Source organism: Methylorubrum salsuginis (assembly GCF_900114375.1).
Classification (GTDB): domain Bacteria; phylum Pseudomonadota; class Alphaproteobacteria; order Rhizobiales; family Beijerinckiaceae; genus Methylobacterium; species Methylobacterium salsuginis.
The window spans coordinates 54,466-145,164 of record NZ_FOSV01000003.1 but is presented as its reverse complement, the minus strand read 5'-3'; the positions used below and the strand labels follow the sequence as shown (position 1 = coordinate 145,164).

General features: G+C 70.1%; 82 protein-coding genes and 1 pseudogene (1 of these 83 only partly in view). 43 read left to right on the top strand and 40 right to left on the bottom strand.

Going from position 1 to position 90,699, the window contains the following annotated elements; all coding sequences use genetic code 11:
• From BM140_RS05835 to BM140_RS26550, 4 genes are all read right to left on the bottom strand, one after another.
• Positions 1 to 1,340, bottom strand: a 1,340-nt coding sequence (locus BM140_RS05835; RefSeq protein ID WP_114435980.1) for an MCP four helix bundle domain-containing protein, incomplete at its 3' end; no start/stop codon positions are given.
• A gap of 19 nt (positions 1,341 to 1,359) precedes the next feature.
• Positions 1,360 to 1,821: a chemotaxis protein CheW gene (locus BM140_RS05830; protein ID WP_091942974.1), complete on the bottom strand. Its 462-nt coding sequence runs from the start codon at positions 1,819 to 1,821 to the stop codon at positions 1,360 to 1,362.
• Positions 1,821 to 3,926, bottom strand: a complete 2,106-nt coding sequence (locus BM140_RS05825) for a chemotaxis protein CheA (RefSeq protein ID WP_091942972.1) — start codon at positions 3,924 to 3,926, stop codon at positions 1,821 to 1,823. The genes BM140_RS05830 and BM140_RS05825 overlap by 1 nt, the downstream gene beginning before the upstream one ends.
• Positions 3,927 to 4,651: 725 nt before the next feature.
• Positions 4,652 to 5,836 (bottom strand): methyl-accepting chemotaxis protein, encoded by a 1,185-nt coding sequence (locus tag BM140_RS26550; protein WP_091942970.1) that lies wholly within the window; start codon positions 5,834 to 5,836, stop codon positions 4,652 to 4,654.
• A 208-nt stretch (positions 5,837 to 6,044) separates the two neighbouring features.
• Between BM140_RS26550 and BM140_RS05815 the strand changes: the two genes are divergently transcribed.
• The 3 genes from BM140_RS05815 (at position 6,045) to BM140_RS05805 (ending at position 8,168) form a co-directional block, all read left to right on the top strand.
• The gene (locus tag BM140_RS05815) at positions 6,045 to 6,332 is read left to right on the top strand and encodes an STAS domain-containing protein (RefSeq protein WP_165616402.1); all 288 of its coding nucleotides are present in this window, start codon (positions 6,045 to 6,047) and stop codon (positions 6,330 to 6,332) included.
• Positions 6,333 to 6,372: 40 nt separating this feature from the next.
• Positions 6,373 to 6,738 (top strand): response regulator, encoded by a 366-nt coding sequence (locus BM140_RS05810; protein WP_091942966.1) that lies wholly within the window; start codon positions 6,373 to 6,375, stop codon positions 6,736 to 6,738.
• Between the two features lie 356 nt (positions 6,739 to 7,094).
• Positions 7,095 to 8,168: an HD domain-containing phosphohydrolase gene (locus tag BM140_RS05805; protein ID WP_091943318.1), complete on the top strand. Its 1,074-nt coding sequence runs from the start codon at positions 7,095 to 7,097 to the stop codon at positions 8,166 to 8,168.
• On the opposite strand, the gene BM140_RS05800 is transcribed toward BM140_RS05805, so the two are convergent.
• Entirely contained in the window at positions 8,158 to 8,487 is a 330-nt protein-coding gene (locus BM140_RS05800) for a hypothetical protein (RefSeq protein ID WP_091942964.1), read from the bottom strand. The genes BM140_RS05805 and BM140_RS05800 overlap by 11 nt on opposite strands.
• A gap of 236 nt (positions 8,488 to 8,723) precedes the next feature.
• Between BM140_RS05800 and fabD the strand changes: the two genes are divergently transcribed.
• The 5 genes from fabD to mltG all read left to right on the top strand — a co-directional run bounded on the left by fabD (position 8,724) and on the right by mltG (position 13,825).
• On the top strand, positions 8,724 to 9,656 hold the full coding sequence (fabD, locus tag BM140_RS05795; RefSeq protein WP_091942962.1) for an ACP S-malonyltransferase: 933 nt from the start codon (positions 8,724 to 8,726) through the stop codon (positions 9,654 to 9,656).
• Between the two features lie 21 nt (positions 9,657 to 9,677).
• The gene (gene fabG, locus BM140_RS05790; RefSeq protein WP_091942959.1) at positions 9,678 to 10,418 is read left to right on the top strand and encodes a 3-oxoacyl-[acyl-carrier-protein] reductase; all 741 of its coding nucleotides are present in this window, start codon (positions 9,678 to 9,680) and stop codon (positions 10,416 to 10,418) included.
• 259 nt (positions 10,419 to 10,677) lie between these two features.
• Entirely contained in the window at positions 10,678 to 10,914 is a 237-nt protein-coding gene (locus BM140_RS05785) for an acyl carrier protein (RefSeq protein ID WP_056249561.1), read from the top strand.
• Between the two features lie 109 nt (positions 10,915 to 11,023).
• Positions 11,024 to 12,286: a beta-ketoacyl-ACP synthase II gene (fabF, locus tag BM140_RS05780; RefSeq protein WP_091942957.1), complete on the top strand. Its 1,263-nt coding sequence runs from the start codon at positions 11,024 to 11,026 to the stop codon at positions 12,284 to 12,286.
• Positions 12,287 to 12,430: 144 nt separating this feature from the next.
• On the top strand, positions 12,431 to 13,825 hold the full coding sequence (mltG, locus tag BM140_RS05775) for an endolytic transglycosylase MltG (protein ID WP_091942955.1): 1,395 nt from the start codon (positions 12,431 to 12,433) through the stop codon (positions 13,823 to 13,825).
• Between the two features lie 19 nt (positions 13,826 to 13,844).
• On the opposite strand, the gene BM140_RS05770 is transcribed toward mltG, so the two are convergent.
• The gene (locus tag BM140_RS05770) at positions 13,845 to 14,615 is read right to left on the bottom strand and encodes an NAD kinase (protein WP_091942954.1); all 771 of its coding nucleotides are present in this window, start codon (positions 14,613 to 14,615) and stop codon (positions 13,845 to 13,847) included.
• Positions 14,616 to 14,711: 96 nt separating this feature from the next.
• Between BM140_RS05770 and cutA the strand changes: the two are divergent.
• Positions 14,712 to 15,055: pseudogene (cutA, locus tag BM140_RS05765) on the top strand (divalent-cation tolerance protein CutA).
• A gap of 59 nt (positions 15,056 to 15,114) precedes the next feature.
• Here the strand turns inward: cutA and BM140_RS25745 are convergent.
• Positions 15,115 to 15,276: a hypothetical protein gene (locus tag BM140_RS25745; protein ID WP_165616401.1), complete on the bottom strand. Its 162-nt coding sequence runs from the start codon at positions 15,274 to 15,276 to the stop codon at positions 15,115 to 15,117.
• Between the two features lie 257 nt (positions 15,277 to 15,533).
• Between BM140_RS25745 and BM140_RS05760 the strand changes: the two genes are divergently transcribed.
• The 4 genes from BM140_RS05760 (at position 15,534) to BM140_RS05745 (ending at position 22,718) form a co-directional block, all read left to right on the top strand.
• Positions 15,534 to 15,956 carry a PilZ domain-containing protein gene (locus tag BM140_RS05760; protein WP_091942953.1) on the top strand — a complete coding sequence of 141 codons (423 nt, stop codon included), beginning with the start codon at positions 15,534 to 15,536 and terminating at the stop codon, positions 15,954 to 15,956.
• A 346-nt stretch (positions 15,957 to 16,302) separates the two neighbouring features.
• Complete coding sequence (locus BM140_RS05755) at positions 16,303 to 20,772, top strand: glycosyltransferase (protein WP_091942951.1); 4,470 nt, start codon at positions 16,303 to 16,305, stop codon at positions 20,770 to 20,772.
• Positions 20,773 to 20,920: 148 nt separating this feature from the next.
• Positions 20,921 to 22,399, top strand: a complete 1,479-nt coding sequence (gene zwf / locus BM140_RS05750; protein ID WP_091942949.1) for a glucose-6-phosphate dehydrogenase — start codon at positions 20,921 to 20,923, stop codon at positions 22,397 to 22,399.
• A gap of 73 nt (positions 22,400 to 22,472) precedes the next feature.
• A complete protein-coding gene (locus tag BM140_RS05745; protein ID WP_091942947.1) occupies positions 22,473 to 22,718 on the top strand; it encodes a DUF6894 family protein in 246 nt (81 codons plus the stop codon).
• Positions 22,719 to 22,853: 135 nt separating this feature from the next.
• Here BM140_RS05745 and BM140_RS05740 read toward each other — a convergent pair whose 3' ends face one another.
• The 3 genes from BM140_RS05740 to BM140_RS05730 form a co-directional block, all read right to left on the bottom strand.
• Positions 22,854 to 25,283, bottom strand: a complete 2,430-nt coding sequence (locus BM140_RS05740) for a PAS domain-containing sensor histidine kinase (RefSeq protein ID WP_091942945.1) — start codon at positions 25,281 to 25,283, stop codon at positions 22,854 to 22,856.
• A gap of 184 nt (positions 25,284 to 25,467) precedes the next feature.
• Positions 25,468 to 28,125, bottom strand: coding sequence for an aminopeptidase N (gene pepN, locus BM140_RS05735; protein ID WP_091942943.1), 2,658 nt, complete (start codon positions 28,123 to 28,125; stop codon positions 25,468 to 25,470).
• Positions 28,126 to 28,200: 75 nt separating this feature from the next.
• Complete coding sequence (locus BM140_RS05730) at positions 28,201 to 29,145, bottom strand: hypothetical protein (RefSeq protein ID WP_244535313.1); 945 nt, start codon at positions 29,143 to 29,145, stop codon at positions 28,201 to 28,203.
• Positions 29,146 to 30,022: 877 nt separating this feature from the next.
• Between BM140_RS05730 and BM140_RS05725 the strand changes: the two genes are divergently transcribed.
• Positions 30,023 to 30,463: a VOC family protein gene (locus BM140_RS05725; RefSeq protein WP_091942941.1), complete on the top strand. Its 441-nt coding sequence runs from the start codon at positions 30,023 to 30,025 to the stop codon at positions 30,461 to 30,463.
• Positions 30,464 to 30,639: 176 nt separating this feature from the next.
• Here BM140_RS05725 and BM140_RS25740 read toward each other — a convergent pair whose 3' ends face one another.
• Positions 30,640 to 30,804 (bottom strand): hypothetical protein, encoded by a 165-nt coding sequence (locus BM140_RS25740; RefSeq protein WP_165616400.1) that lies wholly within the window; start codon positions 30,802 to 30,804, stop codon positions 30,640 to 30,642.
• A gap of 114 nt (positions 30,805 to 30,918) precedes the next feature.
• Complete coding sequence (locus BM140_RS05720) at positions 30,919 to 31,434, bottom strand: hypothetical protein (protein WP_244535312.1); 516 nt, start codon at positions 31,432 to 31,434, stop codon at positions 30,919 to 30,921.
• Positions 31,435 to 32,107: 673 nt separating this feature from the next.
• On the opposite strand from BM140_RS05720, the gene BM140_RS05715 reads away from it, so the two are divergent.
• The 3 genes from BM140_RS05715 to BM140_RS05705 all read left to right on the top strand — a co-directional run bounded on the left by BM140_RS05715 (position 32,108) and on the right by BM140_RS05705 (position 37,588).
• Entirely contained in the window at positions 32,108 to 35,764 is a 3,657-nt protein-coding gene (locus BM140_RS05715; protein ID WP_091942939.1) for a PAS domain S-box protein, read from the top strand.
• Positions 35,765 to 35,940: 176 nt separating this feature from the next.
• The gene (locus BM140_RS05710) at positions 35,941 to 36,996 is read left to right on the top strand and encodes a sensor histidine kinase (protein ID WP_091942936.1); all 1,056 of its coding nucleotides are present in this window, start codon (positions 35,941 to 35,943) and stop codon (positions 36,994 to 36,996) included.
• 166 nt (positions 36,997 to 37,162) lie between these two features.
• Positions 37,163 to 37,588 (top strand): SufE family protein, encoded by a 426-nt coding sequence (locus BM140_RS05705; protein WP_091942934.1) that lies wholly within the window; start codon positions 37,163 to 37,165, stop codon positions 37,586 to 37,588.
• A gap of 163 nt (positions 37,589 to 37,751) precedes the next feature.
• Here the strand turns inward: BM140_RS05705 and BM140_RS05700 are convergent, their stop codons facing one another.
• Positions 37,752 to 38,606, bottom strand: a complete 855-nt coding sequence (locus BM140_RS05700) for a DUF6456 domain-containing protein (protein ID WP_091943313.1) — start codon at positions 38,604 to 38,606, stop codon at positions 37,752 to 37,754.
• Between the two features lie 478 nt (positions 38,607 to 39,084).
• Complete coding sequence (locus BM140_RS05695; RefSeq protein ID WP_091942932.1) at positions 39,085 to 39,522, bottom strand: Ros/MucR family transcriptional regulator; 438 nt, start codon at positions 39,520 to 39,522, stop codon at positions 39,085 to 39,087.
• Between the two features lie 433 nt (positions 39,523 to 39,955).
• Here BM140_RS05695 and BM140_RS05690 point away from each other — a divergent pair, with 433 nt between their 5' ends.
• A complete protein-coding gene (locus BM140_RS05690) occupies positions 39,956 to 42,109 on the top strand; it encodes a S9 family peptidase (RefSeq protein WP_091942930.1) in 2,154 nt (717 codons plus the stop codon).
• Positions 42,110 to 42,191: 82 nt separating this feature from the next.
• On the opposite strand, the gene BM140_RS05685 is transcribed toward BM140_RS05690, so the two are convergent.
• Both BM140_RS05685 and BM140_RS05680 read right to left on the bottom strand, forming a co-directional pair.
• Positions 42,192 to 42,464, bottom strand: a complete 273-nt coding sequence (locus BM140_RS05685) for a BQ00720 family protein (protein ID WP_091942928.1) — start codon at positions 42,462 to 42,464, stop codon at positions 42,192 to 42,194.
• A 108-nt stretch (positions 42,465 to 42,572) separates the two neighbouring features.
• Positions 42,573 to 43,004, bottom strand: coding sequence for an Hsp20 family protein (locus BM140_RS05680; protein WP_091942926.1), 432 nt, complete (start codon positions 43,002 to 43,004; stop codon positions 42,573 to 42,575).
• Between the two features lie 576 nt (positions 43,005 to 43,580).
• Here BM140_RS05680 and BM140_RS05675 point away from each other — a divergent pair.
• The 7 genes from BM140_RS05675 to BM140_RS25735 all read left to right on the top strand — a co-directional run bounded on the left by BM140_RS05675 (position 43,581) and on the right by BM140_RS25735 (position 47,918).
• Entirely contained in the window at positions 43,581 to 43,991 is a 411-nt protein-coding gene (locus BM140_RS05675; RefSeq protein ID WP_425287043.1) for a Tat pathway signal protein, read from the top strand.
• A 65-nt stretch (positions 43,992 to 44,056) separates the two neighbouring features.
• On the top strand, positions 44,057 to 44,761 hold the full coding sequence (locus BM140_RS05670; RefSeq protein ID WP_091942921.1) for a MotA/TolQ/ExbB proton channel family protein: 705 nt from the start codon (positions 44,057 to 44,059) through the stop codon (positions 44,759 to 44,761).
• A gap of 111 nt (positions 44,762 to 44,872) precedes the next feature.
• Complete coding sequence (tolR, locus tag BM140_RS05665) at positions 44,873 to 45,343, top strand: protein TolR (protein ID WP_091942919.1); 471 nt, start codon at positions 44,873 to 44,875, stop codon at positions 45,341 to 45,343.
• Positions 45,344 to 45,347: 4 nt separating this feature from the next.
• Positions 45,348 to 46,442 (top strand): TonB family protein, encoded by a 1,095-nt coding sequence (locus BM140_RS05660; RefSeq protein ID WP_091942918.1) that lies wholly within the window; start codon positions 45,348 to 45,350, stop codon positions 46,440 to 46,442.
• Positions 46,443 to 46,600: 158 nt separating this feature from the next.
• Complete coding sequence (locus BM140_RS05655; RefSeq protein WP_244535311.1) at positions 46,601 to 47,170, top strand: metallophosphoesterase family protein; 570 nt, start codon at positions 46,601 to 46,603, stop codon at positions 47,168 to 47,170.
• A gap of 115 nt (positions 47,171 to 47,285) precedes the next feature.
• Complete coding sequence (locus tag BM140_RS05650) at positions 47,286 to 47,600, top strand: hypothetical protein (RefSeq protein ID WP_091942916.1); 315 nt, start codon at positions 47,286 to 47,288, stop codon at positions 47,598 to 47,600.
• Between the two features lie 159 nt (positions 47,601 to 47,759).
• The gene (locus BM140_RS25735) at positions 47,760 to 47,918 is read left to right on the top strand and encodes a hypothetical protein (RefSeq protein ID WP_165616394.1); all 159 of its coding nucleotides are present in this window, start codon (positions 47,760 to 47,762) and stop codon (positions 47,916 to 47,918) included.
• 25 nt (positions 47,919 to 47,943) lie between these two features.
• On the opposite strand, the gene BM140_RS05645 is transcribed toward BM140_RS25735, so the two are convergent.
• Positions 47,944 to 48,192: a hypothetical protein gene (locus tag BM140_RS05645; RefSeq protein ID WP_091942914.1), complete on the bottom strand. Its 249-nt coding sequence runs from the start codon at positions 48,190 to 48,192 to the stop codon at positions 47,944 to 47,946.
• A gap of 170 nt (positions 48,193 to 48,362) precedes the next feature.
• On the opposite strand from BM140_RS05645, the gene BM140_RS05640 reads away from it, so the two are divergent.
• Positions 48,363 to 48,737: a flagellar biosynthesis regulator FlaF gene (locus BM140_RS05640; protein ID WP_091942912.1), complete on the top strand. Its 375-nt coding sequence runs from the start codon at positions 48,363 to 48,365 to the stop codon at positions 48,735 to 48,737.
• Positions 48,738 to 48,918: 181 nt separating this feature from the next.
• Here the strand turns inward: BM140_RS05640 and BM140_RS05635 are convergent, their stop codons facing one another.
• Together BM140_RS05635 and BM140_RS05630 are read right to left on the bottom strand one after the other, a co-directional pair.
• Positions 48,919 to 50,739 carry a methylmalonyl-CoA mutase subunit beta gene (locus BM140_RS05635; RefSeq protein ID WP_091942910.1) on the bottom strand — a complete coding sequence of 607 codons (1,821 nt, stop codon included), beginning with the start codon at positions 50,737 to 50,739 and terminating at the stop codon, positions 48,919 to 48,921.
• Positions 50,740 to 50,882: 143 nt separating this feature from the next.
• The gene (locus BM140_RS05630) at positions 50,883 to 51,734 is read right to left on the bottom strand and encodes an undecaprenyl-diphosphate phosphatase (protein WP_091942908.1); all 852 of its coding nucleotides are present in this window, start codon (positions 51,732 to 51,734) and stop codon (positions 50,883 to 50,885) included.
• A gap of 257 nt (positions 51,735 to 51,991) precedes the next feature.
• On the opposite strand from BM140_RS05630, the gene BM140_RS05625 reads away from it, so the two are divergent.
• The 3 genes from BM140_RS05625 to BM140_RS05615 are packed head-to-tail and all read left to right on the top strand — an operon-like array spanning position 51,992 to position 54,740.
• On the top strand, positions 51,992 to 52,684 hold the full coding sequence (locus BM140_RS05625) for a glutathione S-transferase family protein (protein ID WP_091942906.1): 693 nt from the start codon (positions 51,992 to 51,994) through the stop codon (positions 52,682 to 52,684).
• Positions 52,685 to 52,728: 44 nt separating this feature from the next.
• A complete protein-coding gene (gene queG / locus BM140_RS05620; RefSeq protein WP_244535310.1) occupies positions 52,729 to 53,868 on the top strand; it encodes a tRNA epoxyqueuosine(34) reductase QueG in 1,140 nt (379 codons plus the stop codon).
• The gene (locus BM140_RS05615) at positions 53,865 to 54,740 is read left to right on the top strand and encodes an SDR family oxidoreductase (protein ID WP_091942904.1); all 876 of its coding nucleotides are present in this window, start codon (positions 53,865 to 53,867) and stop codon (positions 54,738 to 54,740) included. Before queG ends, BM140_RS05615 begins: the two co-directional genes overlap by 4 nt.
• Before the next feature lie 6 nt (positions 54,741 to 54,746).
• On the opposite strand, the gene BM140_RS05610 is transcribed toward BM140_RS05615, so the two are convergent.
• The 5 genes from BM140_RS05610 to ppk2 form a co-directional block, all read right to left on the bottom strand.
• On the bottom strand, positions 54,747 to 56,477 hold the full coding sequence (locus tag BM140_RS05610) for a methyl-accepting chemotaxis protein (protein ID WP_091942902.1): 1,731 nt from the start codon (positions 56,475 to 56,477) through the stop codon (positions 54,747 to 54,749).
• 132 nt (positions 56,478 to 56,609) lie between these two features.
• Positions 56,610 to 57,374, bottom strand: a complete 765-nt coding sequence (locus BM140_RS05605) for an NUDIX hydrolase (RefSeq protein WP_091942900.1) — start codon at positions 57,372 to 57,374, stop codon at positions 56,610 to 56,612.
• Positions 57,325 to 57,819 carry a DUF983 domain-containing protein gene (locus BM140_RS05600; protein WP_244535309.1) on the bottom strand — a complete coding sequence of 165 codons (495 nt, stop codon included), beginning with the start codon at positions 57,817 to 57,819 and terminating at the stop codon, positions 57,325 to 57,327. Before BM140_RS05600 ends, BM140_RS05605 begins: the two co-directional genes overlap by 50 nt.
• A 23-nt stretch (positions 57,820 to 57,842) precedes the next feature.
• Positions 57,843 to 60,206, bottom strand: coding sequence for a ribonuclease R (gene rnr, locus BM140_RS05595; RefSeq protein WP_091943307.1), 2,364 nt, complete (start codon positions 60,204 to 60,206; stop codon positions 57,843 to 57,845).
• A 262-nt stretch (positions 60,207 to 60,468) separates the two neighbouring features.
• Positions 60,469 to 61,380: a polyphosphate kinase 2 gene (gene ppk2, locus BM140_RS05590; RefSeq protein ID WP_091942898.1), complete on the bottom strand. Its 912-nt coding sequence runs from the start codon at positions 61,378 to 61,380 to the stop codon at positions 60,469 to 60,471.
• Positions 61,381 to 61,557: 177 nt separating this feature from the next.
• Here ppk2 and BM140_RS05585 point away from each other — a divergent pair, with 177 nt between their 5' ends.
• Positions 61,558 to 63,027, top strand: a complete 1,470-nt coding sequence (locus BM140_RS05585; protein WP_091943305.1) for a cobyric acid synthase — start codon at positions 61,558 to 61,560, stop codon at positions 63,025 to 63,027.
• Here the strand turns inward: BM140_RS05585 and BM140_RS05580 are convergent.
• Both BM140_RS05580 and cbiB read right to left on the bottom strand, forming a co-directional pair.
• Positions 63,000 to 64,091 (bottom strand): DUF3616 domain-containing protein, encoded by a 1,092-nt coding sequence (locus BM140_RS05580; protein WP_091942896.1) that lies wholly within the window; start codon positions 64,089 to 64,091, stop codon positions 63,000 to 63,002. The two genes, BM140_RS05585 and BM140_RS05580, sit on opposite strands and share 28 nt — an antisense overlap.
• 67 nt (positions 64,092 to 64,158) lie before the next feature.
• The gene (cbiB, locus tag BM140_RS05575) at positions 64,159 to 65,154 is read right to left on the bottom strand and encodes an adenosylcobinamide-phosphate synthase CbiB (protein ID WP_091942894.1); all 996 of its coding nucleotides are present in this window, start codon (positions 65,152 to 65,154) and stop codon (positions 64,159 to 64,161) included.
• Positions 65,155 to 65,158: 4 nt separating this feature from the next.
• On the opposite strand from cbiB, the gene cobD reads away from it, so the two are divergent.
• On the top strand, positions 65,159 to 66,151 hold the full coding sequence (cobD, locus tag BM140_RS05570; protein ID WP_091942892.1) for a threonine-phosphate decarboxylase CobD: 993 nt from the start codon (positions 65,159 to 65,161) through the stop codon (positions 66,149 to 66,151).
• Here the strand turns inward: cobD and BM140_RS05565 are convergent.
• A complete protein-coding gene (locus BM140_RS05565; RefSeq protein ID WP_091942890.1) occupies positions 66,144 to 67,319 on the bottom strand; it encodes an MFS transporter in 1,176 nt (391 codons plus the stop codon). The genes cobD and BM140_RS05565 overlap by 8 nt on opposite strands.
• Before the next feature lie 239 nt (positions 67,320 to 67,558).
• Here BM140_RS05565 and BM140_RS05560 point away from each other — a divergent pair, with 239 nt between their 5' ends.
• Positions 67,559 to 67,759 carry a hypothetical protein gene (locus BM140_RS05560; RefSeq protein WP_091942888.1) on the top strand — a complete coding sequence of 67 codons (201 nt, stop codon included), beginning with the start codon at positions 67,559 to 67,561 and terminating at the stop codon, positions 67,757 to 67,759.
• A 4-nt stretch (positions 67,760 to 67,763) separates the two neighbouring features.
• Here BM140_RS05560 and BM140_RS05555 read toward each other — a convergent pair whose 3' ends face one another.
• Genes BM140_RS05555 through BM140_RS05545 form a run of 3 tightly spaced genes read right to left on the bottom strand, consistent with a single transcriptional unit; the run spans position 67,764 to position 70,362 of the window.
• The gene (locus BM140_RS05555; protein ID WP_091942886.1) at positions 67,764 to 68,456 is read right to left on the bottom strand and encodes a TadE/TadG family type IV pilus assembly protein; all 693 of its coding nucleotides are present in this window, start codon (positions 68,454 to 68,456) and stop codon (positions 67,764 to 67,766) included.
• A complete protein-coding gene (locus BM140_RS05550; protein WP_091942884.1) occupies positions 68,456 to 69,058 on the bottom strand; it encodes a TadE/TadG family type IV pilus assembly protein in 603 nt (200 codons plus the stop codon). Before BM140_RS05550 ends, BM140_RS05555 begins: the two co-directional genes overlap by 1 nt.
• On the bottom strand, positions 69,055 to 70,362 hold the full coding sequence (locus BM140_RS05545) for a pilus assembly protein (RefSeq protein WP_091942882.1): 1,308 nt from the start codon (positions 70,360 to 70,362) through the stop codon (positions 69,055 to 69,057). The genes BM140_RS05550 and BM140_RS05545 overlap by 4 nt, the downstream gene beginning before the upstream one ends.
• A 281-nt stretch (positions 70,363 to 70,643) precedes the next feature.
• Between BM140_RS05545 and BM140_RS05540 the strand changes: the two genes are divergently transcribed.
• The gene (locus tag BM140_RS05540; RefSeq protein WP_091942880.1) at positions 70,644 to 72,053 is read left to right on the top strand and encodes a malonyl-CoA decarboxylase; all 1,410 of its coding nucleotides are present in this window, start codon (positions 70,644 to 70,646) and stop codon (positions 72,051 to 72,053) included.
• Between the two features lie 142 nt (positions 72,054 to 72,195).
• On the opposite strand, the gene BM140_RS05535 is transcribed toward BM140_RS05540, so the two are convergent.
• On the bottom strand, positions 72,196 to 74,157 hold the full coding sequence (locus BM140_RS05535; RefSeq protein WP_244535322.1) for a putative bifunctional diguanylate cyclase/phosphodiesterase: 1,962 nt from the start codon (positions 74,155 to 74,157) through the stop codon (positions 72,196 to 72,198).
• 430 nt (positions 74,158 to 74,587) lie between these two features.
• Positions 74,588 to 75,376, bottom strand: a complete 789-nt coding sequence (locus BM140_RS05530; RefSeq protein WP_091942876.1) for an N-formylglutamate amidohydrolase — start codon at positions 75,374 to 75,376, stop codon at positions 74,588 to 74,590.
• Positions 75,377 to 75,600: 224 nt separating this feature from the next.
• Here BM140_RS05530 and BM140_RS05525 point away from each other — a divergent pair, with 224 nt between their 5' ends.
• The 3 genes from BM140_RS05525 to BM140_RS05515 all read left to right on the top strand — a co-directional run bounded on the left by BM140_RS05525 (position 75,601) and on the right by BM140_RS05515 (position 78,557).
• Positions 75,601 to 76,914: a glycerate kinase type-2 family protein gene (locus BM140_RS05525; RefSeq protein ID WP_091942874.1), complete on the top strand. Its 1,314-nt coding sequence runs from the start codon at positions 75,601 to 75,603 to the stop codon at positions 76,912 to 76,914.
• A gap of 115 nt (positions 76,915 to 77,029) precedes the next feature.
• Complete coding sequence (locus BM140_RS05520) at positions 77,030 to 77,443, top strand: DUF1036 domain-containing protein (RefSeq protein ID WP_091942872.1); 414 nt, start codon at positions 77,030 to 77,032, stop codon at positions 77,441 to 77,443.
• 52 nt (positions 77,444 to 77,495) lie between these two features.
• Positions 77,496 to 78,557: an MBL fold metallo-hydrolase gene (locus BM140_RS05515; protein ID WP_091942870.1), complete on the top strand. Its 1,062-nt coding sequence runs from the start codon at positions 77,496 to 77,498 to the stop codon at positions 78,555 to 78,557.
• Positions 78,558 to 78,643: 86 nt separating this feature from the next.
• On the opposite strand, the gene BM140_RS05510 is transcribed toward BM140_RS05515, so the two are convergent.
• Positions 78,644 to 79,543, bottom strand: a complete 900-nt coding sequence (locus BM140_RS05510; RefSeq protein WP_091942867.1) for a LysR family transcriptional regulator — start codon at positions 79,541 to 79,543, stop codon at positions 78,644 to 78,646.
• Between the two features lie 112 nt (positions 79,544 to 79,655).
• Here BM140_RS05510 and BM140_RS05505 point away from each other — a divergent pair, with 112 nt between their 5' ends.
• The gene (locus tag BM140_RS05505) at positions 79,656 to 80,099 is read left to right on the top strand and encodes a DMT family transporter (RefSeq protein WP_091942865.1); all 444 of its coding nucleotides are present in this window, start codon (positions 79,656 to 79,658) and stop codon (positions 80,097 to 80,099) included.
• Here BM140_RS05505 and BM140_RS05500 read toward each other — a convergent pair.
• From BM140_RS05500 to hslV, 3 genes are all read right to left on the bottom strand, one after another.
• Positions 80,096 to 80,950, bottom strand: a complete 855-nt coding sequence (locus BM140_RS05500; RefSeq protein ID WP_091942863.1) for an EamA family transporter — start codon at positions 80,948 to 80,950, stop codon at positions 80,096 to 80,098. The genes BM140_RS05505 and BM140_RS05500 overlap by 4 nt on opposite strands.
• 123 nt (positions 80,951 to 81,073) lie before the next feature.
• Positions 81,074 to 82,387: an ATP-dependent protease ATPase subunit HslU gene (hslU, locus tag BM140_RS05495; RefSeq protein WP_091942861.1), complete on the bottom strand. Its 1,314-nt coding sequence runs from the start codon at positions 82,385 to 82,387 to the stop codon at positions 81,074 to 81,076.
• A gap of 101 nt (positions 82,388 to 82,488) precedes the next feature.
• Complete coding sequence (hslV, locus tag BM140_RS05490; RefSeq protein WP_091943303.1) at positions 82,489 to 83,019, bottom strand: ATP-dependent protease subunit HslV; 531 nt, start codon at positions 83,017 to 83,019, stop codon at positions 82,489 to 82,491.
• A 183-nt stretch (positions 83,020 to 83,202) separates the two neighbouring features.
• On the opposite strand from hslV, the gene motA reads away from it, so the two are divergent.
• From motA to BM140_RS05470, 4 genes are all read left to right on the top strand, one after another.
• Positions 83,203 to 84,075 carry a flagellar motor stator protein MotA gene (gene motA / locus BM140_RS05485; protein WP_091942860.1) on the top strand — a complete coding sequence of 291 codons (873 nt, stop codon included), beginning with the start codon at positions 83,203 to 83,205 and terminating at the stop codon, positions 84,073 to 84,075.
• A 189-nt stretch (positions 84,076 to 84,264) separates the two neighbouring features.
• A complete protein-coding gene (locus BM140_RS05480) occupies positions 84,265 to 85,281 on the top strand; it encodes a flagellar motor switch protein FliM (protein WP_425287042.1) in 1,017 nt (338 codons plus the stop codon).
• On the top strand, positions 85,265 to 85,564 hold the full coding sequence (locus BM140_RS05475) for a hypothetical protein (RefSeq protein WP_091942858.1): 300 nt from the start codon (positions 85,265 to 85,267) through the stop codon (positions 85,562 to 85,564). Before BM140_RS05480 ends, BM140_RS05475 begins: the two co-directional genes overlap by 17 nt.
• 100 nt (positions 85,565 to 85,664) lie before the next feature.
• Positions 85,665 to 86,531 carry a formate/nitrite transporter family protein gene (locus BM140_RS05470; RefSeq protein ID WP_091942856.1) on the top strand — a complete coding sequence of 289 codons (867 nt, stop codon included), beginning with the start codon at positions 85,665 to 85,667 and terminating at the stop codon, positions 86,529 to 86,531.
• Positions 86,532 to 86,535: 4 nt separating this feature from the next.
• Here BM140_RS05470 and BM140_RS05465 read toward each other — a convergent pair whose 3' ends face one another.
• The 4 genes from BM140_RS05465 to apaG all read right to left on the bottom strand — a co-directional run bounded on the left by BM140_RS05465 (position 86,536) and on the right by apaG (position 89,736).
• The gene (locus BM140_RS05465) at positions 86,536 to 87,456 is read right to left on the bottom strand and encodes a bestrophin family protein (protein ID WP_091942854.1); all 921 of its coding nucleotides are present in this window, start codon (positions 87,454 to 87,456) and stop codon (positions 86,536 to 86,538) included.
• 84 nt (positions 87,457 to 87,540) lie between these two features.
• A complete protein-coding gene (locus BM140_RS05460) occupies positions 87,541 to 88,017 on the bottom strand; it encodes an SRPBCC family protein (RefSeq protein WP_091942852.1) in 477 nt (158 codons plus the stop codon).
• Between the two features lie 161 nt (positions 88,018 to 88,178).
• Positions 88,179 to 89,342, bottom strand: coding sequence for an acetylornithine deacetylase (argE, locus tag BM140_RS05455; protein ID WP_091942850.1), 1,164 nt, complete (start codon positions 89,340 to 89,342; stop codon positions 88,179 to 88,181).
• A gap of 1 nt (position 89,343) precedes the next feature.
• Complete coding sequence (apaG, locus tag BM140_RS05450; protein WP_091942847.1) at positions 89,344 to 89,736, bottom strand: Co2+/Mg2+ efflux protein ApaG; 393 nt, start codon at positions 89,734 to 89,736, stop codon at positions 89,344 to 89,346.
• A 137-nt stretch (positions 89,737 to 89,873) separates the two neighbouring features.
• On the opposite strand from apaG, the gene BM140_RS05445 reads away from it, so the two are divergent.
• Together BM140_RS05445 and BM140_RS05440 are read left to right on the top strand one after the other, a co-directional pair.
• A complete protein-coding gene (locus tag BM140_RS05445) occupies positions 89,874 to 90,344 on the top strand; it encodes a hypothetical protein (protein WP_091942845.1) in 471 nt (156 codons plus the stop codon).
• Positions 90,341 to 90,699, top strand: partial view of a 2'-deoxycytidine 5'-triphosphate deaminase gene (locus BM140_RS05440; RefSeq protein WP_091942843.1) — the 5' end (the start) only. Its footprint extends 739 nt past the window's final position; only the first 359 of its 1,098 coding nucleotides appear in the window; its start codon is at positions 90,341 to 90,343; its stop codon lies off the right edge, out of view. Before BM140_RS05445 ends, BM140_RS05440 begins: the two co-directional genes overlap by 4 nt.

The following is a 90,699-nucleotide window of genomic DNA, read 5'->3' as shown; positions in this document are numbered from 1 at the left end:
TGCTCGGCCGAGGCCGACAGCTCTTGGCTGCCCGCCGAGACGTTGTTGGCGGCCGCGGACGCGTCCGCCACCACGGCGCGCAGCCGCGCCAGCATGGTCTGGAGGGCGAGGCCCATCCGGTCCTTCTCGGAGAGCGGCTTGGCCTCGACCGTGAGGTCGCCCTCCGCGATCGCGTCGGCGAGCGCCGCGGTCGCGTTCAGGTTGGCCGTCATCCGGTTCATGGCGGTGACGAGGTCGCCGATCTCGTCACGGGAGGTCACCGTGACGGTCTGGCCGAGATCGCCCATCGCCACGGCGTCGGCGAGGGACACCGCGCGGCTCAGGCCCCGGGAGATCGAGACGGCGAGCCAGGTCGCGATGGCGAGGCCGGCCAGGAGCGCGCCCGCCAGCACGACGAGCAGCATCGTCTGCCCCTCGCTCGATTCCGCCTTGGCGCGGGCCACCGCATCGCCCATCCGCTTGTTCTGGAACTCGACGAAGGCATCGAAGGCACGGATCGTGGTCGTGCTCGAGACGGCGTACTCACCCGAGGCGAGGGCGGCGGCCTGGATCGTGCTGCCGGTCTCGACGGTCGCGAGCGCCTTCTGGAACGAGGCGGTCCAGGCGCCGTACTTCTGCCGGAGCGGCTCGAGCGGAAGCCCGCGCGCGGCGCCGACGCGCATCAGCTCCTCCATCGCCCGCGTGATCTCCTCGCGCACCTGCTTGGCGGCGTTCACCCGCTGCTCCAGCGCCGCGACGTTCAGGGCGCCGGTCGCCGACTGCATCTGGCCCCAGGCCCGCTCCAGGCGGATCTGGAAGGCCGCCGTCGCACGCACGAGGTCGTCGTTGCCCGCTTCGCTCGAGCGGCTGCCGGAAAGGGTGTCCAGTTCGGCCCGCAGCGCCGCCGTGGCCGGGCGCCCGGTGGCATCGATCTCAGCCCAGGTCCGGGCATTCGAGTTGAGCCGGGTCAGCTCGATCACCCTGGCGGCGAGGGCGCGCTGCTTCTCGTACTTCTCGGACAGGTCCTCGAAGAGCCGCTTGCCCTCCTCGGTCGCGATATAGGTCTTGGCCTTCGCCAAAGCAGCCAGCGCGTCGGCGCGGTTGTCCGCCGCGCGCTTGCTGAACTCGGCCATCTGCGCGTCGTCGGCGCTGATGACGGCGGCGCGCGTGTTCGAGATGCCGCGGATCGCGTTGGCCTTCGCGTCCAGCACGTGCATCTGGACCTCGGAGCGGCTGACGACGAAATCCATCGACGTGTCGGCGGCCGTCAGCTTCTGGTAGCCGACCGCGCCGGCCGCGCCGGCCAGGATCAGCACGGCCGCGAAACCGCCGGCAAGCTTTGCCTTGATCGTGAAACGCATGGAACTGCTCCGGAATGAACTAGTTCAGGATCCGTTCGACATCCGGCAGGATGACGAACTCGTCTCCGAACTTGACGATCGACTTGATGAATTCGGGTCGCCACGCGGTGCCGACCTTCGGCATCTGCTGGGCGGTGCCGGCCTGGAGTTCGGTCACCTCGAACACCTTGTCGGCCACCAGCGCGACCACGACGGGATCGCCCTCGATTTCGACCTCGATCACCACGAAGCGGGTGTCCTGGGTTGCGGCTTCCGGCCTCATGCCGAAGCGCTCGCGGATGTCGGCCAGCGGCACGACGTTGCCGCGCACGTTCACGATCCGGTTCAGGTGCGTCCGCGCCCCCGCGACGCGCGTCGCCGGGATCGGATCGATGATCTCGCGCACCATCCCGGCATCGAGCGCGAAGGTCTCCGAGCCGATCCGCACCATCACAACCTGGAGACCTGCCACGGGCTCCAGGGCTTCCACCGCGCCGGTCATCACGCCACCTCTTGAAATTCACGCAAGGAATCCGGCCGGTTGCCCGTGACGAGCTGGCCGATATCGATGATGAGGGCGGCGGTGCCGTCGCCGAGGATCGACGCCCCCGAGAAGGTCGCCACGTCCGCGTGGAGCTTGGAGAGCGACTTGATCACCGTCTGGTGGTTGCCGATGATCTGATCGACCACGAGGCCGATCCGGGTCGCGCCGACCGAGACGATGATGACCTTCTGATGCGGGTCGGGCTCGCCCTCCGCCTCGAACAGGGTCCGCAGCCGCAGGAACGGCACCAGCGCGCCGCGGATGTTCAGGAAGTCGCGGCCCCGTCCCGCCCGGTCGCCCTCGGGCAGCTCGACGCATTCCTCCACCGCCGAGAGCGGCACCACGTAGCGCCCCTCGCCGACGCGGATCAGCAGACCTTCGATGATGGCCAGCGTCAGCGGCAGCCGCAGAGCCACCGTCGTGCCCGCGCCCGGTACGGTCGAGATGTCGATCGTGCCCCGCAGACCCTCGATGGTCTTCTTGACCACGTCCATGCCGACGCCGCGGCCCGACAGCGCCGAGATCGTCGCGGCGGTGGAGAAGCCCGGCGCGAACAGGAACTGGTAGATCTGCTGATCGCTCAGAACCGTACCGGGGGCGACCAATCCCTTCTCCTCGGCCTTGGCGCGGATGCGGGCGGCGTCCAGCCCGGCGCCGTCGTCGCGCACGCTCACCATCACCTGCGCGCCGGCATGCTCGGCGGTGAGCGTGATGCGGCCGGTGGCGCCCTTGGCGGCGTCCGCGCGCCGGGCCGGATCCTCGATGCCGTGGTCGATGGCGTTGCGGATCAGGTGGACCAGCGGATCGGCCAGCCGCTCGATCATGGTCTTGTCGAGTTCGGTGTCCTCACCCTCGGTGACGAACTCGACCGGCTTGCCGAGATCGCGCGACAGGTCGTGGACGAGGCGGCGGAAGCGGCCGAACAGGGTGCCGATCGGCACCATGCGGATGCTCATCGTGGTGTCGCGCAGACGGGCCGAGAGCCGCTCGATCTCCTCCGAGATCGTCTTGATCCCGCCATCGGCGTGCAGCCCGGCGAGCTGGCTCAGCCGCGCCTGGGCGATGACCAGTTCGCCGACCCGGTCCATCAGCTCGTCGAGGCGCTCGGCCTCGACCCGCACCGTACTCGTCGGGCGCTCCTCGCTCCGACGCGCAGGGAGGCGCGCCTCGGCGGCGGGCGGCTTCGCCGGGATCTGCGTCGGCGCCGTGGCCGCGGCGGCAGGGGCCGCGGCGGCAGGAGCCGCGACGGGCATCGGGGCGGGGACCTGCACCGGCCGTTCGGCCGGGGGCGCGGGCGGCGCCTCGGCCGCGAGGCCGAGCGGCGCGAGGGTCAGGCTCACCTCGTCCTGGGTGAACAGGAACACGTCCTCGATCGCCTCGCGGCTCACCGCGGCCCGCAGGGTGACGTCCCAGCCCATCGCCAGGGCCTCGGGATCGAGGGCGTCGAGTTCGGGCAGCGCGTCGAGGCGGGGCACGACGGTGCAGGGGCCGAGATCGCGCAGATCGTCGAGGAGGGCGAGGGGGTTGGTGCCGTTGCGCAGGACATCGGCCGCGAAGGCGATCCCGATCCGCCACCCCTCCTCGACGGGGCGGGGAGCGGGGCCGGAGGCAGGCGGTGCCGCTGCGGCGGGGCTCGGCGCGGCGGCGACCCCGGACGTCTCCTCCCCGCCGCCCTTCCCGCCGCCCTTGGCGTTCCCGACGAGGGCCCCGAGTTCGCCGAGGATCGCGTCGCCGAAGACCGGCTCGGTGCCGTCCGGGTCCTCGATCAGCAGGCGGATGTAATCCTTGGCCGAGAGGGCGACGTTCACGAGATCGAGGCTGGCGGGCACCTTCCCCTGGCGCACGAGGTCGAAGGCGGTCTCGAAATCGTGGGTGAAGGCGGCCACGCGCTCGAAGCCGAACATGGCGCCCGAGCCCTTGATGGTGTGGAGCGCGCGGAAGGCCGTGTCGATCAGAGCCCGGTCCTGCGGCTTCTCGCCGAGGTCGAGCAAGGTCGTCTCCAGGCATTCCAGAAGCTCGTCCGCTTCCGTGCGGAATACAGCGACGGGGTCTAGGGTCGTCATGTCGGCACCGGCTCTCGAAGCGTCCGCGATGGTCCGTAGGACGGAGGCGCAGCGCCGCTGCCGGCCCGGTCCCCGATCACGCACTCTGCTACCGGCCGTGTCGGAACAAGGCGGAAGGACTGGTGTTGATGGGGTGTGGGCGGAAAAAGTGCTGACTTCCTCAGTGGTATTCAGCAAAGACGTAAAGGATGAATTTTACGTGAAGCAAATCGTTCGATAAAACCAAGTATAAAAGTAGAGTTTGATGCCGTGCTCCGAAGATCCCGGTATCACAGGATCATAGGATTTTCGGCCCGGAGATCGACCGCGTGGGCGCTCGGTCATGTCTCGATCAAGGGGCAGGGGCGGGGCGGCAAGGCGCGCGGTAGGACTCGGGGCGCGGTAGAACTCGGGGGGCGTCCCGGTCGGATTCGCGGGGGGCGCTGTTGGCGGCGGAGGTCCGCCCGACCGGGACGAACCGCCGGTCATGGTTCCGGCAACTCGGTATCGGACGAGGATGGCCGAACATGCGCCGCACGCGCCGCGGCGGGAGGCGGCCGGCTTCATCGATCTCAGGCAGACCGGCCGAGCCGCGTCGAGCGCGCCCTCCCAAGGCCGCGTCCTGCACAGGGGAGAGGAAGGGGGCCCATCCGGGACGCGCACCGAGCGGTGACGACCGGGGGAACCGATCAGGTTCGGCCTCGCCCCGTCCCCTCGGGCCGTGCTGGGGGCGCGTCGCGAAACACTCAGAACAGATCGATGCCCTCGAACGGATCGTCCGAGGCCTTCGCGGCCGCGGCCGGGGCGGGCGCGCCGGCCAGGATCCGAGTGCGGAGGCGGTCGCGGACCTCGCCGAGGGTGCAGGATCGGATCATCGCCTCGGCCCAATCCTGTTCCGGCGCCGCGCCGACGGCTTCGGGCGTCTCGATCGCCGTGCGTTCGGACATCCGCCCGTGTTCGGTGGCCAGCGCCCGCAGCACCGTGCCGGCATTCTCGAGGCGCTGCTTCGTCAGATCCTGGAACTGCATGGCGACGATGGCGCCCGATACGTCGGCGGTGATCGACTGGGTCGTCTCGGCGGTCTGCTGAAGGACGCCGGCGAAGCGCGAATTCTGATCGACGAGCGACTGCATCACGCTGCGGACGCGTGCCTCGGCGCTGCGGCTCTCGTCGGAGACGTCGACCGTGGCGATGTCCCGCAACAGGCCGTGGCTGCCGCGCAGACCCGCGGCGATGGAGCCGATCTGCTCCTTGATGGTGGCCGAAAGCGTGTTGATCGTTTGCGCCAGCAGGCGGACTTCGTCGGCCACCACCGCGAAGGCCCGGCCCGCCTCGCCGGCGCGGGCCGCCTCGATCTTGGCGTTGAGCGCCAGCAGGTTGGTCTGACGGTTGATCGCCTCGATCCGCGCCACGCTGCCCTCGACCGAGCCGATCTCGGACAGCACCGCGTCGAGGGAATGGGCCGTCGCGCCGCCCTGCTGCGAGAGCTGGGCGACCTTGTCCATCAGCGCGCCGAGGGTGTCGCCGAGCCCGGCGGCGACGTCGGACAGCAGCATCGAGCGCCCGTCCACCTCGACGGCCTGGATCGAGGAGACGAGGCCCTGCACGATGTCCGCTTGGTCGCGGGTCGTCGTGGCGATGCGCTCGAAGCGGCCCGTCAGCCCCTGGACGCTCTCCTCCATGTGACCGGAGGCGAGGCCGACCTCGTCGACGAGCGCTTCGAGCGCCCGCCGCTGCAGGGTGGACAGGCCGAGCCAGGATTGCAGCAGGTCGATGGCCGCGGACGGGGCCGGAGCGGAAGCGGGTTCCTCGGCGGGCAGCGGAGCGGGCAAGTCCGGAACGGCGACCGGGGCCGATCGCTCCGCCCGGCGCGACGGCAGCCACGTGACGCCGGTGCGCTCCTGCGCCAGCTTCGCGACTTCGGAAATCATCGTCCGCGCTCCATGGGACCGTACATGCCGCTCGCGCCCAAGGTCGACGGGCTCCGCGAAGCGACGAGGCTACGGCGTCATGCTTGCCGAAGCGTTAGCGCGGTGCGGTTGAACCGGTCGCGGGATTCAACAAAACTTTACGAGATACAGGTCTAAGTCTCACGGACGAGGCCCGGATCGCATGCCTCATCAGGATGTCGTCCGCGCCATGTCAGACCAACTCTCCGTCCGATTGTCCGGCGACTGCACGGTGCGTTCGATCCGTACCCTGCATCGCGAGATCGCCGCCGCCCTGGAGACGGGCGCGGAGGTGAACCTCGACTGCTCCCAGGTGGAGCGCGCCGACATCGCGTTCGTGCAGCTGGTGCTGTCGGCCGCCGCCACGGCGGCCCGGCAGGCCAAGCGCATCGACCTGACCGAGGCCTCCGACGTGGTGGCGAGCGCCTTCGTCCGGGCCGGCCTGCAGCCGCGGGCGCCGTTCGCCCCGGCCGCCTGAATCCTCTTCCCCGTAGAACCGAAAGTCCGGAGATCGCCCCATGGCCACCGTTCTCGCCGTCGATGACTCCGCGAGCATCCGGCAGATGATCAAGGTCGTCCTCGGACCGGCCGGTCACACCGTCATCGAGGCCGGGGACGGTGCCGAGGGCATCGCCAAGGCCAAGAACGCCTCGCTCAACCTCGTCATCACCGACCTCAACATGCCGGTGATGAACGGCCTCGACATGATCAAGAACCTGCGCACCCTGCCGGCGCTCACCGGTGTGCCGATCCTGTTCCTCAGCACGGAATCCGACGAGGGCATCAAGCAGCAGGCCAAGGCCGCGGGCGCCACCGGCTGGATCACCAAGCCGTTCAAGCCCGAGCAGCTCCTCGCGGTCGTCTCCAAGCTGACCCGCGACTGACCGGTCGCCTTCGGCCGACGCGGCACGGGCATCGAGCGGCGCCGCCTGGATCCGGGCTGCGCCTCTTGACGGCGCGCAACGCGTATCGCGCCCTGTCTCGCCCGAGGCTCGATCCCTGTCCGATCCGTCGGCGGCTTCGCCCCGTGCCGCGTCGGAAACGGCACGCGGTCCCGGACCGGACGACTTTCGATATCTGGAGCCGCATCCGACCTGAGTGCATCGGGCCCGTGGCTCTCTTTCTCTCTTTGTTCGGCCGTACGTTGCTTTCGACGAAGCGGTATCCGCTGCGTCGAAAGGCACTCTGGGGGGCGGGAAGGACCATGTCGCTCGGGATCGCGTCATCGGACACGCAGCGGATGCGCGCGCTTCTGGTCGATGACAGTGCGGCGAGCCTGAGCAATCTGACCCGCCTCATCGAGGAGGCGAGCGCGCTCACCTGCGTTCCCTTCACCGATCCGTGGCAGGCGCTGGACGCGGCCCGCACCCAGGCCTTCGACCTCGTGCTCGTCGATTACGTCATGCCCGGCCTCGACGGCATCGCCCTGACCCGCCGCCTGCGGGAACTGGCCGGCTACGAGCAGATCCCGATCGTCATGGTGACGTCGAGCCTCGACGAGCGCGTGCGGATCGAGGCGCTGGAGGCGGGGGCGACCGACTTTCTGTCGAAGTCCCCGGATGCTGCCGAGTTGCGGGTCCGCCTGCGCAACATGGTCAATCTGTCGGTCGCGATGCGCAAGCTGAACGATCAGGCGGCCCTGCTGGCCCGAGGGGTGGAGGCGGCGACCCGCCGGCTCCTCGACCGGGAGGAGGAGATCATCTTCCGCCTGTCGCTGGCGGTCGAGTACCGCGACAACGACACCGGCGGCCACACCTACCGCGTCGCCCGCTACAGCACCCTGCTGGCCGAGGAGCTGGGCCTGCCCCCCGCCACCTGCCGCTCGATCTTCCTCGCCGCCCCCCTCCACGATGTCGGCAAGGTCGCGGTGCCGGACGCGATCCTGCTCAAGGCGGGGCGGCTCGATCCGGAGGAATTCGCGGTCATCCGCGAGCACGCGGCCATCGGCGAGCGCATCCTCGGCGGCAGCACCAGCGACCTGATCCGGCTTGCCGCCGAGATCGCGGGCGCCCACCACGAGCGCTGGGACGGCAAGGGCTATCCGCGCGGGCTCGCCGGCCGGCTGATCCCGCTGCCGGCCCGGATCGTCGCGATCGCCGACGTGTTCGACGCGCTCACCTCGGAGCGCCCCTACAAGACGGCCATGACGGCGGACGCGGCGTTCGACTACATCGTCAGCGAGCGCGGCGGGCATTTCGACCCGACCTGCGTCGATGCTTTCCTGGCGGCTCGGGACCGGATCCTGGCGGTGCGTCAGGAGCCGCAGGGAATCGGCGATGCTTCAGGATCATCGCCGATTGGGCTCAGAGCGTGAGGCCGCGGGCCTTGGCTTCGGCCCGCACCGTGTCGAGCAACGCGCGGGAGGCAATCAGCCGGCGGTCCAGCATCGGGTCGGTGAGCCGGTCGATGAAGATCGGCGCCGTCTTGCGCGCCTGCCGCGTCCGCTGCTCCAGGTCGTGGCGAAGCGCCTTGAGGTAGGGAATGCCCATCGGCCCGAGCCGGTCGAGGGTGGGCCGGAGTTCGGCGCAGAACGCATGCGAAAGGTTGGAGAGGCCCATCTGAGCGCTCTCGTAGGCGCCGATCAGGCTGTGCGCCCGCCCGACCGCTTCCTGCGGAAACGAAGTCCTGAACATTATCGAGACTCCCCCGATCTGGACGAGGATCGAGGAGTGAACGCGCCGGATTCCCCGCCGGTTCGAGCGTGACCATCGTGATCGGCCGGGCTCAGCCCAAACTTCTTTGCCAAGCTTCCGTCTTGTGCGTTGCATTGTTGACACCCGCTGTTCGCGGTGCCAGTCCGCCGCACCTTGATTCCGCCGGGGCGCCTGCTTCGGCGGCGTGCACGAAGACGGCGGGGACGACGAGCGGCATGACGCGGGCCTTCATCTTTCCGGGGCAGGGCAGCCAGGCGGTCGGCATGGGCAAGGCGCTCGCCGAATCCTTCCCCGACGCCCGCGCGGTCTTCGCCGAGGTCGACGAGGCCCTCGGCCAGAACCTGTCGAAGCTGATGTTCGAGGGGCCTGCCGACGAGCTGACGCTGACGGCGAACGCCCAGCCGGCGCTGATGGCGGCGAGCCTCGCGGTGCTGCGGACGCTGGAGGCCGAGCGCGGCCTCGATCTCGCCCGCGACGCGGCCTTCGTCGCGGGCCACTCGCTCGGTGAATATTCGGCGCTCGCGGCTGCCGGAACTTTCTCCGTTGCCGACGCGGCCCGCCTGCTGCGCATCCGGGGCCAAGCGATGCAGAAGGCGGTGGCGCCGGGCGTCGGCGCCATGGCGGCCCTGCTCGGGCCCGATCTCGAGACCGCCCGCGCCATCGCCGAAGAGGCCGCCGAGGGCATGGTCTGCGGGGTCGCCAACGACAACGGCGCCGGGCAGGTCGTGCTGTCGGGCCACAAGGAGGCGGTCGAGCGGGCGATGGCGCTGGCGCAGTCTCGAGGCGTGCGCCGCGCGGTGCTGCTGAACGTCTCCGCTCCGTTCCATTGCGCCCTGATGGCGCCCGCCGCCGAGACCATGAAGGCGGCGCTCGCCGAGGTGACGCTGAACCCGCCCGTCGTGCCGGTCTACGCCAACGTCACGGCGGGCCCGCTCACCGATCCGGCGGCGATCCGCGAGGCCTTGGTCGCCCAGGTCACCGGCACCGTGCGCTGGAGCGAGAGCGTCGCCGCCATGGCGGAAGCCGGCGTCGATCGCTTCCATGAACTCGGCGCCGGCAAGGTGCTGACCGGCCTCGTCAAGCGCATCGCATCGGGCGCCACCGCCACCGCCGTCGGCACGCCCGACGACGTCGCCGCCTACGCTTAATCGTTATCCGGGGACAATCCGATGTTCGACCTGACCGGCCGCAAGGCCCTCGTCACCGGCGCGACCGGCGGCCTCGGCGGCGCCATCGCCCGCGCGCTGCACGCGCAAGGCGCCCATGTCGCCCTGTCGGGCACGCGCAAAAGCGTGCTCGACGAACTCGCGGCCGAGCTCGGGGGCGAGCGCGTCGCCGTGGTCGAGGCCAACCTCGCCGACAAGGAAGCGGTCGAGGCGCTGCTGCCGGCGGCCGAATCGGCGCTCGGCGGGCTCGACATCCTCGTCAACAACGCCGGCATCACCCGCGACAACCTTTTCATGCGGATGAAGGACGAGGAGTGGGAGGCGGTCCTCAACGTCAACCTCACCGCCGCCTTCCGGCTGTCGCGGGCCGCACTCAGGGGCATGATGAAGCGCCGCTACGGCCGCATCATCGGCATCGGCTCGGTCGTCGGCACCACCGGCAATCCGGGCCAGGGCAATTACGCCGCGGCGAAAGCCGGGCTCGTGGGCATGACGAAGGCGCTGGCGGCGGAAGTCGCGAGCCGCAACGTCACCGTCAACTGCATCGCGCCGGGCTTCATCGGCTCGGCGATGACGGACGCGCTGAACGAGAAGCAGCGCGAGACGATCCTGACCCGCGTGCCCGCCGGGCGCCTCGGCACGGGGGCGGAGATCGGCGCTGCGGCGGTCTATCTGGCCTCGGAGGAAGCCGCCTACGTCACCGGCCAGACGCTCCACGTCAACGGCGGCATGGCGATGGTCTGAACCCGTCCACAGAGATGGTTTCTGACCGAAAAACCACGCCACTGAACGCTTTCTGAACCGCCTCTCGCCAGCACGGAAACCCTGTGTTAACACCCGGCTCAGCCGTGCAGGGGAGTTGACGGTTCAGCGGGTTGCGGCTTTCCAAACCACGCGCGATCGAACAACGGCCGTCTCGAAGAATCCCCGAAGCGGGAAGGCGGCCACGGCGCTTTCGTCGAAACAACACCACCACGATCGAAGAAGACGAGGACCAAGAACGATGAGCGATATCGCCGAGCGCGTGAAGAAGATCGTCGTCGAGCACCTGGGCGTCGAGCCGGAGAAGGTCACCGAGGCCTCCAACTTCATCGACGATCTCGGCGCCGACAGCCTCGACACCGTCGAGCTGGTGATGGCGTTCGAGGAGGAGTTCAACGTCGAGATCCCGGACGACGCCGCCGAGACCATTCAGACGGTCGGCGACGCGGTCAAGTTCCTGGAAAAGAACTCCGCCTGATCTCAGGCGTCCTCGTGCGGGCGGGGTCGAGAGACCCCGCGCGCCGACAACCTTTGTTCAATGGCGCCCCGGTCGCAGGGCCGGGTCGCGGATCGATCGGGAACGTGCGATGCGTCGGGTGGTGATCACGGGTCTGGGTGCGGTCACGCCGCTGGGAGGCAGCGTCGAGCACACCTGGAGCCGGCTGATCGCCGGCGATAGCGGCGCGTCCCAGGTTACCGCGTTCCAGACCGACGACCTCGCCTGCCGCATCGCCTGCACGCTGCCCTTCGGCGACGGCAGCGACGGCACCTTCAATCCCGATGCGTGGATGGAGGTGAAGGAGCAGCGCAAGGTCGATCCCTTCATCGTCTACGCCATGGCCGCTGCCGGCCAGGCGCTGGACGACGCCGACTGGCACCCGAAATCGGATCGCGACCAGGAGGCCACCGGCGTGCTGATCGGCTCCGGCATCGGCGGCATCGGCACGATCTACGACGCCTCGGTGACCCTCCACGAGAAGGGGCCGCGGCGCATCTCGCCGTTCTTCATTCCCGGCCGCATCATCAACCTCGCCTCCGGGCAGGTCTCGATCCAGCACGGCCTCAAGGGGCCGAACCACGCGGTCGTCACCGCCTGCTCCACCGGCGCGCACGCCATCGGCGACGCCTCGCGGCTGATCGCGCTGGGCGATGCCGACGTGATGGTGGCCGGCGGCACCGAGGCGCCGGTCAACCGGCTCTCGCTCGCCGGGTTCGCCGCCTGCCGCGCGCTGTCCACCGGCTTCAACGACGACCCGACCCGGGCCTCGCGCCCCTACGACCGCGACCGCGACGGCTTCGTCATGGGCGAGGGCGCCGGCATCGTCGTGCTGGAGGAATACGAGCACGCCAAGGCCCGCGGCGCCAAGATCTACGCCGAGGTGATCGGCTACGGCCTGTCGGGCGACGCCTACCACATCACCTCGCCCGCCCCCGACGGCGACGGCGGCTTCCGCTGCATGACGGCCGCGGTGAAGCGCGCCGGCATCGACCCGTCCGAGATCGACTACATCAACGCCCACGGCACCTCGACGCCGCTCGGCGACGAGCTGGAACTCAAGGCGGTCGAGCGGCTGCTCGGCGAGGCGGCGGGCAAGGCCTCGATGTCCTCCACCAAATCCGCCATCGGCCACCTGCTCGGCGCCGCGGGCGCGGTCGAGGCGATCTTCTCCGTGCTGGCGATCCGTGACGGCGTGATGCCGCCGACGCTCAACCTCGACAACCCGTCGGTCGAGACGGCGATCGACCTGATCCCGCACGAGGCCAAGCGCAAGCGCGTCGACACCGTGCTGTCGAACTCGTTCGGCTTCGGCGGCACCAACGCTTCGCTGCTGATGCGCCGGGTCGATTGAGCGGCGGCCGCGCGTTAACGCCATTTCGCCACAAAACCGCATAAGGGTCCTGCTCGACACGCGCAGCCGGCCGTGAGCCTTATGGCTCCGGGAAGCCCGGCGACGATTCGTCGAGAATCGTGCGCGGCTCGCAGCAGGGTTCCGATGTTCCGCAGACGACAAGCGCCGCCCTCGCCGCCGCCGGCCTCCGATGAGCCGTCGCTGCCCAACCGCCTGTCCCCGCGCAGCCCGAGCGAGGCGCTCAAGCCCACCGTCGCCCCGCCCCCGCCCGAGAAGCCGGAGCGCCGTCGCGGCGGCTTGCTCGCCGCCGTCAGCGGCTTCCTGACCCTCGGGGTCATCGCCGCGCTCGGCGCCATGGTTGTGGTCACGCTGTTCAACCGGCAGGCCACCGAGCCGGGGCCGCTGCCCGCCGACAAGGTGGTGGTGATCCCCAACCGCAGCGGCACCTCCGAGATCGCGCAGATTCTTCACCGCGAGGGCGTGATCGACCATCCCAACCTGTTCGAGTTGACCGCCCGCTTCGGCGGCAAGGGCCCGCTCAAGCACGGCGAGTACGTGTTCAAGGCCCATGCCAGCGTCCGCGACGCCATCGACACGCTGGCCAACGGCCGTCAGGTCCAGCACGCCATCACCTTCCCCGAGGGCCTGACCTCGGAGCAGATCGTGACGCGCCTGAACGAGAACGACGTGCTCTCCGGCGAGATCGCCGAGACGCCGCCGGAGGGCTCGCTCCTGCCCGATACCTACAAGTTCGAACGCGGCGCGACGCGCCAGCAGATCGTCAACCTGATGCGGGCGAAGCAGCGCGAGGTGCTGGCGCAGATCTGGCAGCGTCGCAGCCCCGACGTGCCGGTCAAGACGCCCGCCGAGATGGTGACCTTGGCCTCGATCGTCGAGAAGGAGACGGGCCGGGCCGACGAGCGCCCGCGGGTAGCCGGCGTGTTCGTCAACCGCCTGCAGAAGCGGATGAAGCTGCAATCCGACCCGACCATCGTCTACGGCCTCGTCGGCGGGCGCGGCACCCTCGGGCGCGGCATCCTGCGTTCCGAGATCGACCGCCCGACCCCCTACAACACCTACGTGATCGAGGGCCTGCCGCCGGGGCCGATTGCCAATCCGGGCCGTGCGGCGCTGGAGGCCGTGGCGAACCCGTCGCGGACCAAGGATCTCTACTTCGTCGCCGACGGCACCGGCGGCCACGCCTTCGCCGATTCGCTGGAGGGTCACCAGCGCAACGTCACCCGCTGGCGGCAGGTGGAGCGCGCGCGCAAGGAGGCGCCGCAGCCCGATTCCGGCGGCGTCGACAAGGTCGATCCCAACACCGCCGAGCCGAATGCGCCCCAGCCCGCCGGCACGCCGGGCCGCGCCTCAGCCTACGCGCCGGGCTCGAACTCGTCGCTGGCCCTCGACGGCGCGACGGTGGATGGCCAGCGCCCGAAGGCGTTCGATGCCTCCGAGGGCACCCGCCTCGATCCCCTGCGTAACAAGACCTACGACCTCGGCTCGCCCAAGACCGTGCCGGTGCTGCGCAATCCCTGAGCGGGCGGCGTAAGGCCGCTCAGCCGAACTGCTCCCGCAGGATCCGCTCCTCCAGGCTGTGCCCCGGATCGTGCAGCAGGACGAGGCTGGTGGCGTGGTCGAGCCAGGTCTCGACCGTGCAGACCCGGCGGACCTCGGTGTGGTCGGCCACCGCCGCCACCGGGCGGTAGGTGGCGTCGATCACGTCGATGCGGATGCGCCCGTGATTCGGCAGCAGGGCCCCGCGCCAGCGTCGGGGGCGGAAGGCCGAGATCGGGGTCAGCGCCAGGAGTTGGGCGTTCAGCGGTAGGATCGGCCCGCCGACCGAGAGGTTGTAGGCGGTCGAGCCCGCGGGCGTCGCCACGAGGATGCCGTCGGCGATGAGTTCGGGCAGGCGCACGTGATCGTCCACCGAGATCCTGAGCTTGGCGGTCTGGTGGGTCTGGCGCAGCATCGAGACTTCGTTGATCGCCCGCGCCGTGTGGCTGCGCCCCTCGATGTCGGTCGCCACCATGGTCAGCGGGTGGATCGTCGAGCGCTTGGTCGCCTCCAGCCGCTCCAGCAGGGCGTCCTCGCGGAACTCGTTCATCAGGAAGCCGACCGTGCCGCGGTTCATGCCGTAGATCGGCTTCGGCTCGTTCATGAAGCGGTGGAGCACCTGCAGCATCAGGCCGTCGCCGCCGAGCGCCACCACCACGTCGGCCTCTTCCGGCGGGACGTGGTCGTAGCGGCGCATCAGCAGGTCCGCCGCCTCCCGCGCCTCCGGCGTGGGGCTCGCCACGAAGGCGATCCGTGAAAAACGCCGCGGCATCGGTTCTGTCAGCCCCGTTGACGGATGCAGGCCGCACCGGTTCCATGGAGGTCCGGACGGCGCTCGTCGCGCTCGCCTGCCACGGAGAGCCATAGCATGGAGCGCATGCTCCTCGTCTATACGACCTTCCCCGACGCCCCGACGGCGCTCTCCGTGGGCGAGGCGCTGGTGCGGGCGAGGCGCTGGTGCGGGCGCGGCTCGCGGCCTGCGTGAACGTGCTGCCCGACATGCAGTCGGTCTATTCGTGGAAGGGTGCGGTCGAGCGGTCGACCGAGGTCGTCGCCATCCTCAAGAGCCGGGAGGGGCTGGCCGGTGCCCTCGGCGCCGCCCTCAAGGAGCGCCACCCCTACGAGACGCCGATCATCCTTCATCTGCCCGCGGCCGACGCCGATCCGGACACCGCGGCCTGGATACTGGCGGAGACTCGCGCTTCGCCATGAAAAAGGGCGCGGCCCCCGCCGGCGCCGCGCCCTCGACGTTGGTGCGGTGAGGCGGCCGGTCAGCCGGCGACCATCGCCGAGGCGGCGCGCAGCCGCTGGGCGATGCTGGCCTCGTAGCGTTCGGCTTGCAGCCGAGTGAGGCCCGACACGAGGGCGAGCGTGCCACGGTAGACCGTGTAGGTGCCGTCCTGGGTCGGTTTCACGCGAATATGCTCGGACATGGGACCACTCCCTGCCTGGGGCCAATCTTCGAACGCGTCGGAACGGGAGCCACGTTAATCAGTCGTTCACGTCTTGCAAGCGGAGAATCGACCTGTCCGTTGCAGAATTCCATGGTGCGCCGCGAGAAGAGTTGACTATTTGTGCGGTGCGGCGTGCGCTGGGCGGGGATGCAATCTGAGCGTGAGTGGCGGCAGACAACTTTGTGGAAACACATTCTTGTTAAGTCACGTTTGCTGGAGCCACCGCGAACCGCTCGATGCCGGATCATCACAGCCATGATGCCACCCGTTCCCCCGCCGCGGATGCGGGGTTGGACGGCGTGTCCGCCGATGGCCTCGTGCAGCGGCGCGAAGCCCGCATGGCGACGAACTGGATCGCACTGATCCGCCTGTTCGACGGTACCGAGATCCCGTGCAACATCAAGGATATCTCGAAATCCGGGGCCAAGCTCGGCGTGCCGAGTTCCTGGGAGCTGCCGCCCAGTTTCATGCTCAAGGTGGTCGGCCGTGATTTCGTCATGCGGGTGACGCTGGCCTGGCGCCGCGGCAATTACGCGGGCGTGCACATCGACCGGATCGCCAAGCTGCCCCCGCCGGTGGAGCCTGCCGCCCCGGTCGAGGCGCCCAAGGCGAACTACGACTCGATCGGGATGCGCAGTCGCCGGTTTCACGGGGACTGAGGAACCCTTCCGCACCTTCGGGCGCCCCCCGGTGTGCCGCCGACAGGGTTCGGACCGGTCGCGCAGAGATCCCGATCTGGCCTCCTCGAAAGCCGGTCCGGACAGATCTTTTGTGGCGGCAATATTGCGCTGGTATCTTCCGGATTGTGTTAGTCTAATCTATTGGAAAAACAGTCTTTCCCGGAATAGGCCGCTTCCGCGCGCCCTTGCGGCCCGTCGCGTCGCATAGTAGGTGCGGTGCGCAAGAAGGCGCACGCGACACGCGTGCCGTGAATTCCGCGCGAGGCGGCACGGTGCTGCGCCTCGCCTTCATCCAGGTTGTGGCAGGCTCCGGAGAAGAGTGACGATGGTGAACGTCGATCGGCGATCCGGGAGTCAGGACGAATCGACTCCCGCTGCCGAGGCCGTCCCGCCGGAAGGGCTCGCGCCCGCCGCTCCCGAGGCGCCCGCCGCCCCCGATCACGTCGCACCGGCCACCGCGAAGGCGGTGGCGGCCGATGTCGCGGCGGGCAAGCCGCGCGGCGACATCCGCCTGTTCGCCTTTCCCGATTATTCCTCGAACAACCCTTACCAGACCGGCCTCTACAGCGCCGTCCGGAAGGCCGGCGAGCTGTCCTACGGGACGATCGAGGAGGCGCTCGCCGCCCTCTCGACCGAGACGCGGCCCGTGGTGTTCCATCTGCACTGGCCCGAGCCGATCTTCGGCGGCGCCAACGATCTCCACGAGTTCCAGGGGCGGGCCGACGACTTCCTGGCCGCCGTCCGGCTGTTCAGGGCGGGCGGCGGCCTGTTCGTCTGGACCATCCACAACAAGCTCTCGCACGACCGGCGCCTGGGCGATTTCGAGGTCGTCTTCCTCACGGAGCTGTCGGCGCTCGCCGATGTCGTCCACGTGCACAGCGCGGCGGCCATCGAGGCGGTCAACGCCGTCTATCCGGTCGATCCCGCCAAGGTGATCGTCGTCCCCCACGGCAGCTATGTCGGCTACTACCCGCCGGCGCCGCCGAAGGACCGCGCCCGCTGGCTCCTGAGCCTGCCCGAGGACGCGTTCGTCTTCGCCATGGTGGGGCAGTTGCGTCCCTACAAGGGCATCGACCTCCTGCTCGCCGCCTTTGAGGAGGTCTCCGCCCGGCACCCGAACGCCTATCTGGTCATCGCCGGGAAGCCGGTGTCGCCGTTCTCGCCGGGCAGCATCAAGCTGCTCGCCGAGATGAACCCGAAGCTGCGGGTGCTCACTGGCTTCCTGCCGCCGCAGGACCTCGCCCGGATCTGCGCCGCCGCGGATGCGATCGTCCTGCCCTATCGCGAGATCCTGACCTCGGGCTCGGTGCTGCTCGCGGCCACCTACGGCAAGCCCGTGATCGTGCCGAGCACGCCGACCCTCGACTTCGTCGCCGAGGAGGGCATCGGCCTCACCTATGCCGCCGCCACGCCGGGCGGTCTGAGGGACGCGATGCTCAAGGCGCTCGCGGCGCCGGCCGACACGGTCGCGCTCGGCACCCAGGCCCAGGCCTTCGCCGAGCGCAACGCCTGGGGCCGGCATGCCGAGGACTTCCTCGACAGGCTCGAATCCGCGCTGGTCCCGGAGCGCGCCACCCTCAGGATCGATGGGCGCAAGCGTCGGGTCTCGGTCTACCGCCGCACCCCGGCCACGCTGGGCGCGATCGGCGTCGCCGTGGTGAACTATCTCAGCATCGACGACATCGAGGCCCTGATCGCGAAGCTGCCCGAGACGGTGCGCGGACGCGACGTGCGGGTCTACCTCTTCGACAATTCCGCCGGGGCGCGGCCGAACCGCAACCTGATCGCGCGTGCCGACGTCTACGCCCATGACGGCACCAATTCGGGCTATGCCGGCGGCAACAACGCGCTGCTCGAACTGATGCGGCAGGAAGGGTGCGAGTACGGCTTCATCCTCAATCCCGATGTCGCCGTGACGAGCGCGACCTTCGAGACGCTTCTCGACAACGCGCGGCCCGATGCCGTGCTGGCTCCCGCCGTGATCAACGCGGACGGGCATGTCGGCTATGGCGGCGGCGTGGTGTTCGCCAGCGCCGAGGGCGTCGTCGTCAACCAACTGTTCGAGGGGCAGGCCGTCGGCGTGCTGCCCGCGGAGCCCTACGAGGTCGATGTCCTCAACGGCTGCGCCCTGTTCGTGCCGCTCGCCCTGCTGCCGAAGATCGGCCACATCCCCGAAGACTACTTCCTGTATTACGAAGAGACCCACTGGTGTCTCTCGTTCAAGGACAAGGGCGTCACATGCGTGGTCTGCCCGACCGCCCGCGTCGCCCATAACAAGCGCTCGAAGGCCGGTCACTTTCCGGCACTCTATTATACCTACTACCTTCTCAGGAACCGGTTCGTGTTCGCGTCGCGCTGGAACGAGGCGCTCGGCGGCGGCGCCTACGACGCCGACGCGATCGCGGCGGCGATCCGGCGCGACTTCGTGGCGCCCTGGCGCGAGAAGATCGCGCGGCTCAATCCCGGCCTGATGCGGGTGTTCGAGCGCGGCGTCGCCGCCGCAATCGAGGACGGATGCAAGGGCGTGACCGGGCGCATCGACCTGCCGGCCCGCCTCGATCAGGTGGACCTCAAGGACGCCGTCGCCTGCGACGGCCGGATCGAGCGGTTCGGCGGCGGTGCGGCCCGGGGGTGGATCGTCGAGAAGGACCGCGACGGGCGCTGGGTGCCGGGCCAGCTCTGGGTGTTCCGCGACGGCTCGCCGGTGCGCGGCATCGACGTGACGGAAGACCGCGGCGACGTCCAGGGCGCCGGCTTCGTGCGCAGATCCGGCTTCAACGTCGCGGCCTCCTTCGCCGTCGCCGACGGTGAGGTCCACCAATTCGAGTTGCGCAGCCGGGGAGACGGCCGGCGCGTGCCCTTCGTCCGGGGCATCGGCGGAACGCCCGAGGACCGGCCCCGGGCCGAGCAGCGCCCGACCGAGCACAAGGCCGCCTTCGGCGCCATCTTCGGCGGGCGCCTGGAAGGATGGGCCTACGACGCGGCCCATCCTGGCATCGCCACCCTCGTCGACGTCACCATCGATTTCGACCTCGAGTTCGACCCCGAGACCGGCGCCAGCATCGGAACCGGCACGAGCATCACGGTCCGCAACGTCGAGGCGAACCAGTATCGGCCCGACCTCAAGAAGGCCGGGATCGGCGACGGGGCGCACGCGTTCCAGATCGCCCTGCCGAACGAGGCGTTCCGGTACGAGACCATCGAGGCGACGCTGCGCCTCGCCGGCCGCGAGCAGGTGCTCGCCAAACGGCAGATCACCGTCATCAATCCGGACCGCGGCTTCAGGAGCGACTTCACCTTCGAGGAATTCCTGCGCTGGTCCTACGTCGAGGAGCGGATGCCCTTCGGGCAGCTAGAGCGGATTCCGGCCATCCTCGAAGCGATCGACTTCGAGCGCACGCTGCGGGTCTCGCGCGCTAAGGACGTGCCGCAGACCGAACTGGTCACCGTCGTGATGCCGGTGTTCAACCGGGAGAAGATCGTCGGCGAGGCCATCGAGTCGGTGCTGGCCCAGACCTACGGCCATTTCGAGCTGATCGTCGTCGATGACGGCAGCAAGGACGACAGCGTCGCGGTGGTGCGGGCCTTCGACGATCCGCGCATCCGGCTGATCGAACTGGAGCGCAACAGCGGTGTCTCGGCCGCCCGCAACGCGGGCCTGCGCGCGGGCACGGGGCCGTTCGTCGCCTACATCGATTCCGACAACGTCTGGGGGCCGGACTATCTCGCGGTCATGCTGGACGCCTTCCGCCAGCAGCCGGAGGCGACGAGCGCCTATGCCGGCCAGGAAATCTGGGAATATCTGCCGAGCCTCGATCGCGACGAGTTCCGCTCCGTCCGCATGGCCCCGTTCAACCGGGCACGCCTGGAGCGGCGCAACTTCATCGATCTCAACGTCTTCATGCACCGCCGCGAATCGTTCGAGCGGTTCGGCGGCTTCAACGAGAGCATGCGGCGGCTGGTCGATTGGGAGCTGATCCTGCGCTACACCGTCGAGCGCCCGCCGGCCTTCCTGCCGGTGACGCTGGGCCGCTACCGCATCGCTCGGGCCGACAACCAGATCACCGTCGTCGAGGACCACCTCGCCAACCTCGCCCTGCTGCGTCAACCCACGCCGCTGACCGACCTGCGCGCCGTCAAGGGCGCCGCCGCGCCGCCGCTGGCGGTCTTCGTCCATGCGAGCGGGCCGGGGGCGTTCGAGGCCTGGAAGGAGGCCAACCGCGCCCTCGTCGCGGACCGTCGCGTCTTCGCCGCCTGGCCCGCCGGAGGCGGCGCCGAGGGCATCGGGCCGGACGGCGCGGTGAGCGCGTTCGAGAGCGTCCCGGCGGCCCTGGCCGCCTGCTGCGACGTTTTGAGCGAGAACGTTTCGGGCGGGGACGCCCTGCTGCTGATCGGGGCCGACTACGTCCTGTCCGGGCGCTGGGCGGAGGTCTACGCCACCGCCTCGGCGGAAGGGCGCTTCGACGCCCTGACCGGACGTCTCTACAAGGGCCAGCGCCGGCCGGACGGCAACACGATCTTCGAGGATCACATGCCGCTCAAGATCGCGGCTTCGGTGATCGCGTGGCACTTCTCGCCGCGGATGCACGGCGTCGTCGCCGCGCAGCTGACGGCGGATTACATGATCCTCCCGCCCTCCTCGGTGCGCCGCCTTCAGGTCTGCGCCGCGTTGAAGTCCGACCTCGACGAGGCGGTCGCCCGCTTCTTCGGCTACAGCGCGAGCGGGCCGGTGCGCGGCCTCTACGCACCCGACCTCTCCGCCTTCGCGATCGCCGACGTGCCGTTCCGCCTCTGACGGGCCGGACTGGGGTACGGGGTCGGCCGAATGGGCCGGCCCCTTCCGACAGGCCCGTCGGCGGCCGAGCCCTTGCAAGGTCCCGGCCCGGGCCGGTAACCCTCGGGCCAGACGCTGCCCGTCGCGCGCGAACCATGGGAGCCGTTTCGTGGCCACCATCATCCCCGTCTCGTCCTTCGACTACGTTGTGTTCGGCGCCACCGGGGACCTGACCCAGCGCAAGCTCCTGCCCGCCCTCTACCAGCGGTTCCGCGATGCGCAGATCCCGGAAACCAGCCGCATCATCGGGGCGTCCCGCACCGAGATCACCACCGAGGTTTTCCGCGAGCGGGCGCGGGACGCGCTGCTCAGCTTCGTGCCGGCCTCCGACATCGACGAGACCAGGCTCCAGGGATTCCTCGATCACCTGTTCTACGTGACGGTCGATGCGCTGGGCGACGACGGCTGGAGCGACCTCAAGCGGCTGCTCGACGAGCGGCCGGACCGCATCCGCCCGTTCTATCTCGCGACCTCGCCCGATCTCTACGGTGCGATCTGCCGGAACCTCGACCGCTACGGCCTGATCGGCGAGAACACCCGCGTCGTGCTGGAGAAGCCGATCGGCAAGGATCTGAAATCGGCCCGCGCCATCAACGACGCGGTCGGCGCCGTCTTCCCCGAGAGCCAGATCTTCCGGATCGACCATTACCTCGGCAAGGAGACGGTCCAGAACCTGCTGGCCCTGCGCTTCGCCAACACGATCTTCGAGCGGCTGTGGAACGCCGACGTGATCGACCACGTGCAGATCACGGTGGGCGAGACCGTCGGCGTCGAGGGGCGCGCGGGCTATTACGACACGTCGGGCGCGCTGCGGGACATGGTGCAGAACCACATCCTCCAGCTCCTCTGCCTCACCGCGATGGAGAGCCCGATCTCGCTCGACGCCGATTCGGTGCGCGACGAGAAGCTGAAGGTGCTGCGCGCCCTCAAGCCCATCACCGCCGCCGACGTGCAGAGCGTGACCGTGCGCGGCCAGTATGCCGCGGGCGCGGTCGGCGGCCAGCCGGTGGCGGGCTATCAGACCGATCTCGGCGACCATCCTCCGAGCCGCACCGAGACCTTCGTGGCGCTCAAGCTCGAGGTGCAGAGCTGGCGCTGGGCCGGCGTGCCGTTCTACGTGCGCACCGGCAAGCGCCTGCCCAGGAAGCATTCCGAGATCGTGGTGCAGTTCCGCGCCTCGCCGTTCTCGATCTTCCCCTCCGAATCGTTCGGGCGCGAACCGAACCGCCTCGTCATCCGCCTCCAGCCGGAGGAGGGGATGAAGCTCGAGGTGATGACCAAGGATCCGGGCCCCGGCGGCATGCGCCTGCGTCCGACCAACCTCGACATCTCGTTCGAGGAGACGTTCAAGCAGCGCTACCCCGACGCCTACGAGCGGCTGCTGATGGACGTGGTGCGCGGCAACGCCACCCTGTTCATGCGCCGCGACGAGGTCGAGGTCGCCTGGGCCTGGGCCGACACCCTGCTCAAGGCCTGGGCCGACCGCCCTGAGCCGCCGCGCCCCTACGCCGCCGGGAGCTGGGGCCCCACCGCCGCCATCGCCCTGATCGAGCGCGACGGCCGCACCTGGCACGAGGAGTTGCCGTAGGTTCGGCGGCTGCGGAAACCCCGGCGCCGATCCCGGTTAACAGACGACCATGTCGTGTCCGGGGTCCGAGGGAATGTCGCGGTACTACTTCGACGTCGAGAACGGCGGTCTGACGGTCGATGAGGAGGGGACGGAGCTCGATGGGGGCGAGGCCGTCGCCACCTTGGCGCTTCGCACGCTCCTCGACATCGCCCGCTTCGAGGTCGTGGCGCATCACGAACGCCGGATGTCCGTCACCGCGCGCGACGCGGACGGAATGGCCGTCTACCGCAGCGAGTTGACCGTGCGGACGGGCTGGCTCGTGGGGCCGACGGGCTGAAGCCGCATCGGGTTTCGCCCCACGCCGCCGCTGCGATCCGGCCGGATGCGGCTTCAGACATGCGTCACCGAAGGCCCGCTGCGCTGTCGCGTCGGAAGAGCACCCCAGCGGTGAATGCCCCTTTCGGGCAGTCCCTCACATGCGATGCGCCATCTCCAGAGCCGGCCGGCTCGTGCTCGCCACGAGGCCCGGCGGCAGCGAGGCCATGGTCATGCGCAACGGCGCCGTCGTCTCGCGGATCGGCCCCGCCTCGGGATGCGTCGCCCGGCTGCGCTCCAGGCGGATCGGGCCCGGCGCCGCCTCGGCCGTCGCCTCGGCCCTGGGCTGGGGCAGCCGCACCAGCACGATCGTGCCCTGGCCCTCCTCGGAGCGGATGCGCAGGGAGCCGCCGTGCAGCTCGGCGGTGGAGCGGGCGATCGCCAGCCCGAGGCCCGAGCCCTTGTAGCTTCGGGTCATGTTGGTTTCGACCTGCTCGAACGGGCGGCCGAGCTTGGCGATGGCCGATTTCGGGATGCCGATGCCGGTATCGGCGACGAACAGGTGGACGAACCCGCCACAGGCCCGGCCGCGCAGGCCCACCCGTCCGCCCTCCGGCGTGAACTTGACGGCGTTCTGGACAACGTTGAGCAGGATATGCTGCAGGGCGCGCTCGTCGGCGAAGACGCGCAGATGCGCGGGCACGTCGATGCGGATCGTCACGGATTTGCTCGCGGCCTCCTTCGAGACCATCATGACGGCGGCCGAGAGCGCCGCATCCAGGGCGATTTCCCGCCGCACCAGCTTCACCCGCTTCGCCTCGATCCGCGACATGTGCAGGATGTCGTCGATGACCGAGAGCAGGTAGGTGCCGCTCTGCTGGATGTCGCGGCAATAGTCGCCGTAGCGAGGCGAGCCGAGGGTGCCGTAGACCTCGCTCTCCATCAGCTCGGCGAAGCCCATGATGGCGTTGAGCGGCGTGCGCAGCTCGTGGCTCATGTTGGCCAGGAACTCGGACTTCGCCCGGTTGGCGATCTCGGCCTGGGCCTTCTGGTCGAGATGGCGCTCGGCGAGGTCGGCGAGCTGCTGGGTCTGGAGTTCGAGGGTGCGGCGGGACCGCTTGAGATCCTTGACCGTCTCGATCAGCTCGCGCTCCGAGGCGACGAGTTGCTCCTGATGACGCTTGAGGCTGGTGATGTCGGTGCCGACCGAGACGTAGCCGCCGTCCTTGGTGCGCCGCTCGCTGACTTGCAGCCAGCGGCCGTCGGTGAGTTCGAGCTCGAAGGTGCGGGCGGGCCCGCGCTCCGGGCCGGGAATGCCTCGGCGTACCGACGGCAGCCCACCCTGACCCATGATCTCGTCGTAGCGCCGCCCCGGGACCGCATCCTCGTTGGTCAGCGCATGCAGATCGCGGAACTTCGAATTGCACAGGACGAGCCGGTTGCCGGCGTCCCACAGCACGAAGGCTTCCGAGACCGCCTCGACGGCGTCGCGCAGGCGCATGTCGGCGGTGGCGCTGGTCTCGGCCAGCCGCCGTTGCTCGGTCACGTCCATGGCGATGCCGACGAGGTGGCGGCTGCCGTCGATGGCATCCTCGACGATCTCGGCGCGGGTGCGCAGCCAGACCCAGGCCCCCGAGGCGTCGCGGATGCGGAATTCGTGATCGAGGGTGGCGTGGCTCGCCGCGAGCTGGCGGGCCAGCTCGTAGAGATCGCCGTCCTCGTCGTGGAGCAAGGCGTTGACGTCGCCGAACGAGAGAAGATCCTTCTCCGGCGTATAGCCGAGCATGGCGAACATCGAATCCGACCAGAAGATCGTCCCACGGGCGATGTCCCAGTCCCATAGGCCGCAGCGCCCGCGCCCCAGCGCGGTGTCGAGGCGCTGCTTGACGAGTTCGCAGACCTCGTCGGCGCCCCGCGCCCGGCGCGTCTGGATGATGTAGGCGGCGGCGATCCCGCCGGTCATCAGGGTCACGGCGCAGAGGAGGACGGCGTGGCTCCAGAACGCGCGCCACCACGCGGCGTCGATCGGCGCCAGCGGTTGGATCACGGCGACCTGCAGGTCGCCGGCGGGCCGGTGCATCGCCGCGGCGATGGCCTGGCCGCCGCCGTGCAGGCCGATCGTCATGGTGCCGGCGCTGCCGCCGAGGATGGTCAGCGGCTCGCCGTCGGCCAGGATGGCGCCGAGCGTCGTGCTTCCGTTCGGCAGGGCGGGATGGGCGGCGCGGATCGTCCCGGCGGCATCGGTGACGAGCACGCGGCTTCCGGCGGGGAGAAGATGCAGCGGCAGGGCCCGGTCCAGCCGCATGCCGGCCTCGATCGGCGGAAGCAGGGAGGCGGCCAAGCGTGCGAAGGCCTCGACCTCCCGCTGCGCGGCCGCGATCGACGCTTCGTAGGGCCCGCGCAATTGCAGCGCCGACAGGGCGGTGAGGCCGAGCAGGAACACCGCGAGCAGCGCCGGTAGGGCATAGCGCAGCCATGCCTCCGCTTGGGCAAGGCGAGCCTGCGCGGTGCCGGTGGGACGCTGGACCCCGAGAATCGTGTCCGCGCGCGCACGCGCGGACAGGGACGCGGAAACCGCCCCCGGCATATCGGAACCTCGCATTGATGGTGAATCCGACCCGGCCGGTGCCGCACCGGCTGTCTTCGAATCGTATTCACATTGAGCATCGCCGGGGGCGCTTTGTCCACGCCCAATTTGCGGGTGGCCGTTGACCTCAACCGTGATCGGAGTCCCTGCGCCGCGCCTTCCGATTCTCGAAAGGCGAGTCGGATCAGGTGGTTAACGAATCGCCAACAGGATTGCCGAGACTCCGGCCGGCGATGTCGGCGACGTCACGGGAAAGGCCGGGCGTGGCAAGGATGCGACGCAGGGCCGATTCCGCGGCGGCCCGGCGCTGCGGCTCCAGCCGGCGCCACGATCCGAAGGCGGTCATCAGCCGCGCGGCCACCTGCGGATTGGTCCGGTCGAGGGCGAGCACCGTCTCCGTAGCGAGCGCGAAGCCGGCCCCGTCGGCCCGGTTGAACTGAGTCGGGTTGGCCAGCGCGAAGCTGCCGACCAGCGAGCGCACCCGGTTCGGGTTGGTCATGGCGAAGGCCGGATGGGCCTGGAGGCCGCGCACCCGCTCGACCGTGCCGTCCTCCGGGATCATGGCCTGGATCGCGAACCACTTGTCGAGGACGAGGGGCTCGTGAGCGTAGCGCTCCGCGAAGGCCGCGAGGGCCGCCTCGCGGGGTTCGCCCGGCAGCAGCGCGAGGGTGGAGAGGCCCGCGAGCCGGTCCGTCATGTTGGTGGCGGACGCGACCTGCGCCCCCGCGAGCGCGGCGCCCTGGATCGGATCGGCCGCCGCGATCAGGTCGAGGGCGGCGTTGCGCAGGGCCCGCCGCCCGGCGGAGGCGGCGTCGGGCGAGAACGGCGCGCCGGCGGGCTCGGCCAGCGCATCCCGCAGGGCGTGCAGGCGGGCGCTCAGCGCCGTACCCAGACGGGCTCGCAGGGCGCGGCGGGCCGAAAAGATCGCGTCGGGATCGATCTCGGCGCCGATCTCGTCGGCGAGGTCGCTCTCGCTCGGCAGCGCCAGCACCAGGGCGGCGAAGGCCGGGTCGGACAGCGCCCGGTCGTCGAGGAAGGCGCCGAGGGCCGCCGCGAAGGCGTCCGCCCCGGCCTCGGTCGCCTCGCCGCGCAGAGCCCCGGTCATCAGCCGGGCGGCGACGCGCTGGGCGGCCTCCCAGCGGTTGAAGCCGTCGGTGTCGTGCCGCAGCAGGGTGAGCCGGTCGGCATCGTCCATCGCCATGTCGACCCGCACCGGAGCCGAGAACCCGCGAAACAACGAGGGCACCGGCGCTGCAGGGACGTTCTCGAAGGTGAGCGAGGCCTCGGGCGCGTCGAGCACGAACACGCCGTCCTCGAGCTGCGGGCTCGTCGCCCCGTCGAGGGGGCCCTCGGCGCCGATCAGGCCGAGCCGGACCGGAATCACGACGGGCGGCGCGTCGGCCCCGGCGCCGGGCCGGGTCTGGCGGAAGTCGAGCCGGTAGGTTTTTCGGGCCTCGTCGTAATGGCCGGAGACGGCGACCCGCGGCGTGCCGGGGCGCTCGTACCACTCGGCGAAGTCGGACAGGTCGCGGCCGGTCTCCGCTTCGAAAGCCTTCAGGAAGTGCTCGACGGTCGCGGCGGTGCCGTCGTTCTCCGAAAAATAGCGGTCCATGCCGGCGCGGAAGGCGCGCTCGCCGATCAGCGTGCGCAGCATCCGGACGATCTCGGCGCCCTTCTCGTAGACGGTGGCCGTGTAGAAGTTGTTGATCTCGGCATAAAGCTTCGGCCGCACCGGATGGGCCAGCGGCCCGGCATCCTCCGGGAACTGGCGGGCGCGCAAGGTGCGCACCTCGCCGATACGGTGAACGTCGCGCGAGCGCATGTCGGACGAGAATTCCTGATCGCGGAAGACCGTCAGGCCCTCCTTCAGGCAGAGCTGGAACCAGTCGCGGCAGGTGATACGGTTGCCCGACCAGTTGTGGAAATATTCGTGCGCGATGATCGCCTCGATCGCCGCGTAATCGGCATCGGTCGCGGTCTCGGGCGAGGCCAGGACGTACTTGTCGTTGAAGATGTTGAGGCCCTTGTTCTCCATCGCGCCCATGTTGAAGTCGGACACGGCGACGACGTTGAACACGTCGAGATCGTAGGCGCGGCCGAACACCTCCTCGTCCCACTTCATCGAGCGCGCCACCGCGTCGAGCGCGTAGGCCGCCCGCTCGGCCTTGCCCGGCTCGACGTAGACGGCGAGTTCGACCGCGCGGCCCTCCATGGTGGTGAACGGCGCCGTCATCCGGTCGAGGCGTCCACCGACGAGGGCGAAGAGATAGGCGGGCTTCGGATGCGGGTCGTGCCAAATCGAGAAGTGACGATCCGTCCCCTCGATCCTACCCGATTCGATGATGTTGCCATTGCCCAGAAGGACGGGCGCCTGCGCCGCCTCGGCCTCGATCCGGGTCGTGTAGACCGACAGCACGTCCGGTCGGTCGAGGAAGTAGGTGATCCGGCGGAAGCCGTCGGCCTCGCACTGGGTGCAGTAGACGCCGTTCGAGCGGTAGAGCCCCATCAGCTTGGTGTTGGCGGTCGGGTCGAGCCGCGTCTCGATCGTCAGCGTGAAGGGGCGCTGCGGCGGCTCCGGCAGGGTCAGCGCCGAGGGGGCGACCCGGAAGGCGGCGGGCGCCAGCGGCTCGCCGTCGAGGGCGAGCGCGACGAGCCGCAGGTCGTCCCCGTCGAGGACGAGGGCCGCGCCCGCGCGCCCTGCCGGGTTCGGGCGGATCGCGAGGCGGGCGGTGACGCGGGTGTCGTGCGGATCGAGACGGACATCGAGCTCGACCCGGTCGATCAGGTGATCGCTCGGGCGGTAATCCTCCAGGCGGACGGTCGGGGGCGTCTCGGTGCGCATGTGTCTTGATCCGGGCTCGCCGATGGCTCTTCCCCGACCTTTAGAGATTTTCGCCCGAGGGGAAACCTCGGGGGCTCAGCTGCGATAGGGCGCGGCGATCCCCATCGCGCGCAGGGCCAGCCTGTACGTGAGGTCGGACTGGACGAGGCTGTCGGCGATGAAGCGGTCGAACGCCGCCGACCAGCGCGGCGTCAGGGTGATGAAGGCGTTGCGGGGCCCCGAGCGGACCACGAAGCCGCGCTCCTGCGCCACGCTCAGGATGTTGCGGATATGGGTGCGCGACACGCCGAAGCGCGGCGCGAGCGGGGCGAGGTCGGCCTCGCGGATGCGCGCCTCGGGATCGGTCGCGCCCATCTCGAACAGCGAGAGCAGGATGATGAGCGCGCTCGTCGCGCTGAGGAAGAACACGATCTCGAGGTTGCTCCACGTCATCGCGATGATGGCGTCGAAGGCCGCAGGCGCGGCGCCCGCATGGGCGGCCTGGAAGGCCGGATCGCGGCGCAGGGGCGGGCCGTAGCCGGGCTCGGGATAGAGCAGGTCGAGGGGCGCGTAATGGGCCGCCATCCAGGCGCGGTCCCAGTCGAGCAGCCGCTCGGTGGGCTTCAGCAGGCGCACCCGGCTGTCCTCGGGCTGGCGCTCCATCTCGACATAGCCGGTCTGGACCAAGCGGGCGACGAAGTCGTCGATCAGCCGGGGGCTGGCGAAGCCGAACCGGGCCACGGTGTCCTTGAGCCGGTTGAGCGTCGGCCAGGTCGCCCGGTCGGCGGGGTCGTGGGCGGCGTAGAGGCAGACGAGGATGGCCAGCGCCGTCACCCGCCCGACATCCGCCCCGAGCTGGGCCGGGAAGGTGCCGGCCTCGTAGACCCTGGCATGCTCCGCGACGAACAGCGCGCGCGCGGCCGGAAAGTCCGGATGGGCCAGGATCTCCTCGACCGAGCGGTGGGCCGGCAGCGCCTCGGGCGGGGTTCCGCCCAGGCGGAGCGAGCCGGCTGCGGCGTGCCGGCCTTCGGAGACGGTCATGATCGGCGGCAGGGCTCATCGAGGACGGGCGAGCGTTTTAGCCCGACAAAGACAGGGCGCAATGCCGTTAGGCCGGCCTCATTCTCAAATCGAGTTGAATGCGAGGGCGGGCCGACCTTGCGAGCGACCCGTCGAGGCGCGGACGTTGCTGGATCAGGCCCGAGAAGCGTTGCCGTTTTCACATTCGGGACCGTCGTGCCGGAGATCGTATCCCGCATCGTAACGTTTCGACCGCGGGCTTCGTCGTTATTTCCTGCGACGACCCGCGTGTTGCTGTCCCGGACCTTTGCAGCCCGTGCCGGACTGCCATGCGCCGTCCGGTGGCGCGCCCCACCGACCCGATCGACGCAGAATTTGTCGAGGTCGGCCGATTGCGATGGGGAAAGGAAAACCGCTAGCGTCGAGATGGTTAATCTTCCGCAAATAGAGAACGACGGATGCGGGCAGCCGCCGGCGCGAGCGGGCGGGGTCTTCGCGCACGCTCGTTCGGTCTTCGCCGACGGAGCGACGCGATCCGATGGATGGTCTCTGCTGTTCCCCTTCCGCCAAGCTCGTTTCGAGCAACTCCAGCGGGAGCAGGCCCGGGGCGGGCGCCCGGCCCATACCCGCGTCCATACCCGCGTCCATCCCCCCATCCGCGGCCGCCTTCCGCCGCCGGGCCGAGCGATGCCTGCGCTTTGCCGATCAGCTCGATCTCAGCGCCGACCCGTCCGTGCCGGCGTTGCGCGATATGGCTCTCGAATACGAGGCGGCGGCCCGCGCCCTCGAGATGCAGCCGCCGCGCCTTGCCGACATCCCCTCGCCGACGGCCCGTTGACGCTCCCGCGCCGCGAGCCAGATACGCGCCCATCCCCGTGACGAGGCGACTGGAACGGCCATGGAATACCTGCACACGATGGTCCGCGTGGCCGATCTCGACCGCGCGCTCGCCTTCTACGTCGATGCCTTCGGCCTTCAGGAGGTGCGGCGCGTCGAGAACGAGAAGGGCCGCTTCACCCTCGTCTTCCTCGCCGCTCCCGGCGATGTCGAGCGCGCGAAAGCCGAAAAGGCGCCGATGGTCGAGCTGACCTACAATTGGGATCCGGAAGAGTATTCCGGCGGCCGCAATTTCGGCCACCTCGCCTACCGGGTCGAGGACATCTACGCGTTCTGCACGAAGCTGAAGGAGGCCGGCATCACCATCAACCGTCCCCCGCGCGACGGCTACATGGCCTTCGTCCGCTCCCCCGACGGCATCTCGATCGAAATCCTGCAGAAGGGGGACGCCAAGCCGCCGCAGGAGCCGTGGGCCTCGATGGAGAATACGGGGACGTGGTAGCGCCGCCGCGCCATCGCACGAGCGAGGGCTGAGCGCCCCCGGAGCCGCCGCTCAGTCTGTGCCCGATCGATCCCGGATCTGCCGGAGATCGGTGCGCCGAGCCCGAAGCCGGGCAGATCCGACTTCGGGGCGGGAGGCGGCGGCCAGCCGTCGAGCGGTCTGCCCGCCGCCCGCGTTCAGGCCTCGACCCTCGGGGTGATTCCGAGTTGCGCGAGCTTGGCGCTTACCGCCTCGACCGGGCGCTTCAGCCTCAGGCTGATGACCGAGACCGGCATGCCCTCGCGGGCCATGCTGCGCAGGTTCTGGACGGCGTCCAGGCTCCAGTTCGTTTCGATCGACATCGGTTTCCTCCTGTCGTTCGGGTCGCTGCGGGTCGGCTTTTTCCCGAAAGCCGGAAACCACCTTTCGGGCCATTGCTCTGTCGACGTGGATCGGTGCGCCGGGCTCGGCAACCGTCACGCCGAACATCCGTGCATGCCCGCGAAACGGGCAGGGCGCGCGGCCGTCACCGGGCGGGCGCCGCCGCTGCGGGCGGCGAGGGTGCGTCGCGCCGTCCGCTCGATCCTGAGCAGGATGTTGGAGCCGCCGATCAGGGCGCCGGTCTCGTCCCGCAACGGGGTCGGGTAGGGCATGAAGGCGGCGCGGCTGCCATCGGGCCGCTCCAGCAGCGCCTGCACGCCGCGCACCGCCGAGCCCTCGCGCAGGGTCACGGCCATGGGGCACAGGTCGTGCGGCAGCGCCGTACCGTCCGTGTTGTAGAGCCGCCAGGCGCCGCACCAGCGCGCCTTGCCGAGCACGGGGCGGAAGCCCCACAACTCGGCCGCCGCGTCGTTATAGTATGTGAGCCACCCCTCCGCGTCGGTGGTGTAGAGCGGCGCGGCGATCTGCCGGAACAGCTCGGCCCGCGACGGCTCGTAATTCCAGTCGGAATCGGGGGCGTCGAAGTCGTAAGCGAAAGCGTCTCTGCTCATCATGCTCCCCACGACGCGGGCTTCGAAATGCCCGCTGCCAGCATCTCGTGCCCCCCTCTGTCATGGGTTCCTGGGGGCTCGCCGACGGCCGAGGCCGGATGCGCGAGCCCTCCGGAGCGGCGCGCGACACGCCACCCTCCAGATCGTCCAACCCCGTGAAATTGTGCCGCGAAGCTTCCGGGGGCGGTCGCTCCGCGACGCCATGACCGGCATAGCGCCGGCCTGGGCTCTTCCGCGAGGTCTGATGCGGACGAAGAGTTACAGAGCATGTCACGCCGCCTCAGGCAAGCGCTTTCGCTGCATCTTTTCGATCTCGCCGAGATGACGCTGCGCGCAGGACTGATCTTTTTGCGATGCAAAACAATTCCAACCTGCCGATGACAGGCCGCAGCATGGTCCGAACAGGGCAATCCGGCATTGCATATGTTGCCAATTGTGCAAGCCGGCGGCGGAAGGGGGGCTCGACGACTTGCGCATCGGGGTGCCGCGCCGGGCGCCGGCCCGGCAGGGATCCGAACGGCCAAGCATTTACCGTGCCGGTGCTCCGGGCGGCCCCGCGCTTACGCCCACGGTTTAACTTCTGTATATCTCCGCCGGTGTCCCCGCTTCCTCCGGTTGCCCCGTCCGTCCCCTGTCCCGGCGCCGCGCGCCGGATCGCCCGGCGGGCCGCGCGGTGAGCGCGCCGCCTCCGGTGCCGGCGTCCCTCGCGTTCCTGGCGCAAGCCGGCGAGACCGGGCGTGAGATCCTGGCGCGCGACTGGTCCGGCCACGCCCTCGGGCCGATCGAGGCTTGGCCGGCGGCCCTGCGCAGCACGCTCGCGACGATGCTGGACTGCCCGGCGGCGATGTTCCTGGCCTGGGGGCCGGACGGCATCGTGTTCTTCAACGACGCCTATCGCCCGATCTTCGGCGAGCGGCTGCCGCGGGCGCTCGGCGCGCGCTTCCGCGAGATCTGGTCGGACATCTGGGACGATATCGGCCCGCTGGTCGAGGCGACGCTCGCCGGACGCAGCTCGTCCCACCGCAACCTGCCGCTGACGATGCATCGCCACGGTGTGCCGGAAGAGACGTGGTGGAGCTTCACCTACTCGCCGGTGCGCGACAACGACGGCGCCATCGCCGGCCTCCTCAACATCACCGCCGAGACCACCGCCGAGGTTCTGGCCGAGCGCGCCCGCCAGCGCAGCGAGGAGCGGCTGGAAATGGCCCTCTCGGCCGGCGGCAGCATCGGCATCTGGGACTGGGAGGTGGCCGCCGACCGCATCACCGCGGACGCGCGCTTCGCCCGGCTCTACGGCGTCGATCCCGCTCTGGCCGAAGCGGGGGCGCCGATCGCCGCCTTCTTCGGTGGCGTCCACGCCGACGACCTGCCCGAATTGCGACGGCGGATCGAGACGGCGGTCCGGAGCGGCGCATCGTTTTCCGCCGAGTACCGGCTGGTCCAGGCCGACGGTTCCGTGCGCTGGGCGGCGGCCGAGGGCCGCTGCCTGCACGATGCCGAGGGGCGCCCGATCCGCTTTCCCGGCGTCAGCTTCGATATCACCGACCGCAAGCGCACCGAGGCCGCGCTGCGCGAGAGCGAGGACCGGTTCCGCGGGATCACCGACACGATCGAGCAGATGATCTGGTCGACGCGTCCCGACGGGTTCCACGACTATTACAATGCCCGCTGGTACGAATATACCGGCATGCCCGACGGCTCGACCGACGGCGAAGCCTGGAACGGGATGTTCCATCCCGAGGATCAGGACCGCGCCTGGGCGGTCTGGCGCCACAGCCTGGAGACTGGCGAGACCTACCGGATCGAGTACCGGCTGCGGCACCGCTCGGGCCAGTACCGGTGGGTGCTCGGGCGGGCCAAGCCCCTGCGCGACGCTGCGGGCCGGATCGTGCGCTGGTTCGGCACCTGCACCGACATCCACGACCGCAAGCTCGCGGAAGAGCGCCAGGCCTTCCTCCTCACCCTCAACGACGCCCTGCGCGAGGCGCCCGACCCGACCGCGGTGACGCTCGCCGCGGCCTCCGCGCTCGGCACCCGGTTGAACGCGGCGCGGGCCGGCTACGGCGAGATCGATGCCTCCGGCGAGGTCGTGCGGGTCGAGCGCGACTGGACCCGCGACGGGACGACGGAGAGCCTCTCGGGCGAATCGCGCATCCTCGACGGGTTCGGGCCGGCCGTGGTGGCGGAACTCCGGGCCGGGCGCACGCTCACGGTGGAGGATTGCTACACCGATCCCCGCGCCGGACGGCGCTACGCCGCGGTCTGGGATTCGATCGGCTGCCGCGCCCTCGTGGTCGTGCCGCTGATCCGCGAAGGGCGGCTGCGCGCCATCGTCTACCTGCACGAGCCCGAGCCGCGGGCCTGGGCGACCGAGGAGGTCGCCCTCGTCGAGGACGTGGCGCAGAGGATCTGGCACGCCGCCGAGCGGGCGCGGGCCGAACTCGCGGCCCGGGCGCAGGCGCGCGAACTGCGCCTCATCGCCGATTCGCTGCCCGTGCTGATCGCCTTCTTCGACGCGGGCGGCCGCTGCCGCTTCGCCAACGCCGCCGGGGCGGACTGGTTCGGCGGCACGGCCCCCGTGGGGCGCCCCCTCGCCGAATTGATCGGCGACGCCTATCCGGCCGACCGCCCCCGCTTCGAGGGCGCGCTCGTCGGCCGCGAGGCGCAGATCGAACGGGCCTGGCCCCACCGCGACGGGCGCCGGCGGGTCGCCGAGATCCGCTACCGGCCCCGCCTGATGCCCGACGGCTCGACCGACGGCGTCTACCTGTTCGCCCTCGACGTGACCGACCGGAAACGGATGGAGGAGGTGCTCGCCCGCGAGGTCGATGCCCGCACCCGCGAGCGCGACCGGCTGTGGCAGACCACCAACGACCTGATGGGCACGGCCGGGCTCGACGGTTATCTGCGCAGCGTCAACCCGGCCTGGACGCGGCTGCTCGGCTGGAGCGAGCCGGAGCTGCGGGCTCGGCCCTTCCTCGACCTGATCGACCCGGAGGATCACACCGAGACCGGCGCGGTCCTGCGCCGGCTCGCCGCGCACGAACCCGTCACCGACTTCGTCGACCGCGTCCTGCGCAAGGACGGGGGGCGGCTCACGGTGATGTGGACGGCGGTGCCCGAGGGCGACCGCTTCCACATCGTCGGCCGCGACATCACCCAGCAGCGGCTCGCCGAGGAGCAGCTGCGGCAGGCGCAGAAGATGGAGGCGGTGGGCCAGCTCACCGGCGGCATCGCCCACGACTTCAACAACCTGCTCACCGGCATCGTCGGCTCGCTCGACCTGATGCGGACCCGCATCGGGCAGGGGCGCACCGAGACGCTGGACCGCTACATCGAGGCGGCGCTCTCCTCCGCCGAGCGGGCGGCGGCGCTGACCCATCGCCTCCTCGCCTTCGCCCGGCGCCAGCCGCTGGAGCAGAAGCCGGTCGATGTCGCCGCGCTGCTCGCCGGCATGGAATCCCTGCTGCGCAGCACGCTCAGCGAGGGGGTGCACCTCGAGATGGTCGCCGGTCCCGAGCTTTGGCCGACCCTGTGCGATTCGCACCAGCTCGAGAACGCGATCCTCAACCTCGCGATCAACGCCCGCGACGCGATGCCCGAGGGCGGAACGCTGCGCATCGAGGCCGGGAACACGACCCTCGCGGGCGCAGACCCGCGGCTCCCGCCGGAGGTCGAGGCGGGGGACTACGTGTCCCTGAGCATCGGCGACACCGGCCTCGGCATGGAGCCGGAGGTGGCGGCCCGCGCCTTCGAGCCGTTCTTCACGACGAAGCCGATGGGGCAGGGCACCGGCCTCGGCCTCTCGATGATCTACGGCTTCGCCCGCCAGTCCGGCGGCCATGTCCGGCTCGAATCCGCCCCCGGCCGGGGCACCACGGTGCGGCTCGTCCTGCCGCGCCATCGCGGCGCGGTGGCGCCCGCATCCGCGCCCGCCGCGAACGAGGCCCCGCCCCTGGGGCGCGGCGAGACCGTGCTCGTGGTCGAGGACGAGACGGTGGTGCGCGACCTCGTGGTCGAGACCCTGCGGGAACTCGGCTATCGGGCGATCGAGGCGCGCGACGGCCCGTCGGGCCTGCGCATCCTGCGCTCGGAGGCCCGGATCGACCTCCTCGTCACCGATGTCGGCCTGCCCGGCCTCGACGGTCGCCAGCTCGCCGAGCAGGCCCGCGCCGGGCGGCCCGACCTGAAGGTGCTGTTCATCACCGGCTATGCCGAGAACGCCCTGTTCGGCGGCGGCGAGCGCGATCCCGGCACGCAGATGATCACCAAGCCGTTTCCGGTGAAGGCGCTCGCCGCCCGCATCCGCGCCATGATCGAGCTATCGTGAAGCTCGGCCGCTCTGCCAAACCGCCCGAGCGGGCTATTCTGGCAAGCGCGCTCGGCCGCGTCGTTTAAGTCGACATGTGGACAAGCCGGAACGGCCCCTTTCCGCGTACGTTGACCGGCGCATCATCCGTGGAAACGGCGCGTTCGAGGCGTCGAGTCAGAGCGAACACACAGCGTATGGCAGCGGAGATTCCAGCGGGGACGGGGGGAGGGACGGGGCCGTTCGATCTCGGCGACGGCTTCCGGCGTTTCGCCGACCACGTGCCGCTGATGATGTGGCGCACGGATCATGCCGGGCAGACCGTCTACCACAACGAATGCTGGCTGCAGTTCACCGGCCGCTCCCTCGACGAGGAGTTGGAGAACGACTGGCGCCGCGGCCTGCATCCGGACGATTTCGAGCGCCATGCCCGCATCGTCGCGGCGGCGTTCGCGGCGCAGGAGCCCTTCACCATCGAGTACCGCCTGCGCCGCCACGACGGCGCCTATCGCTGGCTGCTCGATAGCGGCCGCCCGCTTCAGGAGAACGGGACCTTCCACGGCTATCTCGGCTCGTGCTTCGACATCACCGACCGCAAGAGCGCCGAGGAGGAATCCGCGCGCGCGCTGGTCGAGAAGGAGACGCTGCTCGCCGAGATCTATCACCGGGTGCGCAACAACCTTCAGGTGATGGTGAGCCTGATCGGCCTCTACGGCCGCGCCGCGCCCGAAACCTGCCGCGGCAGCTTCGACGCGCTCGGCCAGCGGGTGCGGGCGATCGCGCTGGTGCAGCAGCACCTGCACGAGGCGCCGCACATCGCCTCGATCGACCTTCAGGACTATCTGCGCCGCCTCGCGTCCGGCCTCGGCAACCTGCGCCGGCCCGGCCGCATCGGCGTCAGCGTCGAGGGCGCCGGCACCAGCCTCGTCGAACCGCGCACCGCCAACGCGCTGGGCATGATCGTGGCCGAGGTCGTCGCCGAATGCCTCGACGCCACCGCCGAGACGGTCAGTTGCGTCATCGCCATCCGGATCGATGCGGCCGCCGGTGCGCCGGTGCGCCTGTCGGTCGTCTCCGGCAGCGGCGAGGCGGCGGCGGCGGGCAAGCCCGGCGTGCCGATGCTCGGCCCCCGGCTGATCGCGGCCTACGCCGCCCAGGCCGAGATCGCGGTCAGCGGCACCGCCACGAGCGCCGATCCGCTGCTGCTCCAGCTTCCCGAGGCCCGGCCCTATGTGCCGCCGGCGGTGCCCTGACGCCGCGAGAGCCTCTGTCCGAAGGGGCTGGGCCGGCTTTCGGTAGAAGCCGATGCGTCACAACAGGTTAGGGCATCGTGCCGAATACGCGATACGGCATGATGCCCTATGCTCCCGCCCCCACTGCCCCTATATCGGGCCCGTCCCTTCGCTGTGTCCGTGAGCCATGCTGCCGAACCTCGACACGATCATCGAGAATTTCGAGATCCTCGACGATCCGATGGACCGCTACGAGTACGTGATCGAACTCGGCAAGACGCTGCCCGCGCTCCCGGCGGAAAGCCATGTCGAGGGCAACCGCGTCCATGGCTGCGAGAGTCAGGTCTGGCTCGACATCGCCCTCGACAAGGGGGCCGAGCCCCCCCGCCTCGCGCTGGCGGGCGACAGCGACAGCCATATCGTCAAGGGCTTCGTCGCCCTGATGGTCGCCCTCTACAGCGGCCGCACGCCCGAAGAGGCCCTGAAGGCCGACGGTTTCGACCTGCTCAAGCGCCTCGATTTCGGCGCCCACATCACGTCGAAGCGCTCTAACGGCGTGCGGTCGATGGTGGAGCGGATCCACCGCGAGGCCGGGCGGCTGGTGGCGGCGTAGACCTTCCTCGCCGAGAAGCGCTGCCGGTCCCGCTCTCCGCCTGACGGGGATGGGGATGCGCCGCGTCCTCCGGTTCGCGCCCCATCCCCTCGAGGCGATGCTATAAGTTTCTGCGCCGCATCATCTTTTTTGAAAGCCGGAAGCCACCTTTCGGCACGATGCTTCAGCGAGCCGCGCCGTCGCCCCCCGCCCGCCACAACCGCGTCCGGCCCCGCTCCGGCCCGCGCGCCTCCGGCTCGATCCCGTAATGCTCGGCCAGCCGCCCCAGGGCGATGCGGGCCACCACCTTGGCCGAGCGGGCCGGCCATTTGCGCTCGGATTCGATCCGTTCCAGACCTTTCAGGAAGCCGCACAGGTCGATCAGCAGGCCCGACAGGTCGAAGCCGACCGCCGCGAGCGCCTGATCGACCCGTTGGCGCGCCGCCACCGTCCGGTCGGTGGCGGCGGACGGATCGCGCGGGCCCCCGCCATCGACGCGCTGGGCCGTCCAGTCGGCGGTGACGCTCGGCAGCATCTGGGCCGCGGCGAGGTCGTGGCGCAGGCGCTCGCCCGCCGCGAAGGCCGCCGCGTCGATCATCGGCTCGCCGTCGCGCCCGCGCCGCCGCGCCATCCAGGCAAGCGGGCTCTCGGAGGCGTCGCGCAGGCGGGCCTCCGCTCCGCTCCCCTCCGGCACCGGATCGAGATGCTGCATCCGGAAGGCTTCGTCCCGCGGCTCCATCGCCCGCCGCAGCCGGGCGCGTCCGGCCGCGCCGATGACGAGGCGGTTGCGGCGCCCGTCGTCCCGGGCCGCGAGATCGGCGGCCACCAGGGCCTCGCCGGCCCGCGCGGGAAAGCGCCCGCCCCCGAGGGAGACCCCGCGTCCGCCGCCGCGGACGATCAGCGTGTCGGGCGCCGACGGGTCCGGGAAGGCATAGGCCCCCTCGGCCGCGAGCGCCGCCAGAAGCCGTTCCGCCTCGCGGCCTAATCCGCCGCCCGCCGCATCACGGCCTCGATTGTTCTTGTTTTGTTCCTTTGACATCATGCCCCCTAAAAGCCGCCGAGGCCCTCAGGCTAAAGGACAATCATCCTAAAACAAGCCTTGACAGTCCGATTGTGCGTCCTGAGGTTGCAGCGTTACGCTGCTAAAATTAACCTCAGGTTGGCACTGACTTTCGGTCGGCTTGGCCACTTTCGGCACGCGAACCGCATCCGTTGGCGCAGGATCGGATCGCGACCACCATCTCTCGTTCCGCCGCGCCTTCTTCGCGACGAACCCGTGCCGACTTCAGCGGACGAGATTCGAACCCACCCAGACGCACGAAAAGGTCGGGACAGCGCCGAGCCGGAATAGGCGATGGGGGTTCGGCGCCGGTGGCGGGGGCTGGGCGCACCGGACTTGCCTGTTGATAACTTGATTCGACGGTCCCCGATCACGAAAAAGCCCGCCGTCCCGGAAAGCGGGACGGCGGGCTTTTCCACAGGCTGCGAAGCTACGGCGGCCGGGGCCGCGAAGCGCCTCAGGCGGCTTCGTCGTAATTGCCCGGACGGGGCTGGCCGAGACCGATCGCCTTGGCGAGGTCGGAGCGGGCCTTGGCGTAGTTCGGGGCGACCATCGGATATTCGGGCGGCAGGCCCCACTTGGCGCGGTACTGCTCGGGCGAGAGGTTGTACTTCGCGCGTAGATGCCGCTTGAGGGACTTGAAGGTGCGCCCGTCCTCCAGACACACGATGTAGTCGGGCTGGATCGACTTCTTGATCGGCACGGCCGGCTGCTGCGGCTCGGTCGGCTCCGCCTTCGGAGCGACGCGGCCGGTGCCGACCTGGAGCAGGGCGCCGTGGACGGCTCCGATCAGGTGGCCGAGTTCGCCCGCCGGCACGGGGTTCTTGGTGACGTAGGCAGCGACGATGTCGGCGGTGAGGACGACGTAGTCGACCGGCGTCTCGGTTTCGTTCATGATTCGATACTGTCCCTTGATGCGGTGCCCCGCACACGGTCCAGCGCTCGGCTCTGCAAGGAGCGACGCGCGGATCGAGCAGGATTGGGCGGCTCAGCGCGCGCGGCCCGCACGTTATCGGTTGAGTGTGACGCCCCCAGCAATCACGCCCTCTACCTAGATCATCCAGATTAGGCCTGCAAGACAGAGCGGGTATGCAGGACGTGTCCTGCCCGTAGTTTCCTCAACACCGTCATGGTGGGGCGAGCGCTGCGGTTCATCGGCATTCACGGCCGCCCGCGCGATTCGGTTTCCTTGTCCGCTTCCTTGCCCGCGCGCCGATCATTACCGATTTGTCCCGTTCGTGCCCCGCGCATGCCCCGCGACCGCTGGCGCCTTGCGGGCGGGCCGCTCACGCGGCACATCCGGCGCAAACGACGCTGGAGCCCCGGCCATGACCTCTGTCCGCCCCCCCGCCTTCACCCTGCCCGCCGCCGCCCCGGCGGCGGACGCGCGTCCCCATGTCTTCACGGTCCACGGCCGGCGGATCGAGGACCCGTTCGCGTGGCTCAAGGCGCCGAACTGGCGCGAGGTGCTGAAGGACCCGGCTGCGCTGCCCGCCGACATCCGCGCCACTCTGGAGGCCGAGAACGCCTATGCGGCGGCGGCTTTGGGGGAGGCGGACGACCTGCGCAGGACGCTGGTGGCGGAGATGCGCGGGCGCATCCGCGAGGATGACGGCTCAGTCCCCGATCCCGACGGACCGTTCGCCTACTACACCCGCCACCGCGAGGGCGGGCAGCACCCGCTGGTCTGCCGCCGTCCGCGCACGGTCCACCGCATCGCCGAAGAGGCGGGCGATGCCGAGACCGGGGAGGAGATCCTGCTCGACGGCGACCGGGAAGGGGAGGGGCTCGCCTTCTTCGAGATCGCGGGCGCGGCCCATTCCGACGATCACCGCCTGCTCGCCTGGGGCGCCGACACCAAGGGTTCGGAACTTCACACCATCCGGGTCCGCGACCTCGACACCGGCACCGACCGCGACGAGCGGATCGAGAACACCGCCGGCGACGTGGTGTGGAACGCTTCCGGCACCGCCTTCTTCTACGTCGCCCTCGACGAGAACCACCGCCCGGCCCGGGTCATGCGCCACCGCCTCGGCACCCCGCAGGCGGAGGATCGTGTGGTCTACGAGGAGGCGGATGCCGGCTTCTTCGTCAATATCGGCCGCACCCAGTCCGGCACCTACCTGACCGTGACGGCGAGCGACCACGAGACCGCGGAAGTCCATCTCCTCGACCGCGCCCAGGACGAGGGCCCGCTCACCGTCGTTTCGCCGCGCGAACCGCGCCTGATCTACTCGGTCGAGCACTGGGGCTCGTATCTCGTCATCCTGACGAACGCCGACGGGGCGGTCGATTTCAAGATCGTCACCTGCCCGCTGGACGCGCCGGCCCGCGCCAACTGGGTCGATGCGGTGCCCTACCGCCCCGGCGTGATGATCCGGCACCTGCACGTGCTCGGGAATCACCTCGTGCGGCTCGAACTGGAGAACGCCCTGCCGCGCATCGTCGTGCGCGACCTGAAGGGCGAGGAGCACACGGTCTCGTTCGCCGAGGAGGCCTATTCCCTCGGTCTCCTGCCGGGCTACGAGTTCGAGACCAACCGCATCCGCTTCGTCTATTCGTCAATGACGACGCCGTCGGAGACCTACGACTACGATTGCGTCACCCGCGCCCGCATCCTGCGCAAGCGCCAGAGCGTGCCGAGCGGCCACGAACCCGCCGACTACGTCACCCGCCGCCTGTTCGCCACGGCCCCCGACGGCGAGACCGTTCCGGTCTCGCTGATCCATCGCCGCGATCTGCCCCTCGACGGCTCGGCGCCGCTGCTGCTCTACGGTTACGGCTCCTACGGCACGCTGATGCCGGCCTCCTTCCGCACCAACCTGTTCAGCTTGGTCGATCGCGGCTTCGTCTACGCCATCGCCCATGTCCGGGGCGGCACCGAGAAGGGCTGGAACTGGTACCTCGACGGCAAGCGCGAGAAGAAGCCCAACACCTTCTCGGACTTCGTCGCCTGCGGGCGGGCGCTCATCGAGGCGGGCTACACCTCGCAAGGGCGCATCGTGGCGCATGGCGGCAGCGCGGGCGGGATGCTGATGGGGGCGGCGGCCAACCTCGCCCCGGAGCTGTTCGCCGGAATCGTCGCCGACGTGCCCTTCGTCGACGTGCTCAACACCATGCTCGACGCCGACCTGCCGCTGACCCCGCCGGAATGGCCCGAATGGGGCAACCCGGCCGAGAGCGAGGCGGCGTTCGAGAAGATCCTGTCCTACTCGCCCTACGACAACGTCGCGGCCAAACGCTATCCGGCGATCCTGGCGCTCGGGGGGCTGACCGACCCGCGCGTCACCTATTGGGAGCCGGCCAAGTGGGTCGCGCGGTTGCGCGCGACGATGACCGGGGGCGGGCCGATCCTCTGCCGCATCAACATGGAAGCCGGCCATGGCGGCGCCGCCGGACGCTTCGACCGGTTGGAAGAGGTGGGGCTGATCTACGCGTTCGCGCTGATGGCCGCGGAGGCGGCCGGGCCGGGGGCTCGATAGGGCGAAGGCGGAGCCGCGCTTTCACCTCTCCCCGCCTGCGGGGAGAGGGGAGGCACGGTCGTCGGTGCGAATTGAGACAGAATCAGTGCAGGCTGACCGGGTAGAGCGAATGCGCCATCGCGTTCGCGACGGCCACTTCCCGCGAATCGGTCAGCATGATCGGCGCGCCCGAGGCCGAGAGCAGGGCGAAGAGATCGAGCCCGGGGCTCATCTCCGGCGCCTGCGGGAACAGCGCGCGCACCTCGTCCGAGCGGATCGGACGGACATAGGCGATATGGCCCTCGCCGAGCGCGGCGAACTCGGCCGGATCGATGGCGGGGGCGGGGGTCGCTTCCGTGATGGTCAGGTCGTTCATGGTTGCCCTCCAAAGGCAGAGCGTGAACCGGATATGGTCCCGAGCATCGGCGGCCACAAACCGGCGGTGGTGAAGAGACGCGCGTCGCGGCTGCGGTCCGTCGCCGCGTCAGTCCTCCCGCGAAGAGATCGCGATCTTGCGCACGACCCGCTCCGGCTCCGGCCGGACGAGGTCGATCGACAGGAGCCCGTTCGACAGGTCGGCGCCGAGCACCTCCATGCCGTCGGCGAGCAGAAAGGCCCGCTGGAACTGACGCGCCGCGATCCCGCGATGCAGGAATTGCCGCGACTTGTCGTCGATCTGCCGGCCGCGCACGACGAGCTGGTTCTCTTCGAGCGAGACATCGAGCTGGTCCTGCGTGAAGCCGGCCACCGCCAGCGTGATCCGCAGGCGCTCGGGCTCGCGCTCGCCGCGGGGCACGCGCTCGATGTTGTAGGGCGGATAGCCGTCGCTCCCGGCCTTCGCGACGCGGTCGAGCGCCTGCTCGATCTCGTCGAAGCCGAGCAGGAACGGGTGCCCGAACGGGGATGGCCGCGTCATCGTCAACTCGAACCTCCGGCGGGGCCCTGGGGATCGCGATCCCGGCGGCACCCCGCGGTCTCGGGCCCGCCCTGCGGCAGCGCCCTTGAGCGTTGATATGGAAAGCGGTTCCGGGTCGATCAAGGGTCGGGCCGAAGCGGGGCCGGGGGCGGTCTCACTGCGTCGATGCGGGAACGAAGCGCAAGAATGGTCAGGATGAAACGGCAATTCCGTGCGGCCAAGCCGGAGCCGATTAACAGTTTGGAATTGCTCTGAAATTCAGTCGTCGCCTTGATCCCGGGCCGGTTTGTCGGATACGCACCCGGCTGAATAGACGCGGTGCCCTGCCTGAGGGCGCCGTGACTGGGCATTGCCGTATCCGGACATCGCAGGACCGCCGCGCGGACCGTCGCCGCGACCGGTCCGCCAGTGGGGCTCCGGGAGACTTCACGCCCGTTCCGGGCACCATCGAGGCCCGCGGCCCGGCATCGCGCCGAACCGCGGCAGGGAGGATCGATCGTCGTGATGCAGGCAGCCGGGGGAATGATGCGCGGATTCGCGGTGGTGGCGGGCATCGTGCTGGCCGGAGCTTGGGCGATGACGGGCGCCGTCGCGCAGGACGGCGCGGCCAGGGAAACCGCCAAGGACAGTGCCAAGGGCGCGCCGCTCAAGATCGAGCTGAACCGGCTCGAGCCCGCGGGCGAGGCCTGCCGCACCTACATGCTGGTCGATAACGGCCACGGGCCGGCGCTGAAGTCCCTCAAGGTCGATCTGTTCGCCTTCGACACCGAGGGCGTCGCGCAGAAGCGCCTCGCCGTCGAACTCGGCCCCGTGCAGGAGAAGAAGACGGTCGTGCGCCTGTTCGACTTCGCCGGCCTGTCCTGCCCCAAGATCGGCCGCATCCTGCTCAACGACGTGCTCGCCTGCGAGGGCGGCGAGGCGAGCCGCGAGACCTGCCTGGAGCGGATCGAGACCGCCACCAAGACGCCGGCGGCCTTCGACCGCTGATCCGAGTCGCCGAGCCGGCCGGCTCGGGCGACGCGCCCTGACACCGAGATTCGAGGAGTTACGAGATGGAACCGACATCCGCGCCCGTGGAAGCCGCCGCCGCTGCCGGTCACGACTTCTCGTTCCTCGGCCTGTTTCTCCAGGCCGATCCGATCGTGAAGGGCGTGATGATCCTTCTCGTGGTCGCCTCGCTGGCCTGCTGGACCGTAGTGTTCGAGAAGGTCGTGCGCCTCGCCGCCGCCAAGCGTCAGGCCAAGGCGTTCGAGGCGATGGTGCGCCAGGAGGGCGCGGTGGACGCCAAGCAGGACGGCATCGCCGGCCGCGTCGTCCATGCCGGGCTCGACGCGTGGCGCGACCAGGACCCGAGCGAGAGCCGGGCGGAGCGCCGCGAGCGCATCGAGCGCGCCATGAAGGGCGCCCTCGGCCTCGAAGTGAAGCGGCTCCAGAGCGGCCTGCCCCTGCTCGCCACCTCCGGCTCCACCGCCCCGTTCATCGGCCTGTTCGGCACGGTGTGGGGCATCATGAACTCGTTCTCCTCGATCGCGAAGAGCCAGGACACCAGTCTCGCCGTGGTGGCGCCTGGCATTGCCGAGGCCTTGTTCGCCACCGCCATCGGGCTCGTCGTCGCGATCCCCGCGGTGATGGCCTACAACAAGCTCTCCGGCGATGTCGCCCGCCTGCAATCCGGCTTCGTCTCCTGCATCGCCGTGCTCGGCAATCGCCTGGCCCGCGACCGCAGCCCGCACGCCCGCGCCGCCGCGGCCGAATAATCGCACCCATCCCGGCGGGCCGCGCCGCGCGCCGCCGATCCCTCTCCACTCGAACTTCGACGCAGGTCCCGCCCGGCCGGGGGACCGCGCACGCCCGGGAGGGCGATACACATGGCCATGGGATCCCTGCGGAGCTCGGGGGGCGGCGACGACGAGGACGGCCTCGACGCCACGCCGATGTCCGACATCAACGTCACCCCGATGGTGGACGTGATGCTGGTGCTGCTCATCATCTTCATGGTGGCGGCCCCCCTGATGACGACCGGCGTGCCGGTGCAACTGCCGAAGACCGCCGCGGCCAAGGTCGCGCAGGCGCAGAAGCCGCTCGAAGTCTCGATCGACAAGGACGGCAACCCCTACATCGCCAAGGACGCGTTCACGCCGGAGACGCTGCTGCCGCGGCTCAAGGAGCTGAAGGCCGAGAATCCGGATCAGGTGGTGCTGGTGCGCGGTGATCGCGATGCGAATTACGGCAAGATTCTCGAGACCATGGGCGTCGTGGCGCAAGCCGGCTTCACCAAGGTCTCGCTGATCGCCCAGTCGCCGGGCGGTGGCGCCGCCGCCGCGGGAGCCGCCAAGTAAGCCGATGACCGCTCACGTTGAACGCGCGCCCGGCGGTCCGGACCGAGGGCAGGGCACGCTCGTCGCCGCCTTCGTCATCGCCCTGCTGCTGCATCTCGCGGCCTTGGCCGGCCTCGCCTTCCTGCGCACGAATCCGCCCGAGGCGGCGGGCGAACAGGAGATCTCCATCGATCTCGCGCCGCAGATGATGGAAGCCGAGACCCAGGCCGTCGCCGAGACGCAGCGCATCGAGGAGGTGCCCGAGGAGGCCAAGCCCGAGGGCGAGCCGGCTGCGGCCGAGCCCGTCGAGACGCCGGACGAGGTGAAGCCTCCGCCGCCGCCGGAAACGGCGGAGGTCGTGCCGGAGGAGGCGAAGCCGCCCGAGCCCACCGAGATGACCCAGGTGATGCCGGAGGAGGTCCAGCCGCCGCCCCCGCCGCCCGAGGCCGTCGCCGAGGTGCCGCTGGAGACGCCCCCGCCGCCGCCCGAGGAGCAGGTCATCACCTCGCAGGCCCAGGAGGCCGAGCCGCTCGCGCCGCCGCCGCCGGTGGTGGCACGGACGCCCGAGCCGAAGAAGGAGCCCGATGAGCAGCGCGAGGCGCGTCGTCAGGCGGCGTTGGAGAAGAAGCGTGAGCTCGAGCGCGAGCGTCGGCGCGAGGAGGTTCTGGAGAAGAAGCGCGAGGCCGAACGCGAGGCGAAGCTCAAGGCGCTTGCCAAGGCAAAGGCCGAGCGCGACGCCGCACGGCGCGCCCAGCAGGCAAAGGAGGGAGCGGCGCGCGACTCCGCCGCCGCCTCGCGGCAGCGATCGACCGGTGCGGCGGCTTCGGGCAGCGACCCCAACGCCATGGCGGCCTGGAAGGGCTCGATCGCCTCGGCGCTCCGCGGTCGCATGAACCGGGAGGCCGCCGCCGGGACCGCCGGCGGTGTCGCGACCGTGCGCTTCACGGTGAGCCGGTCCGGTGCCGTCAGCGGTGCGGCCCTCGTCGGCAGCAGCGGCATCGGCGCCATCGACAGCGCCGCCCTGGCGGCGGCGCGGGGCGGCATGCCGCCCGCTCCGCCCGGCGTGACGCAGCCGAGCCTCTCCGTGACCGTGCCGATGCGCTTCAGCCCCGGCCGTTGAGGGATCGCCCTGGACGTTCGATCCAGGGCGATCCCCCGCCTCTACGCCGCATCGGCTTTTCACAGGCCGGCGGTCGCCGTTCGGACCGGTGCTCGAACGGCCGGTTCCTGCGGGGGAACCGCCGCGCTACACAGCCTCGGGGCGAGAAGGCGCGGCGGATGACCACGTATTTCACCAGCGACACCCATTTCGGCGATCCGCGCATCCTGCGGATCGACCGGCGCCCGTTCCCCGACCTGCCGACCCATGACCAGGCCCTGATCGAGGCCTGGAACGCCGTGGTCGGGCCCGACGACGAGGTCTGGCATCTCGGCGATTTCGCGCTGGGGCCGCCGCCGGAGCGGGTCGCCGAACTGCTGGCCTCGCTCCGGGGCCGCAAGCACCTCATCGTCGGCAACAACGACGGGCCGGCGACGCTCGCCGCGCCCGGCTGGGCCTCGGTGGCGCATTACGCCGAGATCACGGTGGACGAGCGCCGGCTCGTGCTGTGCCATTACGCGTTCCGCACCTGGAACGGCCTCGGGCGCGGCGCCATCAACCTGCACGGCCACTCGCACGGTCGCCTCAAGCCGATCCCGCGGCAATACGATGTCGGCGTCGATGCGCTGGGGGTGCAACCGGTCGCGCTGGAGCGGATTCTGACCTCGCGCCGCCGTGGCGGGGGTGGCGATCCGTCCGGCAAAGGTTCCGTCAATCACGCCGAAGAGAGACCGGAACCATCGGCTTAGCCGCACCGTTCATCAGACCGACAGCGAGGCGATGCACCGCGGCGAAAGCCAACGGCATCGCACCCGCCCCATTCGAAACCTTCACGACCTCGGTCGAAACAGCGTCGGTCTTCCCATGCGTTCAACCGTTCTTGCCGGCTTCACCGCCGTTCTCGTCGGTGCGAGCCTCGCCACCTCCGCCATCGCCGCCCCCGGCTGTCTCGACGGGCGCCGCAAGATGCAGGAGGCCAGTGCGCTGCGCTACCAAGCCAACCAAGAGGCCCGGCTCGGCAACCGCGACCGGGTCTGCGACACCCTCGACGAGGTGGGCGACCGTTTCCACGAAGCGCAGGATGCTTTCGAGGATTGTGGGGCCGACGTGGTGGCGATCGATCTGCGCAGCGAGCTGCGCGACCTGCGGATCGCCAAGAAACTGAACCGCTGCGACTGACGGGCTGCGCCGTCGCGGCGCGCCCCGGACTTCACGAAACCTGAAACGCCGCGGCGAAGACTTCGTCGCGCCCGCCATCGACGTGCGTCCCCGCACTGCCGAGCGTGGCCGTGCGCCGCATGGTCAGTCCATCCAAGCCTTCCGATTCGGGATCGCGCCATGAACACCGCCATCAACGCCGCCATGAACACCATCGACGCCACCGCCGAGGCCGCCACGATCCAGACCGGCCCGTCCTTCGCCGCCGCCCTGTGCGGCTTCCTCGGCTGCACCCTGGCCACCACCATGGTGATGTTCCTCATCGGCACGAGCGTCTGAGGCGGCGTCCGAGGCGGGCCGGGGTTCAGGGCTTGATCGACCAGAGCCGGCTTCGCGAGAACAGCATGTCGGGCCGCCCGACCGTCGTCTCGGCCTGCGCCTCCGGGCAGCGCGGCGGCTCGATGCGGGCGACCGGGGCCGGAGGCGGCGCGGCGGCCTGAGCGACGGGCATCAGCCCAAGCCGCGTCTGGACCGACGGATTGCGCGCCGCCGAGATGGTGACGACGCCGGCGATGATGCAGCCGGCGATGAGGCCGAGGAAGAAATTCGTCATACCTGTCGGGTTCCGGACCCGGGTCGCGGCACGAGTTGTCCACAGCAGACACCTCGCTCCCTTTCGGGGCACCAATACGGCGACCGGTCTTACACACCGCCTTTTAACAAACCGGTGTCACACGGGAGGTGCGGACGGCGTATGCGTCCGGCGCAAGGGAGTTTCGGGCGATGTCGTATGGGGCCAGTGCCTACGCGAAGGTCGCGCGCGTCGCGCTCCCCCCCCGCGAGGCCGAGGCCGCCGTCCTGCTGAAGGCCGCGGGCAAGCTTCAGGCGCTCGGTCCCGAGGTCGGCATCGGCTCCGCCCTCAACGAGGCGCTGGTGTTCAACCAGAAGGTCTGGACGATCCTGGCCTCCGCGGCGACCGACCCGGCCAACCCGCTCCCCGACGACATCCGCATCGGCATCAGCCGTCTCTCGGTCTTCGTGTTCCGCACCATCATCGACGCGATGATCGAGCCGAGCCGCGAGAAGATCGAATCGCTGGTCTCGCTGAACAACCACATCGCCGCCGGCCTGCAGGGCGATCCCGGTGCGGGTGCGTGACGTTCTGAATCCTTGAACCGCGTCGGCTTTTTCTAGAAGCCGGAAACCGCCTTGCGGGACGCATGCTCCAGCCGTTCGAGAAGCGACGGACGGGAACGAGGCCACCGGCTCCGGCTGATCGCTACGGCGCTGACGAGGTCGCCGAAGCCCTCTCCCCGCATGGCGGGGAGAGGGGACGCTCTCAGCCCTTCGCCCGTTCGCCGGCTTCCGTGAGCAGCGCCAGCAGATCGCAGCCCGCGAACAGGAAGCCGTCGATGCCGGCCTCGCGGAAAGCCGCCTCGTCGGCGGGCTTGCCGGCGAGGTAGAGCGTGGTGCAGCCGGCCGCCTTCAGAGCCTTGGCGGCCGGCACGGCCTCCGTCTCGTAGAGCTTGTCCGACGAGCACAGGCAGGCGAGCCGTGCGCCCGACGCCTTGAAGGCCTCGGCCAGGGCGTCCGCATCCGAGAAGCCGTCATTGCCCAGAGCCTCGATGCCCCCCGCCGCGAAGGCGTTGGCCGCGAAGGTCGAGCGGGCGTTGTGGATCGCGACCGCGCCGAGATTGGCCAGGAACACCGCCGGGCGCTTGCCGCTCCCGGCCAGCGCCGCGTCGGAGGCGTCGCGCAGGGCCTCGTAGGGCTCGGCGAGGCGTTGCGAGGGGAGGGCGCCACCCGCCCGCGCCGCCGCCTCGCGGGGTTTCACGTCGAGCACCGTCACCGGCTTCTCGGCGAGGAAAGGGAACTCGCTGGCACCGGTCAACGGCTGCTTGCGGGTCGCGACCGCGCGCTCGCGGGCCTTGCGCACCGTCTCGATCCGGCCGGCGAGCGCGCCGGAGGCGAGGCTCCGAGCGATTCCGCCCTCGCGCTCGATCTCCTGGAAGGCGGCCCAGGCCTTCTCGGTCAGCTCGGCGGTCAGCGCCTCGAAACCGCCCGCGCCGGCCGCCGGGTCGGAGACCTTGGCGAGGTTCGATTCCTCGATCAGCACGATCTGGCTGTTGCGCACCACGCGGCGGGCGAAGGCGTCCGGCAGGCCCAGCGCCAGGGTGTAGGGCAGGGCGGTGACCGAATCGGCACCACCCAGGCCGGCGGAGGCGGACGCCATGGCCGCCCTCAGGATGTTCACGAAGGGGTCGCGGCGGGTCATCATCCGCCACGCGGTCTCGGCGAGCACCCGCAGGGGCTTGGGCTCCAGGCCGCAGGCCTCCTCGATCCGGGCCCAGAGCCGGCGGATCGCCCGGAACTTGGCGATGGTCAGGAACTCGTCGGCATCCGCCACCAGCAGCACCGAGATCCCGTCGCGGGCCCGCTCCAGATCGTGCCCGCCGGCCTCCAGGGCGCGCAAGTAGGCCACTGCCGTGGCGAGCACGACCGCGAGTTCCTGAACCTCGCTGGCGCCGGCCTCGTGATAGGGGCGGGCATCGGCCAGCGCCACCCGGCCGCGATAGGCAGAAAAATCGGTGAGGGCCTGCACGAGTTGGCCCTCCCAACCCTCCTGGGCGGTGCCGGTCGCGGCCTGCGTGCCGAGCGGGTCCAGGCCGAGATCCACGTCGAGTTCGGCCGGATCGTCGCCGCGCCGCTCGACCAGTTGCTTGAGGAGGCCCGCCACCGCGAAGCCGCGGGCGCCGGCATCGAGCCGGAGCGCGATCAGCGGCAGCATCGTGCCCTTGAGCGCCGCATCGAGCCCGTCGACGTCCGAGAGGTCGAGACCGAAGCCACGGGCGGCGGGCGCCCCCGCCTCCACCAGCACCAGCGCGTCGGCGCCGCCTTCGAGGTCGGTCAGCGCCTGCGCGGCGGCCTTCTCGGCCTCCGGATGGTCGATCCGCTGCGCCAGGCGCCACGGGCCCGGGGCCCGCACCGGCTGGGTGGTCGGCTCGGCCGGGGCATAGAGCGGCTCGATGCGCAGGCCGTCCGCGGTCTTCGAGACGAGGCGCTTCTCGAAATCGCCGCCCTTCAGCGCGGCATCGACCGCCTTGCGCCAGCGCTCCTGGGTCGCGGGCTCGAACAACTCGGCAAGCGGACGGTCTTCCATCGTGAACCCTGGCGTGCGGCGATTCCGTGCCGCCTCTGTGGGAGAGCGGCGGCGTGGCCGCAAGCCCTCGCACGGCGCGCGGCGGGACGACAACCGACTTTAGTCCGGGACGACGCCCCCGCCTCGTTCAAAATCCTGAAGGCTCAGCCAAAAATAATCAGTCCCGCGAAGCCGAGCGAGCCGACGATGATGCGCCACCACGCGAACAGCCAGAAGCCGTGGCGCGAGACGTAGTCCAGCACCGTGCGCACCACGATCAGGGCCGAGACGAAGGCGGCGATGAACCCGATGACGATCAACAACGCGTCGTCGGTGGAGAGGTTCTTGTAGTTGTCGAGCAGGTCCTTGGCGAAGGCGCCGGCCATGGTCGGCATGGCGAGGTAGAACGAGAACTCGGTGGCCGAGCGCTTGCTCGCGCCCATCAGCATCGCGCCGACGATGGTGGCGCCGGAGCGCGACACGCCGGGGATCATCGCGAGGCACTGGAAGAAGCCGATCTTGAGCGCCATCGGCAGGCTGAACTCGAACACGTCGGTCTTGCGCGGGTTCTCGACCGTGTCGGTGTGGCTCTCGTCCTTGGGCGTCGCCTTCGGCTCGCCGACCATGTCGTCGATCACGAGCAGCACGAGGCCGCCCGCCACCAGCGTGGCGCAGACGATCCACGGGTTGAACAGGTAGGCCTTGATGTATTTCGAGGCCACGCCGCCGATGATCGCGGCCGGCAGGAAGGCGAGCAGCACGGCGCCCACGAAGCGGCGCGCCCTCGGGTCGTTCGGCAGGCTGGTGGCGATGCCCCACAGCTTGCCGAAATAGGCGTAGAGGATCGCGAGCACGGCGCCCAGCTGGATCAGCACCTCGAAGGTGTTGTTGGGCGAGTGGAAGCCGATGAAGTGGCCGACCAGCAGCTGGTGCCCGGTCGAGGAGACCGGGATGAACTCGGTGGCGCCCTCCACCACGGCGAGCACGAGCGCCTTCGCGATCAGGACGAGATCCATGGGTGTGCTGCTCCTCTGCGCCGGCCGGGCGCAAGATCCGCGCCGTGGAGGCAGGCGCCGGAGCGCGGCAGACGACGGCGGTGCGGCAGCTTTGGGGCGGCAGGGTTGACGGGCGGTTACCGCGATGCGGCGAGCGTGTTAACGGGGACGAAACGAACCGGCCATAATCCTGGCCCGTCGGCCGGACCCTCGCGGGGGCAAGGCGCGTTGCCGAGCCGGCTGTCTGTCCAAACGTCACGCTTCAAACCACGGCCTTCATGGCGACCCTCCACCACGCACCGTTCTGCCCGAACTCCCGCTTCATCCGCCTCGCCCTGACCGAGATGGGCATGGAGCCGGTGCTCGTGGAAGAACGCACCTGGGAGCGTCGCCGGGATTTTCTGGTCGTCAATCCCGCCGGCACCACGCCGGTCCTGGTGGAGCAGACCGGGCTCGCCGTGCCCGGCGCGGGCGTGATCGCGGAATATCTCGACGAGACACGCGGCCTCGGGCTCAACGGGCGGCGCTTGCTGCCCGACACCACCACCGCCCGGGTCGAGGTGCGCCGCCTCCTCGACTGGTTCCTCGTCAAGTTCAACGGCGAGGTGACCGAGTATCTCGTCACCGAAAAGATCGACAAGCGCTTCATGCCGAGTTCGGAGGGCGGCGGCCCGCCGGACATGAACGCCATCCGCGCCGCGCGCACCAATGTGCGCTATCATCTGAAGTATATCGGCTACCTCATCGGCCATCGCCGGTGGCTGGCCGGCGACCACCTGACCTATGCGGATCTCGCGGCGGCGGCCCATCTCTCCTGCGTGGATTATCTCGGCGACGTGCCATGGGACGAGGACGAGATGGCGAAGGACTGGTACGCGCGGGTGAAATCCCGCCCGTCCTTCCGTCCGCTCCTGGCCGACCGCGCCCCCGGCATGCCGCCTGCGGCCCACTACGCGGACCTGGATTTCTGAAGCCCGACAAGACGTATCTCGAAGGTGCCGCGCTCCGCGATGTCGTGGAGGCGCGGGCGAGAAAGCTCGGCTTCGATGCGCTGCGTGTCACCCGGCCCGACGCCGTGCCGCTCACGCGCGAGCGCCTGCCGGCCTGGCTCGCCGAGGGCCACCACGCCAGCATGGACTGGATGGAGGAGCGCGCCGACCAGCGCGCCGACCCGAGCGCGCTCTGGCCGGAGGCCCGCAGCGTGATCGTGCTCGGCATGAATGCCGGGCCCGAGGCCGACCCGCTCGCGCTCCTGGCGCAGAAGGAGCGCGGCACCATCGCGACCTACGCGCAACGGCGCGACTATCACGAGGTGATCAAGGGCAAGCTGAAGGAACTCGGCGGCTTCCTCTCGGCCCGCTCAGGGAAGCCGGTGAAGGTTTTCTGCGACACCGCCCCGGTGATGGAGAAGCCGCTGGCCCAGGCCGCCGGCCTCGGCTGGCAGGGCAAGCACACGGTGCTGCTCTCGCGCGAGCACGGCAATTGGCTCATGCTCGGCGCGATTTTTTGCGTGGCCGAACTGCCGGTCGATCCGCCCGAGACCGACCATTGCGGCTCCTGCCGCCGCTGCCTCGACGCCTGCCCGACCGAGGCCTTCCCGGCGCCGTTCCGGTTGGATGCCCGGCGCTGCATCGCCTATCTGACGATCGAACATGCGGGGCCGATCCCGACGGAATTCCGCGAGAAGATCGGCAACCGCATCTTCGGATGCGACGACTGCCTCGCGGTCTGCCCCTGGAACAAGTTCGCGCGAGCCGCGCGGGAGACCCGCATGGCCGCGCGCGCCGACCTCGCCGCGCCGCCGCTCGCCGATCTGGTCCGGCTCGACGAGGCGGGGTTTCGCAGCTTCTTCGCCGGCACGCCGATCAAGCGCACCGGCCGCGACCGCATCCTGCGCAACGTGCTCATCGCCATCGGCAATTCGGGGGATGCGGCGCTGGCCGAGGAGGCCGCGCGCTGCCTCGCCGACCCCGACCCGGTCGTGCGCGGCGCGGCGGTGTGGGCGTGTGGGCGGCTTTTCCCGATGGCCCGGCTGGACGCGTTGTACGCAGCCCATGGCCGGGACGAGCCGGACCCCCATGTGAGGGCCGAATGGTACGCCCTCTTGCCGACGGCTATGGAGGGGCCGTCCGCTTCGGAGACCTGTTGCGCATGAACCTGTTCGTCTTCGGCCTCGGCTTCTCCGCCCGCCATTTTTCGGAAGACCAGCGGGCGCGCTTCGGCACGGTGCGCGGGACGGTGACGGAGGCTGCGCGCGCCGAAAGGCTTGCGGCCGAGACCGGTTTCACCCTGCGCGCCTTCGGCCCCGAGACCGACGATTCCCGTATCGCCGAGGATCTCGCCGACACCGACATCCTCCTCGTCTCCGCCCCGCCCGGCCCCGGCGGCGATACGGCGCTCGCCCGTTACCGCGAGGCCATCGCCGGCAGCCGCATTCGCTGGATCGGCTATCTCTCGACCATCGGGGTCTACGGCGATCAGAACGGGGCCTGGATCGACGAATCCACGCCGGCGATCCCGAAAAGCGCCCGCTCGCGGGAGCGTCTCGCCGTCGAGGAAGCGTGGCTCGCCTTCGGGCGGGAGACCGGCAAGGCGGTGCAGGTGTTCCGGCTCTCGGGCATCTACGGCCCCGGCCGCAATCCGATCGTGAAGCTGCGCGACGGGCGGACCCAGCGCATCGTCAAGCCGGGTCAGGTGTTCAACCGCATCCACGTCGCCGACATCGCGGCGACGCTCGCCGCCTCGATCGCGCGCCCGCGCAACGGCGCCGTCTACAACGTCACCGACGACGAGCCCGCCCCGCCCCAGACGGTGATCGAGTACGCGGCCGAGCTGACCGGCCTGCCGCTGCCGCCCGCGGTCGATTTCGAGACCGCCGACCTCAGTCCGATGGCCCGCAGCTTCTACGGCGAGAACAAGCGGGTGCGAAACCGCCTGATCCGCGAGGAACTGGGCGTGCGCCTCGCCTTCCCGACCTATCGCGAGGGGCTGGCGGCCCTCGTCGCCGATGCGGAGCGCGCGGCCTGACGGGCCTCAGGCCGCAGCCTGCTCCTCGTCCCGGCCGATCTTCCACGTGTCGAGGTTGCTCGCGAAGCCCGCCACGCTCTCCGCGGTCGCCTGCATGTCGGTGCTGACCCGGCCGGAGGTGGCGCTCTGCTGCGTGCTGGCCGCGACCGTCTGGGTGATGAAGTCCTGGACCGTGTCGACCACCGCGGCCGTCGCGGTGAGCGCCTCGCCCACCTCCAGCGACACCGCCTGCATCGCCCCGATCTCCCCGGTGATGCGCGCGGTCGCCGAGCGCGCCTGCTCGGCCAGACTCTTCACCTCGGTGGCGACGACGGCGAAGCCCCGGCCTGCCGGCCCGGCGCGGGCCGCCTCGATGGTGGCGTTGAGGGCCAGAAGGTTGATCTGGTCGGCGATGGAAGTGATCGCATCGACCACGCCGTTCATCGCGACGGCCGCTGCGCCGAGCCGCTCCGACAGCTGCCCGGCGGCTTCCATCCGCTCCTGAATCTCGCCGACCGCCCGGTTCGAACGGTCCATCTGCTGGGCGATCTCGGTCGAGGTGCGGTGCATCTCCTCCGAGGCCGCGGCCACGCCGCGCACCCGGCCGAGCGTCTCTTCGGCCATGGCCAGCGCGCTCGTGCGCACCCGCATGCTCTGGGTGATGTCGAAGGCGTATTTCACCACCTTCACCGGTCGCCCGGCCGCATCGAGCACCGGGTTGTAGGAGGCCTGGATCCAGACCTCCTTCCCGCCTTTTCCGACCCGCTGGAAGGCGGCCGAGTTGAACCGGCCCGCGCGCAGGCCGTCCCAGAGCGCGGCATAGGCGGGGCTGCGGGCATGCTCCGGCGTCACGAACAGGCTGTGATGCCGGCCCACCACCTCGGCCAGCGTGTAGCCCATCGCGTTCAGGAAATTGTCGTTGGCGTCCAGCACGGTGCCGTCCAGGGCGAATTCGATCACCGCCTGCGAGCGCCGGGCGGCCTCGACCTGGCCCGCCATGTCGGCGGCGACGATCTTCGCCGCGGTCACGTCGCTGGCATATTTCACTACCTTGAAGGGGCGCCCGGCCAGATCGAGGATCGGGTTGTAGCTCGCCTGAATCCAGACATCGTGACCGTCCTTGGCCCGGCGCTTGAACTCGCCCGCCCGGTACTCGCCCCGGGCCAGCGCCTGCCAGAAGTCCCGGTACTCCGCCGATGCAGCCTCGACGGGATCGACGAACAGGCGATGATGGCGTCCCTGCACCTCGGCGAGATCGTAGCCGAGCGCGGTGAGGAAGTTGGCGTTGGCGTAGCGGATCGTGCCGTCGAGATCGAACTGGATCACTGCCTGCGAGCGGTCGATGGCGGCGAGCTGGCCGGCGGATTCGGCCGCCGCGAGGCGTTCCGCGGTGACGTCCAGGGCGAACTTGACGATGCGCAGGGGGCGGCCGCTCGCGTCGAGGACGGGGTTGTAGCTGGCGCGGATCCAGACCTCGCGCTTGTCCTTGGTGATGCGGCGATACTCGGCGGCCTGGAACGCGCCCTGCCGCAGGCTCTGCCAGAACGCCTCGTAGGCGGGGGAGGCGGCCTCCCGGGGCTCGACGAACATCCGGTGATGGCGCCCACGGACTTCGTCGAGGCGGTAGCCCATCAGGTCGAGGAAGTTGGCGTTGGCCTCCTCAATGGTCCCGTCCAGAGCGAAGGTGATGACGGCCTGGGAGCGATGCAACGCCTCGAGCTGGGCGTTGGCGCTGGATCGACCCCTGAAGGCGAGCATGTTCGTGTCCGGGCTTCCCGTTATTGCTCCGGAATGCGCCGAGCCGCATTAAGGCGTGCCTAAGGCCCGGCCCAAAATTCAACATTTGATTCAATTTTCTGCCGGCGAGCCGATTCGTCCGGAAGCGGACGGTCAGATCTCTTCCCGCAGGCTCTTGCCGTGACGCTCGAAATAGAACGGGATCGGCCGGTAGGGCGGGAAGCCCGCCTGTGCCGCCCCCTCGAGGTCGTCGAGGACGATGCGGGTGATGCGCGGCAGTTCCAGCTTCCTGCGCGCGTCGTCGAGGGTGACCCAGGCCAGCTCGGTCAATTCCGCGTCGGGTCCGACGAGGCCCGGTCGCTCGGCGGCGACGCTCCGGCGGTCCACCGCGAAGAAGCGGGTGTCGAAGCGGCGCGGGCGCTTCGGCGGCGTGATCGCGCGTGCGACCAGATGCAGGGCTTCGAGATCGGGCATCACGCCCTCTTCCAGAAACGCCTGCCACGCGCCCTCCGGCGCCGTCTCCGGCGCGCCGTAATCGCGGGTGCCGATGAGGAGGCCGGTCTCCTCGTAGGTCTCGCGGATGGCAGCCAAGGCCAGCGAGCGGCCGAGATGGTGCGGCGCGCGGGGGAGCTTGGCCCGCAGGGCGTCGTCGGCCCGCTGCGACAGGGCGCCCGCCACCGGCATCTGCCGGTCGGACGGCTCGATGCGGCCGCCGGGGAAGACGAACTTGCCGCCCATGAAGGCGAGCCGCTCGTTGCGCCGCCCCATCAGCACCCGCAGGGTCTTGCGGGAGCGGTCGAGCACGATCAGCGTCGCGGCCTCGCGGGGGCGCAGAGCCGTGGACTTGGCGGGTGCGGGGGAGGGGGCCTCAGGCGTTGCCGAGTCCGGGGGCGTTGCCTGTTCGGGTTCCTGCCTCACCGCCGTGCTTCCCCCTCACGCCGAGAACCGGCGGCGCCACGCCGAACCCGTGCATGCCGAACGCGTATTGAAGGCCGATCACCGCGCCCTTGACCGGCTGGAGCAGCCCGAGCCCCATGATGAGGCTGAGGAGCAGGAAGACCGTGCAAGACAGCCAGAGCGGCAAGAGCGGCTCGTCGTAGCCCGACTCGACCTTCAAGACGAGGTAGCCGACGATGTGGCCCACGATGAAAATCACGAGGTAGGGCGGCAGATCATCGGCCCGGTGGCCCTCCATCGACAGGCCGCAGGCCTCGCATTCCGGCCGCACTTTGAGGAAGCGGCCGAACAGCTTGCCTTTGCCACAATGGGGGCAGCGGTTGAGGAAGCCGCGGGCCATGGCCGGGGCGAGCCGTGTGCGCGTCGCGGCCGCCGCGTCGGGCGGGGGGAATGCCTCGATGGTCATGGGCCGATCCTACCCGCTCCGGCTCAGCGGCGCGAGCCGCGATGACGCCGCGCCCCGTCGCCGTCGGAGGCCGGCGGCTTGGCCGCAGCGCGGCCGGGCCGCGATGGGGCCGATTTCGCTTTTTCGAACTTCGCCTTGGCGCCGAACTTCGCCTTCCCCGGCTTGGTCGCGCCGGGCCGCCGCGCCCCGCCCGAGCGGCTGCGGCCTTCCGAGAGAATCTCGAAGCGCAGCGCTCCGGCCACCGCCGCGGCCTCGACCAGCCGCACCTCGACCTCGTCGCCCAGGCGATAGGTCTCGCCGGTGCGGTCGCCGACGAGCGCGTGCCGGGTCTCGTCGTGGCGGTAGAAGTCGGCACCGATGGTGGCGGCGGGCACGAAGCCGTCGGCCCCGGTTTCGGAGAGCTTCACGAACAAACCCGCGCGGGTCACACCGGAGATGCGCCCCTCGAACGTCGCGCCCACGCGGTCGGCGAGGTAGCCGGCGATCAGCCGGTCGATGGTCTCGCGCTCGGCCGCCATCGCCCGGCGCTCGGCCCCCGAGATCTGCTCGGACACCGCATCCAGCTCGCCCACCGTGGTCTCGGTCGGCAGTCCGTCCTTGCCGATCCCACAGGCGCGGATCAGCGCCCGGTGGACGATGAGGTCGGCGTAGCGCCGGATCGGCGAGGTGAAGTGGGCGTAGCGGCGCAGGTTCAGCCCGAAATGGCCGAGATTCTGCGCGGCGTAGACGGCCTGGGCCTGGCTGCGCAGCACCACCTCGTTGACGAAGATCGCGTGCTCGCTCTCGGCGACCTGCGCAAGGATGCGGTTGAACAGGGAGGCCTTGAGCGCCCCGGCCTTGGTGATCTTGATGCCGATGGAGGCGAGCACTTCCGAGAGCGCCCGCATCTTCTCCAGGGCCGGCTCGTCGTGGACGCGGTAGATCAGCGGGGAATTGGCCTTCTCCAGGGTCTCGGCCGCGGCGACGTTGGCCTGGATCATGAACTCTTCGATGAGCCGATGCGCCTCCAGCCGCTCCGGCACGATCACCCGGTCCACGCCGCCTTCGGGCGTCAGCAGCACCTTGCGCTCGGGCAGATCGAGGGAGAGCGGCCCGCGGGCGTCGCGGGCCCGCTTCATCGCCTCGTAGGCGGCGTAGAGCGGGCGGAGCGCGCTTTCCAGGATCGGGCCGCTGGTCTCGTCGGGCCTGCCGTCGATGGCGGCTTGCGCCTGCGCATAGGCGAGCTTGGCGTGCGAGCGCATCAGGATGCGGTGGAACGTGTGCGAGCGCTTCACCCCGTCGGCGCCGATGATCATGCGCACCGCAATCGCCGGGCGGTCCTCGCCCTGGCGCAGCGAACAGAGGTCGTTCGAGATGCGTTCGGGCAGCATCGGCACGACCCGGTCGGGGAAGTAGACCGAATTGCCGCGTAAGAGCGCCTCGCGGTCGAGCGCCGAGCCGGGGCGGACGTAAGCCGCGACATCAGCAATCGCCACGGTGACGACGAAGCCGCCCTCGTTGGCCGGATCGGGATCGGCTTGCGCCATCACCGCGTCGTCGTGGTCCTTGGCGTCGGGCGGGTCGATGGTGACGAGCGGGGCCTCGCGCCAATCCTCGCGCCCGCGCTTCGTCGCGCGCTTCGCCTCGTCGGCTTCCGCCAGCACGGCGGCGGGGAAGACGTGGGGGATGTTGTGGACGTGGAGCGCGATCAGGCTCACGGCCTTCTCGGTGCCCAGCGCCCCGAGCCGCTCGCGCACCCGCCCGCGGGGGAGGCCGAACCGGGTCTCGCGTTCTACCGCGACGCTGACGAGATCGCCGTCGCGCGCCTCGCCCTCCTCGCCGGGGGGAATCGCGATTTCCTTGCCTTGCGATTTCTTGTCCACCGGCAGGATGCGCCCGCCGTCGCGCCCGGCCCGATAGATGCCGACGATCTCCGCGCGGTTCTTGCCGATCACCTTGATGATGCGGCCGGTGTAGCGGTTGGCGGCCTCGCCGTCGGGCGTGACGCGGATCAGCGCGCGATCCCCGATGCCGGGCGCCGGGCGGTTGCCCTTGCGGCCCGCCCGCGGCAGCTCGACGACGATCTTCGGAGGATCGCCCTCGCCCTCCCACTGCGCCGGCCGGGCGACGAGGTCGCCGTCGCGGTCCCGGGCGAAGATGTCGGCGACGACCACGTCGGGCAGGCTGCCGCCCTTGCGGAATCCCCCGCGCTGGCGTTCCAGACCGCCTTCCTGCTCGATCTCCTTGAGGATCGCCTTCAGCCCGATCTTGTCGGCGCCCTTGATCCCGAAAGCCTTGGTGATCTCGCGTTTTCCCGCGGGACCGGGCGTCTCGGCGACGAAAGCGAGGATCTGCTCGCGGGAGGGGAGGGGCGGGCGCTTGCCCTGCGGATCGATGCGTCTGGCCAAGGAGGAGTCCGCCGCGGCGCTCTTGTCGGAAGGCGCCGGGGTCATCTGAGGGGGTGTGAACGGTCCAGGACCGTGATGTGGGCCCAACATGGGCCTTTATCGACAACGCCACAACGGTCGTGATGGCTGCACCAACAGCTTCGCCGAAGTCGTCCCGGAGTCGGATGCTCGCCTTCGCCTCTCCCCACCCCGTCACTGCTTCGGCTCAGCCACGCAAGGACGGGGTGTCGCGCACGCTGCGGCGATACCACCGCAAGCGGGTTCAATACCGAGCCGGAACGAACATCTCCGGCGGCACCGGATGGCGCAGGTAATCGGCGTGGCGCACCCGGTCGGGGAGCACGACAGGCGGATGCTCGACGGTGCCGTAGGGGATCTGCTCCAGCAGGTGGCTGATGCAGTTGAGGCGCGCCCGCTTCTTGTCCACCGCCTCGACCACCCACCACGGCGCCTCGGGAATGTGGGTGCGGGCCAGCATGTCTTCCTTGGCGCGGGTGTAATCCTCCCAGCGGCGGCGCGACTCGACGTCCATCGGCGAGAGCTTCCACTGCTTGAGCGGATCGTGGATGCGCATGCGGAAGCGCATCGCCTGCTCGGCATCGGTGATCGAGAACCAGTACTTCACCAGCACGATGCCAGAGCGCACCAGCATCCGCTCGAACTCGGGCACGGAGCGGAAGAACTCCTCCACCTCGGCTTCCGAGCAGAAGCCCATCACCCGCTCGACGCCGGCGCGGTTGTACCACGAGCGGTCGAACAGCACGATCTCGCCCGCCGCCGGGAGGTGGCTGACATAGCGCTGGAAGTACCATTGCGTCCGCTCGCGCTCGCTCGGGGCGGGCAAAGCGGCGACGCGGCAGATGCGGGGGTTGAGGCGCTGGGTGATGCGCTTGATCGCCCCGCCCTTGCCGGCGGAATCGCGCCCCTCGAACAGCACGACGATGCGCAGGCCCTCGTTCTTCACCCAGTCCTGCAGCCGCACCAGCTCGTGCTGGAGCCGCAGCAGCTCACGAAAGTACGTGCGCCGGTCGAGCCCGTCGCCGACCCCCGCCTCGAGGCGGTCGAGGCGGGCCTCGTCGAGGTCGAGCTCCCATTCCTCGTCGTAGCTGTCGGCGATCTCGCGGCGGATCGCTTCGAGGTCGTCGTCGCTCAAGCGGGTGCCGTCTTCGCGCATCGTCGGGACTCAGGGTCGGGAGGTCGTTCGTCCGCCGCTTAGAGCACCCTCGTGTGACAGGCCGGCGAAGCCGCCGCAGCCGCGATCCGCGTTCGAGGCCCTCGACCATACGGCTCCGCCCTGTCATGCCGGATTCATGCGTCGATCCATGAGCCCCGCCCCGTGACCCGGGCCCTGATGATCCAGGGCACCGGCTCCGATGTCGGCAAGTCGCTGCTGGTGGCCGGCCTCGCCCGCGCCTTCACCCGGCGCGGCTTGAGCGTGCGCCCGTTCAAGCCGCAGAACATGTCGAACAACGCCGCCGTCACGGCGGATGGCGGCGAGATCGGCCGGGCCCAGGCGCTCCAGGCGCGGGCCGCGCGGGTGGCGCCCTCGGTCCATATGAACCCGGTACTGCTGAAGCCCCAGAGCGATGTCGGCTCCCAGGTGGTGGTGCAGGGGCGGATGATCGGCACCGCCAAGGCGCGCGAGTACCAGAGCTGGAAGCCGCGCCTGATGGCCTCCGTCCTCGACAGCTTCGGGCGGCTCGGATCGGAGGCCGACCTCGTGCTGGTCGAGGGGGCGGGCTCCCCGGCCGAGGTGAACCTGCGCCGGGGCGACATCGCCAATATGGGCTTCAGTCGTGCGACCGGGACGCCGGTGGTGCTCGTCGGCGACATCGATCGCGGCGGCGTCATCGCCAGCCTCGTCGGCACCCAGGCCGTGATCGATCAAGACGATGCCGCGATGATCCGCGGATTCATCGTCAACCGCTTCCGCGGCGACCCGAGCCTGTTTGCCGACGGCATGGCGCTCATCGCGGAACGCACCGGCTGGGCGCCCCTCGGCCTCGTGCCGTTCTTCGCGGACGCCGCCCGCCTGCCGCCCGAGGATGCGGTGGCGCTCGATGCCCCCGATCGTGCCCGCGCGGGCGTGCCCCTGGTGGCGGTGCCGGTTCTGCCGCACATCGCCAATTTCGACGATCTCGACCCGCTGCGGCAGGAGCCGGGCGTCGCCGTCGTCTTCGTGCGCCCCGGCTCACCGATCCCGGCGGAGGCCGCACTGATCGTGCTGCCGGGTTCCAAGACCACCATCGACGATTTCGCCTTCGTCCGGGCCCAGGGCTGGGACATCGACATCCTGGCCCATGTCCGGCGCGGGCGGCCGGTGCTGGGGCTGTGCGGCGGCTACCAGATGCTCGGGCGCAGCATCCGTGACCCGGACGGGATCGAGGGCGCGCCGCGTAACCTGCCCGGCCTCGGCCTCCTCGACATCGAAACGGTGATGCGGGGCGAAAAACGCCTCGTCGCCGTGACGGGCACGACCCTGAGCGACGGCGCACCCTTCGCCGGCTACGAAATGCATGTCGGCGACACGACCGGGCCGGATACCCAGAAACCTCTGCTGCGCTTCGCCGATGGCCGGCCGGACGGGGCCGTCTCGGCCGACGGGCTCGTGTCCGGCACCTACGTCCACGGGCTGTTTGCCGACGACCGCCAGCGGGCGGCCTGGCTCGCGCGGATCGGCGCGCCGCCGTCGTCCGAGCGCTACGAGGCCGGGATCGAGGCGGTGCTGGACCGCTTCGCCGACCATTTGGAGACGCATCTCGATTGCGACCGGCTGCTGGCGCTCGCCGGGCCTTACCGGCTCAGTCCGGGCACGGTGTAGCTGCGGGGCGCGCCGTTCTTCAGGCTGTCGAAGAACACCAGCACGCGGTCCTTCCCCACCGGCGTGATCGCCTCGGGCTTGCCGCGCTTCTCGGATTCGTCGAGTGGGGCGAGGCGCCCGAGCGCCACAGGGCCCGCCTTGCCCTTGGGATCGAAGCCGAACAGGCGGTAGGGCACGTCCTGGAACTGCGCCGGGCCGGTCAGCACGAGGAGTTGGCCGTCGGGCAGCACCGTTAGGTCGCGGACGCCGGCGCCTTCGCCGACTTCGATCGGGATGACCTTCGGCGTGCCGGTATAGGGCTCATGGCCCTCGGCGAACAACGCCTCCACCGACACGGCGACGAGGAAGGCCTTGCCGTCGAGCGAGGGCGCCCGCAGGCCGGCATAGAGGGTGTCTCCGACGACCGCGAGACCCTCGATGTTGAGGCCGTTCTCGTCGGTCAGATCCTTCAGGACATAGGCCCCCACGGTCTCGGCCCGCGCCAGCGCATCGCCGAGCCGCCACGTGGTCTCGACCGCGCCTTCCGGCTCCGCCCCCTCGGGGACCGCGGCCTTGCCGTCGGCGGTGACGCGGATGCGCGCGAGCAGCATCGCCGAGAGGGTGAACGCCTTGGCGCGGCGGGCGCAGCCATGCGAGCCGGTGACGTAGAAATAGGGGGCGGCGTAGGCCACGCCCTCGCCGTCGAGTTCCTTGAACCTCTGGCGGGTATCCGGGCAGCCCGGCCCCTTCGGTTGCCGCCCGAGCGTCTCCGGGTTCGGGCCCTCGCCGATGAGGTCGACGCGCTTCTTCGGCTCGATTTGTCGGCCATCGATGGTGGCGAACTGCGCCTTGCCGCCCTCGTCGTTGACCAGCAGGCAGCGGCGCTTGCCACCGCCGAGGTCGATGCAGGCGATGCCGCTGATGTCTTCCGCCGCATTCTTGTTGCCGGCCTCGTCCCGACCCGGCGCCCACAGGTCGCCCACGAGTTCGTAGGCTTGAGGATCGGGTTGCAGGATCGGCTCGGAGGCCATGGCCGGCGCCACCGTGAGCAGGAGGACGGTCGAGAGGCGGAGGAACGAACGCAACAGGATGATCCGGTGTGATTTCCCGAAGTGTCGGGGGCGCGGCGGCGTGATGTCAACGCGGCTGGGGTCACAGCCCGAAGGCGATGCCGACCGCCACCACGACAGCGGCGAACATGAGCCCGCAGGCCCGCCGGTAGAGCCGCAGCGCGCGTTCGATGTCGGCGGGGCCGGCCTCGGCGCGGCCGTCGCCCATCCAGGCATCCTCGACGCGGGTGGCGCCGTAGGTGCGGGGGCCGGCGAGCCGGAGACCCAGCGCGCCGGCCATGGCGGCCTCGGGCCAGCCGGCGTTGGGCGAGCGGTGGTGACGGGCGTCCCGGCGCACGGCCCGCCATGCGTCGCCCGCGGAGGCGTCGCGGTCGAGGGCGGCGGCGGCGATCAGCAGGAGGGCGGTGAGGCGCGAGGCCGGCAGGTTGACGAGGTCGTCGAGGCGCGCGGCGGCCCAGCCGAAGGCCTCGTGGCGCGGGGTGCGGTGGCCGATCATGCTGTCGGCGGTGTTGATCGCCTTGTAGAGCGCCCCGCCGGTCAGCCCCCCGGCGCCGATCCAGAAGGCCGGCGCCACCACGCCGTCGGAGAAGTTTTCCGACAGGCTCTCGATGGCGGCGCGGCAGACGGCCGCCTCGTCCAAACTCTCGGGATCGCGGCCGACGATCATCGAGACGGCACGGCGCCCGCCCGTCAGCCCCTCGTGCCGCAGCGCGGCGGCCACGCGCCTCACATGGACGAACAGGCTGCGCTGCGCCGGCAGGCTCGCGGCGAGGAACGCCAGGATCAGGATGCCGAAAATCTCGCCGGCAAACCCGGCGAGCGCGGTCAGCGCCAGGGTGAAGGCCGCCACGACCGCGAGCAGCACCCCCAGCCCCCCCACGCCCTTGAGGCGGCGGGCGTTGAAGCTGCCGCGGTTCAGCCCCGCGTCGAGCCGGGCGATCAGCCGGCCGATCCAGGTGACAGGATGGCCGAGCGCCCTGTAGAGGCCGTCGGGATAGCCGCAGACCGCCTCGACCAGCAGCGCGAGCGCGAGGATGCCGAGGGCGTCGGGCGGATGGGTCAGGGCGGTCCAGGGCATCTGAATGGGGAGCGGCGTGGAGGAAGGGCCGGAGGCGATCCCGCACGGTGGCGATCTCGGCGCGGCGCGCCGGCTGTTTCCGGCGGCGCCCGAGCCGTGGATCGACCTCTCGACCGGCATCAACCCGGTGCCCTACCCGTTGCCGCCCTTCGAGGCCAGCGCGCTCCACCGCCTGCCCTCGCCCGACGACCTCGCCCGGCTGAAGACGGCCGCCGCTGAGGCCTACGGCGCGCCGGATGCCGACCATGTCGCGGCGGCGCCGGGCACGCAAATTCTTATCGAGATCCTGCCGCGGCTGATTGCGCGAGAAACGCGCGTCGCGGTGGTCGGCCCGACCTATGCCGAGCACGCCGCCGCCTGGACGCGGGGCGGGCACGCGGTCGAGGTCGTGCCCGACCTCGCCGGCGCGGAAGGTGCGGGCGTCGTGGTGGCGGTGAGCCCGAACAACCCGGACGGGCGCCTGTTCGCGCCGCACGAGCTTCGCCGCGCCGTGGCGCCGGGCGGGCTCGCGGTGCTCGATCAAGCCTTCGCCGACCTTGAGGCGATCGAGCCGGCCGCGCCCGGCCCCGGCCTCGTGGTTCTGCGCTCCTTCGGCAAGACGTTCGGGCTCGCGGGCCTGCGCCTCGGTTTCGCGCTCGCCGAGCCGGCGCTGGTAGCGCGGCTGGAGGCGGCGCTCGGGCCCTGGGCGGTGTCGGGCCCGGCCATCGCCGCCGGCTGCCGCGCGCTTCCCGACGCCGATTGGCGCCGGGCGGCCGCCGCGGCGCGGGGCCATGACGCGGCCCGCCTCGACCGCATGATTCTTCGAAGCTGCGGCCGGGTGATCGGGGGCACCGTCCTGTTCCGCACCGCCGTGTTCGGGGATGCGCCCGGCCTGTTCCGGCGTCTCGGCGAGGCCGGACTCTATGTCCGGCGCTTCCCCGAGCGGCCGGACGAGCTGCGCTTCGGCCTGCCGCCGGACAAGGCGGCGTGGTGCCGGCTCTCGCGGATCCTCAAGTGACCGTTCTGCCCCGGTCGAGCAGCGCCACGGCGAGGGCGGCGAGCGCGCAGAGGCCCCCGACGACGCAGACGCCGGGCCAGCCGGCATAGAGGAAGGCGCGCGAGCCGGCGAAGGCACCGATGGCTCCGCCGACGAAGATCGCGGTGAACAGCACGGTGTTGATGCGTCCCCGCGCCCCCGGCACCAGGGCGTAGGCGCGGGTCTGGTTGGCGATGAGCGCGCCGTTGAGGCCGATATCGAGGAGCAGCACGCCGATTCCGATGGCGACGAGCGAGGTCTGGCCGGCGAGCGCCAGCACGGCGAAGGCGGCGGCCACGAACCCGCTGCCCGCGATCACCACGGGCCGCGCCCCGCGCCGGTCGCTGTAGCGGCCGGAATACGGGGCGATCAGCGCGCCGGCCACGCCGATCACGCCGAACAGCCCGGCCCCCGCGGCGGTGAGCCCGAAGGGCGGCGCCTCGACCAGCAGCGCCAGCGTCGCCCAGAAGGCGTTGAAGCTCGCAAACAGCAGCGCTTGCGTCAGGCTGGCCTTGCGCAACACCGGCTGCGTCCGCACGAGGTGGACGAGCGAGAGCATCAGGGCGCGGTAGCGCAGGCGCTGCCCCGGCACGATCCGCGGCAGGGTCCGCCACGCCACGATAGCGAGCGCCACGGACACCACGGAAGCGGCCCAGAACACGCTGCGCCAGCCGTACTGCGCGCCGATGAGCCCGCTCGCGGTCCGGGCCAGCAGGATGCCGGAGAGCAAACCCGTCATCACCCCGCCGACGATGCGCCCGCGGGTGGCATCGGGGGCGAGTTCGGCGGCGAAGGGCACCGCCTGCTGCGCCGCGCAGGCCAGAACGCCGATGGCGAGGCTCGCGAGCGTCAGCACCGCCAGATTCGGTGCGACCGCCGCCACGACGAGGGCGAGCGCCAGCCCGAGGAGCTGGCGCACGATCAGGTCGCGGCGCGGTAGCGCGTCGCCGAGGGGCACGAGGAACAGGATGCCGAGCCCGTAGCCGACGAGGCTCGCGGTCGGCACCAGAAGGGCGGCCCGTTCGCCGAACTCGGCCACCAGCACGGCCAGCAGCGGCTGGTTGTAATAGATGGTGGCGACCGCCCCACCCGCGATCAGGGTCAGCCCTATCTGGGTCGGCCGGGAAAGGTCGCGCGCGGTGTTCTGCATACCACGCGCTCTACGCCGGAGACGCTGCGTCGCGCCAGTCCGGCGGGCCGTGGCGCTGGCATGCGCGGGCCAGTTGCCTATATGTACTTTTCTGCGCCCTCCCGTCCGCCGGCCGGCAAGCCCCTGATCCGTCAGGGACATCGAGCGGATCGGGCCGAGGCATGGATCCGCCGTGAGGCGCGACCGGCCGCCTCGTCCGCGAGGGCGCGCGCTACGTTCACGCCACCAGGGAGCCGTGCATGTCGAGCTACCGCATCCAGTTCGCGAAGGAGATTTTTGGGGTTCCGTTCACCGTCGGCCATGTCGACATCAGCCGCGCGCGCGACGCCGGGCGGGCCCTGCGCGCCGCCGAAATCCGCTTCGCCCGCACCCATGGCGTGACGGATTGGCGCGAGCGCGCCGACACGGCGGCGTTGGCCGAGCCGCACTTGGACGATTGACGGATCAGGTCAGCTTGGGGTCGCAGGGTGAGCCGTTCGGCATGACCACTTCGGCATCCAGGCCCGTGCCCTGGCTGCCGCCACCCCGCACCGGCCATGCGACGCTCTCGGACCATCGGAAATTGAAGGCCTCCGCCTTCTCCATCAGGCGGCTGATGATCGTCGCGAAGAGCGGCTTGTAGTCCATCTGCACCTCGGCCAGCACGAAGCGCGCACCGGACCGCTGGAAGTTCGTCGGCACGTCGACCGTCGTCGTCTTGCCCTTGGTGCGCAGTCCCCCGGTCGTCGGCCATGTCGAGCAGACGAAGGTCGCGTTGCCGGCATTCACGCCGATGGCCGAGATCTGGATCGTGGCGAGCGTGGCGTCGAACGGGGCGAGGACGGGCGCGGCGGCGCGCAGGTTGTCGGTCATCGTCGCGAGCGTGATCTGCTGAGTGCTGTTCTGCGAGGTGAGATCCGCCAGGGTGCGGGCCAGCGCGCTGACCTTGTTGCGGTGGTCGGCGGCGTTGACGTACTCGGCAACCCCGTAGACCAACAGCAGGAGCACCGGCACGAGCAGCGCGAATTCGAGCGTGGCGATGCCCGATTCGCTGTCCGCGAATCGACGCTTCGTCCCACCTGACGCCCCGATGCCATCCCGGACATCGGCCGCCCTCTTTCGGATCCATGCTGCGAGCCGCTGAGACGGACGGCGCATCAGCAGGCTCCCGTGGGGCTCTTGTCGAACGGCTCGACCCGGAAGACGGAGGCCGCCTGGATCAGCACGGCGCCGTCACCGAAGCTCTTCATGCCGATCTTGAGGAAGAGCGGCGCGATCAGCGGCAGCTTCACGGCGGCGCGCACGACCGCCACGCTCTGCGAACCGGGGCACTGATAGGTCAGGCCGAAATTGTTCGACCACGTGCCGGTGCCCGCATCGACGGCGGACGTCTTCCACGTGCTGGTGTTGAAGCTCGTCGAGGAGACCTGCACGTCGATCTTGAGGTTTTCGCACTTGAAGAACACCACCGGCGCGCCGGTGGCGCCGCACATCATCGCCCGCATTTTCTCCAGCGTCTTGGCCTGGGTTTGCGCCGGCCCGTTGGCGCTCTGGAACGAGCCCGTCAGCAGCGCGCGGGTCGCGACCTGCAGCGAGGCGTCGAGGTTTTGGCGCGCGAGGTGGACGACCGCATACTGGATCAGGATCAGCATCACGGCGATCAGCAGCGAGCCGAAGAAGGCGAACTCGATGGCGTAGGCGCCGCCCTCGTCGCGCAGGAAGCTTCGGCGGGCGCCCCACTGAGCGTCCGGCGGGCTCATTGCGAGAGCCTCACGGTCTTGTAGGTGTTGTAGATCGCCTTGAACGCATCGCCGATCGACGCCGTGGTCGCGGTGTTGATGAACATCGACGGCGAGCTCGCACAGGCCTTGAGCTGGGGCACGATGTCGTCGAAGCGCGTGCCCGGTCCCCCGATCTGGCTCGGCTTACCCAGCGTGTCGTTGAAGCCCCAATCCCACGGCATGTTGATGTAGGGGGCGTAGAGCACGCCGACCGTCACGTTCGAATCGAGCTTTCGGCAGTCGGCGGGATCGAAGGGGCGCACCAGCGGACGCATCCACTCGTAGCCGCTGTGGCTCCACAGGCGGTTCGGGTCCTGCACGCCGTCGGTCGCGATGATGACCAGCTTGCGCGGCTTGAGCGTGCCGTCGCCGGGCTTGCCGACGATGTCGGCGAAGCTCGGCATGATGTCCGAGAAGTGGGTGCCGCCCTCGGTCTCGCTCGACGCGCTCGGGGTCTTCGGCAGCGAAGTCTTGGCGGTGTCCAAGGTCGATGTCAGCGCGACGATCTGGCTGAGGTCGTTGCTGAACGAATGCACCGAGATCCGCAACCGCTTGCTCGAGGCGGATTGCTTGATGAGGTCGTTGACGAAGTCGGTGATGCCCTTGTTGATTTCGTTGATGCGCAGGTTGACGCCGTTCTTCTGCGCCCAGTCGAACGTGTCGGCGTAGGTGACGGTTCTCTGGTTGCGCCCCGTCCCGGTCGTTTCCGTGAATGACTTGCCGTCATGGCAGGCGAAGGCGCAGTTGAACTTGTTCCGGAGCTTGGTGACGTCGGCGTCGGTCGCGCCGATCGCCATCGAGCCCGACACGTCGATCAAGAGGTGGATGTCCACCAGCGGGGACAGATTGACGCTGGACGTGGCGTTGCTGCTGATCGGCAGCGTCTTGTAGCCCAGCACGCCCAGCATCGTCGTCGGCATCGAGGCGGAGTAGCTCGCGCTGATCGTGGCGACCCGGTCGGCGATCTTCACCTCAACCCGCCCGGCGGCGTCCTTGGGCAAGTTCTTCATTGCGTTGAAGTAGTCGGCGCCCGCTTTCTCGGCGGTGGTGCGGACGTCGGTGTCCGACTTGCCAGCGGCGTCGGCGTCCTGCGCCGCCCTGGCGGCGACGAGCGCTGCGGCGTCGAGCGCCGTATTGAGGCGGGTGCGCTCCGCCACCGCGTGACCGAAATCGACCGCGCCGCCGACGATGCCCATGAGCGGGACCATCATCACCGCCACGATCACCGGGAGCGATCCCCGATCGTCTTGGCGAAGGCGCTTGATTCTGTGGAGGCGAGTCATGGCGGCCGCAAAGACTTTGAGAAAACTGTTCGCTGTTGTTTATTCGCCGCCGATTGAAAAAAGTTTAAGCGGATCTTCGGGAATCCGGCCTATCCCTAAGGACAGGTTGCCGGCGGACGGTCGGTTGTCCGAATTTCGTCCGGGCCGATGCGTGCGGCATGCACCGGATTCGCCCCATGGTCGCGGCCCGACGCTGGCGGAGCGGACGGCGTGGCCCTACCTTGGGGTGAGGCTTGGCCGCCCGTCCGGGGCGCCCGAGCCGGCTTGCGGGGCTGACGGTCATGGCGGCGATCTCGTTCCTCGGCGACCTCATCCAGACCATCAGCGACCGCGGTCGCGACCTCATCAGTTTCGGCCGCGGCGACCTCGCCCGCATGGCCGGCGCTGCCGACCTCGCCAAGCTGTGCGAGGACCTGATCTCCCGGCGCGGCGAGGCTTCGGGGGTGGCGCTGGCGCGGCTCATCCTCGAGCGCTACGCCGCCCTGCCGCAGGACGAGCGCCTGGCCTTCCTCGATCTCATCGCCAGGGAGTTCGGCGCCGACCATGCGGCGGTGGAGGAAGCGATCACGGCCTACCGCGCCGCGCCGAGCCGCACGCGGCTGGGCGTGCTGCACGAGGCCGCCGAGGCCCGCTCCCAGGAGCTGATCCGCCGGCTCAATCTCGCCCGCGGCGGCACGCTGGCGCTGGTGCGGATGCGCGAGGACCTGTTCGTGCTGCGCAAGCGCCTGAAGGATCAGGGCGCTTCGGCCGAGATGCGCGACGCCGCCGACAGCCTCGACAACGACTTCGAGCACCTGTTCGCCTCGTGGTTCAACCGCGGCTTCCTCGTTCTGCGCCACATCGACTGGTCGACGCCCGCCGACATCCTGGAAAAGATCATCCGCTACGAGGCGGTCCACGAGATCGCCGACTGGGACGAGTTGCGCCGCCGGATCGAGCCGCCGGACCGGCGCTGCTTCGCCTTCTTCCACCCCGCGCTCCTCGACGAGCCGTTGATCTTCGTCGAGGTGGCGCTGACAACCGCCATCGCGCCTGCGATCCAGCCGATTCTCGCCCACGAGCGCGAGACGATACCGGCGCGGGCGGCCACGACCGCGATCTTCTACTCGATCTCGAACTGCCAGAAGGGCTTGGCCGGCGTCACCTTCGGCAATTTCCTGATCAAGCAGGTGGTGGAGGATCTCGCCCGCGAGATCCCCTCGCTCAAGACCTTCGTGACGCTCTCCCCCGTTCCGGGTTTTCGGAGTTGGCTCGACCGCGAGCGCCGGGCCGACGCGCCGCAGGGGCTCACACGGGAGGATGTGGATACGTTGCGTGCCCTCGACGGCGACGACTGGCGCGCCGACAAGGCAACCTGCGAGGCGGTGCGGCGCGCCATGCTGCCGGCGGCGGCCGCCTATTTCCTGCGCGCCAAGAACGAGCGCGGGCGCCCGCTCGACCCGGTCGCGCGGTTCCATCTCGGCAACGGCGCGCGGCTGGAGCGGATGAACTTCCTCGGCGACACCTCGAAGAACGGGATGCGCCAATCCTACGGGCTGATGGTCAACTACCTCTACGACCTCTCGGCCATCGAGAAGAACCACGAGACCTACGCCAATCTCGGCACCGTCGCGGCCTCCTCCACGGTCAGCCGCGAGTTGCGCTCCAACCTGCCGCCGCCCCGCGCCGTGGTGCTGGCGGAGGCGGGATAGAGCCTCGGCCCGAAAGGTGGGGACCGGCTTTCGGAAGAGCCGATGCGGCACAGGAGGCGAGAGCCTCGGCCCGAAAGGTCGAGGCCGGCTTTCGAAAGAGCCGATGCGGCACAGGGGGCGAAAGCCTCGGCCAGGCGATGCCTCAGGCGGCGGCGCGGACGAGGGGGGCGGCGAGCGGCCCGCGCATGAGCGCCGCATCCGTCTCCGCGATCCTCACCTCCGGAGCCGGGCGGCCGAACAGGTAGCCCTGCATCTGGTCGCACTCCAGGGCGCGCAGGATCGCGAGTTGTCCCGCCGTCTCGACGCCCTCGGCCGTCACGTGCATCCCGAGATTGTGGGCGAGGTTCACGATGGCGCGAACGATGGTGAGCGTGTCCGAGTTCTCGCCCAGCCGCCGTACGAAGGTCCGGTCGATCTTGAGCTTGTCGAACTTGAACAGCTGCAGATAGCTCAGCGACGAGTATCCGGTCCCGAAATCGTCCAGCGCCAGCCGGAGCCCCATCGCCCGCAGACGATTCAGCACCACGACGGCGGCGTCCGCATCCTGGATGAACACGCTCTCGGTGATCTCCACCACCATGCGGGCCGGGTCGAGTTCGTGCCGCTCCAGGGCGGCGGCGACCGCGGCGGGCACGTCCGACAGGCGCAGCTGGCTCGGCGAGACGTTGATCGAAACCCGCCACGGCCGCGGCCAGCGGGCCGCATCCGCGCAGGCGGTCTCGATCACCCATTGGCCGAGGCCGACGATCAGGTCGCTCTGTTCCGCCAGCGGAATGAACTCGGCCGGCCCGATGAGGCCGCGCACCGGATGCTGCCAGCGGATCAGGGCTTCGAACGTCTCGATCTCGCCGGTCCTGCCATTGACGATCGGCTGATAGTGCAACCGGAACTCGCCGCGTGCCACCGCGAGGGCGAGCTCGCTCTCCAGCTGGCGGCGCGCCTGCAACTGGGCCTCCATCGCCGGCTCGAAGAACCGCACGGTGCCGCGTCCCTCGCCCTTGACGCTGTAGAGGGCGGTGTCGGCGGCGTGCAGCAGCGCCTCGGCCGTGCGCCCGTCGGCGGGATAGCGCGCGGCCCCGGCCGAGGCGCCGATCTCGATCCGCCGAGCCTCGATCTCGAAGGGGCGGCTCAGCGCCGCGACCAGCCGGCCGGCGATCTCCGCGATCCGATCCGCCGTCGGCACATGGGTCAGCACGGCGACGAACTCGTCGCCTCCGACCCGCGCCAGGGTGTCGGTCGGGCGCAGGACCGCGCGCATGCGCCCGGCGACCTGAATCAGCAGGGCGTCGCCCACGGCATGGCCGTGGAGGTCGTTGACCGGTTTGAAGCGGTCGAGATCGAGGTAGATCGCCGCGACGCCGCCGTCCCCCTGCGTGGCCGCGTCCATCGCCTGGGTGAGGCGCTGCCCCAGCAGGTAGCGGTTGGGCAGCCCGGTCAGGGCGTCGTGAAGGGCGTAATGGCGGATTCGGGCCTCTTCGCGCTTGCGCTGCATCAGCAGCAGCGTCGCCAGCCCGGCAATCAGGATCGACAGGCTGACGAAGCCGACCGCCGAGGCGAGCGCGCTCGATCCGAGGACGTGGTCGGCGCCCTCGGGCAGGTTCAACGGGGCGAGCGTCAGGCCCGACATCCCGATGAAGTGCAGCCCGCAGACGGCGAGGGCGAGCCACACGGTGACTTCGGCCCGGCGCGTCGGTCCGATCAGATCGCGTGCGCGAACCAGGGCCAGGGTGGCGAAGGCCGCACAGAGGAAAACCGAGGCCGCGACCACGATGGGATCGAGCCGGACGACGGCCGAGGCGCGCATGGCCGCGACCCCGAGATAATGCATGCTCGTGATGGCGCAGCCGAGTACGAGCCCGGCGCAGCCGAGCGCGACGGGGCAGCGCGACCGCTTGTGCCAGAGCACCAGGGCCGCCAGCGAGCCCACGATGGCGATGGCGATCGAGATGGCCGTGAGGCTCAGGTCGTAGGCGATGGCGGCGCTGGGCAGGAACGCCAGCATGGCCACGAAGTGCAGCGCCCAGACGCTCGAGCCGAACACCGCAGCGGCCGAAAGCAGCGCGGGCGGATAAGGGCGCTTCGCATCGGCCTGGACTTGAGACATCAGGCTCACGGTGACGAAGCATCCGAGGCCACAGATCGCTGCGGACAGGCTGACCAAGTGCAGATCATGCTGACGCGTGACGCAGTCGAAAACTGTCAGCATGCCCGGTCTGGCCCGATTTTTACGGCAGATCTACGATCGTGTATTCTGAAATCACGTCTACATGACCGGTAGTATGAAAAACTTTCCAAATAACTAATTTATTAAATTTGATGGGATCCGGCGAATTGTCGGCGGACTTGCTGATTGGCGCCGAAACTGTATCCGGCCTGACGGGTCTGGTTGACCGCTACTCTAGGTTTATTTTGCCGTCTATTCCTTCGAGGGGCCGAAATCTCCTCCATCGAGCCCCATGCCTGTGGCGACGGAACGGATCCCGGCCGCCGGCCGGCCGGAGAGGCGGGAGCCGCATCTCCGCACCGCCCAACCTTCACTCCACGATCCGGTCGGAGGCCCCGCGCAGCATCGGTCGCAGGAGGCGCGCGAATCTTTGCGCCCATTCCTCCTGCCCCTCCGGCCCGCCGATCAGATCCTGCCGGATCTCGATCAAGGCGTTGGGCAAGCCGCGTGCAGTGGCGTGGCGGTCGATGGTGTCGCCGGGCAGGCCCCCGCCATAGGGCTCGTTGTCGCCCACGCACAGGCCGGCGGGGTCGGCCTTCAGCGCCGCGATGATCGGGCGGGCCATGCGGTCGTCGCGGTCGTAGAGCACGCCGACCTGCCAGGGCCGCGCGACCGTGCGCCAGAACGGGGTGAAGCTGTGCATGGTCAGGATCATCGGCGGCGCGCCCGCCGCCTCGGCGCGGGCGACCGCTGCATCCACCGCCCGGTCGAACGGCGCGTAGAAGCGGCGGATGCGCTCGGCGACGCCGGCGGCGTCGATGCGGGCGTTGCCCGGCACGATGGCGCCGTCGGAGAGCCGCATGACGAGCGTCGGGTCGCGCCGGCCCCGGTTCGGATCGATGATGAGCCGGGAGAAATGCGTCAGCACCGCGGGCACGCCCAGCAGCCCGGCGAGGCGCCGCGTCACCGCCGCCGCGCCGATGTCGTAGGCGATGTGGCGCGCAAATTCCCGCTCCGGCACGCCGAGCCGGTCGAGGTCGGCCGGCACGTGGTTCGAGGCGTGCTCGCACAGGATCAGCAGGCCGCGGGCGGGATCGCCGTCGAGGATCTCGGCGGGCTCTTCCGGGTGAAGCGTCGGCGCGGGGTCGGGGCTGAGCATGGCTTCTATCTGGTCCGCCGCGCCGTCTTCGACAGAGCGGCCTTCGACGGAGAGGGGGTGGTGATGCGGGATCGGTGCCGGGATTGTGAGGCGGCGTCGGAAGCAGCAACAAAAAGAATGCTGTGCCCTGCGAAAGTTTTGTGAAACGGCGAAGGCTTGCCGCGCCGCCGGGGCTCGGGCAAGCACGGAGCAAACCAGACCAAGACGCTGCCGCGAGGACGCCCATGACCGCCCCAGCCCCGACCGATCCGGCCATCCGGGAACGGCGCGCCCTGCTGTCCGCCATCCTCGACGAGGCCATCGCCGCCGCCCATCCGCGCAAGTGCCTCGTCGGCCACCTTCCGGCGCCGACGCCGGGCCGGCTGATCATCCTCGGCGCGGGCAAGGCCGGCGGCTCCATGGCCGCGGTGGCGAGCGCGTTCTACCGCCAGGAGCACGGCGTGCCGGAGGATCGCATCGTCGGTCTCGCGGTCGCCCGCCACGGCTACGGCGAGGACGCGCCGGGCATCCGCATGGTCGAGGCCGGGCACCCGGTGCCGGACGCCGCGGGCATCGAGGCGACCAAGGAGGCGCTGGCGCTGGCGTCGAGCGCCGGCCCGGACGACGAGGTGCTGGTGCTGCTCTCCGGCGGCGGCTCGGCCAACTGGATCGCGCCGGCGGGCGACCTGACGCTGGCGGAAAAGCAGGCGATCACGAAGGCCCTGTTGCGCTCCGGCGCGCCGATCAACGAGATCAACGCCGTCCGAAAACATCTCTCGCGCATCAAGGGCGGCCGCCTCGCCGTCGCGGCGAAGAATGCCAAGAAAATCCTGACGCTGGCGATCTCCGACGTGCCGCACGACGACCCCTCCGTCATCGCCTCCGGCCCGACCGTGCCCGATCCCTCGACGCTCGCCGACGCCCGCGCGATCTGCGAGCGCCGCGGCATCACGCTTCCCGATTCCGCGGTGGCGCTGCTGAACGACCCGGCCAACGAGACCCCGAAGGCGGGCGATCCGGCCTTCGCGCGGGCCGAGTACCGCATCATCGCCCGCCCGATCGACGCCCTGGAGGCGGCGGCTTCAGCCGCCGAGCGCGCGGGCTACGAGCCGGTGATGCTGGGCTCCGACCTCGAAGGCGAGGCCCGCGAGGTCGCCGCCGAGCATGCGCGCCTCGCCCTCGACGCCAAGGCGGAGGGACGCCGCGTCGCCCTGATCTCGGGCGGCGAACTCACCGTGACGATTCGCGGCGAGGGTGACGGCGGCCCGAACCAGGAATACGCCCTGGCGCTGGCCATCGCGCTCGACGGCGCCGAGGGCATCGCGGGGATTGCCGCCGACACCGACGGCACCGATGGCGGTCGCGGTGCCGCCACCGATCCGGCCGGCGGCCTCGTCGATCCCTCGACCCTGGAGCGCGCCCGTGCCGCCGGGCTCGATCCGCAGGCGATGCTGACGGACAACGATTCGACGCGATTCTTCGCCACCATTGGCGATCTCGTCCAACCCGGTCCGACCCGCACGAATGTCAACGATTGCCGCGTCATCCTCGTCGGTTGAATCCGGGTTCCCAAAGGGATCATTCCTTTGGCGGGGCGCCGGGGCAGCGCCCCGGCTTCCCTTCACCAGGGCTCTGCCCTGGACCCGCGAAAGGACTCGTCCTTTCGAAACCTCGATGGGGGTCGCAGCGTGCCTGCTGGCGCTGATGACAACGCCGGCGCTGGCCGACCTGCGGCTGTGCAATCAGACCGGCAGCAAGGTCGGGGTGACGCTCGGTTACCGCGACGCGCAGGGCTGGGTCACCGAGGGGTGGTGGGACCTGAAGCCCCGATCCTGCGAGACCCTGCAGAAGGGCGCGCTGGCGGCCCAGTTCTATTACCTCTACGCCGTGGACTACACCCGCGGCGGCGAGTGGGGCGGCCGGGCGATGATGTGCACCCGCGACACCGCCTTCACCATCCGCGGCGTCGAGGACTGCCTCGCCCGCGGCTTCGACCGCAACGGCTTCATCGAAGTCGATACCGGCCAGCAGAAGAACTGGACGATCCAGCTTTCCGATCCGGGCCAGCCGGTCACCGGCGGGCCGTGATGAGGCCGCGCGCCGCGCTTGATCGCGCCAGCAGGAAAGCCATCTCGGCCGTATGAAGAAGCGTGGCCTGCTCACGGTCGCCAGTGCGGCCACGGTGATGACCCTCGGCGGCGTCGGCTATGCCGCGCGGCGGCGCGGCAGCAACCCCTATTATCAGGGGCCCAAGAGCGACCATTTCGACGGGCTGCGCTTCCACGCCCCGAACCAGCCGCCGGACAAGAACTTTTCGGATCTCGCCCGCTGGCGCATGAGGGGGAAGCCCGAGGCGTGGCCCGCCTCCTTCCCGAGCCCGTTCCCGCCGGACAAGCCGCCCCACCGCGTGGACGGCTTGCGCGTCGTGCTCATTGGCCACGCGAGCTACCTGTTCCAGGTCGCCGGCCGCAACATCCTGGTCGACCCGGTGTTTTCGCGACGCGCGAGCCCGGTGCGCTTCGCCGGCCCCAAGCGGGTCAACCCGCCGGGCATCGTCTATGCCGACCTGCCGCCGATCGATGCGGTGCTGGTCACCCACAACCATTACGACCATCTCGACGGGCCGGCGATGGCCCGCCTGTGGCAGGACCACCAGCCGCTGATCGTGGCCCCGCTCGGCAACGACGCGATCCTGCGCAGCTACGACGACACCATGCATGTCGAGACCCGCGACTGGGGTGGCTCGGTCGATCTCGGCGCCGGCATCACCGTCCACCTCACCCCCGCGAACCACTGGTCGGCCCGGGGCGTCAACGACCGGCGGATGGCGCTCTGGTGCGCCTACCTCCTCACCACGCCGCAGGGCGTGCATTACCATGTCGGCGATACCGGCTTCGGCGACGGCACGATCTTCCGCGACATCCGCACGACCTTCGGCCCGCCCCGGCTCGCGACCCTGCCGATCGGCGCCTACGAGCCGCGCTGGTTCATGCAGCCGCAGCACATGAACCCCGCCGACGCCGTCGCGGCGCTCGGTCTGCTGGGGGCGACCCAAGCGCTCGGCCACCATTGGGGCACCTTCCGGCTGACCGACGAGGGCATCGAGCGACCGGTGGAGGCGCTGGCCGAGGCGCTCACGGAAGCGGGCCTGCCGCCGGAGCGGTTCCTGGCGCTGCGTCCGGGGCAGGTCTGGACGGCCTGAAGGCTTGGAGTGCCTCACAAAGCTCCCGTTCACTGTCGATGTCTTCTCCGGGCGCGACGGCGCATCGGGAGTTTTGTGAGAGACACTTACGGGGCGGCCTCGACGAGCGCGTCCCGCTCCGCTTCGAGGTGCCGCACAAGCGTCTGCGCGAGTCGGCCCGGCGGACGGGCCGTCGGCATCAGCAGCATCGTCTCGATCGGAAGCGCGGGCCGGAACGGGCGCAAGGCGATCGGCAGACCCGACAGTTCGCGGGCGGGAACGGGATCGACGATGGTGACACCCATCCCCTCGGCGACGAGACCGCAGCGGGCCGCCGTGAACTGCGCCGTCAGGACGATGCGCGGGGCGACGCCCTCCGCGGCGAAGGCCGCCTCGATCGCCTGCTGGAACGGGCCGGGGCCGCCGGAGATCAGCGGTACGTCGACGAGGTCGGCCGGGCCGAGGTGGCGCTTCCCCGCGAGCCGGTGTCCCCGCGGGACGGCGCAGACGGCATCCATCGTCAGGAACGGCTGAGCCGTCACCTCCGTATAGCCGTCGCGGGGTCGGGCGAGGCCGATATCGCACTGGCCCGAGGCCGCCCAGGCCCATATCGTATCCGGGCCAGGCACGTGGACCGAGACGCGCACCCCCGGCACCTCGGCGTCGAGCCGGCGGATCGCCCGCGGCAGCAGGCGGGCGGCGAGCGAGGGCTGGCAGGCGATGCGCAGGGCGCCGGTGCCGCGCTCGGCGATGCGGCGGGCCGCCCGGCTCAGGTGATCGAGGCCGGCATAGGTCTGCTCGACCTCGCGGGCGAAGGCTTCTCCCGCCTCGGTCGGCAGCGCCGCGCCGTGCCCGCGCACGAACAGCGGAAAGCGGAGCTCGGCCTCGAGCGCCGCCATCGCCCGGCTCACATGCGGCTGGCCGAGACCCAGCGCGTGCGCCGCCCGCGTCATGCCCCCGTGCCGAATCACGGCCCGGAAGAGATCGAGATGGGCCGGATTAATCATGCCCGATCCGCATGGATTTTTGAGGTTCGGTCATTTGACGGCATGGGAGCGGAGTGATTGTCAAGGTGGATCGAAGTCCGCCGTCCCGGCGGCCTCGGCCGAGGCTCTCACGATGCTCTTCCTCATCCCCGCCGCCCTGGCGATGCTCGCCGGAATCAGCGTCGTGACGCAGCAGATCGTCAACGCGAACCTGCGGAGTGCCCTCGGATCAGCGGCGTGGTCGGGCTTTGCCAGCTATTTCGTCGGCCTCGCCTGCATGGCGGCGCTCGCCGTGGCCCTGCGCGATCCGCCGCCCGCTTCCGCTTTGCTGCTGCGGACGCCGTGGTGGGCATGGACCGGCGGGCTGTTCGGGGCGGTCTTCATCGGGCTCGCCATCGTGCTGGTGCCGCAACTCGGCGCGGCGGCCTTCATCGTGCTGGTCGTGGCCGGGCAGATGCTCGCCTCCGTCGCCTTCGACCATTTCGGCTGGCTCGGCCTCGAACAGCGACCGCTCGATGTTTCGCGACTTTTGGGGATTTTCCTGCTGATCGGCGGTGTGATCCTGATCCGGCGTTAGGACCGTCGTCGCGCGCTCACCGTCATGCCGATCGAGGCGGCGCTGACGCAGAGGATCGCACCCCATTGCACCGGGCTCGGCACCTCGCCGAGCAGCGGCATGGCGGCGAGCGCGGCGATGGCGGGCTCCAGGCTCATCAGCACCCCGAAGGCCGGGCGCGGCATGCGGGTGAGCGCGAACATCTCCAACGAGTAGGGCAGGGCGCTCGACAGCACCGCCACCGCGAGTCCGGCCGCGAGGGTGGCGGGCACCAGCAGGTCGGCCCCGGCTTGCCAGATTCCGACCGGCGCGACGAGGAGCGCGGCGACGCTCATCCCGAGCGCCACCGCCGAGGGGCCGCCGGCCCGGCCCGCCGCCTGCCCGAACACGATGTAGAGCGCCCAACACCCGCCCGCCGCGAGCGCCAGGGCGGCGCCGAGGGGATCGATGGCGGCCGTCTCGTGCAGCGGCAGCAGCCCGACGAGGCCGAGAACCGCGAGCCCGATCCAGGCGAGGTCGGCCGGTCGCCGCGACCCCCAGAGCGCGACGGCGAGGGGCCCGGTGAACTCGATCGCCACCGCGATCCCCAGCGGCACCGTGCGCAGCGACAGGTAGAACAGCAGGTTCATCAGCCCGAGGGCCGCGCCGTAGAGCGCGATGGCCCCGAGTTCCCGCGCCGAGAGGCTGCGCCGCCAAGGCCGTCGGAGCGCCAGCAGGATCAGAGCGGCGAAGCCCACCCGCAGGGCGGTCATCCCGGCCGGGCCGACGATGGGGAACAGGGTCTTGGCAAACGCTGCGCCGGACTGGATCGACACCATCGCGGCGACCACCGCCGCGACGGGGAGCAGGAGGCTCGCGGGTCGCTCCGTCATCGGCGCGCTGTTCGATCGATCACTTCAGAATCGGTAGGCTCCCCCCTCTCCCCGCGTGCGGGGAGAGGGAATGCGCGGTCGCCGTTTCGGTGCCTTCTCGAAGCGAGGCTATAGGCTCCATCCTCACAAAATGAACCGGCTCAGATCCGCGTTCGCCGCCAGATCCTCCACTCGGTCGCGCACATAGGCGGCGTCGATCCGCACGGTCTCGCCGGAGCGGTCGGTGGCGGTGAAGGAGATGTCGTCGATCACCCGCTCCAGCACGGTCTGGAGCCGGCGGGCGCCGATATTCTCCACCGAGCCGTTCACCTCGACGGCGACGCGGGCGAGCGCGTCGATGGAATCGTCGGTGAAGTCGAGGGTCAGCCCTTCCGTCTCCATCAGCGCCACCGTCTGCTTGATCAGGCTCGCCTCGGTGGCGGTGAGGATCTGCTTGAAATCCTCGACGGTGAGCGGCTGCAGCTCGACGCGGATCGGGAGCCGCCCCTGCAACTCGGGCAGCAGGTCGGACGGCTTCGAGACGTGGAAGGCGCCGGAGGCGATGAACAGGATGTGGTCGGTCTTCACCGGCCCGTGCTTGGTCGCCACCGTCGTCCCCTCGATCAAGGGCAGCAGGTCGCGCTGCACGCCCTCGCGGGACACGTCGGCGCCGGAGCGGCCCTCGCGGGCGCAGATCTTGTCGATCTCGTCGAGGAAGACGATGCCGTTGTCCTCGACCTCGCGCACCGCCTCGCGGATCAGCGCGTCGTCATCGACGAGCTTGTCCGATTCCTCGGCGATCAGCGGCGCGTAGGCGTCGGCCACCGTCATCCGGCGCGGCTTGCCGCGCTGGCCGCCGAGCGCCTTGCCGAGCATGTCGTTGAGGTTGATCGCCCCCATGGAGGCGCCGGGCATGCCCGGAATCTCGAACATCGGCATGCCCTGCGCGCCACTCGGGGCGAGTTCGAGTTCAACTTCCTTGTCGTCCAACTCGCTCGCCCGCAGCTTTTTCCGAAAGCTCTCGCGGGTCGCCTGGCTCGCGGTGGGACCCACCAGCGCGTCGAGGATGCGGGACTCGGCAGCCGCCTCCGCCTTGGCCTTGACGGCCTTGCGCTTCTCGTCCCGCGTCAGGCCGATGCCGACCTCGACGAGGTCGCGCACGATCTGCTCGACGTCGCGGCCGACATAGCCGACCTCCGTGAACTTGGTCGCCTCGATCTTGAGGAACGGCGCGCCCGCGAGCCGGGCCAGCCGCCGGGCGATCTCGGTCTTGCCGCAGCCGGTCGGGCCGATCATCAGGATGTTCTTCGGCGCCACCTCCTCGCGCAGCGGCCCTTTGAGCTGCTGGCGGCGCCAGCGGTTGCGCAGCGCGATCGCGACCGCGCGCTTGGCATCCTTCTGGCCGACGATGAAGCGGTCGAGCTCGGAGACGATCTCGCGGGGGGAGAAGGTGGTCATTTTTTTCCAGGTCTGCGGCGCTCGGACGCCGAGGAGTTGGATCTAGGCGCGCCGGGAGAGGCTTTCCAGTCGCGGCCCCGGAATGGCGGAGTGGGTTTGAATCAACCCGCGTCGAGCGTCTCGATGACGAGATTCCCGTTGGTGTAGACGCAGATGTCGCCTGCGATCTTCATCGCCTTGCGCACGATCGCCTCGGCGTCGAGGTCACCGTCCTCCAGAGCGCGGGCGGCGGCGAGGGCGTAGTTGCCGCCGGAGCCGATCGCCATCACGCCGGTCTCGGGTTCCAGCACGTCGCCGGAGCCGGAGAGCAGCAGGCTCACCTCCTTGTCGGCGACCAGCATCATCGCCTCCAGCCGGCGCAGGTAGCGGTCGGTGCGCCAGTCCTTGGTCAGCTCGACGCAGGCGCGGGTGAGCTGGCCGGGATACTGTTCGAGCTTGGCCTCCAGCCGCTCGAACAGGGTGAAGGCGTCGGCCGTGGCGCCCGCGAAGCCGCCGATGACGCTGCCCTTGGCGAGCCGCCGGACCTTGCGGGCGTTGCCCTTCACGATGGTCTGGCCGAGGCTGACCTGCCCGTCGCCGCCGATCACCACGCGCCCGCGCTTGCGGACCATCAGTATCGTCGTGGCGTGCATCTGGGGCGGGCCGTCGTCGTGGGGCAAAGGTGTTCTCCGATGGCGGAATGACGAGCCTCAGTTATGCGCTCGAACCTTCTCCTCCAACCCGCCCGCCCGACAAAGCCCCGCGCAAGCCTGCCCGCCTATTCCCCTGGCCCAAGGGCCGCCCTCACGTCGACGGCCGTTTGCGGAACGCGTGCCATGGGAATCATCGTCGGCCTTGTCATCGCCATCGGCTGCATGCTCGGCGGCTTCGTGGCCATGGGCGGCCACCTGATCGTCATCTGGCAGCCGTGGGAGTTCGTCATCATCGGCGGCATGGCGGCGGGCACCTTCGTGATCGCCAACCCGCTGAAGACCGTGATGGATTCCGGCAAGGCCACCATGGAGGCCTTCACCGGCAAGGGCCCCAAGCGCCAGGATTTCCTGTCGCTCCTCGGGCTGCTCCACGCCCTGATGCGCGAATTGAAGACCAAGCCGCGCAACGAGGTCGAGACGCACTTCGACAACCCGACCGAATCCGAGATCTTCAAGAACTTCCCGGAAGTCACCAAGCACCCCGATCTGGTGCTGTTCATCTGCGACTATTGCCGCCTGATCCTCATCGGCAACGCCCGCTCGCACGAGATCGAGGCGCTGATGGAGGAGGAGATCGGCACGCACACCAAGTACAAGCTCAAGCCCTACAGCGCGATCAACACGGTCGCCGAGGCGCTGCCGGCGCTCGGCATCGTCGCGGCGGTGCTCGGCATCGTGAAGGCGATGGGCGCCCTCGATCAGTCGCCGCAGATCCTCGGCGGCCTGATCGGCGCCGCGCTCGTCGGCACCTTCTTCGGCGTGTTCGCCTCCTACGGCGTGCTGGCCCCCCTCGCCATCAAGGTGAAGGGCGTGCGCGAGAAGCAATGCGCCCCCTACACCATCATCAAGCAGACGCTGATCGCCTACATGAACGGCGCGCTGCCCCAAGTCGCGATCGAGCACGGCCGCAAGGGCATCGCCGGCGCCGACCGTCCGACCATCGACGAGGTCGAGGCCGCCACCGTGCCGGGCGGCCGCGCCCCGGCCGCCGCGTAAGGGGACGGGCCGGTGCAAGAGACGGTTCAAGAAGCGCCTCAAGAGACGGTGCAAGAGACGGTGCAAGAGTCGGTCGACGCGCCCGTGGAGCGGACCGTTCAGGCTGAGGCGCCCGCGTTCGAGGACATCCTGGCCACCGTGCCGGCTTCGGCTCCGGCTGAAGGATCGACCGAGGAACTGGCGCGCGCGCTGGATCGCGACCCGGCATCGGCCGAGGCGCCGGCCGTGACGCCCGCTGCCGGCAAGCCCGCTTCCGCCCTCGACGCGCTGCTCACGGCGGCGGCGGCGCCCAAGCCCGCACTCGACATCCGCGCCCGCATCCAGGAGGCCGGCGGCCTGTCGCTCGACCGGCTGCCGATGCTGCACGTCATCTTCGACCGGCTCGCCACCGCCTGCAGCGACGCGGCCAAGCACCAGGCCGCCTCCTCGACCTTCTACTCGCTCAGCGGCATCGAGGGCGGGCGCTTCGGCGAGATGCTCGACGCCTACGATTCCAACGCGGTGGTCGGCATCTTCCACGCGCCGGAATGGGACGGGCACATCCTCGTCGGGCTCGACCGCGACTTCATCTACACGATGGTCGAGGTTTTGTTCGGCTCCGACGGCTCCGAGCCGCCGGTGGAGGAGGAGCGCAACTTCTCGGCCATCGAACTGCGCATCGCCCAGATGGTGTTCGAGCAGGTCGGCAAGGCGCTCGAATCCTCCTTCGGCCTCGTCTCGCAGACGCCGTTCCGCCTGGAGCGGATGGAGACCCGCATGGAGTTCGCCATCATCGGCCGGCGCTCCAACAAGTCGGTGCAGGCCAAGTTCCTGCTCCAGGCCCTCAACCGCGGCGGCGAGATGTTCCTCATCATCCCGCAGACGGTGCTGAATCCGCTCCGTCCCGCGCTCGGCAAGGTGCTGACCGGCGAATCCGCCGCCCGCGATCCGCGCTGGGCCCAGCAGATCACGGCCGAGGTGCAGAAGACCGCGGTGCGCCTGCGCGCCGTGCTGGAGGAGCGCCACCTGACGCTCGGCGAGATCGCCGGGCTGAAGGTCGGTCAGGTGCTCGAACTCGATGCCACGCCCGCCACGCGGATCAAGCTGGAAGGCAACGACCGGCCGCTGTTCTGGTGCCGGGCCGGCCAGTCGCAGGGCGCCTACGTCCTGCGGGTGGAGGAGGCGATCAATCCCGAGAAGGAGGGGGCGGATGGGCTCCTTGGTTGACGGCATCCTGCTCATTGCGCTCGTCGCGACGAGCGCCTGCGTGGTGCCGATGTATCTCAAGCTCAAGCGCCTCGACCGGGTCCAGGCCGAGTACGGCGCCGCGGTGACGGCCTCCGGCATCGCCCTGACCCAGGCGGGCGACGCCGTGCGCAGCTTCTCCGGCGAGGGGCGGGAGATTCTGGAGGCGCTGAGCCTGAAGATCGAGGAGGCGCGGGCGCTGGTGTCGGAACTGGAGGCCTCGCGTGCCGCTCTGATCGCGGCGCGGCGTGAGCCGAAGGCCTGACGACGGCAATCTGCGGTAAATCTCCCTTTTGCCGGAGCGGGGCCGCTCTTCCGCACGTTGGCCACGGCCGAGCCACGGACGAGCCACGGACGAGAGCCCGATGTCCGACGACGAACAGCGCAGCCGCGGGGCCGACGAAACGGCTGAGAAGCGCGCGAAGGACGCCGCCGAGGTCGAGCAGGGGCACCGCCCGGACGCCCTGATCCTGCACGAGATCATCCGCCGGGAGGGCGAAGAGGAGTTGCGGCGCACGACGTTGGCGCTGGCACTCTCCGCCTTCGCGGCGGGGCTGACCATGGGGTTCTCGCTGATCGTGCCGGGCGTGCTCAAGGGGCACCTGCCGCACGAGCCCTGGGCCGAGCTGGTGCTCAGCATGGGCTATTCCATCGGCTTCCTCATCGTCGTGCTCGGGCGCCAACAGCTCTTCACGGAGAACACCGTCACGCCGATCCTGCCGCTGCTCAACGAGCGGACGCTCGGGTCGCTGGCGCGGGTGGCGCGATTGTGGTCCATCGTGCTCGTCGGCAACATCCTGGCGACCTTCGTCATCGCCTCGGTGCTGGCCCATACCGACGCCTTCCAGCCGGAGGTGCGCAAAGCCTTCGCCGAGATCAGCCGCCACACCATCGAGGATCCGTTCTGGACCACCGTGATCAAGGCGGTGTTCGCGGGCTGGCTGATCGCCCTGATGGTGTGGATTCTTCCGGCGACGGGGTCGGCGGCACCGTTCATCATCATCCTGATGACGTGGCTCGTCTCGATGTGCGGGCTCGCCCACATCGTCGCCGGCTCGGTCGATGCGTTCTACCTCGTCGCCACCGGCGAGATCGGGATGGGGGCCTACCTCACCGGCTTCTTCGCGCCGACACTGATCGGCAACGTGCTCGGCGGCGTCACGCTGGTCTCGGTGCTGAACTTCGGGCAGGTCGTACCCGATCTGGAGGGACAGAAGCGCAGCGGCGTGTGATCTGTCAGCGAAGCGTGAACCGTTCGGCCTTGGGCGGCTCCGGCCGGCTCTCGCCGAGCGCGTCGAGCACCGGCGCCGTGGCGGCGTGCAGCAGCGCGTCGAGGGGCAGGTCGTTGGCGTCGGTGCCGAACGGCTCTTCCAATTCGTCGCCGAGCGCGTCGAGGCCGAAGAAGGCGTAGGCCACCAGCGCGGCGACGACCGGCGTCGACCAGCCGAGCGAGCCGGCCAGCCCGAACGGCAGCAGCAGGCAGTAGAGCCAGGCGGTGCGGTAGAGCAGCAGCGTGTAGGCGAAGGGCAGCGGCGTGCCCTGGATGCGCTCGCAGGTCGCCTGGATCGCGGCTAGACTCGCGACCTTGTGCTCCAAGGTCGCAAAACTCACCTCGCCGAAGGCCCCGGCCCGCATCGCGCCGGCCAGATCGTGGGTGAGGCCGGCGAGTGCCGCGTCGGCGGCGTTGGGGCGGTCGGCGAGCGACAGGCCTTCCTGCGGCGGTAGCCACGGCTCGGCGGCCCCCGCCTCGTCGAGGCCGCGCAGCCGGGCGTGGAGCGCCTGGGCGAAGCCCACCGCCCGGCGCAAGCTACGGCGGCGCACATCCGCCTGCCCGGCCTCCGGCAGCAGCGCCGGGATCAGCCGGGCGAGCGCCCGCATCTCGACGATCAGCGTGCCCCAGGCCCGGCGCGCCTCCCACCAGCGGTCGTAGCAGGCGCCGTTGCGGAAGCTCAGGAAGATCGAGAGCGCGAGGCCGACGAGGGTGAACGGCCCGATCCCGGCGGTGACCGGGAACCACTCGGCGTGCCGCTGCTCCAGCCCGACCACGAGGCAGGCGAGCGCGGTGATGGCGACCACCTTCGGCGCGACCTTGGGCAGGATCGAGCCGCGCAGGGCGAACAGGATGGTGAAGACGTTGGGCCGCGGACGGACGATCATGGCGTGTCTGTCCGCGATCCGGGGGAAAGAGGCAACGGGGCGTCGCCCGCATCCGCAAGGGGAAACGGGCGGCGCGGACGAGGCCTACTTCGCCTTCTCGGAAATCCCCTTCAGGCCGGCCTCGTAGATGCCGCCGATCACCTCTTCGGCCTTGGCGTCGGGGGCGCCCTTCGCCTTGAATTTGCCGGTCCAGGTCAGCTTCGAGCCCGAGCCGTTCGGCGCCACGGTCAGCGTGGACTTGTAGTCGGAGACCGGCAGCGGGCTCTCGAGGATGGTGTAGCTGTAATCCATCTTCTTGTCGTCGCGGGCGAGCTGCTCTTCGACGATGGTGCCGCCGCCCTTGAGGCTCAGGGTGCGGATCGACTTGCCGCCCTTCGAGGACGGCTCACACTTCTCGACCGCCGGGTGCCATGTCCCGATGCCGCAGAAATCGCCGATCGTCTGCCAGACCTTGGCGGGCGGGGCATCGACGGTCGCGGTCTTCGTCACGTCGAGGGCGAGAGCGGGCGTGCCGGCGAGCACCGTCACGGTCGCGATGGCGAGGGTCGTCTTCAGGTTCATGGATGGCCTCGGGCTTCCTTCCGGACCCGGCATCTCTCGACGAAATTCGGAACGAATTCCTGGCGGATGCCGTAGCACGGGCGAAGCTGGGGCGATCATCCCCAGCGGCAAGGAAGACTTTCGTCCAACCCTGCCTCACATCGGCGTGATGAGGCGCGCGATCAGCCCGCGCTCTCGGCGACGAGGCGGCGCATGAAGGCCTGTCCGCGTTCCAGTTCCTCCAGCGCGATGTACTCGTCCGGCTGGTGCGCCTGATCGATCGAGCCCGGCCCGCACACCACCGTCGGGATGCCGGCCCCCTGGAAGCGGCCGGCTTCCGTGGCGTAGGGCACCGAGATGGTCCGGTTGCGCTGGGCCAGCCGCAGGGCCAGCCGTTCGGCCTCGGAGCCCGGATCGGGGGCGAGCCCCGGAACCGCCACCTCCTCCACCGTCTCGATTCGCCCGTAGTCGCCGTAGCGGTTCAGCCGCTCGCGGGTCACGCGTTCGCAGGCGGCGGCGAACAGGGCGGGAATTTCGCCCATGTCGAGGTCGGGCAGGCCGCGGAACTCCCAGTGGAAGGCGCAGAGCTTGGGCAGGATGTTGCGGGCGGTGCCGCCCTGGATCGTGCCGACATGGACCGTGGTGTTGGGCGGATCGAACCGGCCCGAGGCGTCGCCGCGGGCCACCATCGCGTCGGCGATGCGGTTCAGTTCGGCGATCAGGTCGGCCGCCGCCATCACGGCGTTGGCGCCGAGCATGGGCTTGGCCGAATGTGCCTCGTGGCCGTGGACGGTGGTGTGGTAGGTGACGATGCTCTTGTGCGCGTCCGCCACCTGCATCCCGGTCGGCTCGCCGACGATGACGGCGCCCGGGCGCGGCAGGTCGGCCCCGAAGCGGGCGATGGTGTCGGCCACGCCCAGGCAGGTGGTCTCCTCGTCGTAGGAGAGCAGGATGTGGATCGGCCGCTTGAGGTCGGCGGCGAGCGCGTCGGGCACCAGGGCCAGCGCCAGGGCGTCGAACCCCTTCATGTCGACCGCGCCGCGGCCATAGGCGCGACCGTCGGCGACCCGCAGGGTGAACGGGTCCGTGGTCCAGGCCTGTCCGGTCACCGGCACCACGTCGGTATGGCCCGACAGCACGATTCCGCCGTCGATCTTCGGCCCCAGCGTCGCGAACAGGGCTTCCTTGTCGCCGGCGGCGTTCGGCACGCGGACGTAAGGCACGCCCCAGCCGTCGAGATAGCCCGCCACGAAATCGATGAGGGCGATGTTCGACTTCGAACTCTCGGTGTCGAAGGCGACGAGCCGCTCAAGGAGTTCGAGCGGGCTCAGGCGCTCGCCCGCCATGCTAGTGGACGACGCGGCGGACGTGCGGCGAGTCGAGGGAGAAGGCCGGAATCTCGGCTTCAAAACTCTCGCCGGCCATCGTCGCCATGGTGTAGCTGCCGGCCATGAGCCCGTCCGGCGTCGTGAGCGGGCAGCCGCTGGTGTAGCTGAACGACTGGCCCGGCTCGAGCACCGGCTGCTTGCCGACGACGCCCGCGCCGCGCACCTCCTGGCATGCGCCGCGCCCGTCGATGATGCGCCAGTGGCGGGAGCGGAGCTGCACCTGCTCGCTGCCGTTGTTCACGATCTCGACGGTGTAGGCGAAGAAATAGCGGCTCTCGCCCGGCGAGGATTCCTCCTCGACGAAGCGGGGCTCCACCGTCACCATGATGCCGCGCGTCTCGGCCTTGTACATCGCGAAAAACCGTCTCCGTGGACGAAGCGCAGGCCGCGACGCGACATCTGCCTCGGGTCGTGGTACGTGGCGCCCGAAATCCCGTCAATCGCGGCGTTCCACCCGGCCGACAGGCCGGATCAGCCGGCGGAGACCTCGTGCCGAACGCCTCGCCGAACGTTGCCCCCGTCGCTGCCGCCGCGCGGCGCCCGGCGCTTTCGGACGCCCTCGGCCTCCTCGTCACCCTGGCGACCGCGCTCACCTTCGCGTGGTGGCACCCGGCGCAGAACACCTGGGCCGCGCTCGCCCTCATCCTCGCCCTCGTGCTCGATACGCTGGCGCGGGTCGTCGTGCGGCGGGTCGAGGCGCGCCTGGGCGTGGCGGCGGCGTTTCAGGGCGTGGCCTCGCCGCTCCTGATGCTCGGCAACGCGATCTGGATCGGCGGCCTGCTCGTCGCGCTCGGCGGGTGGCTGCGGCCGGATCTGTTTCCGCTCTTGGCCTGCACGCTGGCCGGGCTCGTCGCCATGGCGGCCTGTGCCCGGATCGCGCTCGCCCGGATGATGGCCGTGCTCGACGCGGCGGAGCGCGAGGCCGCGCAGGACAAGACGGGCGGGAGGGAGCCGCGATGAACGACGACACGACGAGCCGCGACGGCGGCATCCTGGCGGCCCAAGGCATCGCCGCGCTGACCGAGGCCGGGGCGATCCGGCCCGCGACGCCTTACGCTTCCGACCAGATCCAGCCCGCGAGCCTCGATCTCCGCCTCGGCTCCCGCGCCTACCGGGTGCGCACGAGCTTCCTGCCCGGCAGCAGCCGCCCGGTCTCGGCCTGCATCGAGGCCCTCTCGCTGCACGAGATCGACCTGACGGGCGGCGCCGTGCTGGAGACGGGCTGCGTCTACATCGCCGAGCTGCAGGAGAGCCTCGCGCTGCCTCCCGACCTCAGCGCCGGCGCCAACCCGAAAAGCTCCACGGGCCGGATCGA

Bases quoted from the DNA above. Each gene is read 5' to 3' on its own strand.
- BM140_RS05830 (WP_091942974.1), bottom strand. From the start codon at position 1,821: ATGACCGGCGCGGTGGAAGCCCTGGAGCCCGTGGCAGGTCTCCAGGTT.
- BM140_RS05825 (WP_091942972.1), bottom strand. From the start codon at position 3,926: ATGACGACCCTAGACCCCGTCGCTGTATTCCGCACGGAAGCGGACGAG.
- BM140_RS26550 (WP_091942970.1), bottom strand. From the start codon at position 5,836: ATGATTTCCGAAGTCGCGAAGCTGGCGCAGGAGCGCACCGGCGTCACG.
- BM140_RS05815 (WP_165616402.1), top strand. From the start codon at position 6,045: ATGTCAGACCAACTCTCCGTCCGATTGTCCGGCGACTGCACGGTGCGT.
- BM140_RS05810 (WP_091942966.1), top strand. From the start codon at position 6,373: ATGGCCACCGTTCTCGCCGTCGATGACTCCGCGAGCATCCGGCAGATG.
- BM140_RS05805 (WP_091943318.1), top strand. From the start codon at position 7,095: ATGCGCGCGCTTCTGGTCGATGACAGTGCGGCGAGCCTGAGCAATCTG.
- BM140_RS05800 (WP_091942964.1), bottom strand. From the start codon at position 8,487: ATGTTCAGGACTTCGTTTCCGCAGGAAGCGGTCGGGCGGGCGCACAGC.
- fabD (WP_091942962.1), top strand. From the start codon at position 8,724: ATGACGCGGGCCTTCATCTTTCCGGGGCAGGGCAGCCAGGCGGTCGGC.
- fabG (WP_091942959.1), top strand. From the start codon at position 9,678: ATGTTCGACCTGACCGGCCGCAAGGCCCTCGTCACCGGCGCGACCGGC.
- BM140_RS05785 (WP_056249561.1), top strand. From the start codon at position 10,678: ATGAGCGATATCGCCGAGCGCGTGAAGAAGATCGTCGTCGAGCACCTG.
- fabF (WP_091942957.1), top strand. From the start codon at position 11,024: ATGCGTCGGGTGGTGATCACGGGTCTGGGTGCGGTCACGCCGCTGGGA.
- mltG (WP_091942955.1), top strand. From the start codon at position 12,431: ATGTTCCGCAGACGACAAGCGCCGCCCTCGCCGCCGCCGGCCTCCGAT.
- BM140_RS05770 (WP_091942954.1), bottom strand. From the start codon at position 14,615: ATGCCGCGGCGTTTTTCACGGATCGCCTTCGTGGCGAGCCCCACGCCG.
- BM140_RS25745 (WP_165616401.1), bottom strand. From the start codon at position 15,276: ATGTCCGAGCATATTCGCGTGAAACCGACCCAGGACGGCACCTACACG.
- BM140_RS05760 (WP_091942953.1), top strand. From the start codon at position 15,534: ATGCCGGATCATCACAGCCATGATGCCACCCGTTCCCCCGCCGCGGAT.
- BM140_RS05755 (WP_091942951.1), top strand. From the start codon at position 16,303: ATGGTGAACGTCGATCGGCGATCCGGGAGTCAGGACGAATCGACTCCC.
- BM140_RS05745 (WP_091942947.1), top strand. From the start codon at position 22,473: ATGTCGCGGTACTACTTCGACGTCGAGAACGGCGGTCTGACGGTCGAT.
- BM140_RS05740 (WP_091942945.1), bottom strand. From the start codon at position 25,283: ATGCCGGGGGCGGTTTCCGCGTCCCTGTCCGCGCGTGCGCGCGCGGAC.
- pepN (WP_091942943.1), bottom strand. From the start codon at position 28,125: ATGCGCACCGAGACGCCCCCGACCGTCCGCCTGGAGGATTACCGCCCG.
- BM140_RS05730 (WP_244535313.1), bottom strand. From the start codon at position 29,145: ATGACCGTCTCCGAAGGCCGGCACGCCGCAGCCGGCTCGCTCCGCCTG.
- BM140_RS05725 (WP_091942941.1), top strand. From the start codon at position 30,023: ATGGAATACCTGCACACGATGGTCCGCGTGGCCGATCTCGACCGCGCG.
- BM140_RS25740 (WP_165616400.1), bottom strand. From the start codon at position 30,804: ATGTCGATCGAAACGAACTGGAGCCTGGACGCCGTCCAGAACCTGCGC.
- BM140_RS05720 (WP_244535312.1), bottom strand. From the start codon at position 31,434: ATGAGCAGAGACGCTTTCGCTTACGACTTCGACGCCCCCGATTCCGAC.
- BM140_RS05710 (WP_091942936.1), top strand. From the start codon at position 35,941: ATGGCAGCGGAGATTCCAGCGGGGACGGGGGGAGGGACGGGGCCGTTC.
- BM140_RS05705 (WP_091942934.1), top strand. From the start codon at position 37,163: ATGCTGCCGAACCTCGACACGATCATCGAGAATTTCGAGATCCTCGAC.
- BM140_RS05700 (WP_091943313.1), bottom strand. From the start codon at position 38,606: ATGTCAAAGGAACAAAACAAGAACAATCGAGGCCGTGATGCGGCGGGC.
- BM140_RS05695 (WP_091942932.1), bottom strand. From the start codon at position 39,522: ATGAACGAAACCGAGACGCCGGTCGACTACGTCGTCCTCACCGCCGAC.
- BM140_RS05690 (WP_091942930.1), top strand. From the start codon at position 39,956: ATGACCTCTGTCCGCCCCCCCGCCTTCACCCTGCCCGCCGCCGCCCCG.
- BM140_RS05685 (WP_091942928.1), bottom strand. From the start codon at position 42,464: ATGAACGACCTGACCATCACGGAAGCGACCCCCGCCCCCGCCATCGAT.
- BM140_RS05680 (WP_091942926.1), bottom strand. From the start codon at position 43,004: ATGACGCGGCCATCCCCGTTCGGGCACCCGTTCCTGCTCGGCTTCGAC.
- BM140_RS05675 (WP_425287043.1), top strand. From the start codon at position 43,581: ATGACGGGCGCCGTCGCGCAGGACGGCGCGGCCAGGGAAACCGCCAAG.
- BM140_RS05670 (WP_091942921.1), top strand. From the start codon at position 44,057: ATGGAACCGACATCCGCGCCCGTGGAAGCCGCCGCCGCTGCCGGTCAC.
- tolR (WP_091942919.1), top strand. From the start codon at position 44,873: ATGGCCATGGGATCCCTGCGGAGCTCGGGGGGCGGCGACGACGAGGAC.
- BM140_RS05660 (WP_091942918.1), top strand. From the start codon at position 45,348: ATGACCGCTCACGTTGAACGCGCGCCCGGCGGTCCGGACCGAGGGCAG.
- BM140_RS05655 (WP_244535311.1), top strand. From the start codon at position 46,601: ATGACCACGTATTTCACCAGCGACACCCATTTCGGCGATCCGCGCATC.
- BM140_RS05650 (WP_091942916.1), top strand. From the start codon at position 47,286: ATGCGTTCAACCGTTCTTGCCGGCTTCACCGCCGTTCTCGTCGGTGCG.
- BM140_RS25735 (WP_165616394.1), top strand. From the start codon at position 47,760: ATGAACACCGCCATCAACGCCGCCATGAACACCATCGACGCCACCGCC.
- BM140_RS05645 (WP_091942914.1), bottom strand. From the start codon at position 48,192: ATGACGAATTTCTTCCTCGGCCTCATCGCCGGCTGCATCATCGCCGGC.
- BM140_RS05640 (WP_091942912.1), top strand. From the start codon at position 48,363: ATGTCGTATGGGGCCAGTGCCTACGCGAAGGTCGCGCGCGTCGCGCTC.
- BM140_RS05635 (WP_091942910.1), bottom strand. From the start codon at position 50,739: ATGGAAGACCGTCCGCTTGCCGAGTTGTTCGAGCCCGCGACCCAGGAG.
- BM140_RS05630 (WP_091942908.1), bottom strand. From the start codon at position 51,734: ATGGATCTCGTCCTGATCGCGAAGGCGCTCGTGCTCGCCGTGGTGGAG.
- BM140_RS05625 (WP_091942906.1), top strand. From the start codon at position 51,992: ATGGCGACCCTCCACCACGCACCGTTCTGCCCGAACTCCCGCTTCATC.
- BM140_RS05615 (WP_091942904.1), top strand. From the start codon at position 53,865: ATGAACCTGTTCGTCTTCGGCCTCGGCTTCTCCGCCCGCCATTTTTCG.
- BM140_RS05610 (WP_091942902.1), bottom strand. From the start codon at position 56,477: ATGCTCGCCTTCAGGGGTCGATCCAGCGCCAACGCCCAGCTCGAGGCG.
- BM140_RS05600 (WP_244535309.1), bottom strand. From the start codon at position 57,819: ATGACCATCGAGGCATTCCCCCCGCCCGACGCGGCGGCCGCGACGCGC.
- ppk2 (WP_091942898.1), bottom strand. From the start codon at position 61,380: ATGCGCGAAGACGGCACCCGCTTGAGCGACGACGACCTCGAAGCGATC.
- BM140_RS05585 (WP_091943305.1), top strand. From the start codon at position 61,558: ATGATCCAGGGCACCGGCTCCGATGTCGGCAAGTCGCTGCTGGTGGCC.
- cbiB (WP_091942894.1), bottom strand. From the start codon at position 65,154: ATGCCCTGGACCGCCCTGACCCATCCGCCCGACGCCCTCGGCATCCTC.
- cobD (WP_091942892.1), top strand. From the start codon at position 65,159: ATGGGGAGCGGCGTGGAGGAAGGGCCGGAGGCGATCCCGCACGGTGGC.
- BM140_RS05565 (WP_091942890.1), bottom strand. From the start codon at position 67,319: ATGCAGAACACCGCGCGCGACCTTTCCCGGCCGACCCAGATAGGGCTG.
- BM140_RS05560 (WP_091942888.1), top strand. From the start codon at position 67,559: ATGTCGAGCTACCGCATCCAGTTCGCGAAGGAGATTTTTGGGGTTCCG.
- BM140_RS05555 (WP_091942886.1), bottom strand. From the start codon at position 68,456: ATGCGCCGTCCGTCTCAGCGGCTCGCAGCATGGATCCGAAAGAGGGCG.
- BM140_RS05550 (WP_091942884.1), bottom strand. From the start codon at position 69,058: ATGAGCCCGCCGGACGCTCAGTGGGGCGCCCGCCGAAGCTTCCTGCGC.
- BM140_RS05545 (WP_091942882.1), bottom strand. From the start codon at position 70,362: ATGACTCGCCTCCACAGAATCAAGCGCCTTCGCCAAGACGATCGGGGA.
- BM140_RS05540 (WP_091942880.1), top strand. From the start codon at position 70,644: ATGGCGGCGATCTCGTTCCTCGGCGACCTCATCCAGACCATCAGCGAC.
- BM140_RS05535 (WP_244535322.1), bottom strand. From the start codon at position 74,157: ATGTCTCAAGTCCAGGCCGATGCGAAGCGCCCTTATCCGCCCGCGCTG.
- BM140_RS05530 (WP_091942876.1), bottom strand. From the start codon at position 75,376: ATGCTCAGCCCCGACCCCGCGCCGACGCTTCACCCGGAAGAGCCCGCC.
- BM140_RS05525 (WP_091942874.1), top strand. From the start codon at position 75,601: ATGACCGCCCCAGCCCCGACCGATCCGGCCATCCGGGAACGGCGCGCC.
- BM140_RS05520 (WP_091942872.1), top strand. From the start codon at position 77,030: ATGGGGGTCGCAGCGTGCCTGCTGGCGCTGATGACAACGCCGGCGCTG.
- BM140_RS05515 (WP_091942870.1), top strand. From the start codon at position 77,496: ATGAAGAAGCGTGGCCTGCTCACGGTCGCCAGTGCGGCCACGGTGATG.
- BM140_RS05510 (WP_091942867.1), bottom strand. From the start codon at position 79,543: ATGATTAATCCGGCCCATCTCGATCTCTTCCGGGCCGTGATTCGGCAC.
- BM140_RS05505 (WP_091942865.1), top strand. From the start codon at position 79,656: ATGCTCTTCCTCATCCCCGCCGCCCTGGCGATGCTCGCCGGAATCAGC.
- BM140_RS05500 (WP_091942863.1), bottom strand. From the start codon at position 80,950: ATGACGGAGCGACCCGCGAGCCTCCTGCTCCCCGTCGCGGCGGTGGTC.
- hslU (WP_091942861.1), bottom strand. From the start codon at position 82,387: ATGACCACCTTCTCCCCCCGCGAGATCGTCTCCGAGCTCGACCGCTTC.
- hslV (WP_091943303.1), bottom strand. From the start codon at position 83,019: ATGCACGCCACGACGATACTGATGGTCCGCAAGCGCGGGCGCGTGGTG.
- motA (WP_091942860.1), top strand. From the start codon at position 83,203: ATGGGAATCATCGTCGGCCTTGTCATCGCCATCGGCTGCATGCTCGGC.
- BM140_RS05475 (WP_091942858.1), top strand. From the start codon at position 85,265: ATGGGCTCCTTGGTTGACGGCATCCTGCTCATTGCGCTCGTCGCGACG.
- BM140_RS05470 (WP_091942856.1), top strand. From the start codon at position 85,665: ATGTCCGACGACGAACAGCGCAGCCGCGGGGCCGACGAAACGGCTGAG.
- BM140_RS05465 (WP_091942854.1), bottom strand. From the start codon at position 87,456: ATGATCGTCCGTCCGCGGCCCAACGTCTTCACCATCCTGTTCGCCCTG.
- BM140_RS05460 (WP_091942852.1), bottom strand. From the start codon at position 88,017: ATGAACCTGAAGACGACCCTCGCCATCGCGACCGTGACGGTGCTCGCC.
- argE (WP_091942850.1), bottom strand. From the start codon at position 89,342: ATGGCGGGCGAGCGCCTGAGCCCGCTCGAACTCCTTGAGCGGCTCGTC.
- apaG (WP_091942847.1), bottom strand. From the start codon at position 89,736: ATGTACAAGGCCGAGACGCGCGGCATCATGGTGACGGTGGAGCCCCGC.